This is a genomic window from Mycobacterium shimoidei (genome assembly GCF_900417275.1).
GTDB classification, from domain to species: domain Bacteria; phylum Actinomycetota; class Actinomycetes; order Mycobacteriales; family Mycobacteriaceae; genus Mycobacterium; species Mycobacterium shimoidei.
The window spans coordinates 4,720,607-4,829,736 of record NZ_UEGW01000001.1 but is presented as its reverse complement, the minus strand read 5'-3'; the positions used below and the strand labels follow the sequence as shown (position 1 = coordinate 4,829,736).

General features: G+C 66.5%; 104 protein-coding genes, 1 tRNA gene, 1 pseudogene and 1 riboswitch (1 of these 107 cut by a window edge). Of the genes and pseudogenes, 66 read left to right on the top strand and 40 right to left on the bottom strand.

Features of this window, described 5'->3' with window-relative positions:
• The 9 genes from MSP7336_RS23440 to MSP7336_RS23400 form a co-directional block, all read right to left on the bottom strand.
• Nucleotides 1-1,228, bottom strand: a 1,228-nt coding sequence (locus MSP7336_RS23440; RefSeq protein WP_142706848.1) for a PPE family protein, incomplete at its 3' end; no start/stop codon positions are given.
• A 12-nt stretch (nt 1,229-1,240) separates the two neighbouring features.
• Nucleotides 1,241-1,792: a DUF7676 family protein gene (locus MSP7336_RS23435; protein WP_113964701.1), complete on the bottom strand. Its 552-nt coding sequence runs from the start codon at nt 1,790-1,792 to the stop codon at nt 1,241-1,243.
• Nucleotides 1,789-3,474 (bottom strand): ATP-binding cassette domain-containing protein, encoded by a 1,686-nt coding sequence (locus tag MSP7336_RS23430; RefSeq protein WP_069395220.1) that lies wholly within the window; start codon nt 3,472-3,474, stop codon nt 1,789-1,791. Before MSP7336_RS23430 ends, MSP7336_RS23435 begins: the two co-directional genes overlap by 4 nt.
• Nucleotides 3,471-4,487 carry a FecCD family ABC transporter permease gene (locus tag MSP7336_RS23425; RefSeq protein ID WP_069395219.1) on the bottom strand — a complete coding sequence of 339 codons (1,017 nt, stop codon included), beginning with the start codon at nt 4,485-4,487 and terminating at the stop codon, nt 3,471-3,473. The genes MSP7336_RS23430 and MSP7336_RS23425 overlap by 4 nt, the downstream gene beginning before the upstream one ends.
• Nucleotides 4,484-5,650, bottom strand: a complete 1,167-nt coding sequence (locus MSP7336_RS23420) for an ABC transporter substrate-binding protein (protein WP_069395391.1) — start codon at nt 5,648-5,650, stop codon at nt 4,484-4,486. Before MSP7336_RS23420 ends, MSP7336_RS23425 begins: the two co-directional genes overlap by 4 nt.
• Before the next feature lie 36 nt (nt 5,651-5,686).
• Nucleotides 5,687-5,866: riboswitch (cobalamin riboswitch) on the bottom strand.
• A 39-nt stretch (nt 5,867-5,905) separates the two neighbouring features.
• Nucleotides 5,906-8,062 (bottom strand): manganese-exporting P-type ATPase CtpC, encoded by a 2,157-nt coding sequence (gene ctpC / locus MSP7336_RS23415; RefSeq protein ID WP_113964700.1) that lies wholly within the window; start codon nt 8,060-8,062, stop codon nt 5,906-5,908.
• 4 nt (nt 8,063-8,066) lie between these two features.
• Complete coding sequence (locus tag MSP7336_RS23410) at nt 8,067-8,345, bottom strand: DUF1490 family protein (protein ID WP_069395217.1); 279 nt, start codon at nt 8,343-8,345, stop codon at nt 8,067-8,069.
• A 79-nt stretch (nt 8,346-8,424) separates the two neighbouring features.
• A complete protein-coding gene (locus tag MSP7336_RS23405) occupies nt 8,425-9,105 on the bottom strand; it encodes a TIGR03089 family protein (protein WP_069395390.1) in 681 nt (226 codons plus the stop codon).
• Nucleotides 9,106-9,183: 78 nt separating this feature from the next.
• Complete coding sequence (locus MSP7336_RS23400; protein WP_113965220.1) at nt 9,184-10,614, bottom strand: LCP family protein; 1,431 nt, start codon at nt 10,612-10,614, stop codon at nt 9,184-9,186.
• Between the two features lie 168 nt (nt 10,615-10,782).
• Between MSP7336_RS23400 and rfbD the strand changes: the two genes are divergently transcribed.
• Genes rfbD through manB form a run of 3 tightly spaced genes read left to right on the top strand, consistent with a single transcriptional unit; the run spans nt 10,783 to nt 13,576 of the window.
• Nucleotides 10,783-11,628, top strand: coding sequence for a dTDP-4-dehydrorhamnose reductase (rfbD, locus tag MSP7336_RS23395; RefSeq protein WP_113964699.1), 846 nt, complete (start codon nt 10,783-10,785; stop codon nt 11,626-11,628).
• Between the two features lie 35 nt (nt 11,629-11,663).
• The gene (locus MSP7336_RS23390) at nt 11,664-12,503 is read left to right on the top strand and encodes a glycosyltransferase family 2 protein (protein ID WP_181787030.1); all 840 of its coding nucleotides are present in this window, start codon (nt 11,664-11,666) and stop codon (nt 12,501-12,503) included.
• A complete protein-coding gene (manB, locus tag MSP7336_RS23385) occupies nt 12,503-13,576 on the top strand; it encodes a mannose-1-phosphate guanylyltransferase (protein ID WP_069395214.1) in 1,074 nt (357 codons plus the stop codon). The genes MSP7336_RS23390 and manB overlap by 1 nt, the downstream gene beginning before the upstream one ends.
• Before the next feature lie 22 nt (nt 13,577-13,598).
• On the opposite strand, the gene MSP7336_RS23380 is transcribed toward manB, so the two are convergent.
• The 3 genes from MSP7336_RS23380 to cofD are packed head-to-tail and all read right to left on the bottom strand — an operon-like array spanning nt 13,599 to nt 16,461.
• Complete coding sequence (locus tag MSP7336_RS23380) at nt 13,599-14,138, bottom strand: NUDIX hydrolase (RefSeq protein ID WP_069395213.1); 540 nt, start codon at nt 14,136-14,138, stop codon at nt 13,599-13,601.
• Nucleotides 14,135-15,478, bottom strand: a complete 1,344-nt coding sequence (locus tag MSP7336_RS23375) for a coenzyme F420-0:L-glutamate ligase (protein ID WP_069395212.1) — start codon at nt 15,476-15,478, stop codon at nt 14,135-14,137. The genes MSP7336_RS23380 and MSP7336_RS23375 overlap by 4 nt, the downstream gene beginning before the upstream one ends.
• Complete coding sequence (cofD, locus tag MSP7336_RS23370) at nt 15,475-16,461, bottom strand: 2-phospho-L-lactate transferase (protein WP_069395211.1); 987 nt, start codon at nt 16,459-16,461, stop codon at nt 15,475-15,477. The genes MSP7336_RS23375 and cofD overlap by 4 nt, the downstream gene beginning before the upstream one ends.
• A 303-nt stretch (nt 16,462-16,764) precedes the next feature.
• On the opposite strand from cofD, the gene MSP7336_RS23365 reads away from it, so the two are divergent.
• The gene (locus tag MSP7336_RS23365) at nt 16,765-17,124 is read left to right on the top strand and encodes a WhiB family transcriptional regulator (protein ID WP_084226381.1); all 360 of its coding nucleotides are present in this window, start codon (nt 16,765-16,767) and stop codon (nt 17,122-17,124) included.
• A gap of 22 nt (nt 17,125-17,146) precedes the next feature.
• Here MSP7336_RS23365 and MSP7336_RS23360 read toward each other — a convergent pair whose 3' ends face one another.
• Nucleotides 17,147-17,569 carry a metallopeptidase family protein gene (locus MSP7336_RS23360; protein WP_069395209.1) on the bottom strand — a complete coding sequence of 141 codons (423 nt, stop codon included), beginning with the start codon at nt 17,567-17,569 and terminating at the stop codon, nt 17,147-17,149.
• A gap of 153 nt (nt 17,570-17,722) precedes the next feature.
• Between MSP7336_RS23360 and MSP7336_RS23355 the strand changes: the two genes are divergently transcribed.
• From MSP7336_RS23355 to ahcY, 12 genes are all read left to right on the top strand, one after another.
• Nucleotides 17,723-18,127 carry a DUF3499 domain-containing protein gene (locus MSP7336_RS23355; protein WP_181786910.1) on the top strand — a complete coding sequence of 135 codons (405 nt, stop codon included), beginning with the start codon at nt 17,723-17,725 and terminating at the stop codon, nt 18,125-18,127.
• 272 nt (nt 18,128-18,399) lie between these two features.
• Nucleotides 18,400-20,424: a hypothetical protein gene (locus MSP7336_RS23350; protein ID WP_069395207.1), complete on the top strand. Its 2,025-nt coding sequence runs from the start codon at nt 18,400-18,402 to the stop codon at nt 20,422-20,424.
• A gap of 110 nt (nt 20,425-20,534) precedes the next feature.
• Nucleotides 20,535-21,920, top strand: coding sequence for a phosphomannomutase/phosphoglucomutase (locus MSP7336_RS23345; protein WP_069395206.1), 1,386 nt, complete (start codon nt 20,535-20,537; stop codon nt 21,918-21,920).
• The gene (locus tag MSP7336_RS23340) at nt 21,917-23,002 is read left to right on the top strand and encodes a TobH protein (protein WP_069395205.1); all 1,086 of its coding nucleotides are present in this window, start codon (nt 21,917-21,919) and stop codon (nt 23,000-23,002) included. Before MSP7336_RS23345 ends, MSP7336_RS23340 begins: the two co-directional genes overlap by 4 nt.
• A 26-nt stretch (nt 23,003-23,028) precedes the next feature.
• A complete protein-coding gene (manA, locus tag MSP7336_RS23335; protein WP_069395204.1) occupies nt 23,029-24,255 on the top strand; it encodes a mannose-6-phosphate isomerase, class I in 1,227 nt (408 codons plus the stop codon).
• Nucleotides 24,252-25,232 carry a cation diffusion facilitator family transporter gene (locus tag MSP7336_RS23330; protein ID WP_069395203.1) on the top strand — a complete coding sequence of 327 codons (981 nt, stop codon included), beginning with the start codon at nt 24,252-24,254 and terminating at the stop codon, nt 25,230-25,232. The genes manA and MSP7336_RS23330 overlap by 4 nt, the downstream gene beginning before the upstream one ends.
• Nucleotides 25,233-25,370: 138 nt before the next feature.
• Nucleotides 25,371-26,861 carry an APC family permease gene (locus MSP7336_RS23325; protein ID WP_069395388.1) on the top strand — a complete coding sequence of 497 codons (1,491 nt, stop codon included), beginning with the start codon at nt 25,371-25,373 and terminating at the stop codon, nt 26,859-26,861.
• A 133-nt stretch (nt 26,862-26,994) separates the two neighbouring features.
• The gene (locus MSP7336_RS23320) at nt 26,995-28,206 is read left to right on the top strand and encodes an alkane 1-monooxygenase (RefSeq protein ID WP_069395387.1); all 1,212 of its coding nucleotides are present in this window, start codon (nt 26,995-26,997) and stop codon (nt 28,204-28,206) included.
• Nucleotides 28,206-28,379 carry a rubredoxin gene (locus MSP7336_RS23315; protein ID WP_084226365.1) on the top strand — a complete coding sequence of 58 codons (174 nt, stop codon included), beginning with the start codon at nt 28,206-28,208 and terminating at the stop codon, nt 28,377-28,379. The genes MSP7336_RS23320 and MSP7336_RS23315 overlap by 1 nt, the downstream gene beginning before the upstream one ends.
• Nucleotides 28,376-28,558, top strand: coding sequence for a rubredoxin (locus MSP7336_RS23310; RefSeq protein ID WP_069395202.1), 183 nt, complete (start codon nt 28,376-28,378; stop codon nt 28,556-28,558). The genes MSP7336_RS23315 and MSP7336_RS23310 overlap by 4 nt, the downstream gene beginning before the upstream one ends.
• 45 nt (nt 28,559-28,603) lie before the next feature.
• Nucleotides 28,604-29,287: a TetR/AcrR family transcriptional regulator gene (locus MSP7336_RS23305; protein ID WP_181786908.1), complete on the top strand. Its 684-nt coding sequence runs from the start codon at nt 28,604-28,606 to the stop codon at nt 29,285-29,287.
• A gap of 77 nt (nt 29,288-29,364) precedes the next feature.
• Nucleotides 29,365-30,843, top strand: coding sequence for an adenosylhomocysteinase (ahcY, locus tag MSP7336_RS23300; RefSeq protein ID WP_069395201.1), 1,479 nt, complete (start codon nt 29,365-29,367; stop codon nt 30,841-30,843).
• 15 nt (nt 30,844-30,858) lie between these two features.
• Here ahcY and sigC read toward each other — a convergent pair whose 3' ends face one another.
• Together sigC and MSP7336_RS23290 are read right to left on the bottom strand one after the other, a co-directional pair.
• Nucleotides 30,859-31,413: an RNA polymerase sigma factor SigC gene (gene sigC / locus MSP7336_RS23295; protein WP_069395386.1), complete on the bottom strand. Its 555-nt coding sequence runs from the start codon at nt 31,411-31,413 to the stop codon at nt 30,859-30,861.
• A 37-nt stretch (nt 31,414-31,450) separates the two neighbouring features.
• Complete coding sequence (locus tag MSP7336_RS23290) at nt 31,451-32,191, bottom strand: DUF2275 domain-containing protein (RefSeq protein WP_181786906.1); 741 nt, start codon at nt 32,189-32,191, stop codon at nt 31,451-31,453.
• A gap of 159 nt (nt 32,192-32,350) precedes the next feature.
• On the opposite strand from MSP7336_RS23290, the gene MSP7336_RS23285 reads away from it, so the two are divergent.
• From MSP7336_RS23285 to MSP7336_RS23205, 17 genes are all read left to right on the top strand, one after another.
• Entirely contained in the window at nt 32,351-33,898 is a 1,548-nt protein-coding gene (locus MSP7336_RS23285) for a PPE family protein (RefSeq protein ID WP_085178741.1), read from the top strand.
• Entirely contained in the window at nt 33,895-34,188 is a 294-nt protein-coding gene (gene esxG / locus MSP7336_RS23280; RefSeq protein ID WP_113964327.1) for a type VII secretion system protein EsxG, read from the top strand. The genes MSP7336_RS23285 and esxG overlap by 4 nt, the downstream gene beginning before the upstream one ends.
• Nucleotides 34,189-34,206: 18 nt before the next feature.
• The gene (locus tag MSP7336_RS23275) at nt 34,207-34,497 is read left to right on the top strand and encodes a WXG100 family type VII secretion target (RefSeq protein WP_113963081.1); all 291 of its coding nucleotides are present in this window, start codon (nt 34,207-34,209) and stop codon (nt 34,495-34,497) included.
• Nucleotides 34,498-34,597: 100 nt separating this feature from the next.
• Complete coding sequence (locus tag MSP7336_RS23270; protein ID WP_069398240.1) at nt 34,598-35,230, top strand: dTMP kinase; 633 nt, start codon at nt 34,598-34,600, stop codon at nt 35,228-35,230.
• Between the two features lie 53 nt (nt 35,231-35,283).
• Complete coding sequence (gene mtrA, locus MSP7336_RS23265) at nt 35,284-35,970, top strand: two-component system response regulator MtrA (protein WP_065016641.1); 687 nt, start codon at nt 35,284-35,286, stop codon at nt 35,968-35,970.
• Between the two features lie 16 nt (nt 35,971-35,986).
• Nucleotides 35,987-37,633, top strand: a complete 1,647-nt coding sequence (gene mtrB / locus MSP7336_RS23260; RefSeq protein ID WP_069398239.1) for an MtrAB system histidine kinase MtrB — start codon at nt 35,987-35,989, stop codon at nt 37,631-37,633.
• On the top strand, nt 37,633-39,531 hold the full coding sequence (locus MSP7336_RS23255) for an MtrAB system accessory protein LpqB (protein WP_113964697.1): 1,899 nt from the start codon (nt 37,633-37,635) through the stop codon (nt 39,529-39,531). The genes mtrB and MSP7336_RS23255 overlap by 1 nt, the downstream gene beginning before the upstream one ends.
• 205 nt (nt 39,532-39,736) lie before the next feature.
• Nucleotides 39,737-40,039 (top strand): WXG100 family type VII secretion target, encoded by a 303-nt coding sequence (locus MSP7336_RS23250; RefSeq protein ID WP_069398262.1) that lies wholly within the window; start codon nt 39,737-39,739, stop codon nt 40,037-40,039.
• 2 nt (nt 40,040-40,041) lie between these two features.
• On the top strand, nt 40,042-40,467 hold the full coding sequence (locus tag MSP7336_RS23245; RefSeq protein WP_113964696.1) for a WXG100 family type VII secretion target: 426 nt from the start codon (nt 40,042-40,044) through the stop codon (nt 40,465-40,467).
• A 6-nt stretch (nt 40,468-40,473) separates the two neighbouring features.
• A complete protein-coding gene (locus tag MSP7336_RS23240) occupies nt 40,474-43,035 on the top strand; it encodes a WXG100-like domain-containing protein (protein ID WP_113964695.1) in 2,562 nt (853 codons plus the stop codon).
• A 15-nt stretch (nt 43,036-43,050) separates the two neighbouring features.
• Nucleotides 43,051-43,314, top strand: coding sequence for a hypothetical protein (locus MSP7336_RS23235; RefSeq protein ID WP_069398258.1), 264 nt, complete (start codon nt 43,051-43,053; stop codon nt 43,312-43,314).
• A gap of 293 nt (nt 43,315-43,607) precedes the next feature.
• On the top strand, nt 43,608-44,921 hold the full coding sequence (locus MSP7336_RS23230; protein ID WP_113964694.1) for a PPE family protein, SVP subgroup: 1,314 nt from the start codon (nt 43,608-43,610) through the stop codon (nt 44,919-44,921).
• Between the two features lie 57 nt (nt 44,922-44,978).
• The gene (locus tag MSP7336_RS23225; protein ID WP_069396593.1) at nt 44,979-45,614 is read left to right on the top strand and encodes a ComF family protein; all 636 of its coding nucleotides are present in this window, start codon (nt 44,979-44,981) and stop codon (nt 45,612-45,614) included.
• Nucleotides 45,615-45,870: 256 nt separating this feature from the next.
• Nucleotides 45,871-46,536, top strand: a complete 666-nt coding sequence (hpf, locus tag MSP7336_RS23220) for a ribosome hibernation-promoting factor, HPF/YfiA family (protein WP_069396592.1) — start codon at nt 45,871-45,873, stop codon at nt 46,534-46,536.
• 78 nt (nt 46,537-46,614) lie between these two features.
• Complete coding sequence (gene secA, locus MSP7336_RS23215) at nt 46,615-49,434, top strand: preprotein translocase subunit SecA (RefSeq protein ID WP_069396591.1); 2,820 nt, start codon at nt 46,615-46,617, stop codon at nt 49,432-49,434.
• 4 nt (nt 49,435-49,438) lie between these two features.
• A complete protein-coding gene (locus tag MSP7336_RS23210) occupies nt 49,439-49,921 on the top strand; it encodes a cation:proton antiporter regulatory subunit (RefSeq protein WP_113964693.1) in 483 nt (160 codons plus the stop codon).
• A gap of 22 nt (nt 49,922-49,943) precedes the next feature.
• Nucleotides 49,944-51,077 carry a cation:proton antiporter gene (locus MSP7336_RS23205; RefSeq protein WP_276002966.1) on the top strand — a complete coding sequence of 378 codons (1,134 nt, stop codon included), beginning with the start codon at nt 49,944-49,946 and terminating at the stop codon, nt 51,075-51,077.
• A 5-nt stretch (nt 51,078-51,082) separates the two neighbouring features.
• Here MSP7336_RS23205 and MSP7336_RS23200 read toward each other — a convergent pair whose 3' ends face one another.
• The gene (locus tag MSP7336_RS23200) at nt 51,083-51,640 is read right to left on the bottom strand and encodes an Rv3235 family protein (protein ID WP_069396588.1); all 558 of its coding nucleotides are present in this window, start codon (nt 51,638-51,640) and stop codon (nt 51,083-51,085) included.
• Nucleotides 51,641-51,852: 212 nt separating this feature from the next.
• On the opposite strand from MSP7336_RS23200, the gene MSP7336_RS23195 reads away from it, so the two are divergent.
• The 6 genes and pseudogenes from MSP7336_RS23195 to MSP7336_RS24385 form a co-directional block, all read left to right on the top strand.
• Nucleotides 51,853-53,268: a WS/DGAT/MGAT family O-acyltransferase gene (locus MSP7336_RS23195; protein WP_113964692.1), complete on the top strand. Its 1,416-nt coding sequence runs from the start codon at nt 51,853-51,855 to the stop codon at nt 53,266-53,268.
• A 27-nt stretch (nt 53,269-53,295) separates the two neighbouring features.
• Nucleotides 53,296-54,132: a polyphosphate kinase 2 gene (ppk2, locus tag MSP7336_RS23190; protein WP_113964691.1), complete on the top strand. Its 837-nt coding sequence runs from the start codon at nt 53,296-53,298 to the stop codon at nt 54,130-54,132.
• Between the two features lie 12 nt (nt 54,133-54,144).
• Nucleotides 54,145-54,639, top strand: a complete 495-nt coding sequence (locus MSP7336_RS23185; RefSeq protein ID WP_069396585.1) for a DUF6912 family protein — start codon at nt 54,145-54,147, stop codon at nt 54,637-54,639.
• Nucleotides 54,640-54,678: 39 nt separating this feature from the next.
• Nucleotides 54,679-55,815, top strand: coding sequence for a ferredoxin reductase (locus MSP7336_RS23180; RefSeq protein WP_069396584.1), 1,137 nt, complete (start codon nt 54,679-54,681; stop codon nt 55,813-55,815).
• Between the two features lie 78 nt (nt 55,816-55,893).
• A complete protein-coding gene (locus tag MSP7336_RS23175) occupies nt 55,894-57,171 on the top strand; it encodes a fatty acid desaturase family protein (RefSeq protein WP_069396583.1) in 1,278 nt (425 codons plus the stop codon).
• A gap of 30 nt (nt 57,172-57,201) precedes the next feature.
• Nucleotides 57,202-57,440, top strand: a pseudogene (locus MSP7336_RS24385) (cytochrome P450); the annotation flags it as partial.
• Here the strand turns inward: MSP7336_RS24385 and rsgA are convergent.
• From rsgA to MSP7336_RS23155, 3 genes are read right to left on the bottom strand one after another with little or no spacing between them, the layout of a single operon-like run.
• Nucleotides 57,437-58,417, bottom strand: coding sequence for a ribosome small subunit-dependent GTPase A (gene rsgA, locus MSP7336_RS23165; RefSeq protein ID WP_069396582.1), 981 nt, complete (start codon nt 58,415-58,417; stop codon nt 57,437-57,439). The pseudogene MSP7336_RS24385 and the gene rsgA overlap by 4 nt on opposite strands.
• Nucleotides 58,414-59,691, bottom strand: a complete 1,278-nt coding sequence (aroA, locus tag MSP7336_RS23160) for a 3-phosphoshikimate 1-carboxyvinyltransferase (RefSeq protein ID WP_069396601.1) — start codon at nt 59,689-59,691, stop codon at nt 58,414-58,416. Before aroA ends, rsgA begins: the two co-directional genes overlap by 4 nt.
• Nucleotides 59,692-59,695: 4 nt before the next feature.
• Nucleotides 59,696-60,322, bottom strand: a complete 627-nt coding sequence (locus tag MSP7336_RS23155) for a TetR/AcrR family transcriptional regulator (protein WP_232321047.1) — start codon at nt 60,320-60,322, stop codon at nt 59,696-59,698.
• A 77-nt stretch (nt 60,323-60,399) separates the two neighbouring features.
• Between MSP7336_RS23155 and MSP7336_RS23150 the strand changes: the two genes are divergently transcribed.
• From MSP7336_RS23150 to MSP7336_RS23140, 3 genes are read left to right on the top strand one after another with little or no spacing between them, the layout of a single operon-like run.
• A complete protein-coding gene (locus MSP7336_RS23150) occupies nt 60,400-61,152 on the top strand; it encodes an SOS response-associated peptidase (RefSeq protein WP_069396581.1) in 753 nt (250 codons plus the stop codon).
• Nucleotides 61,153-61,203: 51 nt separating this feature from the next.
• Nucleotides 61,204-61,788, top strand: coding sequence for a TetR/AcrR family transcriptional regulator (locus tag MSP7336_RS23145; RefSeq protein WP_069396580.1), 585 nt, complete (start codon nt 61,204-61,206; stop codon nt 61,786-61,788).
• Nucleotides 61,785-62,615: an enoyl-CoA hydratase/isomerase family protein gene (locus MSP7336_RS23140; RefSeq protein ID WP_069396579.1), complete on the top strand. Its 831-nt coding sequence runs from the start codon at nt 61,785-61,787 to the stop codon at nt 62,613-62,615. Before MSP7336_RS23145 ends, MSP7336_RS23140 begins: the two co-directional genes overlap by 4 nt.
• A gap of 13 nt (nt 62,616-62,628) precedes the next feature.
• Here the strand turns inward: MSP7336_RS23140 and MSP7336_RS23135 are convergent, their stop codons facing one another.
• A complete protein-coding gene (locus MSP7336_RS23135) occupies nt 62,629-63,123 on the bottom strand; it encodes an aminoacyl-tRNA deacylase (protein WP_069396578.1) in 495 nt (164 codons plus the stop codon).
• On the bottom strand, nt 63,110-63,958 hold the full coding sequence (locus MSP7336_RS23130) for an SDR family oxidoreductase (protein ID WP_069396577.1): 849 nt from the start codon (nt 63,956-63,958) through the stop codon (nt 63,110-63,112). The genes MSP7336_RS23135 and MSP7336_RS23130 overlap by 14 nt, the downstream gene beginning before the upstream one ends.
• A 267-nt stretch (nt 63,959-64,225) precedes the next feature.
• Between MSP7336_RS23130 and MSP7336_RS23125 the strand changes: the two genes are divergently transcribed.
• Nucleotides 64,226-64,876 carry a sigma-70 family RNA polymerase sigma factor gene (locus MSP7336_RS23125; protein WP_181787026.1) on the top strand — a complete coding sequence of 217 codons (651 nt, stop codon included), beginning with the start codon at nt 64,226-64,228 and terminating at the stop codon, nt 64,874-64,876.
• Nucleotides 64,877-64,881: 5 nt separating this feature from the next.
• Nucleotides 64,882-65,178 (top strand): mycothiol system anti-sigma-R factor, encoded by a 297-nt coding sequence (gene rsrA / locus MSP7336_RS23120; protein ID WP_372507673.1) that lies wholly within the window; start codon nt 64,882-64,884, stop codon nt 65,176-65,178.
• On the opposite strand, the gene MSP7336_RS24730 is transcribed toward rsrA, so the two are convergent.
• Nucleotides 65,175-65,249: a 50S ribosomal protein bL37 gene (locus MSP7336_RS24730; protein WP_011728008.1), complete on the bottom strand. Its 75-nt coding sequence runs from the start codon at nt 65,247-65,249 to the stop codon at nt 65,175-65,177. The genes rsrA and MSP7336_RS24730 overlap by 4 nt on opposite strands.
• 69 nt (nt 65,250-65,318) lie before the next feature.
• Nucleotides 65,319-66,056 carry a hypothetical protein gene (locus tag MSP7336_RS24380; protein WP_181786902.1) on the bottom strand — a complete coding sequence of 246 codons (738 nt, stop codon included), beginning with the start codon at nt 66,054-66,056 and terminating at the stop codon, nt 65,319-65,321.
• Between the two features lie 266 nt (nt 66,057-66,322).
• Between MSP7336_RS24380 and MSP7336_RS23105 the strand changes: the two genes are divergently transcribed.
• Together MSP7336_RS23105 and MSP7336_RS23100 are read left to right on the top strand one after the other, a co-directional pair.
• On the top strand, nt 66,323-66,538 hold the full coding sequence (locus MSP7336_RS23105) for a biotin/lipoyl-binding carrier protein (protein ID WP_069396599.1): 216 nt from the start codon (nt 66,323-66,325) through the stop codon (nt 66,536-66,538).
• Between the two features lie 32 nt (nt 66,539-66,570).
• Nucleotides 66,571-68,070, top strand: coding sequence for a sensor histidine kinase (locus MSP7336_RS23100; RefSeq protein ID WP_069396573.1), 1,500 nt, complete (start codon nt 66,571-66,573; stop codon nt 68,068-68,070).
• A gap of 65 nt (nt 68,071-68,135) precedes the next feature.
• Here MSP7336_RS23100 and whiB1 read toward each other — a convergent pair whose 3' ends face one another.
• Together whiB1 and MSP7336_RS23090 are read right to left on the bottom strand one after the other, a co-directional pair.
• Nucleotides 68,136-68,390, bottom strand: a complete 255-nt coding sequence (gene whiB1, locus MSP7336_RS23095; protein ID WP_113964690.1) for a transcriptional regulator WhiB1 — start codon at nt 68,388-68,390, stop codon at nt 68,136-68,138.
• Nucleotides 68,391-68,646: 256 nt separating this feature from the next.
• Entirely contained in the window at nt 68,647-69,612 is a 966-nt protein-coding gene (locus MSP7336_RS23090; RefSeq protein WP_069396571.1) for a diacylglycerol/lipid kinase family protein, read from the bottom strand.
• Nucleotides 69,613-69,633: 21 nt separating this feature from the next.
• Here MSP7336_RS23090 and MSP7336_RS23085 point away from each other — a divergent pair, with 21 nt between their 5' ends.
• Nucleotides 69,634-70,110 (top strand): hypothetical protein, encoded by a 477-nt coding sequence (locus MSP7336_RS23085; protein ID WP_232321046.1) that lies wholly within the window; start codon nt 69,634-69,636, stop codon nt 70,108-70,110.
• Here MSP7336_RS23085 and MSP7336_RS23080 read toward each other — a convergent pair.
• Nucleotides 70,101-71,153 carry an isochorismate synthase gene (locus tag MSP7336_RS23080; protein WP_113965218.1) on the bottom strand — a complete coding sequence of 351 codons (1,053 nt, stop codon included), beginning with the start codon at nt 71,151-71,153 and terminating at the stop codon, nt 70,101-70,103. The two genes, MSP7336_RS23085 and MSP7336_RS23080, sit on opposite strands and share 10 nt — an antisense overlap.
• Before the next feature lie 41 nt (nt 71,154-71,194).
• Nucleotides 71,195-71,809, bottom strand: coding sequence for an acid phosphatase (locus MSP7336_RS23075; RefSeq protein WP_069396569.1), 615 nt, complete (start codon nt 71,807-71,809; stop codon nt 71,195-71,197).
• A gap of 164 nt (nt 71,810-71,973) precedes the next feature.
• On the opposite strand from MSP7336_RS23075, the gene MSP7336_RS23070 reads away from it, so the two are divergent.
• Nucleotides 71,974-72,777: a ParA family protein gene (locus tag MSP7336_RS23070; RefSeq protein ID WP_113964689.1), complete on the top strand. Its 804-nt coding sequence runs from the start codon at nt 71,974-71,976 to the stop codon at nt 72,775-72,777.
• 6 nt (nt 72,778-72,783) lie between these two features.
• On the opposite strand, the gene MSP7336_RS23065 is transcribed toward MSP7336_RS23070, so the two are convergent.
• Complete coding sequence (locus MSP7336_RS23065; protein WP_069396568.1) at nt 72,784-73,998, bottom strand: Rv3212 family protein; 1,215 nt, start codon at nt 73,996-73,998, stop codon at nt 72,784-72,786.
• Nucleotides 73,999-74,018: 20 nt separating this feature from the next.
• Nucleotides 74,019-75,503 carry a DEAD/DEAH box helicase gene (locus MSP7336_RS23060; protein ID WP_113964688.1) on the bottom strand — a complete coding sequence of 495 codons (1,485 nt, stop codon included), beginning with the start codon at nt 75,501-75,503 and terminating at the stop codon, nt 74,019-74,021.
• A 279-nt stretch (nt 75,504-75,782) separates the two neighbouring features.
• On the opposite strand from MSP7336_RS23060, the gene MSP7336_RS23055 reads away from it, so the two are divergent.
• The gene (locus MSP7336_RS23055; RefSeq protein ID WP_069396566.1) at nt 75,783-76,478 is read left to right on the top strand and encodes a ferritin-like fold-containing protein; all 696 of its coding nucleotides are present in this window, start codon (nt 75,783-75,785) and stop codon (nt 76,476-76,478) included.
• Between the two features lie 172 nt (nt 76,479-76,650).
• On the opposite strand, the gene MSP7336_RS23050 is transcribed toward MSP7336_RS23055, so the two are convergent.
• The gene (locus tag MSP7336_RS23050; protein WP_069396565.1) at nt 76,651-77,307 is read right to left on the bottom strand and encodes an MmpS family transport accessory protein; all 657 of its coding nucleotides are present in this window, start codon (nt 77,305-77,307) and stop codon (nt 76,651-76,653) included.
• A 166-nt stretch (nt 77,308-77,473) separates the two neighbouring features.
• On the opposite strand from MSP7336_RS23050, the gene MSP7336_RS23045 reads away from it, so the two are divergent.
• On the top strand, nt 77,474-77,731 hold the full coding sequence (locus tag MSP7336_RS23045; protein ID WP_069396564.1) for a DUF3107 domain-containing protein: 258 nt from the start codon (nt 77,474-77,476) through the stop codon (nt 77,729-77,731).
• Here the strand turns inward: MSP7336_RS23045 and fasR are convergent.
• The gene (gene fasR / locus MSP7336_RS23040) at nt 77,718-78,401 is read right to left on the bottom strand and encodes an HTH-type transcriptional activator FasR (protein WP_069396563.1); all 684 of its coding nucleotides are present in this window, start codon (nt 78,399-78,401) and stop codon (nt 77,718-77,720) included. The two genes, MSP7336_RS23045 and fasR, sit on opposite strands and share 14 nt — an antisense overlap.
• Nucleotides 78,402-78,584: 183 nt before the next feature.
• Here fasR and MSP7336_RS23035 point away from each other — a divergent pair, with 183 nt between their 5' ends.
• The 3 genes from MSP7336_RS23035 to MSP7336_RS23020 all read left to right on the top strand — a co-directional run bounded on the left by MSP7336_RS23035 (nt 78,585) and on the right by MSP7336_RS23020 (nt 81,941).
• On the top strand, nt 78,585-79,637 hold the full coding sequence (locus MSP7336_RS23035; protein ID WP_084226484.1) for a DUF3152 domain-containing protein: 1,053 nt from the start codon (nt 78,585-78,587) through the stop codon (nt 79,635-79,637).
• A gap of 234 nt (nt 79,638-79,871) precedes the next feature.
• Nucleotides 79,872-81,050 (top strand): adenylyltransferase/sulfurtransferase MoeZ, encoded by a 1,179-nt coding sequence (gene moeZ, locus MSP7336_RS23025; RefSeq protein WP_069396561.1) that lies wholly within the window; start codon nt 79,872-79,874, stop codon nt 81,048-81,050.
• A gap of 36 nt (nt 81,051-81,086) precedes the next feature.
• Nucleotides 81,087-81,941: a TIGR02569 family protein gene (locus tag MSP7336_RS23020; RefSeq protein ID WP_069396560.1), complete on the top strand. Its 855-nt coding sequence runs from the start codon at nt 81,087-81,089 to the stop codon at nt 81,939-81,941.
• Nucleotides 81,942-81,987: 46 nt separating this feature from the next.
• Here MSP7336_RS23020 and MSP7336_RS23015 read toward each other — a convergent pair whose 3' ends face one another.
• Together MSP7336_RS23015 and MSP7336_RS23010 are read right to left on the bottom strand one after the other, a co-directional pair.
• Nucleotides 81,988-82,299 (bottom strand): MGMT family protein, encoded by a 312-nt coding sequence (locus MSP7336_RS23015; protein ID WP_069396559.1) that lies wholly within the window; start codon nt 82,297-82,299, stop codon nt 81,988-81,990.
• Between the two features lie 2 nt (nt 82,300-82,301).
• Entirely contained in the window at nt 82,302-83,081 is a 780-nt protein-coding gene (locus MSP7336_RS23010; RefSeq protein ID WP_181786900.1) for an alpha/beta fold hydrolase, read from the bottom strand.
• Between the two features lie 102 nt (nt 83,082-83,183).
• Here MSP7336_RS23010 and MSP7336_RS23005 point away from each other — a divergent pair, with 102 nt between their 5' ends.
• From MSP7336_RS23005 to MSP7336_RS22990, 4 genes are all read left to right on the top strand, one after another.
• On the top strand, nt 83,184-84,320 hold the full coding sequence (locus MSP7336_RS23005) for a hypothetical protein (protein ID WP_113964687.1): 1,137 nt from the start codon (nt 83,184-83,186) through the stop codon (nt 84,318-84,320).
• Nucleotides 84,321-84,356: 36 nt separating this feature from the next.
• Entirely contained in the window at nt 84,357-85,049 is a 693-nt protein-coding gene (locus tag MSP7336_RS23000; RefSeq protein ID WP_069396556.1) for a polyadenylate binding domain-containing protein, read from the top strand.
• Nucleotides 85,050-85,136: 87 nt separating this feature from the next.
• Nucleotides 85,137-88,235, top strand: a complete 3,099-nt coding sequence (locus MSP7336_RS22995) for an ATP-dependent helicase (protein ID WP_113964686.1) — start codon at nt 85,137-85,139, stop codon at nt 88,233-88,235.
• Complete coding sequence (locus MSP7336_RS22990) at nt 88,232-91,468, top strand: ATP-dependent helicase (protein ID WP_113964685.1); 3,237 nt, start codon at nt 88,232-88,234, stop codon at nt 91,466-91,468. Before MSP7336_RS22995 ends, MSP7336_RS22990 begins: the two co-directional genes overlap by 4 nt.
• Here the strand turns inward: MSP7336_RS22990 and MSP7336_RS22985 are convergent.
• Nucleotides 91,446-91,847 carry a DoxX family protein gene (locus tag MSP7336_RS22985; RefSeq protein ID WP_113964684.1) on the bottom strand — a complete coding sequence of 134 codons (402 nt, stop codon included), beginning with the start codon at nt 91,845-91,847 and terminating at the stop codon, nt 91,446-91,448. The genes MSP7336_RS22990 and MSP7336_RS22985 overlap by 23 nt on opposite strands.
• A 39-nt stretch (nt 91,848-91,886) precedes the next feature.
• Between MSP7336_RS22985 and MSP7336_RS22980 the strand changes: the two genes are divergently transcribed.
• Both MSP7336_RS22980 and nudC read left to right on the top strand, forming a co-directional pair.
• The gene (locus MSP7336_RS22980) at nt 91,887-92,957 is read left to right on the top strand and encodes a potassium channel family protein (protein ID WP_069396552.1); all 1,071 of its coding nucleotides are present in this window, start codon (nt 91,887-91,889) and stop codon (nt 92,955-92,957) included.
• Between the two features lies 1 nt (nt 92,958).
• Nucleotides 92,959-93,882, top strand: coding sequence for an NAD(+) diphosphatase (nudC, locus tag MSP7336_RS22975; RefSeq protein WP_069396551.1), 924 nt, complete (start codon nt 92,959-92,961; stop codon nt 93,880-93,882).
• A 2-nt stretch (nt 93,883-93,884) separates the two neighbouring features.
• Here the strand turns inward: nudC and mrx1 are convergent, their stop codons facing one another.
• Nucleotides 93,885-94,136 (bottom strand): mycoredoxin Mrx1, encoded by a 252-nt coding sequence (gene mrx1, locus MSP7336_RS22970; RefSeq protein WP_069396550.1) that lies wholly within the window; start codon nt 94,134-94,136, stop codon nt 93,885-93,887.
• 86 nt (nt 94,137-94,222) lie between these two features.
• Between mrx1 and MSP7336_RS22965 the strand changes: the two genes are divergently transcribed.
• Together MSP7336_RS22965 and MSP7336_RS22960 are read left to right on the top strand one after the other, a co-directional pair.
• A complete protein-coding gene (locus MSP7336_RS22965; RefSeq protein WP_084226489.1) occupies nt 94,223-96,301 on the top strand; it encodes an ATP-dependent DNA helicase UvrD2 in 2,079 nt (692 codons plus the stop codon).
• Nucleotides 96,302-96,671: 370 nt separating this feature from the next.
• Nucleotides 96,672-96,941, top strand: coding sequence for a WhiB family transcriptional regulator (locus tag MSP7336_RS22960; protein WP_069396548.1), 270 nt, complete (start codon nt 96,672-96,674; stop codon nt 96,939-96,941).
• Nucleotides 96,942-97,027: 86 nt separating this feature from the next.
• On the opposite strand, the gene MSP7336_RS22955 is transcribed toward MSP7336_RS22960, so the two are convergent.
• Genes MSP7336_RS22955 through MSP7336_RS22945 form a run of 3 tightly spaced genes read right to left on the bottom strand, consistent with a single transcriptional unit; the run spans nt 97,028 to nt 100,637 of the window.
• Complete coding sequence (locus tag MSP7336_RS22955; RefSeq protein WP_113964683.1) at nt 97,028-98,371, bottom strand: macrolide-binding ATPase MABP-1; 1,344 nt, start codon at nt 98,369-98,371, stop codon at nt 97,028-97,030.
• A 43-nt stretch (nt 98,372-98,414) separates the two neighbouring features.
• Nucleotides 98,415-99,236 (bottom strand): cyclodehydratase, encoded by an 822-nt coding sequence (locus tag MSP7336_RS22950; RefSeq protein ID WP_069396546.1) that lies wholly within the window; start codon nt 99,234-99,236, stop codon nt 98,415-98,417.
• 54 nt (nt 99,237-99,290) lie between these two features.
• Complete coding sequence (locus MSP7336_RS22945) at nt 99,291-100,637, bottom strand: zinc-dependent metalloprotease (protein ID WP_069396545.1); 1,347 nt, start codon at nt 100,635-100,637, stop codon at nt 99,291-99,293.
• Nucleotides 100,638-100,733: 96 nt separating this feature from the next.
• Here MSP7336_RS22945 and MSP7336_RS22940 point away from each other — a divergent pair, with 96 nt between their 5' ends.
• The 5 genes from MSP7336_RS22940 (at nt 100,734) to ftsH (ending at nt 107,973) form a co-directional block, all read left to right on the top strand.
• The gene (locus tag MSP7336_RS22940; RefSeq protein WP_069396544.1) at nt 100,734-101,756 is read left to right on the top strand and encodes a YlbL family protein; all 1,023 of its coding nucleotides are present in this window, start codon (nt 100,734-100,736) and stop codon (nt 101,754-101,756) included.
• Nucleotides 101,757-101,833: 77 nt separating this feature from the next.
• On the top strand, nt 101,834-104,821 hold the full coding sequence (locus MSP7336_RS22935) for a UPF0182 family protein (protein ID WP_113964682.1): 2,988 nt from the start codon (nt 101,834-101,836) through the stop codon (nt 104,819-104,821).
• A 172-nt stretch (nt 104,822-104,993) separates the two neighbouring features.
• Nucleotides 104,994-105,521: a cupin domain-containing protein gene (locus tag MSP7336_RS22930; protein WP_069396596.1), complete on the top strand. Its 528-nt coding sequence runs from the start codon at nt 104,994-104,996 to the stop codon at nt 105,519-105,521.
• A 77-nt stretch (nt 105,522-105,598) separates the two neighbouring features.
• Nucleotides 105,599-105,675, top strand: a tRNA-Met gene (locus MSP7336_RS22925).
• 309 nt (nt 105,676-105,984) lie between these two features.
• Nucleotides 105,985-107,973, top strand: a complete 1,989-nt coding sequence (gene ftsH, locus MSP7336_RS22920; RefSeq protein ID WP_069396542.1) for an ATP-dependent zinc metalloprotease FtsH — start codon at nt 105,985-105,987, stop codon at nt 107,971-107,973.
• A 19-nt stretch (nt 107,974-107,992) separates the two neighbouring features.
• Here ftsH and MSP7336_RS22915 read toward each other — a convergent pair whose 3' ends face one another.
• Together MSP7336_RS22915 and MSP7336_RS22910 are read right to left on the bottom strand one after the other, a co-directional pair.
• The gene (locus MSP7336_RS22915; RefSeq protein WP_069396541.1) at nt 107,993-108,406 is read right to left on the bottom strand and encodes a hypothetical protein; all 414 of its coding nucleotides are present in this window, start codon (nt 108,404-108,406) and stop codon (nt 107,993-107,995) included.
• Between the two features lie 82 nt (nt 108,407-108,488).
• Nucleotides 108,489-109,130: the 3' portion of a cutinase family protein gene (locus MSP7336_RS22910; protein WP_069396540.1), read on the bottom strand. The gene runs 60 nt beyond the window's last position; 642 of the gene's 702 nt are visible here — the last part of the coding sequence; its start codon lies off the right edge, out of view; its stop codon occupies nt 108,489-108,491.

Below are 109,130 nucleotides of genomic sequence, written 5' to 3'. Positions count from 1 at the left end.
GCTCCCCCCACGCCCGGGGGGCCGCCCCCGACACCGTCGGCGCCGGGGCCGGGGCCGGTGTGGGGCTCGGCGTCGGCGCGAGGGCCAACGCGGGGGGCGGAACGGTAGGCAAGATGGGCACCGGGATGGCATGCAGCCCGGCCAAGCCCGCCAGACCTGCTAAGCCGCCGACCACCAAAGGGGCGGCCGCCAACGGAACCAACGGCAGGGTCAACAGCGGCAGAAAGACCGGGAGCAGCACCAGCGACTGCTGGAGCAAGGTCTTCAGCAACGCGATGGTGTCGGTGATGATCGTGCCGATGGCTTCGATGGTGGTGAACAGCAATGTGTAAGCGATACTCGCGGGATTACCCGAGGCGAACGCCGCGGTGAGATCCGCTCCGATGAACGCGAACGTCTGGGACAGGAAGGCCACATAGGACCCGATATCCATTGGATAGCCAAGAGCGAACGCGATATTGAACGGGCTGAAGAACGCGATCGGGTTGCCGACCCAGGCCAGAAACGGATCGATTCCGGAGAGCAGCGACGCCAGGTAGGGGTCGTTGACCAGCGTGTCGATTAGCGGTTGTAAGACGTTGTTGTAGAAGTCGATATAGCCGATCTGCTGTAGCCACTGCTGAATCTCCTCTTGGGTATCGGGAGGCAGCGTCGACGACCCACCATCTGATGTGTCCGCCGCCGCATTGGCTTTCACGATCTGCGGTGCTGGTGTGGACGGCGGTGACGCGGCCACCGCGGCGGTGCCTATACCGTGGTAGATGCTCATCACGGTGGCGGCCTGGATCCACATCCGGACGTAGTCCGCCTCGTTCAATGCGATCGGAATCGTGTTGATACCAAAAAAATTCGTCGCTACCAGCACAGCGTGAGTGGCGTGGTTGGCGGCCAGCTCAGCCAGCGTCGGCATGGCCGCCAGCGCGCTGGTGTAGGCGGTGGCCACGGTTTCGTGTTGTGCGGCCATCGCTGTGCTGTCCGCGGCGGCCTGCGCCAGCCACGTCAGATACGGTGCATGGGCGGCAACGTAGGCCGCGGCGGTGGGTCCGTCCCAGCTGCCGGCCTGTACCGCCTCCAACACCGCGGTGAGCTCTTCGGCGGATTCGGTGTATTCGGTGCTCAACGAATTCCACGCCCCCGCGGCCGCCAGTAACGGGCCGGGGCCGGGGCCGGTGCTCAGCAGTGCGGAATGCACCTCCGGCGGCTGTGCCATCCAAATCGGCGCCGTCATCGATAGCCTCCCTCAGCCATGGTGAAATCCTTTGCCGGAGCGATCAATTGGATCAGGATCCAGCCCCAGATATTTGGCGCGCAGCCGATCCCACAGTTCCAGTTGGCCCCATGCGGGCTTGTCGCGAATCTGCTGATCGTTGGTCAAGAACGGGTTCGGCAGCATCAACGTCATCATCTGCTCGCCGCGTCCGTTGAACAGCCGCACACCCCACGACGTGGGGCACCCGTCGCTGCCGATTCGGCGATAGAGTTCCGCCCGCGAACATCTGCGGATCCGGCCTAGCTCGGGTCCGCTTGCCCGATGCTCGCCGATGCAGAGGTGAAAGTGCCAGCGGCCGAAGTCGACGGTGGCGTACCCGTCGGACATCCGGATGCGCTTGGGCGGGTTGGGCGCCGCCACTTCCCAAGCTGCGCCCTGGACCATCACGCCGAACCAGATGTCGTTCCAGTACTCCTCGAAGCACAGGCGAATCAGGTCGAGCAGGCTCTGTTCGTCGGTGGGCAGCGGCCAGACTTGTTCGCGGCCACCGCCGTCGGCATCGACCATGGCAGGTTGGGTCATGAGGGCACCGTCTTGCGTTCAGGGGGTGGTCTGGTCAGCACGCAGTCGCCGCACAATCCGCCGCGAGACGCGCGATAGTACAAACAGCAACTAGTGCGCCGATACGTGGCGCCGGTGAAAACCACCGCATCCGCGAGTCTTTCATCGGCACACAGACGGCGGGCCAGCGCTGTGGCCTCACCGCCCAGCACACCGCCGGCGCCGAGTAGCGCCGAGGCCGCGTTGCCCCGCAACAACTTCGCAGAGGTCGGGGTCAGTCGACGCAGTGCCGCGGCGAGCGGGTCGAGGTGCGTTGCGAGGACCATGTCGGTGAGCAGTGGCTCTAGGGCATCGCCCTCCCACGCGACGGGATGTTCGACGTGCAAGTGGATTTCGCCGTCGGTTTCTGAGAACATCAGGTGCTCGGGCGTCAGGTCGAGCAGTAGCCGGCCGGTGGCTAGCGCCCCGAGGCCAATCGACCACAGCCGTGCGGCAAAGCCGAGGAAGAACGTGGATGCCGCAACCCGTCGCTCGGCAGCGTCGATGCGTGCCTGCAGGCGATCAACAATGCCGCGCAATACGGCGGTGTCGGTGTAGAGCTGGCCCACCGGACGCCAACCCTGATCGACCGGGCCGGTTGTCAGTGTGAAATATGAGCTGACGCGAGAGAGTTCGTCGAGCAGCGCCGTCGCATGCGCCTCCGGCGCGCACCGGTGGGTAGTGGACGGCAACTTCGCCAGCAGCGCCGGGAGGTTGCCCAATTCGCCCGATACGGTGAAACCGGCGGCGCGCACCGTGACGTGGTCGGGCCGCGTTGCCGCGACGACGATCTCGGCGGGCTCGCGCACCACCCAGCCCTGCCGTGCGAGAATCCGCTGCAGCGCGCCGTGCAGTGGATCCCGCGCGTCAACGCGTGCTGGCCTGCCGCCGGTGGTGCGCACCACAAAAACTCCGCTGGCGGGCTCGAAGCACAGTGTGTCGCTGTCGAATACAGCACCGAGACGTCCCGACAGCACCAATTCCTCACCGATCGCGTCTAGCAGCTCACCGGCACTGTCGAACAGCCACACGCGATCGGCAACGCGCAGCGCAAGCTCCAAGTCGTGCGTGGACAACACGACTGCCAAGTTGTGGTTGCGGGCCAGCTCGCGCAGCATTTCGAGCAGCCCGGTGCGCGACGGCACGTCCAAAAAGGCTGTCGGCTCGTCGAGCAGCAGAACCGACGGCTGCTGGGCGAGCGCCCGTGCGGTCAACACCCGCTGCCGTTCGCCGTCAGAAAGTTCGGCGGCCGGTCGCGCCGCGAGGTGTGCGGCGTTCACCGCTGCCAGCGCCTCATCGACGACGGCGTCGTCGTCCGGCGTCAGCCGGCCACTGATGCCCAGGTGCGGGATGCGGCCCAAACCGGCGAGTTCGCGAGCCGACAGCAGGCCGGGGTCGACCCGGTCGGTGAGCACCACCGCCACCCGGCGGGCCAACGCATCGGCCGGCACCTGGGTCAGGTCGACTCCGTCGAGCAGCACCTGACCGTCGAGTGCGGCCTGCAGGCCGCACAAGGTGCGGATCAAGGTGGACTTCCCGCAGCCGTTGGGGCCGAGCAGCACGGTGAGTTCGCCGCGACGTGCCCGCGCCCGCAGACCGGTCGCGACCGTGGTGGTTGTGCGTCGGCGGCGATATCCGATGGCGAGGTCACGCAACTCGATCATTGGGCCAGCCCCACCCCGCGGCGGCTGCGCAGCAGCACGATGACCACAATCGGCGCACCGAGCAACGCGGTGACCGCATTGACCGGCAGGACTGCCCCGCTGCCCGGAAGCTGGCTGAGCACACCGCAGCCCAGTGCGGCGGCGGCACCCATCAAGACCACCCCGGGCAGCACCCAGCGGTGATCGGAGGTGCCCAGCGCCAACCGGGTCAGGTGCGGCACCGCGAGACCCAGGAAGGCGATCGGCCCGCAAAACGCCGTCGTCGCCCCGGCCAGCAGCGACGCCGACGCGACGGTGATCAGCCGCACCCGCCGCACATGCACGCCCATGGTGCGGGCATAGTTCTCGCCGAGTAACAGCGCGTTGAGCGGGCGCACGGTCAGCGCCGACACGATGACGCCGGCCGCGACGACAGGCAACAGCAGCCGCAAGTCGGCCCACCCGGTTCCGGCGAAACTGCCCAGCCCCCAAAGCAAATACTGCGACACCCGCTGCGGATCGGCGTAGACGAGCAGCACGCTGACAATCGCGGTGCTGGCCGCGCCCACCATCACGCCGATCAGCAGCAGCGTCACGGCCGAGCGCACCCAGCGTGCGAGTACCAGCACGATCGCCAGCACCGCCGCCGCGCCCAGCGCCGCCGCCAGCACCACACCGCCCGGTAGTGCCGAGCTGAAACCGGCTCCGGTGCCGATCACCACAACGGCCACACCCAAGCTTGCGCCGGAACTGACGCCCAGCACGTACGGGTCGGCGAGCGGGTTGCGAAACAGGGTCTGCATCTGCAGCCCGGCGACCCCGAGACCGGCACCCACCGCGATCGCGGTCAAGACCCGCGGCAACCGCATGCTGTGCACGATCACCTGCCAACGCGGGTCCGACGGTTGGGCGCCGACGAGCACCCGGACGGTGTCGTGCAGCGGCACCCGCACCGGCCCGAGCGCAAGGCCCAGCGCAGCCAGTACCACCACACCGGCGGCCAGCGCCGTCAACACCGTCGGGGTTTTGTTCATGCGCGGCTGACCTGCCGGTAGAACGCAAACTGATGGTTGGCAGACAGTTCGGGGTGCAGGATCGCCACCAGGTCGCTCAGCACCAGATCGGGGCGGGCCGCGCCGCGCTCCCAGTAATCGTCGGTCTGCGACCAGACTTGACCATCACGCACTGCGGCCAGTTCGCGATAGCGGCTGTCGACGGCCAGCGCGTCGGCGATAGTTTTCCAGCCGCTGCCGACCAGCCATAGCGGCGCGTGTCCGGCCCGGGCGTAGACCGACTCGAGGCTGAGATGCAAGCTGCCGGTGCCGGTGTCGCCGGCCCAGGGATAGCGGCCGCCGGCGTCGCGAACCAGACGAGCCGGGTAGCTGTCGCCGGCCGGCAGGGACCAGCTGCCCTGATCCATTGCGCCGAGCAGCACCTCGGTCGCCCGGGCATCAGCGGCCCTCCGGGCGATCCTGTGGTAGTCGTCGCGAAGCTTGGCGTACAGCTCGTCGGCCTTCTTTTCGGTGCCGGTGAGCGCCGCGAGCACCTTGACCCATTCGGCCCGGCCCAGCGGGGTGGGCTCCAGCCATTCGGCGTCGGCGACCACCGGGACGCCGGCCTCGCGCAGCTTGACATAGCCCGGGTCGTCGATGCCCGCCGCGACCAGCACATCGGGGCGCGCGGCGAGCACGGTCTCGGCATCGATCTGCTGCCCCGGCGCGTAGCTGACGATCTTGCCGCTGTCGACGCGATGGCGAAGCTGTGGGCTGACGACGTAGGCGGTGTTCGCGACACCGGTGATCACGTCGGTCCGCTGGAGTTCGCTGATCATGCCCAGCTGGGTGGTGGATGCCGAATACATGCTGGTGACCGGCACCGTAATCCGCGGCGCGGCGGCCAGCGCTCCGGTCAGCTGCGGGGCGGGCGCACCACAGCGCACCAGCACATATGACTGCGGCTTGGCACGCGGATACGGCTGCTTGACGGTCAGCACCTGATAGCTGTTGTGGTAGCTGAGCGTGAAATTGGTGGCGTCGACGACCCTCGATTTGTCCGGGAAGTAGTCGGTGTGCGCGTCGAAGTCGGTAATGCAGCCGCTGGGCAGCGCGGTGCCGGTCTCAGGGCGGGCGGCACACGCCCCCGCCGTGAGCGCCGTGACGGCGACCAGCGTGACGGCCACCCAACAACGACGTGACATCGACGTCATCAGCTCTCTCGGGGTACACCGCCCCGGTTCGCAGGATGCGATGACGCGAGTGTCCTGGCTCTCGGATCACTGCTCGCCTCGCCTTCCAGCTCGCGGCCGTGGCTAATGAGGGTCGCTCCCCGATCACAGTGGCGGGACCGCGCCGGATTCACACCGGCTTCCTGCATCGTCATCGCCTTACGCGCGACATTGTCGCACAACGGTTGCCAGGCGGCGGTCAAGTCGGCGACGTAGTGACGGCTCAGGTCACCGCGGCTCGCCGTTGAGCCGGTAGCGGATCAGCCGCGAGCTGTTGGCGACGACGGCCACCGACGACGCGTTGTGCAGGATCGCGGCGAGCACCGGTGACAGTGCTCCGCCGGCGCCGATCAACAGCCCTGCGGCGTTGACCGCGATCGACATGCCGTAGTTCTGCCGGATCACGTCGACGGCCCGCGCGCCCAGGTCACCCACGTCGAGTAGGCGTTGCAGGTCGTCGTTGGCCAGCGCTACGTCGGCGGTTTCGACGGCGACGTCGGTGCCGGCCAGCCCCATGGCGATGCCGATGTCGGCCGCGGCCAGCGCGGGCGCGTCGTTGATGCCGTCGCCGACCATGCCGACGACGTGGCCCTCGTCCTGCAGCGTGCGCACCACTTCGAGCTTGTCCTCAGGCAGCACCTCGGCGCGCCATTCGTCGATACCGAGGTCGGCGGCAACCACCTCGGCGATCTCCGGATGATCACCGGTGAGCATGACGATCCGTCGAATTCCGTTGCCCCGCAACCGCTGCAGCACATCGGGCGCCTCAGGGCGCACCTCGTCGCGCAGACTGATCAGACCCACCAAAGTCCCGTCCACCGCCAACAGCAGCGGAGTCTCGGCCTGGCGACGCAGCTTGTCCACCCACTCGGTGGCCTCGCTGGTCACCTCGACGTTTTCCGACTGCAGCAGCCCCGGGCTGCCCAGCAGCAGGGTGCGGCCATCCGCCCAGGTCCGCATGCCCAGGCCGACCAGGACCTCGCACTCTTCATGCGGCGGGATGATGATGCGGCGTTCCTCCGTCGAGCGGATCACCGCCTCGGCCAGCGGGTGGCGGGAGTGCAGCTCCGAGCTCGCCGCATAGGCGAGACCCTGCTCTGGCTGCCAATCTTCGTGTAAGGCAATGATGTTCGTCACTATCGGTCGGCCGCCGGTCAGTGTCCCGGTCTTGTCGAACACGATCGCGTCCCCCCGCCCCGCCTGCTCGAGGTGCGACCCGCCCTTGATCAGGATGCCGCGGCGTGCACCGTTGCCGATCGCGGCGCTGATCGCCGTCGGGGTGGCCAGCCCCACGGCGCACGGGCACGCGATCAGCAGCATGGTCATGGCGCGCCGGACATCACCGGTGATCGCCAGGGTGATCGCCGAGACGATGAACGAGATGGGAACGAAGCGACGGGAGAAGTTTTCGCCGACAGTCTGGATCGGCGCCCGATCGTGGTGCGCCTCTTCGACTCTGGAGATGATGCGGCCGATGGTCGTTTGGTTGCCGACAGCACGCGCCCGGACCACCAGTCGTCCACGCAGCACCACCGAACCGGCGTGCACCACCGACCCGGCGACGATGCTGACCGGCAGCGTCTCGCCGGTGATCGCGGACTGATCGACAATCGCCTCGCCGTCGATGACCTCGCCGTCGACCGGGATCGCCACGTGGTCGTGAACCACCACGTCGTCGCCGACCTGCACGGTGTCGATGGCTACCTGCACCTCGTTGCCGTCGTCGAGGCGAAGCCAGGCCGTATCGGCGGCGCCGCGCAACAGGTCGGAGATCGCCCGCCGGGTCCGACGCAGCGTTAGATCCTGCAGGTACTCACCGATATTGAGCAGCCACAGCACAGTCAACGCCACCACGTTCTCGCGCAGCACCAGGCTGGCCACCGTCGCCGCTGTCACCAACGCGTCGGTGCCGGCGCGCCCGGAGCGCAGCGCGCGCAGCGCGCCGCGCAAGAACGGGTAGCCCATGAATATCGTTGCGCCGGTGGCCACCAGCTGGCCGCTCGGACCCAGAAGTGGTGGCCGGTTGAACGCGTAACGGCGCACACCGAGCAACGCCAGTGCCGCACCGCCGATCACCATGCGCAGCACATCGGCGTTGCGGACGTCCGCCGAGCGCGGCGTGCGTGCCGGAATCAGCTCTGCCGCAACATGTTCAGCTGAGCGGATCGCGTCCAAAACCACCGTGCGGTCGCAGCGTTTCGGTGAGTACCACACCACGACCGAACCGGTGTGCGGATAGGCGTGCACCGCTCGCACCCCGTTTTGGCTTTCGACCGCGTCCTCCACAGCGACGGCGCGCCGCGAGTTCGATCGCACCCACGGGACATGCACCCGCATCCGCCCGGCCGCGTCGGAAATTACCTGCAGGGCAGGAGGCCCGGTCATAGAGTCAGTGCTCGTGGTCGTGCTGACCGACGGCCGGGGGCGGCGCCTCTTCGCCGATGCGTTCGCGGGCTTCGGCCACCACATCGGCGAACTTCAGCCTGGCCGACTCGGCTGCCTGCTCGGCGCGCCGGGTTCCGCGCAGGCTCCACTCCGTCGCGGTGACTGCGGCCTCGTGCACCGGTGCTGATCGCACGGCCTTACGCAGCGCCTCGTAGGCGCTGACGCCGACCAGACCGGTGATCACAGTCCCGGCTGCTTTTCCGAGTAGCCCATGCACCAACATCGCCACGCTCCTCCTCTCAAGGGCTGTCGCACCGACGTTAACATAGAAATATTGCTATACCAACATGTATTTACCGGGCCTATAGGTCGAGGACCCGGGTGACTTTCTCGGTTTCGATCCGTCTCGGCAGTGCCGCGGGATCGGCATTGGCCACTTGCACCAGCGAGGCGCCGGTCGACAGCACCGCCAGTAGGCCGTCGACCAACTCGGCGGGCTGATTCCACGACGCGGTCGACAGAATCCGGTCACTGGGCGTCAAACCCCTTGCCGCAGCTGAGTTTTGGCAGTCTGCCAGCACCTCGTCGACGGATCGGCCGGCCAGCGCCGGACCGGGGTGGCGTTCCCCGGCGATCTGGTCGCCGTGCACCCGCACCGCAGTCGCGTAATCGGTGACGCCGACCGGCAGATCCGGTACCGGACTGCCGAACGGATCCAGCGACAGCGCCGCCACTTCGCCGTCCGTCGCAGCGAAGGCCTCCTGCAGACGTGCCGCCGTGCAGAACGCGACGTCGGCTTGCGTACCGTCGAGCAGCGCCTCGGCGCCGATCCACCACACTCCGAACAGCACCGCCGCCGTCTGCCAGTGCGCGGGTAGCAATATCGCCACCCGGCTGGCGGGACCGGCGCCCAGCTCGTCGCGCAACAAGTTGCCGGTTTTGGCAGCCCAGTTTGCCAATGTGACCGCGGAAAGCTCGATGCGCTCGCCGGTGGCGTCGTCGTAGTAGGTGATGCGCGGGCCGACCGGATCGGTGCGCAGCATCGGCTCGAGGATCGCGTCTGAAAGCGTGGTCACCTTAGGCCGCAGTTTCGATTAGCCAACTGTGCAATCGTCGTGACACTAGTTGACGCACTCCGGATGATCGGAGCCGGCCGTCAAGATCGGTGACGGGGGAGGGGCTTCGGGGTTCGACGCGTTCGACGAGTCGGAGTTCGACGCCGCCAGGGTGGTTGCGTCACCGCCCAGCCCGGAGCCCGGACCCGTGTAGTCGTTGGCCAGCACCACTCGCACCGTCCCGGCCGGCACCGAACCATCGGCGACTACGGGCAGTCCGCCGAGATCCTTGGCGACCGACTGCGCACCCAGGTCGTCGGCCGTGGCGGCGCGCACCTGGCTCTCCGATACGTGAGCAGCTTCGTTGTTGGCGACGGTCCCCGGGGTAAATCCCTTGGCGGTCAATACCTCTGACACCGCTGCCGCCAGCCCGTTGATGTCGGTGTCGTTCAACACGCTGACGGTGGTTTTGGCCCGTGAGTACGCGATCTCCTCGGTCTTGCCCTGCTCCTGATCCTGCAACAGACCTGCGACCCAATCGGCGACCTGATGCGGATCCACCCGCACCACGCTCTGCATGCCGTCGTCGCTCCAGCCCGATTCATCGAGCACCGGAATGGTCGCGAACGCGACATTACCGGCGGTCAGCTTCTGCAGCTGTTTCACGAAATCCATGATGTCCCAACCTGCGGACAGCACGACTGAGCGCTGGATGGCGAGCTGCAGCCGGTCCATCGTCGCCGGGCTCGACAACGTCCTGCCGGAAATCACCTTGTGGGCCAGTGAGGCCATCACCACCTGCTGACGCACCACCCGGTCGAGGTCGCCGCGGGGGAGGTCGTGGCGCTGGCGCACGAAGCTCAGCGCCTGCGGACCGTTGAGCTTCCGCCAGCCCGCTGAAAAGTCAGCGCCCGAAAGGGGTTCGTACACAGGCTCTTTGAGGCAGACATCGACCCCACCCAGGGCATCGGTGATCAGTGCGAAGCCCAGCAGCCCGACCTCGGCGTAGTGATCGACGGTGACGCCGGTCAGATCGGCGACGGTTTTGATCAGCGCCTCGCGCCCGGCCTCGGTTCCGCGTGCCTCGGCTTGGGCGGGGTCGACGCCGGATTCAACCAGGCTGACGCGCTTCTCTTCCCTCACCTGGCCATAGACCCCGTTGATCTTGGTCTTGCCCAACCCGGGCGCGGACACGTAGGTATCGCGCGGAATCGAGATCGCGGTCGCCGACTTTCCGTTCTCGGGCACGCGCACCAAGATGATGGTGTCGGTGTTGGTGGCCACCTCGTCGCCGGCGCGCAGGACGGCCAACTCCTCGGCGCTCAGCGGGTTGCCGTGGGCGTCGGTGCGACTGTCCATGCCGACCAGCAGGATGTCGATCGCGCCATCGTCGGCGCCGTTGCCCAGCGACGGAGCGAACATATGGAAGATCCCGTCCTCGAACGAGCGAACCTTGCTCCACGCCACTCCGGTACCAAGCACGATCGCCACGGCCATCACGCTGGCGACCACACGAATCACACGATGCGCAGGCACCACAACAGACTACTTGCGTCACAGCAGTATCAGGGGAACCCCGGCGTCGGCGTGCCAGACTCGTGACCGCCGGGCGACGATGCTGAGCACAGGGGAGGTACCCGCAGCCGGGCGAAAGGAGCGAGGCTTTTGACGAAGCGGATCGTCATCACCGGCGCGGGCGGTCAAGTAGGCGGCTGCTTGGCAGCCGAGGCGGTCCGGCAGGGGCGTGAGGTGCTGGCGTTGACGTCCTCGCAGTGGGACATCACCGACCCGGGCGCGGCCGAGCGCATCGTCGAGAACGGCGACGTCGTGGTCAACTGCGCGGCGTACACCGACGTCGACGCGGCCGAGACCGACCGGGAGGCCGCTTACGCCGTCAACGCCGAAGGCCCGCGGCACATCGCGGCGGCGTGTGCGCGCGCCGGAGCACGGCTGGTCCACATTTCCACCGATTTCGTGTTCAGCGGTTCGGCGTCGCAGCCGTACGAGCCGGACGACGAAACCGGGCCGCTGACCGTCTACGGCCGCACCAAGCTGGCCGGTGAAGTGGCTGTGCTCACCACGCTCCCCGAAGCCACGGTGGTGCGGACCGCATGGGTCTACACCGGCAAAGACGGCAACGACTTCGTCGCCACCATGCGCAGGCTGGCCACCGCCGACGGCACCGCCGAAGTCGTCGATGACCAGATCGGCTCCCCGACCTACGTGCGCGATCTGGTCACCGCGCTGTTGCAGGTGGTCGACGGTCGGGTGCACGCACCGGTGGTGCACGCGGTTAACGCGGGCGCGGTCAGCCGGTTCGAGCAAGCCCGCGCGGTGTTCGCCGGCGTCGGCGCCGACCCGTCGCGGGTGCGGCCGGTCAGCAGCGACGCCAGACCGCGGCCGGCGCCGCGTCCGCGTTATTCCGCACTGGGCGGCAGGCTGTCGGCCGAGGCGGGACTGACACCGCTGCGGGCGTGGCGCGACGCGCTGGGCGAGGCATTGCGGGCATAGGCCGTTACTCTCTACGCGTGAGCGACGTCTTGCCGGTGGTGACGGTGACCTATTCACCGGGCCCGCACCTGGACCGTTTTTTGGCCTCGCTGTCGCTGGCCACCGAGCGGCCGGTGAGCGTGTTGATGGCCGACAACGGCTCGACCGACGGCACCCCGCAGGAGGCGGTCGAACGGTACCCGAACGTGCGATTGTTCGCGACGGGCGCCAACCTCGGCTACGGCACCGCGGTGAACCGTGCCATGGCGCATCTGGACGACCCCGACGAGTGGGTGATCGTGGCCAACCCGGACGTGCAGTGGGGGCCGGGCAGCATCGATGCGCTGCTCGAGGCGGCGGCCCGCTGGCCGCGGGCGGCGGCCTTGGGACCGCTGATCCGCGACCCGGACGGATCGGTGTACCCGTCAGCGCGCCTGCTGCCCAGCCTGATACGCGGCGGCATGCACGCCGTGCTCGGTCCGCTGTGGCGCAACAACCCCTGGTCGACGGCCTACCGCCAGGAGCACATGGAGCCCAGCGAACGACCGGTGGAGTGGTTGTCCGGGTCGTGTCTGCTGGTGCGGCGCGCGGCATTCGAGCAGGTCGGCGGGTTCGACGAGCGCTACTTCATGTACATGGAAGACGTCGATCTGGGTGACCGGCTCGGTAAAGCCGGCTGGCTGAACGTCTACGTGCCATCGGCCGAAGTCCTGCACCACAAAGGTCACGCCACCGGCCGCGAGTCCGCGCGCAACCTGATGGCGCACCACGAAAGCACGTACATCTTCCTGGCTGACCGGCATTCTGGATGGTGGCGCGCGCCGCTGCGCTGGGCATTCCGGGTCGGCTTGGCGATCCGCGCACGGTTGATGATGCGCGGTTCGAAAGGGCAGTGATGACAGACTCACAGGTGGACGCGGTCGTCCTGGTCGGCGGCAAAGGCACCCGGTTGCGGCCACTGACGTTGTCGGCGCCCAAGCCGATGCTGCCCACCGCCGGGCTGCCGTTCGTCACCCATCTGTTGTCGCGGATCGCTGCGGCCGGTATCGAGCACGTCATCATGTGTACGTCGTATCAATCACGAGTCTTTGAAGCCGAATTCGGCGACGGCTCCAAGCTCGGGTTGCAGATCGAGTACGTCACCGAAGAACACCCACTGGGTACCGGCGGTGGAATCGCCAACGTCTCAAGCCGTTTGCGGTACGACACCGCGATGGTGTTCAACGGCGACGTGTTGTCCGGTGTTGATCTGGGGCAATTGCTCGGCTATCACCGCGAACAGCAGGCCGACCTCACCCTGCACCTGGTACGGGTCGGTGACCCACGCGCATTCGGCTGCGTGCCGACCGAAAACGGCAGGGTCACGGCATTTTTGGAGAAGACACAGGATCCGCCGACTGACCAGATCAATGCCGGATGCTACGTGTTCTCGCGTGAGATCATCGACCGGATACCGCGAGGCCGCGAGGTGTCGGTGGAACGGGAGGTGTTTCCGGCCCTGCTGTCCGACGGCGTAAAGGTATGCGGCTACGTCGATTCCAGCTACTGGCGAGACATGGGAACGCCGGAGGATTTCGTGCGCGGATCGGCGGATCTGGTGCGCGGCATCGCCCCGTCGCCGGCACTGGGCGGCCACCGCGGCGAGCAGCTGGTGCACGACGGTGCGGCGGTGTCGCCGGGCGCGGTGCTCATCGGCGGGACGGTTGTCGGGCGGGGCGCCGAAATCGGCCCCGGCGCCAGGCTCGACGGCGCCGTCATTTTCGACGGGGTGCGCGTCGAGGCCGGCAGCGTCATCGAACGTTCGATCATCGGCTTTGGCGCGCGCGTCGGCCCGCGGGCGTTGATCCGCGACGGGGTCATCGGCGACGGCGCCGACATCGGCGCACGTTGCGAGCTGCTGCGCGGCGCGCGGGTGTGGCCCGGGGTGGCGATTCCCGACGGTGGGATCCGCTACTCGTCCGACGTCTGAACCTGCTGGGTTACGCGCGTCATCAGCCCAGACTCGACGCCCTGCCGACCAGGTAGGCCAGCGCCGCGTCGGCGCCGTCGGGCAGGTCGTCGACCGGCCACCATTGCAGGTCCACCGACTCGTCGCTGACCGTGATCTGTGCATCCGCCGGAGCGTGCGCGACGAACTGCAGGTCGAGGTGGCGGGTCGGCACACCCAGCGAGCAGGTGACCGGATGCACGTGCACGGCAGCCAGTTCGGGTGTCAGTCGCAGCCCGGCCACGCCGGATTCCTCGGTGGCCTCGCGCAGCGCCGCGGCGACGATGTCGTCGTCGTCGTCCTCGCAGTGCCCGCCCAGCTGGACCCAGCGGCCCAGCCGCGGATGCAACGTGAGCAGCGCCCGCGCCCCGGAATCGTCGAGCACCAACACCGAGGCGGTCACATGTCCGGCCACACACTCGCGGCGGCAGGCGTCGTCACGCGCATGCAGGAAGGCCAACACCGAGTGTCGCAGCGAGTCTTGGTTCGGATCTGGCGCCTGCCAGCTCGACAGCAGCGTTATCGCCGAATCCCGAACGCTCACTTGCGCACCAGCAGATTTGCGACGGGCACCGGCTCGCGCGGCTGGTCCGTCGGCTCCAAAGGATAGCCAATGGCGATGGCGCCCAACGGTTCCCAGTCGTCGGGGAGTCCCAGCTCGTCGCGCACCAGGTCCGGGGCGAATATCGTCGAACCGATCCAGCAGCTGCCCACGCCGCGGACCGCCAGCGCGACCAGCAGTGCCTGCACGGCGGCGCCCACCGCGACGGTGAACATGGTGTGCTCGGCGTCGGTGCGCGCGGCGTCGGGATAGTCGTGCGCACCGTCGGGCACCAGCATCGGGATCACCACTTCGGGCGCGTCGTAGAGGATCTGACCGCGGCTCACCCGCCGTTCGATGGCGTCGGCGGGCTTGCCGTCGCCGGCCAAGTCGGTGCGCCACTTGTCGCGCATGCGGTCCAGCAGCCGCATGCGTATCTCGGGGGTCTGCAACCACACGAACCGCACCGGCCGAGTGTGGTGCGGGGCCGGCGCGGTGAGTGCTTCGCCGACGGCCGCCTCGATCAGCTGCGCCGGCACCGGTTGGTCGGCGAACTGACGTATCGAGCGGCGCAACAGCTGGGCTTGCCGGCGGCCGAGGTCCAGCGCTTCGGCGGTCCCGAGCCAGAACAGGTCGTCGGTTCCGGAGCGCACCAGTCGCCGGGCCGTCGAGCCGTCGTCGGATACCGCAACGCCACGGACGACGGCGACCGGGATGTCGGTCAGCTTGCCCTTGACCAAATCGGCGGCCGCTGCGATCTCGTCGGCGACGGCGACCTCGGTGACGATCAGTTCGTTGCCGTGCGCGTCGACTGCACCGGCGTAGTTGTGCAGCACCGCCAGCCCGGCCGCTCCGACGGCGGCGTCGGTCTGGCCATTGCGCCATGCCCGGCCCATCGTGTCGGTGATCACCACTGCGACGGTCACGCCAAGGCGGCTGCGCAGATCGTCCCGCAGCGCCGCGGCGCTGGCGTCGGGATCGACCGGAAGCAAAGCGAGTTCGGCTGCGTCGACGTTCGATCCGTCGACCCCGGCGGCCGCCTGCACCAAGCCCAGCCGGTTCTCGGTGATCAATGTGCGGCCCTTGCGGGCCAGTACCCGCACCGACTCGACATCGACGAGTTTGCGCCGCAGCGTATCTCGCGCCTCAGCGTCGTCGGGCGCCGGAACCAGCCGGCCCTCACATTTGGACACCACCTTGCTGGTGACCACCACTACGTCATCGTCACGCAGCCACGGCGCAGCCTCGGCGATGGCGGCGCCCAAGTCGTCACCGGGACGGAATTCGGGAAGCCCGGTGACAGGCAGGATTTCGATTCCCGACGCCGCGCCGTGTTCGGTCATGCTGCGACGCCCGCGAGCTCCAGTCCGGTGCTCACCATCTTGGCGGTCGCGCTCGGATCGGTCATCAGCAGCGGGATCGACCGCACGGTGACACCGTCGATGTCGGCATGGTCGCCGTCATGGATCAGCCAGCCGTCCAAGATGCCGTTGCCCGAGCGTGCGCCGTAATGCCGGCCGACCGCTTCGGCGGTGGACTCCACGCCGATTACGGTCAGACATTCGTGGGCCATGCCGCGCAGGGGTTTTCCGTCGATGATCGGAGAGTAGCCAACGACTGGAGCGCTGGTCGAGCGCAGCGCCCCGCGAATACCCGGGATAGCCAGGATGGCACCGATGCTCACCACCGGATTCGACGGCGCCAACAAGATGATGTCGGCGTCAGCGATCGCATCGAGCACTTCGGTTGCGGCGTGGGCCTTTTCGGCGCCGATAAAGGCGAAGCTGTGTGTTGGGACCTCGGCGCGATAGCGTACCCACCACTCTTGGAAGTGAATCGCGCGCTGGTTGCTGTCGGTGGGATCGGTGATGACGACATGCGTTTCGCAGCGATCGTCGCTGACCGGCAGCAGCGTTGCCCCGGGCTGCCAGCGGTCGCACAGTGCAGCGGTGACCTGCGACAGTGGATAGCCGGCCCGCAACATTTGTGTGCGCACCAGATGGGTGGCCAGATCGCGGTCGCCGAGGCCGAACCAATCCGGCTGCACACCGTAGCGGTTAAGTTCCTCCTTGGCATGCCAGGTTTCGTCGCGATGGCCCCACCCGCGCTCGGGGTCCACGCCGCCCCCCAAGGTGTACATGCAGGTGTCCAGGTCGGGGCAGATGCGCAAGCCGTGCATCCAGGCGTCGTCACCGATGTTGACCACCGCGGTCAGCTCGTGGTCGGACGCTTGCCCGGAGCCGAACTGGCCCAAGCCGAGTAGCTGTTGTACGCCAAGCAAGAACCGGGCGCCTCCGACACCGCCGACCAAGACCGTGACCTTCACATCGGACGACAGTACGCGCCCGGTGACGGTGCCGTTTCGGGGCGAGCCGGGCAATTGGAGCGCGACACGCCGAGGGCTAAACGGGCGCAGTGCGGTCAAAAATCGGTCACGGGATGGTATGGAATTCTCGCGAATTGCTTGACCAGGACTGACAACACGTGTGTAATCTCATCAGTGTCATTTCCCGGTTAGCCGGCCGGATTCGGTGTCGCAGACCGTGATTCGATCATATGTTCGAATCGGGTGATGGCCACATCAAAACAGGGGCACATCACAACCACGAATCAGGTAAGGAGGCGGAGCATGTCCTATGAACACCTTCGGGGCGTAATGGGAAGCACACCGCGCGCCAATACCGACTCGACGCTGGGGGCAGCAACGGGCCGTCCTCACCTGAGCTTGGTTCCTGATGTGGTCGAAGTGGTTGACCCAGCCCCGGTTACGCCAGATCAGTGGCAAGACCGGGCATTGTGTGCGCAAACCGACCCCGAGGCGTTCTTCCCCGAGAAGGGCGGCTCCACCCGCGAGGCCAAGAAGATCTGCCTGGGCTGCGAGGTGCGCACCGAGTGCCTGGAATACGCACTCGCGCACGACGAACGGTTCGGCATCTGGGGTGGCCTGTCCGAGCGGGAGCGTCGCCGCCTGAAGCGCGGCATCATCTAATCCGGGCTTGGGATGGCCCAAGCTATTCGTCGTCGATCGTCGGGTCGATGACCGAGGGTTCGACGTCCAGATACGTGGCAACCTGCGCCACCAGAATTTCGTGCAGCAATTCGGCGAGTTCGACGGTGTCCTTCGCGCGGCGCTCGATCGGCTTGCGAAACAATACGATCCGCGCCCGGGTCGCGTTACCGCGCACGTCCACTCCGGCGGGGATCAACCGGGCCAGGGCGATCGGCCCGTCTGCGACCACCTCCGGCGGCCATTGCACGCTGTCGGGATCTTTGGCCGAGATGCGCGGGATATCGTCGACGGCCACGTCGAGACCGGACAACCGCTCTTGCCAGCGCTGCTCGATCGGTTCGTAGGCCTCCAGCACCGCCATGTCGAACCGCTCTGCCCGGCTGCGCCACCCCGGCACCGTCGGCGGCAGCAACGGCCCACGCATATCTCGGCCGCGCCGCGCCACCGCCCGACGTCTCGACCGGCCAGAGCTGCGCCAATCGCTCACTGAGCCGATGGTAACGGTTGCACATCGCCGCCTTGCCGGATGCGCGTGTCCACCGCTGCGCCGACGTTCTCGCACGATAACCTCGCGAGCGTGAATGTTCCGCGGCGCTGCTGTCGGCCCGGGTGTCCGCAATACGCGGTAGCGACACTGACCTTCGTCTACTCGGATTCGACGGCGGTGATCGGTCCCCTCGCGACCACCCGGGATCCCCACGCCTGGGATCTGTGCGTCGGCCACGCCAGCCGCATTACCCCACCACGCGGTTGGGAGCTTGTCCGCCATGCCGGCCCGCTGCCCACCAATCCCGACGAAGACGATCTGATCGCGCTGGCCGAAGCGGTGCGCGAAGGTCGCGCGCCGGCAGCCACCGCGGGATTTTCAGATCCCGGCGTCGTGGCGGGCAGTGGCGTGCTGGCCCCAACCGGACAACCCTCGTCGTCCGGTAATGGGCGCCGCCGCGGCCATCTGCGGGTGTTGCCGGATCCCGCCGACTAACCCCGACGGCGCAGCCGGGCGGCGCCGCGTGGGTCGTTTAGCAACGCCTGTGTAAAAAAATTTGACATTCTAACCCACGCTATCCGCACATATATAACGACTCTGCATCGATTTCATAACGGGCCGATCAGGATTCCGCTCAAGATCAATAAAAAGCGGCTCAGCTTAACGTTCACTGAGATTCGCCTTTGAACCAAGTAAGGCTGGCCGCCGGCGTGTGTGCTGGTCGCGCGCTCCGGTTGCCGACTCGACAACAGAACGGAGTGGGCCAAATGCATCTGGGACTTCGCCCGTATGCCACCGCTGGACTCGTCATCGCCGGCGCCAGCCTGATCGCTGTCGCACCGGCGCCGCCGCCACCGTCACCCGAGCCGCAGGTGCGGGCTGTCACGTTAGCCGCCGACCCCATCGACATCTTCAAGCCCTACGAGGAGTTGTTCAACAACACCGTCGCCAACCTGGAAAGCCTGGGCCAGGACTGGCTCGAGCATCCGTTCCCGATCCTGCAGCAGATCGCGGACAACTGGACGGGCTACATCGACCAGGTCATCGCCGACCCGGAGTCGATCACGCAGATTCCCGGCGAGATAGCGGCCAACCTGCAAAGCGTCATCGACGTGCTCACCACTTTGCTGCCTGACATCAGCGCTGAATTCTTCCCGCTGCCGGCGCAGGTTTCCGTCGAGCTGTCGACACCGCTCACCCTGCTGGTCGGGCTGCTGGGTCCGGTGGTCACCGTCATCAACGAGATCAATGAGCTGAGCCAGGAAATCTTGACGCCGACCAGTCCGGAGGCGGGGCTCGCCGCGCTGTTCGGCGCTCCGGCCAGCCTGCTCGACGCCCTCCTCAACGGCAAGGACGGCCTCGACATCCTCGGCCTGGCCAACATCCCGCTGTTCAACGGACTGCTCGTGCCCGAGCAAAACCTCGACGCCACATTGGAACTGGGCTCTGTGCTGGACATCCTGGGCCTGGGTGACGTGGGCCTGACCGATCTGTTGTCCAACATCGGCGTGGGCGACCTGAGTCTGAATGGGTTGCTGTCCAGTGTGGGACTGGGTGGTCTGTCGCTGACCGATCTGCTCGGCGACGTCGGCCTCGGCGGCCTGGACCTCGACGAGTTGCTGTCCGGCGTGGGCCTGAACGACTTGACGCTGGGCGAACTGATCACCGGTGTCGGGCTCGACGACACCACTCTGAACGATCTATTTACCAGCGTGATCGGCGGTGTCACCGTGGGTGGTCTGCTCGACGATTTGGGGGTCGGCGATCTGACGCTGAGCCAGCTGGTCCCTATTTTCGGGTTAAACCTGGATCTGCCCAGGCTGCTTGACAACCTTGGGCTCACCAACGTCACCCTGCCCGATCTGCTCTCCGCTGCCGGGCTTGGCGGTGTGACACTGCCGGATGTGGTCTCGGCCTTTGGCCTGGGCGGCATCAACCTGACCAACGTGGTCGACGCCTTGGGCATCGGCCATATGGGGCTAGGCCCCTTCTTCGACGCCGTGGGCCTGGGCGACCTGGACGTGGGCGACGTGCTGGACCTGTTTGATCTCGACAAGTGCGCGCCCGTCATCGACGTCTGCGTGAGCGAGATCATCGGCGACATTGAGCTGGGTGGCCTTGTTCCCGACAAGTCGCTGGACGAGGCCATCCATGATCTGAACCTCGATGACTTCACCATCCTCAAGATGATGAACAATCTCGGGCTCGACGATGTGAGCGTGGCCAGTCTGCTCGATGACCTGGGGCTGGGCGGCATCACTTCGGGCGTGCCGCAGCTGCTCAGAAATTTGGGGTTGGACGACGTGACCCTGGGCGATCTGCTCGGCAACCTGCCTTCTGGCGACCTGACCTTGGGCGACCTGATTGACAACATCGGGCAAAACAACCTGCACGTAACCGACGTGCTAACACTCCTGGGAGTCGGCACCTGGCCGCTTCCCCTGGTCCTTGACCACTTGGGCATCGACACTGTGACGCTGGGCCAGCTGCTTACCCGCCTGGACCTGGACAGCCTGACCCTGCCAGACCTGCTGGACGGCGTGGGTCTTGGCGACCTCACGCTGAACGGGTTGTTGTCCGGCGTGGGTCTGGACGACCTGACCCTCAACGGCCTGTTGGACGACATCGGGCTGGGCGACCTGTCGCTAGACGGCCTGTTGTCCGATCTGGGTCTCGGCGACTTCGATGTGGCCGACATCATTGCCGGGCCGTTCGACGGCCTGATCCCCGGGTTGGTGACCTTCCTGCCCGAGCAGATCGCCGAGGCGTTGGGCGCGGCGTTGGTCCCGTGAATCTGTGAAGCTGCCCGATCCCGCTGAGTCACGGACAATTCCGTGCCAGCGGGACGGGCCAAAACAGATAGGCTGACGGCCAAGAGTCCCAATCGTCAGGAGCTTTTGTCATGACTCGGCCCGCCGCGGCTGTCAACCGTGTGATCAAGGCTTATGACGTGCGAGGCCTGGTCGGCTCGGAAATCGACGAGCCCTTCGCCAAGGATGTCGGCGCGGCGTTCGCACGGCTGATGCGTGAGGACGGCGCACGCCGCGTCGCCATCGGGCACGACATGCGGGACAGTTCGCCGTCGCTGGCGGCAGCCTTCGCGACCGGTGTCACCGGTCAGGGTCTCGACGTGGTTCGCATCGGGCTGGCCTCGACCGACCAGCTCTACTTCGCGTCAGGCCTGCTGGATTGCCCCGGCGCGATGTTCACCGCGAGCCACAACCCGGCCGCCTACAACGGCATCAAAATGTGCCGGGCGGGCGCCAAACCGGTGGGGGCGGACACCGGCCTGCGCACCATCCGCGACGAGCTCGTCGCGGGTGTGCCCGCCTACGACGGGCCGGCCGGGCACATCGCGGATCAGGATGTCCTGGCCGACTACGGCGCCTTCTTGCGGTCGCTGGTCAACACCGCCGGGTGGCGTCCGTTGAAAGTGGCCGTCGATGCCGGCAACGGGATGGCCGGCCACACCGCGCCGGCGGTGTTCGGCGACATCGAGTCGATCACCTTGCTGCCGCTGTACTTCGAGCTCGACGGCTCGTTCCCCAACCACGAGGCCAACCCACTGGACCCGGCGAACCTCACCGATCTGCAGGCCTATGTCCGCGACACGGGTGCCGACATCGGGCTGGCCTTCGACGGAGACGCCGATCGCTGCTTCGTCGTCGACGAGCGTGGCCAGCCGGTCTCGCCGTCGACGGTGACCGCCCTGGTCGCCGCGCGCGAACTGCAAAGGGAAATCGGCGCGACCGTCATCCACAACCTGATCACCTCCCGCGCGGTGCCGGAACTGGTCGTCGAGCGTGGCGGTACCCCGGTGCGCTCCCGCGTCGGGCACTCCTACATCAAGGCGCTGATGGCCGACACCGGCGCCATCTTCGGCGGCGAACACTCCGCGCACTACTACTTCCGCGACTTCTGGGGCGCCGATTCCGGGATGCTGGCGGCGCTGTACGTGCTGGCCGCGCTGGGCGAACAGCAGCGGCCGCTGTCGGAGCTCACCGCCGACTACCAACGCTATGAGTCCTCCGGCGAGATCAACTTCACCGTCGCCGACGCGGCCGCGGCCACCGAGGCGGTGCTCAAGTCGTTCGGCAGCCGCATTCACTCCATCGATCACCTGGACGGGGTGACGGTCGAACTCGACGACGGCAGCTGGTTCAACCTGCGCAGCTCCAACACCGAGCCGTTGCTGCGGCTCAACGTGGAGGGCCGCTGCACCGAGGACGTCGACGCAGTAGTGCAACTCATCAGCGCTCAACTCACCGCCGAAATGGCAACGCCGTGAACGCCACCCACATCACCATCGACCTCGATGACACCGATCGGTTGATCGACGCAGACCGGGACGGGTTGCTGCGGGTCGCGTCGATGGCCGGCGCGCAGGTGCGCGCCACCGCCGCCGCCCTCGACGAAGGGGCACTCGATCCGGTGGGCGGTGACGAGCGGCCCCGCACCGTGATTTGGGTGGCGGGGCGCGGCCCGGCCGAGACGGCCGGCAGCATGCTCGCCGCCACGCTGGGCGGGTCGACTGCCCAACCGATCGTCGTCGCGGCGGGGGCGCCGCCCTGGGTCGGCCCGCTGGACGTGCTGGTCGTCGCCGGCGACGACCCGGGCGATCCCGCTCTGGTCGACGCCGCCGCCGCCGGGGTGCGCCGTGGTGCGCGAGTGGTCGTCGCGGCGCCGTATGAGGGACCGCTGCGCGATGTCGCGGCCGGGCGGGCAGCGGTGTTGGAGCCGCGGATACGCGTGCCCGACGAGTTCGGGTTGTGTCGCTACCTGGCCGCCGGGGTGGGCGTGCTGGGAAGCCTGGACCCGAAGGTGCGGATGGACCTGGCGGTGCTGGCCGACGAGCTGGACGCCGAGGCGCTGCGCAACAGCGCCGGGCGCGAGGTGTTCACCAACCCGGCCAAATCGCTGGCCGAGCGAATGTCGGGACGTGCCGTCGCGTTGGCCGGTGACTGTGCAGCGACGCTTGCACTGGCACGGCACGGATCGTCGGCGATGCTGCGACTCGGACACCAGGTGGTCGCCGCTACCGGATTGGCGGACGCGCTGACCGCGCTGCGGGCCGGAGGCTCGGCGGAATTTGCGGATTCGGCGGAGGCGCTGTTTCACGACGAGCAGATCGACGGTCCGCTACCCCCGCGGCTACGGGTGCTGGCATTGACGCTGGCCGCCGAGCGGACGGTGGTGGCGGCCCGAGTTGCTTCGCTCGACGATGTCGATATCGTCGGCGCCGAGGACGTACCGGACATCACGGTCGGCCCCGCCGGTCAGGTCGGCGCACAGCGGGCTGAGCAGCAGCTGGCTATATTGGCTGTCCGGCTGGAGATGACCGCTGTTTACTTGCGACTGGTGCAGGGATAGCTGACTCGAGGGGTACATAAGGAAGCGTGGAACTGCTACACGGAGCCATACGGACGTACGCATGGGGCTCGCGTACCGCCATCGCCGAGTTCACCGGGCGCCCGGTGCCGGCAGCGCACCCCGAGGCGGAACTATGGTTCGGCGCGCATCCGGGTGACCCCGCCTGGTTGGAGACCGAGCACGGGAAGGCGTCGCTGCTGCACGTGCTGGCCGCCGACCCGGAAGGTCAGCTCGGCTCCGCTGTCCGCGCCCGGTTCGGTGATTCGCTGCCATTCCTGGTCAAGGTTCTCGCCGCCGACGAGCCGTTGTCGTTGCAGGCGCATCCGAGTGCTGAGCAGGCCGCCGAGGGCTACCGGCGCGAGGAAAGGCTTGGCATCCCGGTGACGTCACCGGTGCGCAACTATCGCGACACCAGCCACAAGCCTGAACTGTTGGTGGCATTGCAGCCGTTCGAGGCGCTGGCGGGGTTCCGTCCGGCTGCTCGCACCATCGAGCTGCTGCGCGCGTTGGCGGTGTCCGACCTGGATCCGTTCATCGACTTGCTCGACGACCAGTCCGATGCCGACGGCCTGCGGGCACTGTTCACCACCTGGATCACCGCCCCGCAGCCTGATATCGACGTGCTGGTTCCCGCGGTGCTCGACGGCGCCATCAACTATGTCACTTCTGGTGCAACGGAATTCGCCGCCGAGGCCAAAACGGTGCTGGAGCTCGGTGAGCGCTATCCCGGCGATGCCGGTGTGCTGGCGGCCTTGCTGCTCAACCGCATCAGCCTTGCGCCGGGCGAAGCCATCTTTTTGCCCGCGGGCAACCTGCACACCTATCTGCGTGGTGTCGCACTGGAAATCATGGCCAACTCCGACAACGTGCTACGAGGCGGCTTGACGCCCAAACACGTTGACGTGCCCGAACTTCTGCGGGTGCTGGACTTCACCCCCACCACCGAAGCGCAGCTGCGGCCGCCGACGCACCGCGACGGGATCGCCGTGGTCTATGACACCCCGACCGAGGAATTCGCGGCGTGTGTGCTGACTCTCGACGGTGATCACCTCGGCCACGAGGTCGACGCGCCATCGCGCCACGACGGTCCGCAGGTTCTGTTGTGCCTCGAGGGGACTGTCACCGTGCATGGGAAGCTGGGCAAGCTCAAACTCGAGCGTGGCGCGGCCGCCTGGGTGGCCGCCGACGACGGTCCGATCCGGCTGGACGCCGACCGGCCGACCAAGTTGTTCCGGGCCACCGTCGGGCTGTGAGTGCAACGGGCAGCACCCGTGCGATCCTGGCAGCGCTGGGCGCCAACGCGGGCATCGCCGCCGCCAAGTTCATCGGGTTTGTGATCACCGGCAGCTCATCGATGCTGGCCGAAGCGGTGCACTCGGTGGCCGACACGTCCAACCAGGCGCTGTTGCTGTTCGGACAGCGGGCGGCACGCAAAGAGGCCGACGCCCTGCACCCGTTCGGTTATGGCCGCAGCCGATACTTCTGGTCGTTCGTGGTGGCGCTGGTGCTGTTCACCCTTGGCGCGGTGTTCGCCCTCTACGAGGGCTACCACAAGATCACCCACCCGGTTGAGCTGACCTCCCCCGCAGTGGCGCTGACCATTCTGGTGGTTGCAATCATGTTGGAGACGTTCAGTTTTCGAACAGCGGTCATCGAGTCGCGACCGCTCAAAGGCAGCGGCAGCTGGTGGCGTTTCATCCGCAACTCCCGCAATCCCGAGCTGCCGGTGGTGCTGCTGGAAGACACCGGCGCGCTCGTCGGCTTGGGGCTGGCACTGGCCGGCGTGGGTTTGACGACGGCCACCGGGAACGCGGTCTGGGACGGCATTGGCACCATCGGAATTGGCTTGCTGCTCGGCACGATAGCGATCATCCTGATGGTCGAGATGCACAGCCTGCTGATCGGCGAGGGCGCGACCGCTGCCCAAACCAAGGCTATCCGCGCGGCGTTGGAAGCCACCGAGCACGTCGACCGGCTGATCCATCTGCGTACCCAGTACCTTGGCCCCGAGGAGATGTTGGTGGGCGCCAAGATCGCGGTAGACCCGCATCTCGACCTGACCACTGTGGCGGCCACCATCGATGCGGCGGAGGCCAACATCCGTGCGAAAGTGCCCGCCGCTCGGGTGATCTACTTGGAGCCCGACCTGGACCGTGCTACATCCGATGGCCCCGCTCCTCCGCGCGCCGCGGGCTCCGCATCGTCGCCGCGGCGGTCGCGCCACATCTGACGGCGTTCACCGAGCCACAGTCGCATGTTGTGGCGGATGGTGCGGGCGATGAGCGCCGCCGACGGCTCCAATGACAACCGCGTTACGCGTTTTGCGCTCCGCCCGCATCAGGCAACGGTACTCGGTACTGTCCGGATCATGGCTGGTCGTTGGCGCACCAAGTCGGTCGAGCAGTCCATCGCGGACACCGACGAGCCGGGTACTCAGCTGCGCCGGGACCTGAGTTGGTGGCATCTCGCGGTCTTCGGAGTGTCGGTGGTCATCGGGGCCGGCATCTTCACCGTGACCGCGGCGACCGCCGGAGACGTCACTGGGCCGGCGATCTGGATCTCCTTCTTGATCGCCGCAGTCACCTGCGGATTGGCGGCATTGTGCTACGCGGAGTTTGCTTCCACGCTGCCGGTGGCAGGCAGCGCCTACACGTTCGCCTATGCGACTTTCGGCGAGCTGTTGGCCTGGACCATCGGCTGGAACTTGGTTCTCGAACTGGCCATCGGCGCCGCCGTGGTGGCCAAGGGGTGGTCGAGTTATCTGGACACGATGGTGGATTTACCCAATGGCACAATCGCTTTCGAGTCGATTCACATCGACTGGGGCGCGGTGTTCATCGTCGCACTGGTGGCCACACTGCTCGCGCTCGGCACCAAATTGTCGTCGCACTTCTCCGCCGTGGTCACGGCGATCAAGGTGGCGGTCGTGGTGCTGGTGGTGGTCGTCGGGGCGTTTTACATCAAGCCGTCGAACTACTCACCGTTCATCCCGCCACCCGAGACCGACCACGCCGGCAGCGGCCTCGACCAGTCACTGCTGTCGATGATCACCGGTGCGCACACCAGCCATTACGGGTGGTACGGGGTGCTGGCCGGAGCGTCGATCGTGTTCTTCGCGTTCATCGGATTCGACATTGTGGCCACCATGGCCGAGGAGACCAAGCACCCGCACCGCGACATTCCCCGGGGGATTCTCGCCACGCTGGGCATCGTGACGTTGCTTTACGTCGCGGTGTCGATTGTGTTGTCCGGCATGGTTTCCTACACCAGCCTGAAAACCAGCCCCGACGGTCGGCACACGAACCTGGCCACCGCGTTCAAGGCGAATGGCGTGCACTGGGCGTCCGGTGTCATCTCGGTCGGGGCGCTGGCCGGCCTGACCACGGTGGTGATGGTGCTGATGCTGGGGCAGTGCCGGGTGCTGTTCGCGATGTCACGCGACGGGTTGCTACCCCGGCCGTTGGCTCAGACCGGCAGGCGGGGCACCCCGGTGCGAATCACGGTGCTGGTCGCCGTGTTGGTGGCGGTGGCGGCGTCGATGTTCCCGATGGACAAGCTCGAGGAGATGGTCAACGTCGGAACGCTGTTCGCCTTCGTCCTGGTTTCCGCCGGGGTGATCGTCTTGCGCCGTAGCCGGCCGGACCTACCACGCGGATTCCGTGCACCGTGGGTGCCGCTGCTGCCGATCGCTTCGGTGTGCGCGTGCCTGTGGCTGATGCTCAACCTCACCGTCGTCACCTGGATCCGGTTCGGCGTCTGGATGGTCCTCGGCATCCTGATCTACCTGGGCTACGGACGTCGGCACTCTGTCTTGGCCAACCGGCGCACCGAGCAGGCCGCCCGCGAAGTCGTCTCCTGACCCATCCGAGCACTGGCGGCGGTCCCGGCCGGGCTCTGAAGTTTACAAAACACCATTCAATGTCTAGACAACAGACACAAACATCGGTATTGTCCAACGCCAAGGTGTTGTGATTCACAAGGAAGGTTGCGACATGACCACCACGACAGACCTGGACATCTTGCAGTGGCGCGACAAGAAGCGTTATCTGTGGCTGCTCGGGCTGATCGCCCCGACGGCTTTGATGCTGGTCCTGCCCATGGTGTGGGGCTTGAACCAGCTCGGCTGGCAGGCCGCATCGCAAGTGCTGTTCTGGATCGGGCCGATTCTGGTCTACGTCGTGTTGCCGCTACTGGACCTGCGTTACGGCCCGGACGGGCAGAACCCGCCCGATGAGGTGATGGAGCGGTTGGAAAACGACAAGTACTACCGCTACTGCACCTACATCTACATCCCGTTCCAGTACGCCAGCGTGGTGTTCGGCGCATATCTGTTCACCGCATCCAACTTGAGTTGGCTGGGCTTCGAGGGGCCGCTTAGCTGGCCGGCCAAGATCGGTCTCGCGCTGTCGGTCGGGGCGCTGGGCGGCATCGGCATCAACACCGCCCACGAGCTGGGCCACAAGAAGGACAGTTTGGAGCGCTGGCTGTCCAAGATCACGCTGGCGCAGACCGGCTATGGACACTTTTACATCGAGCACAACCGCGGCCACCACGTGCGGGTCGCCACCCCGGAAGACCCGGCGTCGGCTCGCTTCGGCGAGACATTCTGGGAATTCTTGCCCCGCAGCGTCTTTGGCGGCCTGCGCTCAGCATGGCGGCTGGAGGCCCAGCGATTGGGCCGGCTCAACAAAAGTCCGTGGCACCCGTCCAACGACGTGCTCAACGCCTGGGCGATGACGGTGGTGCTGTGGGCGGTGCTCATCGCGGTGTTCGGTCCGGCGCTGATCCCGTTCCTGATCATCCAAGCCGTCTACGGTTTTTCGCTGCTGGAGTCGGTGAACTACCTCGAGCACTATGGGTTGCTGCGGCAAAAGACGGCCAACGGCCGCTACGAGCGGTGCACGCCGGAGCACAGCTGGAACTCCGACCACATCGTGACCAACCTGTTCCTGTATCACCTCCAGCGGCATAGCGACCACCACGCCAACCCGACTCGCCGCTATCAGACGCTGCGCAGCATGGACGGCGCACCGAACCTGCCGAGTGGCTACGCCTCGCTGATCGGCTTGACCTACATCCCGCCGCTGTGGCGCAAGCTGATGGATCACCGCGTGCTGGAGCACTACGACGGTGACATCACCCGCGTCAACGTGCAGCCGCGGCTGCGGGAGAAGATCCTGGCGCGTTGCGGCGCGGCGGCATGATGGCCGCTTACCGCTGCCCGGTCTGCGACTACGTGTACGACGAAGCGAAAGGCGTTGCGCGGGAGGGGTTTCCGCCGGGTACGCCATGGCATGAAGTTCCCGACGATTGGTGCTGCCCCGACTGCGGCGTCAGGGAGAAAGTCGATTTCGAGACGGAGGAGGCAACCAAATGAACGACTACAAACTGTTCGTGTGCGTGCAGTGCGGCTTCGAGTACGACGAGGCCAAGGGCTGGCCGGAAGACGGCATCGCCCCCGGCACCCGCTGGGAAGACATCCCCGAGGACTGGAGCTGCCCGGACTGCGGCGCGGCCAAGTCGGACTTCGAGATGGTGGAGATCGCGCGTTCATAAGCGCCGACGACGATGCAGAACGAAGTGATGAGGAGTGGCGCAGAAATGCCCGTTAGTCTCGGCCCTGTGAAGCAGCGCGTCCCGTACGCCGAGGCGTCACGGGTCCTGTTGCGCGATTCGGTGCTCGACGCGATGCGCGAACTACTGCTGACTCGCGACTGGTCTGCGATCACCTTGGCCGACGTGGCCCGCGCCGCGGGTGTGAGTCGCCAGACCATCTACAACGAGTTCAAGTCGCGGCAAGGGCTGGCCCAGGGCTACGCGCTGCGATTGGCCGACCGTCTGGTGGACGCGGTCACCGAAGCCATCGACTCCAACGTCGGCGATGTGTACGCAGCGTTTCTGCAGGGCTTCCGGATCTTCTTTTCCGAGTCGGCGGCCGACCCGCTGGTGATCTCGCTGCTGAGCGGTGTCGCCAAGCCCGACCTGCTGCAGCTCATCACCACCGACAGCGGTCCGATCATCACTCACTGCTCACAACGGCTGACGGAAACGTTCAAAGAAAGCTGGGTCAAAGCCAGCGATCAGGATTCGGGGATCCTCGCGCGCGCGATCGTGCGGCTGGCGATGAGCTATGTGTCGATGCCGCCGGAGGCCGACCATGATGTCGCGGCCGACCTGGCACGGCTGATGACGCCGGCCGCGGAACGTTACGGGGAGTTCGGCGACGATGCGGCCAGTGGGCACGAGGAGGAGCGGAACAATAGGGTGGTAGCAGAACCCGACTGACCCGGCATCGCCCGCATCCCGCGTCGGGACTAACGTAAGCAAGCTAACTAGTTGATCGACGAGGAGTGGGTCCCCACATGACGACCACCGAAACTGCACTGCGCGCCGACGTCCGCAACGGCATCGAATACAAGGTCGCTGACCTGTCGTTGGCGGATTACGGCCGCCGCGACATCGAGCTCTCCGAGCAGGAAATGCCGGGGCTGATGTCGCTGCGCCGCGAGTACGCCGAAGTGCAGCCGCTCAAGGGGGCGCGGATCTCCGGTTCGCTGCACATGACGGTGCAGACCGCGGTGCTCATCGAAACGCTCGTCGAGCTCGGCGCCGAAGTCCGCTGGGCCTCCTGCAACATCTTTTCCACTCAGGACCACGCTGCGGCCGCGGTGGTGGTCGGCCGCCACGGCACCCCCGAGGAACCCAAGGGCGTGCCGGTGTTCGCCTGGAAGGGTGAGACGCTCGAGGAGTACTGGTGGGCCGCCGAGCAGGCGCTGACCTGGCCCGACCCCGACAAGCCGGCCAACATGATCCTCGACGACGGCGGTGACGCCACGATGATGGTGCTGCGCGGCGCGCAATACGAGAAGGCCGGCGTGGTGCCGCCCGCCGAGGAGGACGACCCCACCGAGTGGAAGGTCTTCTTGGACGTGCTGCGGCGCCGCTTCGAGACCGAAAAGGACAAGTGGACAAAGATTTCCCAGTCGGTCAAGGGCGTCACCGAGGAGACCACCACCGGGGTGCTGCGGCTCTACCAGTTCGCCGCGGCCGGCGACCTGGCCTTCCCGGCGATCAACGTCAACGACTCGGTGACCAAGTCCAAGTTCGACAACAAATACGGCTGCCGGCACTCCCTGATCGACGGCATCAACCGGGGCACGGACGTGCTGATCGGCGGCAAGAAGGTGCTGATCTGCGGCTATGGCGACGTCGGCAAGGGCTGCGCTGAGTCGGTCAAGGGCCAGGGCGCACGCGTCGTGGTCACCGAGATCGACCCGATCAACGCGCTGCAGGCCCTGATGGAGGGTTACGACGTCCAGACGGTCGACGACGTCATCGGCGAGGCGGACATCGTCATCACCGCCACCGGCAACAAGGACATCATCACGCTCGAGCACATGAAGGCGATGAAAGACCATGCGGTCTTGGGCAACATCGGGCACTTCGACAACGAGATCCAGATGGCCGCCCTGGAGCGGTCCGGGGCGACCAAGGTGAACATTCGGCCGCAGGTCGACCTGTGGACCTTCCCCGACACCGGCAAATCGATCATCGTGCTCTCCGAGGGCCGGCTGCTCAACCTCGGTAACGCCACCGGTCACCCGTCGTTCGTGATGAGCAACAGCTTCTCCAACCAGGTGATCGCCCAGATCGAGCTGTGGACCAAGAACGACGAGTACGACAACGAGGTGTACCGGCTGCCCAAGCATCTCGACGAGAAGGTGGCCCGCATCCACGTCGAGGCGCTCGGCGGCAAGCTGACCAAGCTGACCAAGGACCAGGCCGAGTACATCGGCGTCGACGTCGAGGGCCCCTACAAGCCGGACCACTACCGCTACTGACAGCGGCGTTCCGGCTTAGCCGGTCAAGTCGTCGCGGTCGAGCCCGGCCAGCAGCGCGCTGCGGGCACGCGCGACGCGGGACCGGATCGTGCCCACCGGGCAGCCGCAGACCGCCGCCGCGTCGGCGTAGGACAGGCCGAGCAGCTGGGTGAGCAGCAGCGCCTCCCGCTGGTCGGCGGTGAGGTCGGCGATCATCGTCGTCACCTCGACGACGTCTTCGAATCCGCGATCGGGACGGTCGCGGTTGAGCAGCTGTTCGGGATCGGCACCGTGCGCGGTGCGCGGGCGTGACTGCAGGTGACGGACGTGGTCGACGACGACGCGACGCGCGATGGCCAGCAGCCAGGTCCGCGCGCTCGAGCGTCCCGAGAATCGGCCGATCGCGCCGATCGCCCGCAAGAAGGTCTCCTGGGTGAGGTCGTCGGCGCTGGCCACATCCGAGAGGTAGGCGACGAATCGCCACACGTCTTGCTGGGTGGCCTTGATGAACTTCTCCAGCGCCCGGGGGTTTCCGTCGCCGGCGGCCAGAGCCAGCGCAGTAACGGCCTCGTCGTCGCTACGCGCGGTCACGACCACCCACCTTAATACGACGCTCTGTCGTAGTTGATCAGGCCGCGGAACGGTTGATCGGCCGCAGGTGGGGACGCCGTCGAATCCCGGGAACGTCGGTGGTCAACACGATGTCACGGGCATCGCCGTCGTCGGTGGCGCGGGGCTTCGACGAGCCGGCCCGGTCCCGGGCGACCAGCACTGCGAACACCATGCCCACCAGCACCGGCAGGTGGCTGGCGATGCGCACCGCGGTCACCTGGCCGCTGTAGGCGTCGGCGGCCACGTACCCGATCAACACCAACCCGAAGGCGCCGGCGATCGCGGCCACACCCACCGCCGCGGTGGTCCAGATGCCGGCGGCAATCATCGCCACGCCCAACGCGAGGAACCACGCCGTGGACTCGTGCAGCAAGTGCGCCCCGGTTGCGGTTCCATGCCCGTGATGGGACACCAGACCGAAGTCGACGCCGACGATCTGGGCCAGCGCCAGGGCGACCTGGACCACACCGACGACAATCAGACCCACCCGGCGGTAGTCGAAAACCAGATCCCGCAGCCAGCGCCGAGACGGGGCGACCGATGCGACGCCGGCGGTGGCCAGGATCTTTTCGACCAAATCCGGACCCTGCGCCACCTCAGCGGTGGACAGCCAGCGGGTTTGCGCCGCCACCCCGATCAGCCAGGCTCGACAATCGCTGCAAGAACCCAGATGGGCATCGACCCGCTGTGTCGACACCTGCGGACGTTCGCCGTCCAACCGCGCCGACAGGGCTTCCCGCACAACTTCACACCGCATGCCTGTATCGTCGCGCATCCCTGCCGTCGAGCAACAGCCGGGCTGCGGGTCGCCGCGAGAAGACCTCGGTTGGAACTAAACCGTGCCGCCTTCCGACCACTGTGGGAATGCAACCCGCGATTGCCGAAAGAGGTTTCTTGTGTCCCTGCGAGTCGGCCGGTGACGGCGCCGGTCTGGATGGCGTCGCCGCCCGAAGTCCACTCAGCACTGCTGAGCAGCGGGCCAGGACCCGGCCCCTTGCTGGCCGCCGCCGGTGAATGGTCATCTCTGAGCGCTGAATACACCTCGGCAGCAGACGAACTCAGCGCGGTGTTGGGCGCGGTGCAAGCGGGGCCGTGGCAGGGTCCGACCGCTGATCGCTATGTGGCCGCGCATGGCCCGTACCTGGCGTGGTTGCTCGACAGTGCCGAGAAAAGCGCGGTGGCGGCGACGATGCACGAGACGGCGGCGAGCGCGTATACCTCTGCCCTGGCCACCATGCCGACACTGGCGGAACTTGCTGCCAACCACGCCATTCACGGTGTGTTGGTGGCCACGAACTTCTTCGGGATCAACACCATCCCGATCGCGCTGAACGAGGCCGACTACGTGCGGATGTGGATCCAGGCGGCCGAGACGATGAGCACCTACCAAGGTGTCGCCGGATCCGCTCTGGCTGCCGTCACACCGACCGACCCGGCACCGCAGATTGTGGCGCCAGGTGGTGAAACTCGGGCTGCGGCAACGCAATCAGCCCCCGGCGCGGGTTCGTCGTGGCAGGACCAGCTAGCCGCACTGCTCTCGGAGTACACCCACAATTTCGCGTGGCCCCTCGGCGAGCTGCTCTACCCCAATGGTTGGCCCATCGACGCAGTGGCATTCACCAGCGGTCTCAGCTCGGCGCTGGAGCAAATCCCCGGAATGACACCAACTTTGGCCAGCGCGATGGCCTGGACGGTTTTTCACACGATGATCCTGTTTTGGCCCCTCGTTCAGGCAGCCCCGGCGCTGTTGATGGCCGTCGTGCCCGCGGTCGGCAGCGCGATGGTTGCCGGGCTGGCCGGAGTTGCGGGGGTTGCCGGAGTCGCCGGCGTGGAGGTTGCGCCGTCGGCCGCCGTGCCGGCCCCAGCCGGTCCCGCACCCGCGGCGGCCACACCGGCACCGTCAACGCTGGGTGCCAGCAGTGCCGCGACCGGCGTCACGCATGCCCCGACGACCGGCAGTGCGGCGGTGCCCGGCTCGGCCGCAGCAACCGGCGGGGGACCGCCGGCAGGGGGGCCCGGAGTTGGCTTCGGGCCGAGCACCGCGATGACCGACGGTTTTTACGCGGCCAGCGCGGTGGGCCGGTCAGCTTCGCGCAGCGCCAGCAGCCGGGCGCGCGATCGGTCTGCGGATTCGGCGTCGGATGACGCAGCTGCCGCCTCGCCCGCGGCGGCGCCGGCGCGCGGGCGAAAGCGCCTCGGCCGGCGCCGCGCTGGGGCCAAAGACCGATCGCACCGTTACGAATACATGGATCTCGAGCCGGTCGTCGACGAAGCGCACGACCAGACGCCACCCGCCACTTCTGTTGCTTCGGATGCGGGGGCGGGGTCGTTGGGGTTTAGTGGGAACGGTCGTGGGCCGGTGGCGGTGGGGTTGGCGAGGTTGGCTGGTGATGAGTTTGGTGTGGGGCCGGGTGTGCCGATGCTGCCGGGCAGTTGGGATGGTGAGGAAAGGGGAGTCGGATGAGCATGTTGGATGCGCATATTCCGCAGTTGGTGGCGTCGCAGTCGGCGTTTGCGGCTAAGGCGGGGTTGATGCGTTCGACGATTGGGCAGGCCGAGCAGGAGGCGGTGTCGGCGCAGGCGTTTCATGTGGGGGAGTCGGCGGCGGCGTTTCAGGGTGCGCATGCCCGGTTTGTGGAGGCGGCGGCGAAGGTGAATGCGTTGCTGGATATTGCGCAGGCCAATTTGGGGGATGCCGCGGGCACGTATGTGGCGGCCGATGCGGCGGCGGCGTCGAGCTACACCGGGTTTTAAGGGAAGAGGGGTTTAGTGATGTCGCAGATTATGTACAACTATCCGGCGATGCTGGCGCATGCGGCGGATATGGCCGGGTATGCGGCGACCTTGCAGGGGTTGGGTGCCGATATCGCCAGTGAGCAGGCGGCGTTGTCGGGGGCTTGGCAAGGCGATACCGGGATGACGTATCAGGCCTGGCAGGCGCAGTGGAATCAGGCGATGGCCGATTTGGTGCGGGCTTATCACGCCATGGCGGGCACCCATGAGACCAACACCACCGCGATGCTGGCCCGCGACCAAGCCGAAGCCGCCAAATGGGGCGGCTAGCAAGCTAAATACCAGGCAGGCCGCGGTTCGGCGATAGGCTCGGCCTCGATGGCCTCCCTGCTTCTTCGGCCATTCCGGCCCCATCGTCGGAAGGCGCGCCGTGCTGATCGCGGTTGAAGGTGTCGACGGCGCCGGCAAACGGACATTGTCAGCCGGCCTGCGCGATGCCTTCGAGGCGACCGGCAAATCGGTGGCGACGTGCGCGTTCCCGCGCTATGGGCAGTCGGTGCCCGCCGATGTCGCGCATGAGGCGTTGCACGGCCAGCACGGTGACCTCGCGTCGTCGGTGTATGCGATGGCGATCCTGTTCGCGCTGGACCGTGCCGGTGCCGTCGAGCACATTGAGGCACTGTGCCGCGACCACGATGTGGTGATCCTGGATCGCTACGTGGCCTCCAACGCCGCCTACAGCGCGGCCCGTCTGCACCAGGACGCGGACGGGGAGGTAGTGGCCTGGGTGTATGAGATGGAATACCGGCGGTTAGGGCTACCTGTGCCGGATTGGCAAGTGCTGCTGAAGGTTTCAGCTGAACTGGCTAGCCGGCGGGCCCGTCAGCGGGCCCGCCAGGAGGCGGGTCGGGCCCGCGACACCTATGAGCGCGACGATGATCTCCAGCGGCGAACCGGAGCGGTGTACGCCGGTTTGGCGGCCGCCGGCTGGGGCGGCCCGTGGCTGGTGGTCGACGCGGACGTCAGCCCCGCTGACCTCGCCGACCGGCTGATTGCCCGCTGATCTGAACGAAACGCGGGTGCAGTAGCTGAGTTTTGTCGTGAACAGGTGACACCATGGACACCATGAGGCAAAGGATTCTCGTCGTCGACGACGACGCTTCGCTCGCCGAGATGCTCACCATCGTGCTGCGCGGGGAAGGTTTCGATACCGCGGTCATCGGTGACGGCACGCAGGCGCTCACCGCAGTGCGCGAGTTGCGCCCCGATCTGGTGCTGCTCGACCTGATGCTGCCCGGCATGAATGGCATCGACGTGTGCCGAGTGCTGCGCGCCGACTCCGGCGTACCCATCGTCATGCTGACCGCCAAGACCGACACCGTCGACGTGGTGCTCGGCCTGGAGTCCGGCGCCGATGACTACATCATGAAGCCGTTCAAGCCCAAGGAGCTGGTCGCGCGGGTTCGCGCACGGCTGCGGCGCAACGAAGACGAGCCCGCCGAGATGTTGTCCATCGCCGACGTCGACATCGACGTCCCGGCTCACAAGGTGACGCGCAACGGCGAACAGATTTCGCTGACGCCGCTGGAATTCGACCTGCTGGTCGCGCTGGCACGCAAACCACGCCAGGTGTTTACTCGTGATGTGCTGCTCGAACAGGTGTGGGGTTACCGTCACCCGGCGGACACCCGCTTGGTGAACGTGCACGTCCAACGTTTGCGCGCCAAGGTCGAGAAAGACCCGGAGAACCCGACAGTTGTGCTGACCGTTCGAGGAGTGGGATACAAGGCCGGACCCCCGTGATATGGGGTGATCGTCTGTGATTTGGGGCTCGCGGCGACGCATTCGCCGGCGGTCCCCACCACTGCTCGGTATGAGTGCGTTGAGTCGGGCCGTGGGCGTGGCCTGGCGCCGGTCGCTGCAACTGAGGGTGGTGGCGCTGACCCTCGGAATGTCTCTCGCGGTGATCATGGTGCTTGGCTTCGTGCTGACCAGCCAGGTCACCAACCGCGTGCTTGATGTCAAAGTGCGTGCGGCCACCGAGCAGATCGACCGAGCCCGCACAACCGTCAGCGGGATCGTCAGCGGCGAGGAGGCGCGCTCGCTGGAAAGCAGCCTGCAGCTCGCCCGCAACACGCTGACGTCGAAAACCGATCCCACCCCCGGCGCCGGCCTGGCCGATGCCTTTGATGCGGTGCTGGTAGTGCCGGGTTATGGCCCACGACCCGCGGCCTCGGCCGGGCCGGTCGACCAAGTGCCGGGCGCGCTGCGCGAATTCGTCAAGGCCGGGCAGGTGGCCTATCAGTACGCGACCGTCAACACCGACGGCTTCGCGGGACCGGCGCTGGTGATCGGCAGTCCGACTTCGTCGCGGGTGACCAACTTGGAGCTGTACCTGATCTTCCCGCTCGGCAACGAGCAGAGCACGATCTCGCTGGTGCGCGGCACGATGGCCACCGGCGGGCTGGTGTTGTTGGTGCTGCTGGCCGGTATCGCATTGTTGGTGTCGCGGCAGGTGGTGGGCCCGGTGCGCACGGCGGCGCGAACGGCGGAACGATTCGCCGAGGGTCACCTGTCCGAGCGGATGCCGGTGCGCGGTGAAGACGACATGGCGCGATTGGCGGTGTCGTTCAACGACATGGCCGAAAGCCTGTCCCGTCAGATCACCCAGCTCGAGGAGTTCGGCAACCTGCAGCGCCGGTTCACCTCCGACGTCAGCCATGAGCTCCGCACGCCGCTGACTACGGTGCGGATGGCCGCCGACCTGATCTACGACCACAGCGCCGACCTGGATCCGGCGCTGCAGCGCTCCACCGAGTTGATGGTCAACGAACTGGACCGGTTCGAAAGCTTGCTCAACGATCTGCTGGAGATCTCCCGCCACGACGCCGGGGTGGCCGAGCTATCGGTCGAGGCGGTCGATTTGCGGTCCACCGTCAACAGCGCGTTGGGCAGTGTTGGCCATTTGGCCGAGGATGCGGGGGTCAAACTGATCGTCGACCTGCCACCCGAGGAGGTGATCGCCGAGGTCGACGCCCGCCGCGTCGAACGCATCCTGCGCAACCTCATCGCCAACGCCATCGATCACGCCGAGCACAAGCCCGTGCGGATCCGGATGGCAGCCGACGAGGACACCGTCGCGGTCACGGTCCGCGACTACGGGGTCGGATTGCGCCCGGGCGAGGAGAAGCTGGTGTTCAGCCGGTTCTGGCGCTCGGACCCGTCGCGGGTGCGCCGTTCGGGCGGGACCGGGCTGGGTTTGGCCATCAGCGTCGAAGACGCCCGTCTGCACCAGGGTCGGTTGGAGGCCTGGGGCGAGCCCGGCAAGGGTGCGTGTTTCCGGCTGACGCTCCCACTGGTGCGCGGCCACAAGGTCACCACAAGCCCGTTGCCGATGAAACCGATTGAGCGTGAGGACCAAGAGCGTCCGCCTCGGCAGCGCGAGCACGCCGAGAGGGGTGCGTGATGCGGCGGCTTGCCGCCCTGCTGGTCGGCGTGGCTACTTTGCTGGCAGGCTGCGCGGGGGGGCCGAGCACGTCGGCGCCACAAGCCATCGGCACCGTCGAGCGCCCGGCCCCGTCGACCCTGCCCAAGCCGACCCCGGGAATGGATCCCGCCCTACTGCTGCGCGAATTCCTCAAGGCTACCGCCGATCCGGCGAACCGACACTTGGCTGCGCGCCAATTCCTCACCCAAAAGGCGTCCAACGCGTGGGACGATGCCGGTAGCGCACTGTTGATCGACCATGTGGTGTTCGTGGAAACCCGTAGCACCGACCGGGTCTCGGTGTCGATGCAGGCCGACATCCTCGGTTCGCTTTCGGATATGGGGGTGTTCGAAACCGCGGAGGGAAAGCTGCCCGATCCGGGCCCAATCGAGTTGGTCAAAACCTCCGGCGGCTGGCGTATCGACCGGCTGCCCAACGGAGTGTTCTTGGACTGGCAGCAGTTTCAGTCCACCTACAAACGCCACACGCTGTACTTCGCGGATCCGACCGGAAGGACGGTCGTACCGGATCCCCGTTATGTCGCGGTGTCCGATCCCGACCAGCTGGCCACCGAGTTGGTGTCCAAGCTGATCGCCGGTCCGCGTCCGGAGATAGCAAAATCCGTCCACAATATGCTCGGCCCGCCATTACGGCTGCACGGGCCGGTCACCCGCGCCGACGGCGGCAAGAGCGGAATAGGCCGCGGCTACAACGGGGCGCGTATCGATTTGGAGCGGCTCACCATCGCCGACCCACACAGTCGGCAACTGCTTGCCGCGCAGATCATTTGGACTTTGGCGCGCGCGGACATCAAGGGCCCGTATGTGATTCATGCTGACGGCGCTGCGCTCGACGACCGGTTCGCTGCCGGATGGAACACCTCCGACGTTGCCGCGACCGATCCCGGCGTGGACCAAGGCGCCGCGGCGGGTGGNGCGCGCGAGGACATCAAGGGCCCGTATGTGATTCATGCTGACGGCGCTGCGCTCGACGACCGGTTCGCTGCCGGATGGAACACCTCCGACGTTGCCGCGACCGATCCCGGCGTGGACCAAGGCGCCGCGGCGGGTGTGCACGCACTGATAGGTGGTGGGCTGGTCGCCCTGGACGGGCAACGCTCGAATCCGGTCCCCGGCGCCTTCGGGCGGCCGACGAATCAGACGGCGGCGGCGCTGTCGCGCACTGGGCACCGCGTGGCGTCGGTGGTGACGCTGCGACCGGGTGCTCCCGATGCTGCGGCCTCGTTGTGGATCGGCGATCTCGGCGGTGAGGCGATGCAAGCTGCTGACGGACATAGTCTTTCGCGGCCCACCTGGTCGCTGGACGATGCGGTGTGGGTCGTGGCCGACGGCAACATCGTGCTGCGCACGATTCAGGAGACAGCCTCGGGGCAACCGGCCCGTATGCCAGTGGACTCCGCCGCGGTGTCAAGCCACTTTCCGGGAGTGATCCGCGAATTGCAGTTGTCGCGGGATGGAACCCGCGCAGCGATGGTTATCGAGGGGCAAGTGATCATCGCCAGCGTCGAGCAGACCCAGGCCGGTCAATTCGCGCTGACCTATCCGCGACGGCTGGGCTTCGGGCTCGGCTCCTCAGTCGTTTCGCTGTCGTGGCGCACCGGCGATGACCTGACGGTCAGCCGCACCGACGCCCAGCACCCGGTGTCGTACGTGAACATCGACGGGGTGAATTCCGATGCGCCAAGCGGCAATCTGCAGCTTCCGGTCTCGACGATCGCCGCCAACCCGTCGACGGTCTACGTCGCCGATCCCCGCGGGGTGTTGCAGCTATCGGGGTCTGGTGCCGAAGGCCCGCAAGGCTGGCTCCCCGTGCAGCCGTTCATGGTGGCCGGCGCTGTGCCCGTCCTGCCGGGGTGAGTTGCGGCGTTGCCCGCAGGCGCTGTCGCAACGGCTCATGCATGCTGGGTGCTCTTCACCGGGCAGCCAGGTATCAGATATTAAACCTATTGACATTTCGCGAATCGCTGCACGCAGTTTGCCGATCCAGCCACCCAAATTAGTGTCATTTGGGGCTTCGCCGTTGAGGTAGCGTTTATGGTCGTCCCTTTGTAGGAGGTGCGCGATGGCAGATCTACAGGTGACCCCGGAGGCGTTGACGCATGCCTCCGGTGAATTCGATGCAGTCGCGCAAGAGTTACGGGCGGGTCTGGGGTCCATCGACGACGAGGTCGGAAGTTTGCTGGGCGGCGCCTGGCGGGGGGAGGCGTCATCGGCGTTTGAGGCGGTCTGGCGCGAATGGCATGAGGGTGCGTCGAAAGTGTTGCAGGGGTTGACTGTGATGTCGACGTTGTTGGCGGATGCTGCCTCGCGGTATTCGCAGACCGATCGTGCGGGTGCCTCAGGCATCGATGCTGCGGGGGTGTAGTCATGGGTGCGTTTCGGGTTGATCCGGCCGCGTTGTTATCGGCCGCGGACCGGATGTCGGAGTTCGAGCAGCACCTGGAAGACAGGCTGGCTCAGGTGACAGCNGGGTGCCTCGGGCATCGATGCTGCGGGGGTGTAGTCATGGGTGCGTTTCGGGTTGATCCGGCCGCGTTGTTATCGGCCGCGGACCGGATGTCGGAGTTCGAGCAGCACCTGGAAGACAGGCTGGCTCAGGTGACAGCTGCGCAGAAGTCGTTGGGTAATGCGTGGGACGGTTCAGGCGGGCAGGCGCAGGCTGCGGCAGCACAGCGGTGGTCTGAAGGCGCGCAGGAGATGCGTCAGGCGTTAGCGGATCTTCGCCGTATCGCTGTGGCCGCGCATGAAAATTATCGGGGTGCGATACAAACGAATTCGCTCAACTGGGGTTGACGTCGCGTGGGTGGACTTGACGTCGATCCGCCGCGCCTCGCCGGGGACGGCAGGAATCTTGGGGCAAAGGCCGACGCCTTGGCGGCTGCGGTGCAAGCGCTCGAGTCTGCGTTGTCATCGTCGGGACAGATGTGTGGCGATGACAATGCTGGTAAGGCGTTCGCCTTAAATTACCGGCAGAGTGGTCAGGCGTTGTTCTCGGCGGCCGAGGCAGCGGTAAACGCTTGCCGCAAAGTGGGATACGGAATCGAAGTCACCGCGTCCAACTACGCCCACAGCGAAGCGGCGTCGACCATCGGCGGCGGCGAGCCATCAGTACCGAAACCAGCTGAACCACCTCAGTTTTCGGGTCCGACGATGCCCAATCCATTCGGGCCCGCTGTCGGTGAACCGATGTTGTGGGCGGTGGTCCGCCAGTTTGTCGGCAGCCCGTGGCCAGACGGTAACCCTGCAACGCTAAGAGCGGCGGCATCGGCATGGCGTACATTCGGCTCGGCGGTAACCGGTGTTACCGAATCAATCAGTGCGGGCGCTGCCGACCTGACTGGCCATGAAATTCCCGAGCTCGCGAAAATCACCGGTGCAGTGGCGGAATTGAGTTCTGGCGTACAGGGTTTGGGCAGCCAGTGCGAGTCGATCGCGGCGTCGCTGGATTCATTCGCCGGCGAGGTCGAGGCCTCGCAAGAAGCCATCCGTGACTTGCTGCACCGACTGAGCGCATCGGGAATTCTCAAAGAGGTGGGCAGCATTCTCACTGGCCACAACCCGATGGACGATATCAAGCAGGTCGCCAACGACATCAAGGAAATTCTCCATACTCTCCACGGTGAGGCCAGCGCCGGCGTGTCGTTGTTTCAGACAGCGACGAACGAGCTGGACACTCTGACAAACAAATTGGAGGACTGGACACGCAAAGAATTCACCCATTTCCTGGGCAATCGTGTCGGCAACGCCGCGGCCACCATAGTTAACGGTCAACTCGACTTCTCCGAGGGCGCTTTGAAGAGCGTTCTCGAAGGCGTCGGAGGTTTGGGGCAGCTGGCGACCCACCCGGAAGAGCTCGGCAAGCTTGTGGCTGAGGGTAATCCTGTTACGCAGGGCGCCATGTTTGGCCACGACCCGAAGGGCTTCATCGATCAGAAGATTGATATGGCCAAAGGCCTGGTTGATGCCAAGGACTGGGGCGGCGATCATCCGTTGCGTGGACCGGGCTATGTCGCCGGCACCATCGCGCAGTTTCTGATTCCGGGCGCTGGCGAAGTCAAGGCCGGCGCGGAAGCTGGCCGGTTCGCCGATGAAGCCGCGCAAGCGGCTCGCGCCGAAAGCAATATGGCACGTGCCGGCGAAGGAATCCTTGGCGCGGGAACGGAATCCGGTATCGCCGCGAAGGGTTCGAGCATTGCTCGCGATCTCAACTCGATCGACGTCACGCCCCGCGAAGCCGCTGCCCCGGCTCCACCCGTGCGACCGCCCGAGCCCGGGCCGTCTGTAAGGCCGGCCGAGCCGACACCTGCGCAGACGCCGGGTGCGGGTGCTGGGCCCGGGGCCAGCGCGGGGCGGCCGCCGGTCGATGCCCCGTCCGTACCCCACACTGGTGGTGGCGAACCCGGCGGCTTCCACGAACCCGCGCCGACGCCAGCCGCTGAGCATCCAGCGCCCGCATCCGCCGTGCCAGGTGAAGGTGTTCACGAACCCGCGCCGGTGGGCTCTGCTGCGGCGACGGGTGAGCATGCACCGTCCGCTGGCATCCAGACGCCCAGCATGCCCATGACAGCTGATGCATCCGGGGGTCAACCGACGCTTGCCAGCGCGCATGCGCCTGAAAGTGCCCCGATGGCTCCGGCGCACGAGCCGATTCCCGACTCATATCCCGGCGGAGCGCATCCTCCCGAACCGCCGCCACCTCACGACCCCGGTGGGCCTGGCGGCGGAGGCAGTGGCCACGGCGGTGGCGATGGCAGCAGCCACGGCGGCACCGGCGGTGATCAGCACACTCCCGTTGACCGACCCGGCCACGACGGATCACACGCATCCGAAGACGGCTCGCCAATTGATCATGATGGACCGCACGCGGATGAGCCATCATGGAATGGTTTGACCGATGAAAAACGTGATGAGATCCTTGCAATGGAAAAGGGTGAACGCCCTGATCCGTCCGAATATCTATCGCCAGAATACATTCAGAACCATCTCGAAAAATTTCACGATGGCGCTACTCGGTTCATGCCTGAGTCGAATATTGATAAGTGGGGAATCGCCCAGCGTGATGGAACCTCGTTCGTTATGCCGAAGAGCGAGGCAGATGCCCTGATGGATGCGACCCGGGGTGACCCACGCGGTTTGGAGAGAGCGCTTGGGCTCCCTGACGGATTTCTTGAGTCGAAGAAGCTGGTCAGGATCGATATACCCCGGCCTGAAGAGTTCAACCTACGCATTCCGTCCGGCAATGAAGCTGGCGCGAACGAGCAGTGGATTCCGGGTGGCTTATTGCCGGATGGTGCGTCGGAAGCTGTTATCGACGGTGGAAGGATACCTGAGGGTGGTTATGATCGAAGAGACATCAATTAGTAGAAGAAGGCGCTCATGAAGTTCGACGATACTTTCTTTTCCAGGGAAGACCGATACTCACTAGGCGTCGAAACGACGTCCGGCCGCTACTACGCATCGATACCCGTCAGTAACGGCATCGTCGACTACGAAGAGTATTATGAAATCTCTCCCGAACAGTATCGTGTTTTCCTAGATGACAAGGAAGCCGCAATTAATTTTGTCGAAGCCTGTCGTCGCCATGAACACGATGATCTACTCTTGCAGCAGCCAGGTACCAATCGTGGGACCCCGGTATAGGGGTAACCGGCGACGATTTGCCGCAGGACGGCCAAGGACGCCATTCATACGATGGCCACCGCGACGACGAATCGCGTCGTGTCAACACTTAAGGGCGCGCCGAAGGGGCAGCCTCGCGCGGTCCGGCTGTTCCGCAATCAGCGCCTAACCTGCGAAAACTCCGCGCGACAAGCGAGAAGTAGTACAGACTGATTCTTCGGGCCGGGCCACTCACGCCGAGGGAGGCGCCCATGCGGTTGTCGATCGCACAGTCGGAAATATTGACGGCCACAGCCGAAGACGGTGGTTGAGAAATGTATTTCGCCGCGCTGCCACCGGAAATCAACTCGACCAGAATGTATTCCGGTCCCGGATCGGGGCCGTTGCTCGCGGCGGGCGCGGCGTGGGATGGCTTGGCCGCTGATCTGCACTCCACGGCGACGGCCTATGAGTCGCTGGTTTCGCGGCTGGTCGGCGAGTCGTGGCTAGGACCGTCGTCGCAGGCGATGGCTGCCAGCATCTCCACTTACGTGTCGTGGCTGGAGGCTACTGCAGCCCAGGCGGAGCAAACCGCAGCTCAAGCAAACGCGGCCGCTGCGGGGTACGAGGCTGCGTTCGCCATGACGGTGCCTCCATCGGTGGTCGCCGCCAACCGTGCGCAGTTGGTGATGTTGGTGGCCACCAACATCTTGGGGCAGAACACCGCGGCGATCGCGGCCGTCGAGGCGCAGTACGCCGAAATGTGGGTGCAGGACGCCGTCGCGATGAACGGCTATGCGATGTCCTCGGCGCAGGCTACCCAATTGCCGCAGTTCGTTTCTCCGCCACAAACCACCAACCCGGCCGGACAGTCCGAGCAAGCAGCCGCGGTGGGTAACGACGCCGGCACCTCGGCGAATGCCGGGGTACAGCAGGCGATCTCGCAATTGATGAACATGAACGAGGCCTCGCAGGCCGCGGCGGCAACGGGTCCGCTACCGGCGCAGGAGGTTCCGACGGTGTTCGACTTGCTGGGATTGAATGCCCTGGCGGTGGCCGGCTTCTCAATATCGGATGTCGGTATCGCGCTGTCGGCAGGGGCGTGGGCGTCTGCGGGTGAAAGCACCCGGCTGATCCTCAAGGAGCAGAACCAGCTGGCGTTCGTGCAGTACGACATCCTGCGTGCGGTCGAGCTGTTTTCGCCCTTAACTCCCTCCAGACCGGAGGGCTATGTTCCGGGTTCCCTGCCGTCGACGTCGGCGACGACCGGCGAGGCAGTCTCGGTCGGCAGACTCTCGGTGCCGATGAGCTGGGCCGCGAACGCTCCCGAGGTCCGCAGCTTGGCCTATACCGTGCCCACGCTGACCGCGAGCGCCGCAGCGGCGCCCGCGGGTAGTGCGGGAACCGCGTTCAGTGAGATGGCGCTGGCGGGCATGGGGGGAAGCGCCCTGGCCGGCGCGGTCAAGCGGGGCGGGCAGGAGACTGGCGACCCGGCGTCCCGAAAACAGGCGAAGCCACCGCAGGAGCCATCGGATAATCCGGTCACCGGAATCGCCGCCGAGATACGTGAATTCGCGGAACTTCGCGACCGCGGCCTCATCACCGACGAGGAATACAACGAGCAGAAGCAACGCCTGTTGGGGCAGTGAGGGTTGGGGGCGGTTTCCTCGCCACCTCGTGTCACCCCCGCCCGCCACACTGGCCCCATGCTCGACCTCATCCTGCCCCTGGAATGCGGCGGCTGTGGAGCGCCGTCGACCCGCTGGTGCGCGACCTGCGCGCAGGAGCTGGCGGTGAACCCCGACCAGCCACACGTCGTGACCCCGCGCGTCGACCCGGGGGTTCCGGTGCTCGCCCTCGGCCGCTACGCCGGCGCGCGCCGGACGGCGATCGTGAACATGAAAGACCGGGGCCGCACCGATCTGATCCAACCTCTTGCCCGCGCACTGGCCGTTGGCATCCACCGGATGCTCACCTGGGGTCTGCTCGACGTCCCGATGACCATCGTCCCGGCCCCGACTCGCCGTGCGGCGGCCCGCAAACGCGGCGGCGACCCGGTCACCCGGATGGCCAAAGCCGCCGGCAAGAACCACCCCGGCATCGCCGTCGTCCAGGCCCTCAAAATAACGGCGCTGGCCCGCGACTCGGCCGGGCTGGGCACCGCCGAACGGGAACGCAACATCGTCGGCCGGGTGCAGCTGATCAAGCGGCCGCCCGCGGGCACCGAGGTCCTGCTGGTTGACGACATCGTCACTACCGGGGCCACCGTGCGTGAGTCGGTACGCGTCCTGCACATAGCTGGCATCGAGGTCGCCTCCGTGCTCACCGTGGCGGCCGCGTGAGCCGATCGTGAAGAACTCGCAACAGAAAGTACTGGCACAACAACCAGGCCACGGCTACCGTCGGGACCAAGCACCCATCAACGCCTCACGGCGGCGCCCGAACGGTAGGCGCCACGACACCGACGACGGTAGGAGGTGATTTCTCGACACCTTGCACCGGCGGGCGGATAGGGCGTTATGCGAACCCCGTCGGCGTGTACATCTGAAAGCCGGGCACGCCTGGCGCGTGCGACGCGAGAGAAACGAGTTGTCCAGAATGTCAAGGCAAACTGTAGATTCCGGCCAAGTTCTGGCGGACACCGACGAGCTCGACGAGCCGAGGCCGCGCGCCGAGGTCGTCGTCAAAGGCCGCAATGTCGAAATTCCCGACCACTACCGCGTTTACGTCTCGCAGAAACTCGCTCGTCTAGAACGGTTCGACCGGACCATCTACTTGTTCGACGTTGAACTCGATCACGAACGTAACCGTCGCCAACGCAAGTCCTGCCAGCATGTCGAGATCACCGCGCGTGGCCGCGGTCCGGTGGTCCGCGGCGAGGCCTGCGCCAACAGCTTCTACGCCGCATTCGAGGCGGCGGTCGACAAACTGGAAAACCGGCTGCGCCGAGTCAAGGACCGGCGCAAGGTCCACTACGGCGACAAGACACCTGTCTCGCTGGCCGCGGCCACCGCGGCGGTGCCGCCACCGGCACCGACGACCACAAACGCTGAGCCGGCAGCCGAAACCGACGGCTACCACGAGCCCGGCCGCATCGTGCGCATCAAGGAGCACCCGGCCACCCCGATGACCGTCGATGACGCGCTCTCGCAGATGGAGCTCGTCGGCCACGACTTCTTTCTGTTCCATGACAAGGAGACCGACAAGCCCAGCGTGGTCTATCGGCGCCACGCCTACGACTATGGGTTGATCCGGCTCGCCTGACGCGACAGACGGGCCAGGAACTCGACGTCACTTAGGATGGGGGTCGCCGAAGACTCCTAACCCATAAGGGACAACGCTGTGCTGAGTAAGTTGCTGCGCCTTGGCGAAGGTCGCATGGTCAAGCGCCTCAAGAGGGTGGCCGACTATGTCAACACCTTGTCCGAGGACGTCGAAAATCTCACCGACGCCGAGCTGCGCGCCAAGACCGACGAGTTCAAGAAGCGGCACGCCGACGGCGAAAGCCTCGATGACCTGCTGCCCGAGGCGTTTGCTGTGGCCCGGGAAGCCGCGTGGCGGGTGCTTGACCAGCGCCCGTTCGACGTGCAGGTGATGGGTGGTGCTGCGCTGCACTTCGGCAACGTCGCCGAGATGAAGACCGGTGAAGGTAAGACGTTGACGTCGGTGTTACCGGCCTACCTCAACGGCATCGGCGGCGAGGGCGTACACATCGTCACCGTCAACGACTACCTGGCCAAACGCGACAGCGAGTGGATGGGCCGGGTGCACCGCTTCCTGGGCTTGGAGGTCGGGGTGATCCTCGCCCAGATGACGCCCGACGAGCGGCGGATCGCCTACAACGCCGACATCACCTACGGCACCAACAACGAGTTCGGGTTCGACTACCTGCGCGACAACATGGCCCACTCGCTGGAAGAGTGCGTCCAGCGCGGCCACAAGTACGCCATCGTCGACGAGGTCGACTCGATCCTGATCGACGAGGCGCGCACCCCGCTGATCATTTCTGGGCCTGCCGACGGCAGCTCGAACTGGTACACCGAATTCGCGCGCCTGGCGCCGCTGATGGAAAAGGACGTCCACTACGAAGTCGACCTGCGCAAACGCACCGTCGGCGTCCACGAGCTGGGTGTGGAGTTCGTCGAAGACCAACTCGGCATCGACAACCTCTACGAGGCCGCCAACTCGCCGCTTGTCAGCTACCTCAACAACGCGCTGAAAGCCAAGGAGCTGTTTCAGCGCGACAAGGACTACATCGTCCGTGACGGCGAGGTGCTCATCGTCGACGAGTTCACCGGTCGTGTGCTCTACGGCCGCCGTTACAACGAGGGCATGCACCAGGCCATCGAGGCCAAAGAGCATGTCGAGATCAAGGCCGAAAACCAGACGCTGGCCACCATCACGCTGCAGAACTACTTCCGGCTCTACGAGAAGCTCGCCGGCATGACCGGCACCGCCCAAACCGAGGCGGCCGAGCTGCACGAGATCTACAAGCTCGGCGTGGTCAGCATCCCGACCAACAAGCCGATGATCCGCGCCGACCAGTCCGACCTGATCTACAAGACCGAGGAAGCCAAGTACCTCGCGGTCGTCGACGACATCGCTGAGCGCTACGAGCGGGGCCAGCCGGTGCTGATCGGCACCACCAGCGTCGAGAAATCTGAGTACCTGTCGCGGCTGCTGACCAAGCGTCGCATCCCGCACAACGTGCTCAACGCCAAATACCACGAGCAGGAGGCCGGCATCATCGCCGAGGCCGGCCGGCGCGGTGCGGTGACTGTTGCCACCAACATGGCCGGCCGTGGTACCGACATTGTGCTGGGCGGCAACGTCGACTTCCTCACCGACAAGCGGCTGCGCGAGCAGGGCCTGGACCCGGTGGAAACCCCCGAAGAGTACGAGGCCGCGTGGCATGAGGTGCTGCCCCAGGTCAAGGCTGAGGCCGCCAAGGAGGCCAAGGAAGTCATCGAGGCCGGCGGCCTCTACGTGCTGGGCACCGAGCGCCACGAATCCCGACGCATCGACAATCAGCTGCGCGGCCGCTCCGGCCGGCAGGGCGACCCCGGCGAGTCCCGCTTCTACCTGTCACTGGGCGACGAGCTGATGCGTCGCTTCAACGGTGCCGCGCTCGAGTCGCTGCTCACCCGGCTGAACCTGCCCGACGACGTGCCGATCGAAGCCAAGATGGTGACCCGGGCGATCAAGAGCGCGCAGACGCAGGTCGAACAGCAAAACTTCGAGATCCGCAAGAACGTCCTCAAATACGACGAGGTGATGAACCAGCAGCGCAAGGTCATCTACGAAGAGCGCCGGCGCATCCTGGAGGGCGAGAACCTGCAGCAGCAGGCCCACGACATGCTCGTCGACGTCATCACCGCCTACGTCGACGGCGCCACGGCCGAGGGCTACGCCGAAGATTGGGACTTGGACAAGTTGTGGGAGGCGCTGAAAACGCTGTACCCGGTCGGCATCGACCACAAGGATTTGTTCGACCCTGACGCGGTCGGTGAGCCCGGTGAACTGACCCGCGAGGAGCTGCTCGACGCGTTGATCAAAGACGCCGAACGTGCTTACGCCGAACGCGAAGCCGAAATCGAGAAGCTCGCCGGTGAGGGCGCGATGCGTCAGCTGGAACGCAACGTGCTGCTCAATGTCATCGACCGCAAATGGCGTGAGCACCTCTACGAGATGGATTACCTCAAGGAGGGCATCGGCTTACGCGCGATGGCCCAACGCGATCCGTTGGTCGAATATCAGCGGGAGGGCTACGACATGTTCATGGCGATGCTCGACGGCTTGAAGGAGGAGTCGGTCGGGTTCCTGTTCAACGTCGTCGTCGAGGCCGTGCCCACCCCCGAGGTGGCCCCGGTGGCCGAACCCGAGGACCTGGCCGAATTCGCCACTGCTGCGGCGGCCGGCGCGCAGCAACGGGTCGCGGCCGGTGCGTCCAGTGCGCGGCACGCCGCTCCAAACGCACTGCGCGCCAAAGGCATTGAAACCGACTCTCGCGCACTGACTTACTCCGGGCCCGCCGAGGACGGCTCGGAACAGGTGCAGCGCAACGGTGGCGGCGCGCACCGGGCTCCCGGCGGTAGTCGGCGCGAACGACGAGAAGCCGCGCGCCGCCAAGCGAAATCAGCCAAATCGATGCGGCGCCGATAACGCCATGGACGTCAAAGAGGTGCTGCTGCCCAGCATCGGCGTGCGCTACGAATTCACCACCCACGATGGTGATCGGGTCGGCATCATCGCGCGGCGCGGCGGCGACTTCGAGATCGTCCGGTACGAACGAGAGGATCCGGATCGCGGGCAGCCGGTCTTGCATTTCACCGACGAAGAAGCCGACGGGGTGGCCCAGATTTTGGGCGCGCCGCGGATCGCCGAACGGTTCACCGAGTTGACCCGCGAGGTGCTCGGCATCGACACCGCCCAAGTCGGAATCCCGCCGAGCAGCCCGTACGTAGACCGCCCGCTCGGCGACACCCACGCCCGAACCCGTACCGGGGCCTCGATCGTGGCGATCGTGCGCAACGACGAGGTGCTTCCGTCGCCGGGACCGGCCGACATTCTGCGCGCGCACGATGTGCTTGTGGTGATCGGCACTGAGAAGGGGATCGCCGGAGTCGAAGAGATCGTCGACAAGGGCTGAGCCAGTGCAAGTTTCGGTGCCGATGCTTTTGCAACTCGGCGCCGTGCTGACCACGCTTGCGCTCCTCGGGGCGATCGCCCGCCGCTACGCGCTCTCGCCGATCCCGGTATACCTGCTGGCAGGCCTGGCGCTGGGCACCGGCGGGGTCGCTCAAGTGTCTGCAGCCCGAGAATTCATCAGCACGGGCGCGCCGATCGGCGTCGTGCTGCTGCTGCTCACCCTCGGTCTGGAGTTCTCCGCCCCCGAATTCGCCAGCAGCCTTCGCCATCACTTGCCGTCGGCCGCGGTCGATCTTGTTTTGAACACCATCCCCGGCGCCATCGCCGGCTGGCTGCTCGGCCTCAATATTGTCGGCATCCTCGCGTTGGCCGGCGTCACCTACGTGTCGTCGTCGGGTCTGATCGCCCGGCTGCTCGAAGACCTACACCGGCTGGGTAACCGGGAAACCCCGTCCGTGCTTGCCGTGCTTGTCCTCGAGGACTTCGCCATGGCCGCTTATCTTCCGTTGTTCGCGGTGCTGGCGTCCGGTGGCAGCTGGGGTCTGGCGCTGGGCGGCATGGCCGTGGCGATCGTCGTGTTCTGGGTGGCGTTCCTGGCGTCGTATCGCTGGGGTCATCATGTCGGCCGGCTGGTGGAGCATCCCGACAACGAGCAGCTGCTGCTGCGGGTCTTGGGCATCACGCTGATTGTGGCCGCGCTGGCCGAGCATGTGCATGCGTCGGCGGCCGTGGGTGCGTTCCTGGTCGGTCTCAGCTTGACCGGGCACACCGCCGATCGCGCCCGCAAGGTGCTGGTGCCGCTGCGCGACCTGTTCGCCGCAATCTTTTTTCTCGGCATCGGAGTATCGGTCGACCCGCACCAGCTGCTGCCGATGCTTTCGGTGGCTATCGTGCTGGCCGTTGTCTCCTCGGTGACCAAGGTCGCCACCGGCATATACGCCGCCCGTCGCGACGGGGTGGCGCGGCGCGGACAGTTGCGCGCCGGCACCACGTTGATCGCCAGGGCCGAGTTCTCGCTGATCATCATCGGCCTGGTCGGCTCATCGATCACCGGACTTGCCGCGCTGGCGACGACCTACGTGTTCGTCGTGGCGATCGTGGGCCCGGTGCTGACACGATTCACCGGCGGCTCGCTGCCCGCCCGCGCGACGGCTTAGCCGCCTCAACCAATATGCAGAGCCACCACCTGCCAACGACTCTCGGGTGTGCCGCCGCAGGCGGGAGGTACGCCCAGCTCGACGCGGCAGGCGATGGCGTGGACGCGCCGCCCCCGGCTGTAGGTGCCGAAAACCTCGGCCGCGGCCCGCTCACCCGCTCGGATCGGCTGCAGCCGCAGGCGGCGCAACACCGCCGCGCCACCGTCGGCCACAAGCCGACTGGCCGCCACCCGGTGGGCGGCCAGCACCGAGTCGGCGAGACCGACGGCCAGCAAGCCCTGTAGTTGTGATGCCGGGCGACGGCGGTCCATCACCTCCAGCACCCGGCGTATCGCGGCGTCGGCGAAGATCGCCGCCTGCCGCATCCACGGTGACATGCTGGGCACCTGGCGTGGACTCGGCCGGTGGCCGGCACCGTGTTGAGGCGAATGCGTGGTGGGCCGTCGCAATGCGGTGGCGGAGAGCTGGCGACAACGGGTCACATCCTGCGGCGCCGGTTCGTAGTCGACGACGGGCCTGACCGCGAACGCTTCGGGCTCGGCTGATACGGGACTGACGGTCACGGCACCCTCCAGTGGTCGCAAAGCAGGCCTGCTGGAGAGTGGGCAGACGGTTCTGTTGCGGCGGCCCCGCACGTCGGACACGCGATCGGCCGCGTGTGAGCATCATCGCACAATCGCCGCGTGCGCGTCTCCGCGGCTGTGCGGTGCCGCATGCGACGGTACCGTGAGCGACAAGATCGGTGAATTACCAAGGGCTGAAAGGGAGAAGCTACGTGACCCGGCTGTCCACATCGGACGCGTCGTTTTATCGGCTGGTGAACACGGCCACCCCGATGTCAACCGGGATGCTTTTCATCCTGCGCCGGCCGCGCGCCGGGTTGAGCTACGAGACGCTGCTGGACGCTGTCGAGCAGCGGCTCCCACAGGTACCGCGCTATCGGCAGAAGGTTCGGGAAGTGACCATGAACCTGGCCAGGCCGGTGTGGATCGACGACCGCGACTTCGACATCACCTACCACGTCCGGCGTTCGGCGCTGCCGTCGCCGGGCAGCGATGAGCAGTTACACGAGCTGATCGCCCGGCTGGCTGCCCGGCCGCTGGACAAGTCCCGGCCATTGTGGGAGATGTACCTGATCGAAGGGCTGGCCAGGAACCGCATCGCGATCTACAGCAAATCGCATCAGGCACTGGTCAACGGCGTGACGGCGCTGGCTATCGGCCACGTGATCGCTGACCGGACCCGCCACCCGCCGGAGTTTCCGGAAGACATCTGGGTACCGGCCCGCGAACCCGGCACGGCACGGCTGGTGCTGGGCGCGATTGGCGAGTGGGCGACCCGACCTCGCGCGCAGCTACAGGCCGTCGGGGCCGGAATCACCGAACTGGCTACCAATTCCGGGCAGGTGGTCGATCTCGGGCGGCGTCTGTTCGACGTGGCGCGCACGTTCGCGCGGGGCAGAGCACCCAGCAGTCCGCTCAACACCACGGTGTCGCGCCACCGGCGATTCACAGTCGCGCGTGGGCGCCTCGAGGACTACCGGATGGTGCGAGCCCGCTACGACTGTGACGTCAACGACGTGGTGTTGGCGGTAATCACTGGCGCACTGCGCAATTGGCTGCTGTCTCGCGGCGAGGCGGTGGCTCCCACCGCGACGGTACGAGCGATGGCGCCGCTGTCGGTGTACGTCGACGAATCGTTCGATGCAGGCGGTTTGGGTCGGACCACCAGCGAGGTGGCGCCGTTTTTGATCGATTTGCCGGTGGGCGAGGGCAACGCCGTCGTCCGGCTGTCTCAGATTGCCCATGCCACCGAATCGACCCCGACCGCAGCCGGCCTGGGCGATGCCCGCAACATCGTGACCTTGTCGGGTTTCGCACCGCCGACCCTGCATGCCATGGGTATCCGGGTCGCCACCAGCCTGCCCGGTTATGCGGGACGGATGTTCAACCTGTTGATCACCAACGCACCCGGCGCCCAGACGCAGATGTATATCGCCGGTGCCAAGCTGCTGGAAACCTATGCCATCCCCCCGCTGCTGAACAAGCAAGTGCTGGCCATCGCGGTGACGTCCTACAACGGGATGCTGTATTTCGGCATCAACGCTGACCGAGATGCGATGAGTGATGTGGACGTGTTCCCGGCGCTGCTCGCAGAATCCCTCGGCGAGCTGGTCGAAGCCGCACAGTAGTTCGTGCAAAAGCATTACCATCCGTGAGTGAGCAAAGCCACCACTGATCGGCCGCAGCACCGCAAGATTCCCGCTGCTGTCTATGAAGCGGAATTGTTCCGGCTGCAAACCGAATTCGTCAAACTGCAGGAGTGGGTGCGGGATTCCGGCGCACGCATCGTGGTGATCTTTGAAGGCCGGGACGGGGCGGGTAAAGGCGGCACCATCAAACGGATCACCGAATATCTCAACCCGCGCGTTGTCCGCATCGCCGCGCTGCCTACCCCCACCGAACGTGAACGCGGTCAATGGTATTACCAACGCTACATTGCGCATCTGCCCGCCAAGGGCGAGATCGTACTGTTCGACCGCTCCTGGTATAACCGCGCGGGCGTCGAGAAGGTGATGGGTTTCTGCACCCCGCAGGAGCACGCGTTGTTCCTGCGGCAAACTCCGATCTTCGAGCAGCTGCTCATCGATGATGGAATGTTGTTACGCAAGTATTGGTTCTCCGTCTCTCCCGAGGAGCAGTTGCGCCGGTTCCGAGCGCGGCGCAATGATCCTGCGCGGCAATGGAAATTGAGCCCAATGGACCTGCAGTCGCTGTACCGTTGGGAGGACTATTCGCGCGCAAGGGACGAGATGATGGTGCACACCGACGTCCCCGCGAGCCCGTGGTACATCGTTGAATCGGATGTCAAAAAGCACGCGCGGCTCAACATGATGGCGCACTTGCTGTCCACGATCGACTATCGCGAAGTGGCGACACCGAAAGTCAAGCTGCCGGCACACCCGGAAGTCAGTGGCAATTACCGGCGCCCGCCCCGGGAGCTGTCGACCTATGTCGACGACCATGTGGGTAGATTGATGCGTGCTCGCGACTAACCGGATGATGTGATGCGGGTATATATTCCGGCGACCCTGGCCATGCTTCAGCGACTCGTGAGCGACGGGTCGATATCGCCGATCAACGGCACCGCGTTCGCCGTGACGCCGGCGTTGCGTGAGGCCTACGCGGAAGGCGACGACGACGAGCTCGCCGAGGTCGCGCTGCGCGACGCGGCGCTGGCTTCGCTGCGCTTGTTGTCCACCGCGGCCGGGGACCTGCCCCCACGCCGTGCCGTGCTGGTTGCGGACGTGAATGACGTGGCACTGCGGCCGGACCTCGACGACGCCGTGGTTCGGCTCGACGCTCCGGTGGGCCTCGACGACGTGGTCGCCGCGTTCGTCGACAATGCCGCCGCCGAGCCGGATGTGAAGGCGGCGATCGCGGTGATCGATGCGGCCGATCTCGGTGACGAGGATGCCGAACTGACGGTCGGCGATGCGCAAGACCATGATCTGGCCTGGTACGCCACCCAGGAGCTGCCTTTCCTGCTCGACCTGCTCTAGCTGAATACGCGACCGTAGGTTACGGTAGCGTAGGTTCTAATGAGCAGAAAGATCTCCCGGCCGCCCGCCGAGGTCGTCGACACCCCCCGGCCGACGGTTCGCCGTACCTACCGGCATCCGGGCAGACACGCGCTGCGCAAACTGGCGGCTCGGATCACCACTCCGCTGCTGCCCGACGACTACCTGCATCTGATCAATCCGCTGTGGTCGGCCCGCGAACTGCGCGGCCGCATCGTGGAGGTCCGCCGGGAAACCCACGACTCCGCGACGTTGGTGATCAAGCCGGGGTGGGGATTTAGCTTCGACTATCAGCCCGGCCAGTACATCGGGATCGGCTTGCTGGTCGACGGTCGCTGGCGTTGGCGGTCGTATTCGCTTACCTCGAGCCCGATTTCGCACGCGCGCACCGTCACTATCACGGTGAAGGCGATGCCGGAGGGCTTTTTGTCCACCCACTTGGTGGCGGGTGTCGCGCCGGGGACGATCGTGCGGTTGGCCGCGCCGCAGGGCAACTTCGTGCTGCCCGATCCGGCACCGCCGACTGTCCTGTTCATCACGGCCGGCTCGGGCGTTACCCCGGTGATGTCGATGCTTCGTACGCTGGTCCAGCGCGACCAGATCACCGACGTCATCCACCTGCATTCGGCGCCCACGGCAGCGGACGTGATGTTCGGCCCCGAGCTTGACCAGCTTGCCCGCGACCACGCCGGATACCAGTTTCGGCTCCGTACCACGCGCAGCCAGGGCCGCCTCGACCTGAGCCGGCTCGAGGGCGAGGTGCCCGATTGGCGGGATCGGCAGACCTGGGCCTGTGGACCCGAGGCCATGCTCAACGCCGCCGAACGTGTCTGGTCGGAGGCGGGTCTCACCGAAAGGCTGCACCTCGAGCGCTTCGCGGTGTCGCGTGCCGCACCGGCCGGAGCGGGTGGGCGGATCACGTTCGCCAAAAGCGGGAAGAGCACCGACGCCGATGCCGCCACCTCGCTGATGGACGCCGGCGAGCGGATCGGTGTGCAGATGCCGTTCGGGTGCCGGATGGGTATCTGTCAGTCGTGCGTGGTCAACCTGCTTGACGGGCACGTCCGTGACCTGCGTACCGGCGTCGAACACGAACCGGGCACCCGCGTGCAGACCTGCATTTCGGCTGCTTCCGGCGATTGTGTACTGGAAATCTAAAGGCTACTCACAGGTAACCTACGATTTCGTAGGTTACGCTAGCGTAGGTCAGCGTACGTACGACAGAGAGGACAACTCGTGGCAGTCACTGATGTCGACGTATTCGCGCATCTGACCGATGCGGACATCGAAAACCTGACCATCGAACTAGACGCCATCCGCCAGGACATCGAAGACTCTCGTGGCGAGCGGGACGCCCGTTACATCCGTCGCACCATCGCCGCCCAGCGCGCGCTGGAGGTGGCCGGACGGGTGCTCCTGGCGGCCAGTTCGCGGCGGTCCGCCTGGTGGGCCGGCGCCGCCACACTCGCCGTGGCCAAGATCGTCGAGAACATGGAGATCGGCCACAACGTCATGCACGGCCAGTGGGACTGGATGAACGACCCGGAGATCCACTCTTCGACGTGGGAGTGGGACATGACCGGCGCGGCAAAGCACTGGCGGTACACCCACAACTACGTTCACCACAAGTACGCCAACATCCTGGGCATGGACGACGACGTCGGCTACGGGCTGCTGCGCGTGACCCGGGATCAGCCTTGGAAACGTTTCAACCTGTTCAACCTGGTTTACAACACGCTCCTGGCCCTGCTGTTCGAGTGGGGTGTTGGCTTGCAGCACGTGGAGATCGGCAAGATCGTCAAGCACCGGATGGACCACGAGGAGGCTCGGCAACGTGTCGACGAGTTCTTGGCCAAGGCCGGTCGCCAGGTATTCAAGGACTACGTCGCATTCCCGGCGCTGACCGCGCTGTCGCCTGGGGCGACGTTCCGGTCGACGCTTACCGCCAACATCTCGGCAAACCTGATCCGCAACGTGTGGTCCAATGCGGTGATCTTCTGCGGGCATTTCCCCGACGGGGCCGAGAAGTTCACCACCACCGACATGAATGGTGAGACCAAGGGCCAGTGGTACCTGCGCCAGATGTTGGGCAGCGCCAACTTCAATGCCGGTCCGGTGATGCGGTTCATGAGCGGCAACCTGTGCCATCAGATTGAGCACCACCTCTACCCCGATCTGCCCAGCAACCGGCTCGCCGAGATTTCGGTGCGAGTGCGCGCACTCTGCGACAAGTACGACCTGCCGTATACGACCGGTCCGTTTTTGGTTCAGTACGCCAAGACGTGGCGGACCATCGCGAAGCTGTCGTTGCCGGACCGCTACCTGCGCGACACCGCCGACAATGCCCCGGAGACGCGCAGCGAGCGGATATTCGACGAGATTGAGCCGGCGCTGCTTGGCACCGATCCGACGACTGGCCGCCGTCGTGGGCTGAAGACGGCGATCGCCGCGGTGCGGGGCTGGCGACGCAACAAGCGAGCCAGGGCGCAACGCGGCGACGACCTGGCGGCCTAACCCCTCTCGCGTGCCCTCGGAGCAAGCGCCGATGTCGAACTCGCCGGCGTCACCATCCCCGTCGGCACATTGGTGGTGGTCGATCCGGCTGTTTACGACGATCCCGATCGCTTTGACATCACCCGCGAGGACGCGGCCCCCGAGAGGCTTTGACCGTCATCACCCGGCGCATGCCCAACGCGCGGCGCACCGGGCCCGCCCCGTGGAAGCCGCTGACCGCGGTGAGCGGTCCTGCCACCCTGCCCATCGAATTCGACAGCGGGCACTAAGTTTCCCGTAACACCGCCAGCAGGCGCCGGGCGGCCGTTACCCGACGAGCCGCCGGCCCGGTCAACGAATCCAATGCGCATTCTGGGTCGGCCGGCGGGCCCATGTGTCCGCAGCCGCGGGGGCAATCCTCGATCGCCTCAGCCAAATCGGAGAATGCCAGCAGCACATCGTCGGGTTCGATATGGGCCAGCCCGAACGATCGGATTCCCGGGGTATCAATCACCCAGCCGCCCTCGTTGAGCGGCAGCGCCACCGACTGCGTCGACGTGTGCCGGCCCTTGCCGATCTCGGTGACTTCGCCGACAGCCCGATCAGCCTCGGGGACAAGGCGATTCACCAGCGTTGATTTACCGACACCCGAATGACCCAGTAACACTGTGATTTTGTCCTGCAATAGCGGCGCGACAGCATCCAGCGGGTCGTCGCGGCCCGCGGTGACCACGGTGAGGTCAAGGTCGGCGAACTGCGCGGCGAACGGCTCGGCGGGCGCCAAGTCGGTCTTGGTCAGGCACAGGATCGGCGTCAGCCCACCGGCATAGGCCGCGATCAGGGCCCGGTCGACCAGCCCGGTGCGTGGCGGGGGATCGGCCAGCGCGGTCACGATCAACAACTGATCGGCGTTGGCGACCACCACTCGCTCGGTGGGGTCGTTGTCGTCGGCGGTGCGCCGCAACGTGGTTCGGCGTGGTCTCCGCCGAACGATGCGGGCCAGGGTATCCGGGCGGCCGGACAGGTCACCCACGAGGTCGACTTCGTCACCCACCACAATCGGAGTGCGGCCCAGCTCGCGTGCGCGCATGGCGGTCACCCGTCGATCGGGGTCACCGCCCAACACGCAGCCCCACCGGCCACGGTCGACACTGACCACCATGGCGGTCTCGGCGTCGGCGTGTTGGGGGCGGATCTTGGTCCGGGGGCGCGTGCCGCGTCCGGACCGGATCTTGACGTCGGACTCGTCGTAGTCGCCGGGCCTCAACCGTCGGATCCTTCGACCATGTCAGTCCACAATGTCGGAAACTGCGGCAACGTCTTACCGGTGGTGGCGATGTCGTCCACTTGCACGCCGGCCACTTTGAGACCAACTATCGCGCCTGCCATCGCCATTCGGTGATCGGCGTAGGAGCCCCAAACGCCGGCGTGCAGCGGCGTCGCGGTAATCACCAGGCCGTCGGGTGTTTCCTCGCAATTGCCACCCAGCCGGTTGATCTCAGTGCGCAGCGCGGCGAGTCGGTCGGTTTCATGCCCGCGAAGATGTGCGATCCCGGTCAAGTGTGACACCGAACCCGGAGTGGCCAGGGCCGCCAGCGCGGCAACTGCCGGGGTGAGTTCGCCGACGGCGCGCAGGTCGACGTCGAAGCCCTCATACGCTGCGGGTCCGCTCACTTCGAGATACGAATCGGCTTGAGTGACAACAGCGTTGAGTTTTTTCAGGATGCCCAAAATGGTTTCGGCCGGCTGGATGCTGTGCGCCGGCCAGCCGGTGATGCGCACCGTGCCGCCGCTGACCACCGCCGCCGCCAGAAACGGGACGGCATTGGACAGATCCGGTTCGATGTCCCAGTGCCGGGCCGCCACGACACCCGGGCTGACCTGCCAGCGGTTGGGCGCCGAATCGTCGACCGCAACGCCGGCTTGGCGCAGCATCGCCACGGTCATCGCGATGTGTGGCGCCGACGGCAGCGTCGCACCCGTGTGCTGCACGGTCACACCCCCGGTGAAGGCCGCCCCGGACAACAGCAGCCCCGACACGAACTGCGACGACGACGACGCATCGATCTGCACCGTGCCCCCATTGACCGACCCCGTCGGGTGCACCAAGAACGGCAGTGCGTCACCGTCGAGGTTGACCCCCAGGCCGCGAAGCGCGTCGAGCAGTGGCTTGATCGGCCGAACTCGCGCCTGCTCGTCACCGTCGAACATGACCGTCTCGGTGCCCAACGCCGCCAGCGGCGGGACGAACCGCAGGACCGTACCCGCCAAGCCGCAATCCACGCGGGCGCCCGGTTGCGGGGTGATCTGCCCGTCGATGCTCAGCTGCGCATCCGAGACCTCGATACGCAAACCCAACTCGCGCAGCCCGTCGATCATCAGGTCGGTATCCCGGCTGCGTAGTGCACCGCTGATCGTCGAGACGCCCCCGCTCGCCAGTGCCGACAGCACCAATGCCCGGTTGGTCTGCGATTTCGAGCCCGGCACGGTCACCGTCGCGCAGATCGGTCTCGGCGTGTAGGGGGCAGCCCAGGTGCTCACGGTTTCATCCTGCGGCATTCCGCGTGCGGCTCATGTAGTGGCTCATCAGGGCGGCGAGTTCGTCGAGGAATTCGTCGTGGTCGATCGGGGGCTTGTCGACCACGTAGCGGATGGTCAGGTGCTCCACGGCGCGGATGGCCATCCACACCATCGTGTCCGCGCGCTCCATGGGCCGGGCCCGCAGCCGCAAATGGGCGATGGCCAGTGCGCCGACGCGTTGTTCGAATTCGACGATTCTGTTGCCCAGCCCGAGCCGGGGGGTGTATTCGATCATCGCCCGCAGCAATTCGGGTTGCTCGTTCATCGCGTCGAGCAACACCGCGAGGGTTTGGCGGATGGTGTCGAAGCCTTCGCGCTGGCCGACCTGCTTCACCAAATGCGCTGTGACGGTGCGGTCGATCTGATCGCTGTAGTCGTCGACGACGGCAGCGATGATCGCCTCCTTGTTCGGAAAGTACTGGTACAGCGAGCCCGGACTGATTCCGGCCACGTCGGCGATCAGGTTGGTGGTGGTGGCTTCGTACCCGCGCTCGATCAGCACCTGCCGACCCGCGTCCAGGATGCGTTGCACCATCAAACGCGAGCGTTGTTGTCGCGGCGTGCGCCGCGCGTGTGCCGATCGGCTGTTCATGTGCTCTCCACCGTGCAAATTGTATGCGAGCAAAAGCTCGTATCACCATCGTCGTAGCTTCCGGGCACCATGGAGTCATGTGTGGACGATTCGCGGTCACGACCGACCCGGCGGCGTTGGCCGAAAAGATCCAAGCGATCAACGAGGCAAGGGCGTCGGAAAGCGCCGGGCCCAACTACAACGTGGCTCCCACCACGACGATCACCACCGTGGTCCGCCGCCACGACGAGCCGGACGACGAGCCCACCCGGCGGGTGCGGTCGATGCGCTGGGGGCTGGTGCCACCGTGGGCCAAGGCCGGGCCCGACGGAGCGCCGGAGTCCAAAGGTCCACAGTTGATCAACGCGCGCGCCGACAAGGTAACCACGTCTCCGGCGTTTCGCTCCAGCGCCAAGTCCAAACGGTGTCTGGTCCCGATGGACGGCTACTACGAATGGCGGGCGAACGCCGATTCAGGCAAGAAGACCCGCAAGACCCCGTTCTATATGTACCGAGAGGACGGCGAGCCGCTGTTCATGGCAGGCCTGTGGTCGGTGTGGAAGCCGGAGAAGGATGCCACCCCGCTGCTGAGCTGCACGATCATCACCACCGACGCGGTCGGCGAACTCGCCGAAATTCACGACCGCATGCCGCTGGTGGTGGCCGAAAAGGATTGGGACCATTGGCTGGATCCCGACGCACCACCGGATCTCGAGTTGCTGGCCGGCCCGCCGGATGTTCGCGGCATCCGAATGCGGGAGATATCGACATTGGTCAACAACGTCCGCAACAACGGACCCGAGTTGATCGAGCCGGTTGAGCCGCAGCCCGAGCAGGCCAAATTGCTTTAGCCGCCGCCAGGCGCCTACCGAGTAATTCTCGGTACTGCTAGAGTCTTCCTCGTGTCAAGGGTGGACGCGCGGGGCCGCCTCCTGGAAGTTGCACGACGCCGGTTCGCGGCCGACGGCGCGCTGGCCGCCACGCTGGACGAGGTCCGGCGCGAGGCGAAGGTGAGCGTGGGCGCGCTGTATCACCACTTCCCGGACAAGCCCGCCCTGGCGGCCGCTGTCTATGCCGAGGTGATGAGCGAGTATCAGGCGGGATTCGTGACGATGCTGCGCGAACACGCCACCGCCGAGGGCGGCATTCGCGGCGGCGTCGAACATCACCTGCGATGGGTGGCGGCCAACCGTGCCGAGGCGGCGCTGCTTCTCGGCGATCGGCTCGACAGCGCAGAGTTGCGCGAGTCCAACCGAGAGTTCTTCGCCGCCATCCGGGACTGGTGGCGCCCGCACCAGGCCTACGGGGTGCTGCGGCCCATGCAGCCCGGCGTCACCGCGGCATTGTGGTTCGGTCCCGCGCAGGAATTCAGTCGTTATTGGATCGCTACGCGCGAGTCCAAGTTGCCCCGCGGAGCAATCAGGGCGTTCGCCGATGCCGCATGGATGACATTGCGCGCCAAAAAAATTGAGGAGGACGATCAATGACAGAATCGTTGTATACCCGCATGGTCTCAGACGGCGAAGACCCGCAGGCGCCGCGACGGATTCGCGTTGAGCATCGCGGTGATCGTGCGGTGGTGACACTTGACGAGCCGGACCGGCTCAACGTGCTTTCCGCGCCATTGGTGCGGCAATTACGGCGGGCGCTCGAAGAACTCGTCACCGACGCCGACGTACGCAGCATTGTGATCACCGGCGCCGACCGGGGTTTCAGCGCCGGCGGCGACTTGAAGATGATGCGCACGGCCGTCGAGCGGCTGACCGAAGCGCAGGGTGCTGCCGACGTGTGGCGGTGGATCCGTCGTGAATTCGGCGGCATCGCAAGGCTTATCGCCGGATCAGACACCATCTTCATCGCCGCGCTCAACGGCGCCGCCGCCGGGGTAGGCCTGGCCTGGGCGTTGACCTGCGACCTCACCATCGCCAGCGAGCGCGCGGTGATCGTGCCCGCGTTCGGCCGGCTGGGCCTGCTCCCGGAGGTCGGCACCAGCTGGGCGTTGACGCGCTCCCTCGGTTATCAAGGCGCACTGGCCTACTACCTGCGTGGTGAGCACATCGACGCCCGCACCGCCCAACGCCTGGGGCTGGTACAGGAGGTCGTTGCGCACGAACAGCTTCTCGCAGCTGCCGACGAGTGGTGTTCGCGGGTGTCCGCCATGCCGACGCACGCGGTGGCCATGACGAAGCCGCTGCTGCGCGCCGTCGCCGATGCCGGCTGGCATGATGCGCTCACCCTGGAGGAGTTCGCCGAACCGACCTGCTTCACCACCGCCGCGTTCGCCGACAGCGTGCACGCCATGCTGGCCAAATGAGCGCTCGCGCTACTTACTGAGCCTGAATCTCCGCGGTCACTGCGCCGGTGAGCCGGACCAGATCGGCGGGCGCGACGGCGACATCCCAGCCTCGCCTACCGGCGCTGCAAAATATCCGCTCCCAGGCCAGCGCGTCGCTGTCGACGACGGTCGGCAGTCGCCGGCGCTGGCCGAACGGCGACACCGCACCCACCACGTAACCGGTCGCCCGCTGGGCGCTGGCGGGGTCGGCCATTGCCGCGCGCGAGTAACCCAGCGCCGCCGCCGCGGCTTTCACCGACAGCCGCGCCGGCACCGGTAGCATCGCGACCGCCAAGCCTTCCGCGGCAGCGATGATCAGCGTCTTGTAAACCTGCTCGGCCGCAATGCCATAGCGCTGGCTGAGTTCCCGGACCGCCTCGGCGCCGAACGAGTCTTGGCGCCCATCGTGGCCGAACTTCACCACCTCGTGCGGCACGCCGGCGGCAGCTAACGCCGCAAGCGCCGGAGTCGCTTTAGCGCTGGACATACCCCGGCGGATTTGGGCCGTCGACCCAGAAGTCGACGCCGAGTTCGCCTCCCGGCACACAGTCATAGACCGAGAGGTCGGTCACCCCGGACTCCACCAAAACGTCTTCGCACAGCAGCGAGTTGCCGGTGTATTCAGTTGCCGGCTTGTTGAGGATGACGTAGGCCGCATCGGCGTACACCTCCGGCTTGCGGGCCCGGGCCATCGCCTCGTCACCGCCCAGCAGGTTCTGCACCGCGGCCGTGGCAACCAGCGTCCGCGGCCACAACGTATTGGACGCAATGCCCTCGGAGCGCAGTTCTTCGGCAATACCCAACGCGCACAAGGACATTCCATATTTGGCCATCATGTAGGGGGTCGGCTTGAGCCACTTGGGTTCAACCAGCACCGGTGGTGACAGCGTCAGGATGTGTGGGTTCTCGCGGCCTTTCATGTGCGGGATGCACGCCCGCGACACGGCGTAGGTGCCGCGCACCTGGATGCCGTTCATCAAGTCGAACCGCTTCATCGGCACATCCAGGATCGAACCGGTATTGATCGCCGAGGCGTTGTTCACGCAGATGTCGATGCCGCCGAACTGCTCGACCGTCTTGGCTACCGCGTCGTCCACCGAGTCCGGATCGCGGACGTCCCCGACGATCGGCAGTGCCTGCCCGCCGGCCTCTTCGAGCTCCTTGGCCGCGGTGTATATCGTGCCCGGCAGCTTGGGGTGCGGTTCGGCGGTCTTGGCGATCAGCGCAATGTTGGCGCCGTCTTGGGCGGCGCGCTTGGCGATGGCCAGGCCGATTCCGCGGCTGGCACCGGAGATAAACATGGTCTTGCCGTTCAGAGACATGGCTGTCACAGTAACGCCGACGGTGTCGGTGGTAATCGGCGGTCCGGACCGGGGTCACACGCGGGCCAAGACCCACCGGAAATACCCAGATCGCCGACGCTGTTACCAGATGCGTTCGTGCTGCCGCCCAAGACACGGTCGGCGTAAGCCTCTAGATTGGGGGAGAAGGGGAGTCTGGTGTCAACGGCGATGTGCCTGCAGGAGCGTGCGGTGTTGGTGCCCGGGCTGTCCGGTGATGCCGAGGCAGAAGGGACAGTGCTAACCAACATGGTCGACAGCGACGCCGCTACCGGGCCCGAAGTGCCCGCACTCGATCCCGCAGAAGAGACGGACCAGCAACTCACAGCCCGCTTCGAACGCGATGCGATCCCGCTACTAGACCAGCTTTACGGTGGCGCGCTGCGCATGACGCGCAATCCGGCCGACGCCGAAGATCTGCTGCAAGAGACGATGGTGAAGGCCTACGCCGGATTTCGTTCTTTCACCCCCGGAACCAATCTCAAGGCCTGGCTGTACCGCATTTTGACCAACACCTACATCAACAGCTACCGCAAAAAGCAGCGCCAGCCGGCGCAATATCCCACCGACGAAATCACCGATTGGCAACTGGCCGCGACCGCGGAGCACTCGTCGACCGGTTTGCGCTCGGCCGAGGTGGAGGCCCTGGAGAGCCTTCCTGACACCGAGATCAAAGAAGCACTGCAGGCCTTGCCCGAGGAATTCCGGATGGCGGTGTACTACGCAGACGTCGAAGGCTTCCCGTACAAAGAAATTGCCGAGATCATGGGCACGCCGATCGGTACGGTGATGTCGCGGCTGCACCGCGGCAGGCGGCAGCTGCGCGAGTTGCTGAGCAACGTCGCCAAAGAGCGGGGTTTCATGCGCGGTGACCAAGCGCCTGAGGAGGTGTCGTCGTGACTGACATCACCCACGGTTCGGGACCCAGCGACTCGGGCGCCAAGGCGGATTGCTCGGAGGTGATCGCCGAGGTATGGACGCTGCTGGATGGGGAGTGCACTCCCGAAACCCGGCAAAAGCTGCGCCAGCATCTCGAAGAGTGTCCCGGTTGCCTGCGGCGTTACGGCCTCGAGGAGCGCATCAAGGCTTTGATAGCGATGAAGTGCCGGGGCGAAAAGGCCCCGGAGGGCCTTCGCGAAAGGCTGCGGCTCGAGATCAGCCGAACCACGATAATTCGAGGTCAGGCGTCCTGGCCCAGCTAGGCGTTGGGCCGCTTGCCGTGGTTGGCCTTGCTGTGCTTGCGGTCGCGCTTCTTACGGCCACGCTTGGCCATGACTGATCCTCCTTGCAGATTTAATCCGCCGGCCAGTGTGCCATGCGTCTGTGCCGCAGCTTGATGCGGCTACACGACCGGCACATGTGATACAGGCGCGATTTGGGCCCCTGCCCCCGACGTTGGCGCGACCAGGTCTGGCTGGGCTGGCACTGGGGCCGTCTGGCCGGGCAGCGGTGTTTGTCCCGGCAAGGTGGGTGTCTGGCCGGGCAGCGGTGTTTGTCCCGGCAAGGTGGGTGTCTGGCCTGGCAGTGGGGTTTGACCCAGTGACGCCGGCGTCTGCGCCGGCAAGGTCGGAGTCTGGCCCAGCGAGTTTGGGGTCGGAATGACCGGCAGGCTGGTAGCCCCGGGCGCTCCGCCGACACCGGGCAGCGTCCCGGCCGCACCGGGCAGCGTCCCGGCCGCACCGGGCAGCGTCCCGGCCGCACCCGGCAGCGTCCCGGCCGCACCCGGCAGACCGGGGGTCTGTCCGGCGCCAAGACCCGAGGCGCCCGGCGTCAAGGCGCCGCTGGCGGGCATCAACAGGTCGCCCGCGCCGGGCACCAGGTTGTTCATGATCGAGCTCAGCTCGCCGAACAGCGCGTTGGCAATGTTCACCGCACTCGACGGGTTCGACACCGCAGGAGCAGCCGGGGCAACAGGAGCCGGCAACGGATCGTCGGCAGGAAATGGTTGCTGAGGAGCGGCGACGGCGACCCCCGCACCCAGTCCGATGGTGGCAATAGCGCCCAGCGCAAGGCCCAGACCGGTCATCACCCGGTTGCGCGCGCCGGTGCTCGCTGAATTCGCAATCATGTTCTCGGACAAGGGATTACTCCTCAAATTCCGCTGAGGCACCGAGTGTGCATCAGGCGCTCAAATCACTCTGGCAACAATGGTGTCCAATTGTCACAAAAGAAACACGACACGATCACGGAACGGACTCTATAGGTTTGCTTACTAACCTTGGAGTTTGCTTACACTCGGAAAATCCAGCCCCGGAAGGCCATCCAAAGCCGCCGGTAACGACCGACTGTGGTTCGATTAAGGCGACAACTTTTGCGAAAGACCCACAGGGCGAGAACGGGGTGATGATGGCCGAGGACGTCCGCGCCGAGATCGTGGCCAGCGTGCTCGAAGTCGTGGTCAGCGAGGGCGACCAGGTCGGCGAAGGCGACACCGTGGTGCTGCTGGAGTCCATGAAAATGGAAATTCCGGTCCTGGCCGAAGTTGCCGGCACAGTCAGCAAAGTGAGCGTATCGGTGGGAGATGTCATCCAGGCCGGCGACCTCATCGCCGTTATCAGTTAACGAACAGACAACGTCGAAGCCGAGTGTGATCGATGTCGACCCTCGGTGATCTGCTTGCCGAACACACCGTCCTGCCCGGCAATGCCGTCGACCATCTCCACGCTGTGGTGGGGGAATGGCAGCTGCTGGCTGATTTGTCGTTTGCCGATTATCTGATGTGGGTCCGGCGCGACGACGGTGCGCTGGTGTGCGTGGCGCAGTGCCGGCCCAACACCGCACCGACGGTTCTGCTGCGCGACGTGGTCGGCACTGTCATGAGCGCCGAGCGGGTGCCGCTGATCGTCGCCGCGTTCGAATCGGGTTCCATCGGCCGTGAAAGCTCTGCCGGCCAACAGTATTCGTGGCAGCAGACGGGGCTGAACGTGGAAGCGGTTCCGGTGCGCTACGGCGAGCAGGTCGTCGCGGTGTTGACCCATCAAACTGCGGTGGCCACCGAGCGAAAGTCCAGCCCGTTGGAGACCGCTTACCTCGACTGCGCCGCCGACCTGGTGCACATGCTCTCGGAGGGCACCTTTCCCAACGTCGGTGACGTGGCGATGTCGCGCTCCAGCCCACGTGCCGGTGATGGCTTCATCCGCCTCGACGTCAACGGCGTGGTTTCCTATGCCAGCCCGAACGCGTTGTCGGCCTACCACCGGATGGGCTTGACGTCCGAATTGGAGGGCCACAACTTGGTCGAGGTCACCCGACCGCTGATCTCCGATCCGTTCGAAGCGCAGGAATTGGCCGAGCACATCGAGGATTCACTGGCCGGCGGGGCCAGCATGCGAATGGAGGTCGACGCCGGGGGCGCCGCGGTGCTGCTGCGCACGCTGCCCTTGGTGGTGCACCGCGCGGCCGCGGGTGCGGCGGTGCTCGTGCGCGACGTGACCGAGGTCAAGCGTCGGGATCGGGCACTGATGTCCAAGGACGCCACGATCCGGGAGATTCACCACCGGGTCAAAAACAATCTGCAGACCGTCGCGGCATTGCTGCGTCTGCAGGCGCGCCGTACCACGAACCCCGAGGGACGCGAGGCGCTACTCGAGTCGGTGCGGCGGGTCTCCTCGATCGCGCTGGTCCATGATGCTTTGTCGATGTCGGTCGACGAGCAGGTCAACCTCGACGAGGTGATCGATCGGATCCTGCCGATCATGAACGACGTGGCGACAGTGGACACCCCGATCCGGATCAACCGGACCGGCATGCTCGGGGTGCTCGACTCCGACCGCGCGACGGCGCTGATCATGGTGATCACCGAACTGGTGCAGAACGCGATCGAGCATGCGTTCGTCCCGGGCGCCCCGGAAGGTGCGGTGACGATTCGCGCCGAGCGATCCGCACGTTGGCTCGATGTTGTTGTCCACGACAACGGGCGCGGACTACCCGATGGGTTCGCTGTGGAGAAGTCCGACCGACTCGGCCTGCAAATCGTGCGGACGTTGGTGTCGGCGGAGCTGGACGGATCGCTGCACATGCACGACGCGCCCGAGGGCGGCACCGATGTGGTGCTCCGTGTTCCGATCGGTCGTCGCAGCAGATTGGTGCAATAGGCAAACAAGTTGCACACAAGGCGGCCCCGACGTTTGTCGGGGCCGCGGCCTAGAACGGGTATCGGTTAGACGCCGCTGCGGGCTTTCGTCCGGGCGGTGCGACGCTTGAGCGCCCGTCGTTCGTCTTCACTCATTCCGCCCCACACGCCGGAATCCTGGCCGGTGTTCAGTGCCCAGGACAAGCATTCGGTTGTCACCGGGCAGCGGTTACAGACCAGTTTCGCGTCAGCGATCTGGGCGAGCGCCGGCCCGCTGTTCCCCACCGGGAAGAACAGTTCCGGGTCCTCGTCCCGACAGACCGCCTTGTGGCGCCAATCCATAGGTCCTTGCTCCTCACTGTGTGCGCAGCAGGGCGCACTAGCGTTTTTCTTCGGCTGTTAACGTGGGCACAAGAAATTATCCGTACCCTTGCACGCGACCTTCCGATCGTTTCACAGGCTCAACAGATGTCAATAGTGTTGCGTTGGGTCGTGGGCAATGTCACTTCGGCCATCTGTGAGCAAGTCCCTTAAACATGTGTACTACTATGCCGCCCGCGCGCACCCTGCGGGCCGGGCGCGCGGATGATTCGCCAAGTCAGTTGGGTTTTTCCGGAGTGGGGGCGACGACGGCCAACGCGTCGGGCACCGCTCGGAATGTCATTTGCTCGCGTTCGCCGAGGTAGTCGCCGTCGAATTGACTGGCGATCGGACCGCCCGCGCAAGTGACCCGAAGGCAGGGTGCGTTGTCGTCGCGCAGCAGCTGTTTGGCCTCGAGCTTGGGTCGTTTGGAAAACATCTGTCGGACGATGCGCAGTGTCGGGATCACCTTCATGCTGGTGAGTCCGAAGACTCCCAGACCGGACTCGAAGCTGCAGTCGGGGTTGGTCCACAGCGGCCGGTTGTTGGCGTAAGTCCACGGGCTGGAGTTGGACACGAATACAAAGTGCACTCCTGAAACAGGGTCACGGCCTGGCAGATGCACCGTCAGTGCCGGTTCACGACGAGTCGTTGCCAACGCGGCGGGCACCGCAGTACGGATGTACCGCGCCGGTGTCACTTTGCGGCCCTTCTCGCGTTGTTTTTCGACGGCGGCCACCACCTCGGCGTCCACGCCCATTCCGGCGTTGAGCACCGCCCAGCGTTCCCCGCAGTCGATCATCCCGATCCGCCGCCAGTTGGGTCGATGCCCGTACTGGTCGAGCAAGTCGATGAGCTGGTTCGTCGCGACAACCGGGTCCGGCGAGATTCCCAGCGACCGGGCCAGCACATTGGCCGAGCCCCCGGGCACGATCGCCAGGGCCGGCACGTGGCCCGTCGGCAGTTCGCCGGGTTTGCCGAGCAGGCCGTTCACCACGTTGCTCACGGTGCCGTCACCGCCGTGCACGACGACCAGATCCACCCCTTGGTCGACGGCCGCCTGCGCGATCTCGCCGCCATGCCCGCGGTGGGTGGTGTGCTCGACGGACAGCTGCAGGCGGCTCTGCAGTGCGTGTGTCAGCAGGTCACGCCCGGCAGGGGTGGTGGAGGTTGCGGTGGGGTTGACGACCAGCACGGCACGCATGGAACCCGAGCCTAAGTGATGATGACGGCCCGTCCGCTCGGATGGCACGGCAGCGTCGGGCTTTCCCGCGCCGGCATCGCCACGGAACTGGGTGGCTACCCTGACGCTGTGAATGTTCCGGGCAGCGTGCGCCTGGCGGGACTGATCGTCGCCGTGCAGGGCGCGACGGCGTTGGCGGTGGCGCTGATCCTGCTGCTGCGCCGGTTGGGCGGTGTTGATCCGGCCGGGGTCAATGGTTTTGCCACTGCGGTGTGGTTCGCCGTGGTGGGTGCGGGGGTGCTGGCGGCCGGCTGGGCCTTGACCATCGGCAAACAGTGGGGCCGCGGGCCCGCGGTGTTCGTCGAACTGTTGCTGCTGCCCGTGGCGTGGTATCTGGCGGTGGGCTCCAACCGGCCGCTGATCGGGATTCCGGTCGCCGTCGTGGCGCTGACGGTGCTGGCGTTGTTGTTCAGTCCGCCCACGCTGCGCTGGATTTCGGACGGGCGTCGTCAAAGCTGAACTCCTAACGCAGTCAAAATAGTAACGAATTTCGTTGTCGTCTCGGCTAATTCGTCGTCGGGATCGGATTCGGCGACGATACCGCCGCCCGAGTGGGCCAGCGCGGTGCGGCGGTCAGCGGACACCTGGGCGCAGCGAATGGACACCACCCACCGGCCGTCGCCGCGAGCGTCGCACCAGCCGACGGCCCCGGCGTAGAAGCCGCGGTCGCCCTCGAGTTCGCCGATCAACTGTGTGGCGGCATCAGATGGAACACCGCCGACGGCCGGGGTGGGATGCAGTGCCAACGCTAAATCCATTGCGGTCGTTGAGCTATCGCGTAACCGGCCGCTGATGGGCGTACTCAGATGCCAGAGCGCCGCGGTGTGGTCTAGCTGCGGGGTGGGGGCGACAGTCAGTTCACTGCAGAGCGGCTCGAGGACCTCGGCCATGACATCGACGACCAGTTGGTGTTCGTGGCGATTCTTGGCCGAATCGGCCAACGCGACCCCGGCCGCGTGGTCGAGTTCGGGGTCGCGGGCACGTGGCGCCGATCCGGCGAACGGGCGACACGTCACCCGGTCGCCGTCGCGGGCGACCAACAACTCTGGGCTGGCGCCGACCAGCGCCATGCCTGCATGTTGACTGCCCGCCACTGTCAGATCCACCAGATAGCCATAGGCGGTCGGGTCGTTGGCGACCAGCCGGCGCAGGATGACGCGGCCGTCCAGCGGGGCGGCGGCGGTGAGCCGCAATGCGCGGGCCAATACGACCTTGTGCAGTTCGCTGCCCGGCGCGGCGAGCCGATCGCATGCGCGTTGGACGCGGGCGCGATGTTCCTCGGGGGCGGGGACCGCGCCGGCGATCCGCACCGCAGGCAGCGGGCCGACCGGCCAGCCCGGTAGGGTTTCGCTGTGCCGCACCGCACGCGGCACCATCAACGCGGCGGGCTGCTTGAGGTCAAACGGCAACGCGCCCAACACTATTGGCACTCGACCCGACCGCAACGCAGCTTGCGCGGCCGCCACGTCGCAATAGCCGTCGCGCACTCCGGAGGCGATCATGACCCCGGACGGGCTGCACAGCGCGAACGCCGGTTGCGCGCTCACCCCGACGCGGCCGAGAGTGGAAAGCCGAGCACACTGATCTGGCGGGCCTCATGCTCGAACCCACAGATCGCGATCGAGCCGGCCACCATTCCGAAGCGGCTCCCTTCCGATAGCGGCAGCTCGACCCAGCGAGTGATCACGGCGCGGGAGAAGTGGCCGTGGCCAACGAAAACCACGTCGCGAGAAGGCAGATAGTCGAGGGCCAACGCGACGGCCGCATCGGCGCGCTCACGGACCTGGGCGACCGACTCACCATCCGGGCACCCGTGCGTCCATACCAGCCAGTCCGGTACCGACTTGCGGATCTGTGCGGTCGTGAGACCCTCGTAGGAGCCGTAATCCCACTCGGCGACCAACTGCGACTTCTCGTCGACGGTCAGGCCGGCGAGTTCCGCGGTCGACACCGCTCGCCGGCGCGGGCTGGTGATGACGAACGGGTTGGCCAACTGGAGTTCTGCGAGCGCTTGCCCGGCAGCGGCGGCCTGGCGGCGGCCCTCGTCGGTGAGCTCGAGATCGGTGCGGCTGGTGTGCTGGCCCGACTTCGACCATTCGGTTTCGCCATGGCGCAACAGCACCAATCGCTGGTTTTCCCGATGCCCATCCAGGCCCATGCTGACCGATTGTGCCTGACACACATCGCCATCGACGCGCGGGCGCAGGGGGGCAGGTGCCAGGATGGCAGTGTGGCCACGCGGCGGCGCCGAAAAGGACCAAGGGCACGAAGGGAGATCGCGATGAGGTGCGGGCACCTCCCGCTTGCGGGGGAGAGCGGCGGGTGAGCACAGACGTGCGGGTTCTGGCCGTGGCCAACCAGAAGGGCGGGGTCGCCAAGACCACGACGGTGGCCTCGCTGGGAGCCGCGTTTTCGGACGAGGGAGAACGAGTGCTGCTCGTCGACCTCGATCCGCAGGGCTGTCTGACGTTCTCGCTCGGGCACGATCCGGACAAGCTGCCGGTTTCGGTGCATGAGGTCCTGCTCGGTGAGGTCGAGCCGAATGCCGCGCTAGTCAGCACGGACGAGGGAATGACGCTGTTGCCGGCCAACATCGACTTGGCCGGCGCGGAGGCAATGTTGCTGATGCGGGCCGGTCGCGAATACGCGCTGAAGCGGGCGCTGGACAAGCTCACCGGCCAGTTCGATGTGGTCGTCATTGATTGTCCGCCGTCGTTGGGCGTCCTCACCCTCAACGGATTGACCGCCGCCGACGAGGTGATGGTGCCGCTGCAATGCGAGACGCTGGCGCATCGCGGCGTGGGCCAGTTCCTGCGCACGGTCGCCGACGTCCAGCAGATCACCAACCCGAAGCTGCGGTTGTTGGGTGCGTTGCCGACGCTGTATGACCCGCGGACTACCCATACCCGCGATGTGCTGCTGGACGTCGCAGATCGCTACGACATGCCGGTGCTGGCGCCGCCCATCCCGCGCACGGTGCGGTTCGCCGAGGCCAGCGCGTCCGGGTCGTCGGTGATGGCCGCGCGCAAGAACAAAGGAGCGACCGCGTATCGCGATTTGGCCCACGCGCTGCTCCGGCATTGGAAGTCCGGCAAACCGCTGCCGACCTTCACCGTCGAGCTCTAGCCGCAATCAACCCAGCGCGACGATGGTGTCCCCGCGCTGCTCGAGGATCTGCGAACCGGACACGGCGAGGGTCACCGGTCCGTTGTACGGTTCCCGCTTCACGGGCAGGTAGCGCTCGTTGGCGCCAGTGATCGGGTCGTAGACACCGATCCCGCCGGTCACCGGCACCAAAAGCCGGCCGGCCATCAATGTCCCCGGGCCCACCGGTACGTGCGGCCCGTCGGGCTCGACGGTGTAGCGATACGTGAGAGTCGCCGCGTCGAATACCAGCACTGCGTCGCCGGTCCACCAGGTGACGACGTTGCCTGGCCGCGACACCGTGCTCGACGGCGACGGCGGCCGGGGCAGCAATGTGCTCGCTACGGTGGCGCCACCCCCGTCGACCACCTCGACCCTGGGTCGCGGCGACGGCAGATACACGGCGGTGTTCGTCTCCGCGACGGTCAGCACGCGGGCGTCTGAATCCGCGGTGGTACCCGGCTGGGGCACATATCGTTGCTCGGGCTCGTCTTCCTCCTTGCTCGGGCGTAGCAAGGTAAGCCGCAGCTCGGCCTGTTCCGGGCACGCTTCCAGCACCGACACCGCCGACGAACTGGCCGCCGCCGACGTCAGCGTGCATCCCGAATGCAGACCTCGCGCAGACGGTTTCACTCGGGCGTCGATCTCGCCGTACGACAGCATCCGGACCATGTCCGAGCGCCACAGCTCGAGCCGGGTCTGCCCCGCCGACAACACCGTTGTCCCGTCCGAGGTCACGTTGACGTGCTTATCGGCGTAGCTGCTGCGGGCCGGGCCGCGTCGCCCGGTAGCGGCGTCGATGGTGCTGACCTGACCGCAGCCCCGAACGTCGGGGTAGACCGCGACAGCGTAGCGGTAGACCCAGGACACGGCGCACAGTTCGCGGTTGCGGGCATAGCTCCAGCGCACCTCGCCGTTGACCGGATCGCGCCCCTCCACGGACCGGCCGTTGCCGGTGACCACGGTTCCGCCGACCACTACCGGAGCGTCGGTCGCCGCGCTGGCAGCCGTCCACAGCTGTTTGAGCGCGGGAGGTACTTCGCGGGCCACGGGAGAGGTGGGCGCCGGGGTCGCCGCCGGTCTGCTGTCGGTGGCGCGGGCATCGCTGGTCCACCAGATCAGTGCCGCGACAACGGCTATCACCGCGATGATGACGGCCACGGCCACCACGTCGGCCTTGGTGCGGCGTTCGGGTTTGACCATCGCGGCTCGATGGAGCCGACTCAGTTGGCGTTGGCGGCGACCTCGGCCGCTTTGCGGGGACGCCGACGGCGGCGGCGACGTCCGCTGTGTGCGCCTTCCGCGGCCGGAGCCTCGGAGGAGGTCTCGCCACTGCCGGTGCCGTTGGCCACCGGGTGCCCGCTCACCGGCTTGCCGCCGCGGGTGCGGCGCCGTGACCGAGTGCCCTTGCGCGGCTGGCCATCACGCCCGGCCGACGTGACGCGTTTGCCTTGCGACTTGCGCGGCTCGCCGACCCTGCCGGTGGCGTCGGTCGGGATGTCGAGCTCGGTGTAGAGGTGCGGTGAACTGGAGTATGTCTCGGCCGGATCGGGGCAGCCCAGGTCCAGCGCCTTGTCGATCATCGCCCAGCGCTCGAGCTCGTCCCAGTCGACCAACGTGACCGCGACGCCGGTGCGACCGGCACGACCGGTGCGGCCGATGCGGTGGACGTACATCTTCTCGTCCTCGGGGCACTGGTAGTTGATGACGTGGGTGACGTCGTCGATGTCGATACCGCGGGCAGCAACGTCGGTGGCGACGAGCACGTCGATGTCGCCGCTGCGGAAGGCCTTCAGCGCCTTCTCGCGGGCTACCTGGCCCAGGTCACCATGCACAGCACCGACGGCGAAGCCTCGTTCGGCGAGCTCGTCGGCAACCTTCTGAGCGGTGCGTTTGGTGCGGGCGAAGATCATGGTGGCGCCGCGGCCACGGGCCTGCAGCACCCGAGAGATCAATTCGACCTTGTCCAGCGCATGAGCGCGGTAGACGTACTGAGTTGTCGCGTCGTGAACCGCCGAGGAGTGCGGCGCCTCGGCCCGGATGTGTGTCGGCTGGTTCATGAAGGTCCGGGCCAGCGTGATGATCGGGTCCGGCATGGTCGCCGAGAACAGCATCGACTGCCGTTCGTCAGGGATAAGTCGCAGGATGCGCTCGATGTCGGGGAGGAAGCCCAGATCCAGCATCTCGTCGGCTTCGTCGAGCACCAGCACCGACAGCCCGCCGAGCTGCAGGTGACCTTGCTGGGCCAGGTCGAGTAGCCGGCCGGGCGTTCCGACAACGACGTCGGCGCCGGCGCGCAGCGCCTCGATCTGCGGTTCGTAGGGGCGGCCGCCGTAGATGGACACCACCGACAGGCGGCGGCCGTCCTCGGCGTGCAGGTATTTGGCCGCGTTGGCCAGGTCGCCGGACACCTGCAGGCACAGCTCACGGGTGGGCACCACAACCAGCGCCCGCGGGGTCCCGGTCAGTGGCCGGCTCGCGTTATCAGTCGTGATTCGCTGCAGAAGCGGCACGCCGAAGCCGAAGGTTTTGCCCATCCCGGTGCGGGCCTGGCCGATCACATCGTCTCCGGCCAGGGCAAGCGGCAGCGTCAGCTCTTGGATAGCAAATGGATGCTCGATGCCTTCTTCTGCGAGCGCGCGGACGATTTCGTCGCGGACGCCAAGGCTGGCAAATGTTATCTGGGGTGTGTGCAGTAGTGGGGACATGCGTGCGGGAGTGTGCCTCTCGGTTCGGTTTCGGTCAGTTCGTCGCGGTCCACGCGCGCACGTCCTGAGTGTCGAATCCGTTGCCGATTCGCTCGGCCCTGCGCTAATTCAGGCGGGCCGGTTGCGTGCACGCACATTTCGCCGGTAGCAGCGGTAAGCCTCTACAACCGCTACCAGCTTTCATAGTACCTGGTGGCCCACCGGGACCGCGGAACCACGGGCGAACAGCCCGCCTCGTGGGCCGCAGCGGGTGGCCACAATCGCGCATACAGTGTTGCCATGTCCTCGCTTTCGCGCGCTGACGATGTAGCCGATCCACACCCGCCCCGATTGGCAGCAGACCATCCTGGCGTCAACGAATTGTTCGCCATCCTCGCCTATGGCGAGGTCGCCGCGTTCTACCGGCTTACCGACGAGGCGCGGATGGCGCCGAACCTGCGGGGCCGGATTTCGATGGCCCGGATGGCCGCCGCCGAGATGGGTCACTTCGAGCTGCTGCACGACGCGCTGCAGAGCCGCGGCGTCGACGTCGTGTCGGCGATGTCGAAGTACACCTCCGCGTTGGACAACTATCACCGGCTTACGACGCCGAGCACCTGGCTGGAGGCGCTGGTCAAGACCTATATCGGTGATGCCCTGGCCGCCGACTTCTACCTGGAGATCGCTGACGGCCTGCCCGATGAGGTGGCGGACGTCGTTCGCGCGGTGTTGGCCGAGACTGCGCATTCGCAGTTCGTCGTCGCCGAGGTGCGGGCGGCGGTCAACAACAGCGCCAAACAGCGCAGCCGGTTGGCCCTGTGGTCGCGTCGGCTGCTCGGTGAGGCCATCACCCAGGCCCAGTACGTGCTGGCCGACCACGACGAGCTGGTGGACTTGGTGGTGGCGGGCACCGACGGACTCACGCAGCTGAGCGGATTCTTCGACCGCTTGCAGCGCACCCATGACGAACGGATGCGCGAACTGGGCCTGGCCTGAGCTAGCACCCACGCGCCGAGCAGCACCACGCGCCGAGCAGCACCACGCGCCGAGCAGCACCACGCGCCGAGCAGCACCACGCGCCGAGCGTGGGTCTTAAGTACGGAAATCGGGTGAAATCCGTCCATAAGGCCCACGCTCGACGACCCCGACGGGGCTGAGTATGGCGCGCTCAGCGGGTGCAGGTCGCGATGATCGCGTTGTTGGCCGACGCGGCGACGACGTGACCCTGGGCGTCGGTGATCACGCAGTTGAGTCGGCCGGTAATGCTGGTGGCGACAACGGATTTGGTCTGCACACCCGGGTTGAGCACGATGGTCTTCGACCACGGCAGCGACACGTTGAAGTCGGTGTGCGGCAGGCCCTGGGCATCGGTGTAGACGATATTGACCAGGTCAAAGAGCGGCTTGGTCCCGGTCACCTGGTAGATGACAGTGCGCGCGCTGATCTCGGGCGCAGCGACTTCCGGCGGCGGAACAACGCTGGGAGCGACGGGAGGCTCGGCGGTGGGCGTAGGGGTGGACTGCCGCGGGGGTGGGGTCACCGTGGTGACCGTCTCGGGGGGCAAGGACGTGCTGGGTGGGGGCGTGGTACGCGGGGTCGCAGTAACCGTGCGGGTGGGCGGTACCACCGTCGCGGTTGTCGACGTGCTGTCGCCGCCGTTGAGGACGACGACGGTCGCGATCACCGCGAGCACCAGGACAACGGTGGCGATCAGTGCGACGGGGCGCCAGCGCTGATCAACCGGCTCAACGAAATCGTCGTCCGGGTAGGTCTCGTAGACCAACTCGTCTGGGTAGTCCTGGATATCGGTATCCAAGTGATTCATGGTGCTGATGATGCAGATGTTATCGACCGGCTCATTGCCCGGCCCGGCCCTCGCGCGGGCGTGTTGGTCACGATTTGGCGACGCTCCGGCGGCCTGTCATCGCGCGAATGCCCGACGCCGCGCTTCCACTAGCCTGCTTGCAGAACGTCTACTAGAAAGGTGCAGCGTGGAGGTCAAGATCGGTATCACGGACAGCCCGCGCGAGCTGGTCTTCACCAGTTCGCAGAGCCAGAGCGAGGTCGAGGAACTGGTCACCGCCGCGTTGGGCAAGGACGCAGGGGGCCCGGCGGTGCTGAGCCTGACCGACGAGAAGGGCCGTCGCTTCCTGATCCCGGCCGCCAAGGTCGCCTATGTCGAAATCGGCGTTGCCGACGCGCGTCGCGTCGGGTTCGGGATCGGCTCAGGTGTGGCTAAGAGCGGGTAAGCGGCACGTGCGACAACCCGCCCCAGGCGAACTGCACGGTGCCTTCCACCGCCTCTTCCTTGGAAATCGGACGATCGGTGTCTAGCCAGTAACGGGCACAGTCGACGCTGATGCCGACAAGGCCCACCGCGATCATCCGCGCCCGATGCGGGTCCAACCCGGAATCGGCGCTGATGAGGTCGAACACCGCGTCGATGCATGACTCGGTGGCAACCCGAACCTGAGCCGCCACCTGAGGCTCGGTGACATTGTCGTTCTCGAAGATCAGCCGGTAGCCCTGGCTGTCGTGCTCAATGAAGTCGAAGAAGGCTTGCACAGCCGCACGCAGCCGTTGCCGGTTGTCGGTGGTGGTGCGCAGCGCCTGGCGCACCCCCGACACCAGATTCTCGACGTGGCGATTCAACACCGCCAGGTAAAGCTCGAGCTTGCTCGAAAAGTGTTGGTAAAGAACCGGTTTGCTGACGCCGGCGCGTTCGGCAATTTCGTCCATACCGGCTGCGTGATAGCCGCGGTACACGAAAATCTCGCTGGCTGCGATGAGTAGTTGACCACGCCGCTCGTCGCGTGGCAGCCGGTTGCCGCGCCGAGTGGGGGCGACGGTCTCCACCGGCGGAGTGCTATTACTCTGCCGGAGGCCGGGCCTTCCGGCCGCGTTGGCGAGTTCGCTCATCAGGTCCTCATTTGCTGGTAGGCGACGTAGGTGATGCATGGCCGCGCACCGCTCGTCGCACCGACACTACTACCCACAGTGCCCGGCACTCGTGATTAGCGCCTGCAACGGGTGCGCTAGCGCGTCGCGCACACTGGCCCGGCGGGCACGCCAGACCGCAGCTAGCAGCGTCGGGAGCAGGGAATGTGCCATCCTGGGGCGGTGACCTTCGACCCTGATCGACGTGGGGACGGCCCCGTGCCGGTGCTTCGCGACGACTGGCGAGAACCCTTGCGTGCCCAGCGGGATCCGCTTGCCTGGGGCTCCGAGCGTCACCGGGCCCCTCGGGAGAGATCACAGCGCTGGCGAAAACAGACCAAGCTCGGGCGATTCGTGTCGACCTACGGCTGGCGTGCCTATGCGCTGCCGGTGCTGACCGTGCTGACCGGGGTGGTGGTGTACCAAACGGCGACCGGAACCAGCGCCCCGGATCCTCCGTCGGCCGAGCCGGTTCAAGGCCCGCCGACGATCGGGTCAGTGGGTACGGCGATCGTCGGCGCGCCGCCGCGTGGCCTGACCGAGTTCGATGCCAGCCTGCCCACCGGCGTGCTGCCCGAGGGTGGTCTGTTCACCGAAGCCGGGGAAAAGACTTGGCACATCGTCCCGGGTACCACACCGCAGATCGGTCAAGGCACCGCCAAGGTGTTCAAATACACCGTCGAAGTAGAAAACGGCATCGACGCAACGGCATTCGGCGGTGACGACGCGTTTGCGCGAATGGTCGAACAGACATTGGCCAATCCCAAAAGCTGGACCCACAACCCGCAGTTCGCATTCGTCCGGATCGACGGAAGCATTCCCGCCAAGCCCGATTTCCGGATCTCGTTGAGCACCCCACTGACCGTGCGTGAAGGCTGCGGCTACGAGATCCAACTCGAGGCCTCCTGCTACAACCCGTCATTCGGGTTCAACGCGGAACAGCGGGTATTCCTCAACGAAGCGCGGTGGGTGCGCGGTGCCGTGCCGTTCCAGGGTGATGTCGGTTCCTATCGCCAATACCTGGTCAACCACGAGGTCGGGCACGCCATCGGCTATCTGCGGCACGAACCGTGCGACAAGCAGGGTGCGTTGGCGCCGGTGATGATGCAGCAGACGTTCTCGACGTCCAACGACGACGAAACGAAGTTCGACCCCGAATCGGTCAAGCCCGACGGCAAGACGTGCCAGTTCAATCCCTGGCCCTACCCCATCGCCTAGCCCGGGCGACGATGCAGAGCGCGTAGCGCGATGAGGAGGAGCCGGGCAATCAAGCCAGCCCGGGCGACGATGCAGAGCGCGTAGCGCGATGAGGAGGAGCCGGGCAATCAAGCCAGCCCGGGCGACGATGCAGGGCGCGACCCGGGAAGCTTCCCCGGCTGTTTGCCGTTGATCCTGGCAACTGCTGAGATGGACAGAGTTGACGAAGCTTCTAAGACGTTGAGGAGTGATCGGGTGTCGACGTCGTTGCCACCGCTGGTTGAGCCGGCCGCCGCGCTGACGAGGGACGAAGTCGCACGCTACAGCCGTCATCTGATCATTCCCGACGTCGGCGTGGATGGGCAGAAGCGGCTCAAAAACGCCCGGGTCCTGGTGATCGGCGCCGGTGGGCTCGGCGCCCCGGCGTTGCTGTACCTGGCCGCGGCCGGGGTCGGCACCATCGGGATCGTCGACTTCGACGTGGTCGACGAGTCCAACCTGCAGCGTCAGATCATCCATGGCGTCTCCGACGTCGGTCGGCCCAAGGCGCAGTCCGCGCGGGATTCGATCGCCGAGATCAACCCGCTGGTCGAAGTGCGCTTGCACGAAGTGCGGTTGCAACCGGACAACGCGGTTGAGCTGTTCGAGCAATACGACTTGATTCTCGATGGCACCGACAACTTCGCCACCCGGTATCTGGTGAACGACGCCGCGGTATTGGCGCATAAGCCCTACATATGGGGCTCGATCTATCGCTTCGAAGGCCAGGTGTCGGTGTTCTGGGAGGATGCGCCCGACGGCCGTGGCATCAATTACCGCGACCTGTATCCCGAGCCGCCGCCGCCGGGCATGGTGCCGTCCTGCGCCGAGGGCGGTGTGCTGGGGATTTTGTGCGCGTCGATCGCGTCGGTGATGGGCACCGAGGCGATCAAACTGATCACCGGTATCGGCGAACCGTTGCTCGGCCGGTTGATGATTTATGACGCGCTGGAGATGAGTTACCGCACGATCACCATCCGCAAGGATCCGGCGACCCCGAAGATCACCGAGCTGATCGACTACGACGAGTTCTGCGGCGTGGTGTCCGAGGAAGCTGCCGGCGCGGCGGCCGAGGCCACCATCACCCCGCGTGAATTGCGCGAGTTGCTGGACTCCGGCAAGAAGGTCGCTTTGATCGACGTCCGCGAGCAGGTGGAGTGGGACATCAATCACATTGACGGCGCACAGTTGATTCCGCAGTCGTCCATCAACTCCGGTGAAGGTTTGGCGAAGTTACCGCAGGACCGGATTCCGGTGCTGTACTGCAAGACCGGTGTCCGCTCGGCCGAGGCGTTGGCCGTGCTGAAGAAGGCTGGTTTCACCGACGCGATGCATTTGCAAGGCGGAATCGTCGCCTGGGCTCAGCAAATGGAGCCCGACATGGTGATGTACTAAAGCCTCAGCTTTGCTAACCGCCATTAGTCTGATCGTGTGAACCTCGAGCCGCCACCGCAGCATGTGTTGACGGCATTCGGTCTGAGCGGGGTGCGTCCGGTGCCGTTGGGTGCCAGCTGGGAAGGCGGCTGGCGGTGCGGCGAGGTCGTGCTGTCAATGGTGGCCGACAATGCCCGCGCCGCATGGTCAGCCAAAGTTCGCGAGACATTGTTCGTGGACGGGGTGCGCCTGGCCCGGCCGGTCCGCTCGACCGACGGACGCTACGTGGTTTCCGGCTGGCGGGCAGACACTTTCGTCGCCGGCGCCCCCGAGCCGCGGCACGACGAGGTGGTTTCGGCGGCGATCCGGCTTCACGAGGCCACCAGCAAACTGGAACGCCCGCGCTTTCTCACCCAAGGTCCCTCCGCGCCGTGGGCCGACGTCGATATCTTCATCGCCGCCGACCGCGCTGCCTGGGAAGAACGACCGCTGCAGGGATTGCCGCCGACGGCGCGAACCGCTCCCGCATCCGCGGACGGGCAGCGGTCGATCGAGCTGATACATCAGCTGGCCGGACTGCGGCGACCCACCAAGAGCCCCAGCCAACTCGTGCACGGCGACCTCTACGGGACGGTGCTTTTCGCGGGTACGGCCCCGCCGGGCATCACCGACATCACCCCCTACTGGCGCCCCGCGTCGTGGGCAGCGGGCGTCGTCGTCGTCGATGCGCTGTCTTGGGGGGAAGCCGACGACGGGCTCATCGAACGCTGGAACGCCCTGCCGGAGTGGCCGCAGATGTTGCTGCGGGCGTTGATGTTCCGGCTCGCCGTGCATGCGCTGCACCCGCGCTCCACCGCAGAGGCCTTCCCGGGGCTGGCCCGCACCGCCGCCTTGGTCCGCCTGCTCCTCTAGACCGCGAAAGTGCAACTACCGACACGTTTCTCGAGAAAGGCTGTCGCTAGTTGCACTTTCGCGAGAACTTGTGGCGAACCTCGGTCAGATTGACCCTACCGTCGACGGCCAATACCCCTTCGGCGCGAAGCAGTTCCAGCTGTCGGGTCCTCAGATGTCGTGCCGGACGCCCGGATGCGGTGATCACCCGGTGCCAGGGCAGATCCGAAGAGTCGGTGCGCATGATCCAGCCGACGATGCGCGGGCTGGAAAGCTCTGCGGCAGCAGCGATATCACCGTAGGTTGCGACCCGGCCCGCAGGGATTGCGGCGACCAGGGCGCGTACCCGCTCGATCTGCGCATCGGTGACTGGTGGCATCGTCAGCGCATCCGGTCACGGATCACGGCCGCGACCTCGGCCGGCTTGGCCTGGGCCACCATGTGCTCGCAGTCGAAATCCAGCAGCCGAAAATCGGTGCCGAGCCGGTCCTGCAGCCCGGTGATGAGCCCGTCGCCGACATAGGGCGGCGACGTCCGGGTGGCGCGGATGAGCGCCGTCGCGGTGCCCTTGGCCGGAAGCACGACATCGCGCGCCAACTCGCTCCAGTAAGACACCATCGCCGGCAAACTGATCCGCCAGCCGTACCGGCCGTTGGGCAGCTTGACGAGGTGCTCGTCGATTTCGGCGTCCAGCAGGGCGGGATCGACGTCGGCCCATGCGCCGCCGGCCTTCTCCGCGCGGGCCTCGTCGGGGTCCGGGAAATCGGGCGAGGCCAGCATCGACTCGGCGATCTCCCTCATCCACTCGCCGTCCAGCCCCGCCGCCGGATCAAGCAGCACCAGCGCAGCGACCCGGTCGGGCCGGGCGGCGGCCAGGTGCAGCGCGACCGCGCCCCCGAACGAGTGGCCGACCACCACCACCGGGGCATCGGCTTCCTCGTCGAGCAGCGCAGATAGCGCCGCGACATTTGCGTCGATCGTCCACGGCGCCGCCCACGACGACCGGCCGTGTCCGATCAGGTCGGGTGCGGCGACGCTGATCTCGGGCAGGTGACGGGTCGCGAGCAGTTCCCAGCGCTGTCCATGCCCGGTCAACCCGTGGATCGCCAGCACCTGCACGGGTCCTCGCGGGCCGTAGCGGTGCACGTTCAGGCGAGACACGCGTTGATGGTGCCAGGAGGCCGTCGAGAATGTGTAAAGGAGGGGCCTAGCTGCGCAGTAAGGTTTTATTGCCGGTTGCACGCGCGTAAGAAAGGTCGGCTGATGGGTATCCCTCGCGACAGCACCCCGTACGGGTCGCAGACGCTGGTGGGTCCCGGCTGGCCGAATGTCGAAGAAGAACTGCTCGCGGAGGCCGCCGAGCAGTTTGAGCAGCTCGCGATGCACTTGACCGCAGTCGTGATTCCCCAACAGCAGGGCCAGATGACGAAACTCGGCGCCGACTGGACGGGCGCCGGTTCGCTGGCCGCGCAAGGCGAAGCCTCCACCATCATCAGCGGCCATGAGATCAACGCTGCCCAGGCCTCGGCGATCGCGCTTGCGTTGCGAACCATGGAGGCTTCCGTTGTCAAGACGAAAACGCTGGTGAACGCGACCGCGCAACAGATACAGCACATGTGCGAGGCCATCGAAGCCATGCCGGTCCAGAACAAGGAAGAGCTGCTGCAGAGCGCGATCAAGCTCGGTCAGTCGCAGAACATGGCCGACGTCATGGAAGGCACGTCCGAACTCGCGGGCAATCTTGGGGTGCCGGCGGTGAACCCGGCCGCGATACCGATCCCGCCCGGTGGCGTGCCGGGAGTGGGCCAGGTCGGCGAGGCGGCGGAAAAGGCCGGCCAGGCTGGCGGACAGGGTGGCCAACAGGGCATGCAGATGATGGGCCAGATGATGTCCCAAATGGGGCAGGTACCGCAGCAACTCGGCAAGATGACCGGCGGCATGGGACTACAGCAGATGACCCAGCCTCTGCAGCAGATTTCGTCGATGTTCGGTCAGCTCGGCCGAGGCGGCGCCGGCGGCGCGGGAGCGGGTGTGTCGCCGTTTCCGGCGTTTTCCAACCACCCGGCGGCCGGGGGCTCGGGTGCGCGGGCCGGTGCAGGTCTTGGGCATGGAGCGTCGGTTCCCGGCGCCGGTGGCAGCTCGCCCCGGACCCCGCTGATGGCCAAACTGGTGGACAAGCACACGACGGTCGCTCCGACGGCGGTTGAGGAAGGCGCTGTCGCGGGCACCACGGCGACCGCCGGTGCAGCGCCGGTGGCCGGTGGCGGAGTTGTGGGCGGCATGGGCCCCATGGGCATGATGGGCCAGCGCGGGGTCAGCGGTGGCTCCCGGGCGGGCCTGCCGGTTCCTACGCCGCTCGACCACGACCTCTCCGAAGACGAGGGTGACGATGATTGGTGATCCGGGAGTACGAAGCGGGGAAGGAGACGCTAGCTGATGACTGGCGCACCGATGCAAAAGCCGGACGGGTTTTTGACTTGGAACCCGGCGACGGTCGAGATCCCTCAGATGCCCATGATCCCGCCCGGTGAGGACCCGATGAGCGCGACGATCTCCGCTGTCCTCCCGACGATGGCCGCTCCGCTGGAAGCCAACGTGGCTGCCCTGCAGGGCAAGGAGACCATGTTCAACGGCAAGCTCGGTGCGGCCACCATGGCGTACCAGGGCGCCGATGACTCCGGCCAGCAGGGAGTCATGCAGATCGTCCAGTCACTCGGCCAAATGGCCGGCCAGGCCGGCCAGATGGGCCAAATGGCCGGTGCGCCAGGGCAAATGGCCGGTCAGATGGGCAGCCAGTTCGGCATGTTGATGCAGCCGATGATGCAGGCGTTCCAAAGCGCAGGCCACGGTGGACACGCCCCGTCAGCTGGCGGGCAGGTACCCCAAGGCGGACCCGAGATGGCCGGTCAAGGCCCAGCCGGTGTGGCCGGTGCACCGCAGCAAGGGCGCGACGGCGACAACGCATCGGCGCAACCCGAGCCGCAGCCCGAGGCGCAGCGCGATGACCAGACCATGGCCGCACCGCAGGCCGGCCCGGGTGAGGCGCGGCACGGACTGACTCCGATTCCGGTGCCCCCTCCCGAGCAGCACCGCCCCGACGACGGCGGGGATATTTCCCGCCGGCTGTAATCGTCGCTTCCGCACCGCATTCGTCCGCGGCGCGGCCCGTTCACCAGCGCGTACGGACTTGTCCGACGTTCGTGGTCTCATGCAGGTATGGCACATCGGTGGGGTCGGCAGGCGAGCGCCGTGCTGGATCCGAATCTGCGCGGCCGGATTCGAGTTCTGGGCGGTCCCGGTACAGGCAAGAGCAGCCTGCTGGTCGACGCCGCAGCCGCCCGCATCGCCGCCGGCGCGGATCCGGAATCGGTTCTGCTCCTGACGGGTTCAGGCCGGATTTCCACGGCGACGCGCAGCGCATTGACGACGCAGTTGTTGCAGGCGCGCGCAGACCACCAGGGCCGCAGCGTGATTCGCGAACCACTGGTGCGCACGGTGCACAGTTACGCCTTCGCCGTGCTGCGGCTGGCGGCGCAACGCGCCGGCGGGCCACCACCCCGACTGGTGACCAGCGCCGAACAAGACGCCATCATCGCCGAGCTGCTGGCCGGTGACTTGCAGGACGGCCCCGCCGCCGCGACGGCCTGGCCGGCGGAGCTGCGCCCGGCGCTGCGTACCGCCGGGTTCGCCGCCGAACTGCGGGATCTGTTGGCGCGCTGCGCCGAACGCGGAGTCGACCCGCGGGACCTGCAGCGGCTGGGCCGGCTGCACGGACACCCCGGCTGGGTGGCGGCCGGGCAGTTCGCCCAACAGTACGAGCAGGTGCTGCTGCTGCGCGCCGCAGTCGGGACGGCCGCTCCGCAGGCGACCACCCCGGCGGTGGGAGCCGCCGAGCTGGTCGGCGCGGCGCTGGAGGCGTTCGCCGTCGACCCGGAGTTGCTGGCCGCCGAGCGCGCCCGGGTCCGGGTGCTGCTTGTCGACGATGCCCAGCAACTCGACCGACAGGCCTGCCGCTTGGTACGGGTGCTGGCCGCCGGCGCGGATACGACCCTGATCGCCGGCGACCCCAGCCAGGCCGTATTTGGATTTCGCGGCGGCGACCCGGCCGCCTTGCTCGACGACGAATCGCCGTCGGTGACGCTGACGACGTCGCACCGCTGCGCTCCCGCAGTGGCCCGGGCCATCTCCGGAGTGGCCGGACGACTTGTCGGCAAGCATCCGCGAATCGACGGTGGCGGAACCGATTCCGGGTCAGTGACCGTTGGGTTGGCGGCTTCCGCGCAGGCTGAGGCGGCGCTGATCGCCGACGCGCTGCGCCGCGCGCACCTCATCGATGGGGTGCCCTGGTCGGAGATGGCCGTCATCGTCAGATCAGTGCCGCGCGTCGCCGCCGGGCTGACGCACGCCCTGACCCGGGCCGGTGTCCCGGTCGCCGTGCCGAGCGGTGGCGGGCTGCTGTGCGAACAGCCCGCCGCGCGGGCCCTGTTGAGCGTGCTGGCCGCGACTGCCGACGGATTGACCGGCGAGCGGGCGCTGGAATTGCTGACCGGGCCGATCGGGCGCATCGACCCGGTAACCCTGCGCCAGCTGCGGCGCACGCTGCGCCGCGGCGCACCCGACTGGCAACTCGACGACCTGCTGGTGCAGGCACTGCGCGGCGATCACCCGTCGCTGCCGGCCGCCCAGGCGCGCCCGCTGCGGCGGGTACGGGCGGTGCTGGATGCAGCCGCGCGCTGTCATCGCGACGGCCACGACCCGCGGTACACGCTGTGGGCGGCGTGGCATCGTTCGGGTCTGCAGCGCCGCTGGCTGACCGCGTGGCAGCGCGGGGGCACCGCCGGTGCGCAGGCCGGCCGTGACCTGGATGCCGTGACTGCGTTATTCGACATCACCGACCAATACGTATCCCGTACACCTGGCGGGTCGCTGCGCGGGTTGCTCGATCACGTTGGGGCCCTGCAGTTTCGCCCGCCGCATCCCGAGCCCGGATCGACCGAGGAGGTCAGCGTGCTCAGCGCGCACGCCGCGCTCGGACACGAATGGGATGTGGTAGTCATCGCCGGCTTGCAGGAAGGGTTGTGGCCCAACGTGACTCCGCGTGGCGGGGTACTGGGCACCCAGCGGCTGCTCGACGTCATCGACGGGATCGGCGACAACGCCTCGATGCGGGCACCGTTACTGGCTGAGGAGCGACAGCTGCTGGTGGCGGCGATGGGCCGGGCCCGCCGTCGGCTGCTGGTGACCGCGGTTGACAGCGACGACGGCGGTGCCGATGACCAAACCGCGTTGCCGTCACCGTTCTTCTTCGACGTCGCCGAGTGGGCCACCGACAACAGCGGCGGTGCCGACACGCCACCGGTCGCCGCGCCGCGGGTGTTGTCGGCGGCGGCGGTCGTGGGTCGACTGCGCGGCGTCGTCTGCGCACCGGACGGCGCGGTCCCAGACGCCATGCGAGCCAGCGCGGCAACGCAATTGGCGCGCCTGGCTCGTGCTGGCGTCCCGGGCGCCGATCCGGCCACGTGGTACGGCATGGCGCCAATCAGCACCGCCGAGCCCCTGTGGAGCACCGACGACCACGTGGTCACGTTGACGCCGTCGAGCTTGCAGACGCTTACCGATTGCCCACTGCGCTGGCTGGTCGAACGACACGGCGGAACCGACCCCCGCGATCTGCGGTCCACGATCGGCTCGGTCTTGCACGCCTTGATCGCGGAGCCACACGGCAGCGAGTCGACACTGCTGGCCGCACTGGACCGGGCGTGGCAGCAGCTGCCATTCGAATCCCGCTGGTATGCGGCCAACGAGCTGGCCCGCCACCGGGCCATGCTGCAGGCCTTCCTGGGATGGCGGGCCCAAACACGAGGAGAGTTAACCGAAGTCGGCGTCGAAGTCGACGTCGACGGAGTGGTTGACGGTGTGCGGCTGCGCGGCCGGGTGGATCGGCTGGAACGCGACGCGGCCGGCCGATTGGTGATCGTCGACATCAAGACCGGCAAGACACCGGTCAGCAAGGACGACGCGCAGCGGCACGCCCAGCTGGCGGCCTACCAGTTGGCGGTGGCCGAGGGCCTGGTCTCGCACGGTGACGAACCCGGCGGCGCCCGGCTGGTGTACCTGGGCCGGCCGAATGCCGGCGGCCCCACCGAACGAGAGCAGGATCCATTGACGCCCGCCTTGGCGCAGGAGTGGCGTGAGCTGCTGCGCCAAGCCTCCGCCGCGACCGCCGGACCGCAGTTCGTTGCCCGCATCAACGATGGCTGCACGCACTGCCCGGTGCGCCCGAGCTGCCCGGCCCACACCGAGGAATCCCAATGACACCGCGCTACAGTCCCGCCGAACTAGCCCGTGCTCTAGGCCTTTTCGAGCCGACCGCGGAGCAGGCCGCTGTCATCGCCGCGCCGCCGGGGCCGCTGGTGGTCATCGCCGGAGCTGGTGCCGGCAAAACCGAGACAATGGCCGCGCGGGTGGTCTGGCTGGTCGCCAACGGCTACGCCCGAGCCGATCAAGTGCTGGGACTGACGTTCACCCGCAAGGCGGCCGGGCAATTGCTGCGCCGAGTCCGCTCCCGGCTGGCCCGGCTGGCCGGAGCACGTCTGATCCCCACCGAGCCCGTCGCCGATCAAGCCGCGACCGCGACGGTCAGCACCTACCACGCCTTCGCCGGCCAGCTGCTGCGCGACCACGGCCTGCTGCACGCCGTCGAGCCGGACACCCGGCTACTGAGCGAGACCGAAATGTGGCAGCTGGCCCTCGACGTGGTCACCGGCTATCGCGGCGAGCTGCATACCGACAAAACCCCCGCCGCGGTCACCTCGATGGTGCTGCGGCTGTCCGGCCAGCTTGCCGAACACCTCGTCGACACCGCGCAGCTTCGCGACATCCACCTCGAGTTGGAGCGGCTGGTGCACACGTTGCCGGCCGGCCCTTACCAACGTGATCGCGGCCCCAGTCAATGGCTGCTGCGGATGCTGGCCACCCAAACCGAACGCGCCCAACTGGTGCCGTTGATCGACGAGCTGCACCGGCGGATGCGGGCCGAAAAGGTGATGGACTTCGGCATGCAGATGGCCGCCGCCGCACGTCTGACATCGGCGTTCCCGGCGGTCGGCGAGCAGTTGCGACACCGCTACCGGGTGGTGCTGCTCGACGAATACCAGGACACCGGGCATGCCCAGCGCGTCGTGTTGTCGTCGCTGTTCGGTGGGGGAGTCGACGGCGAGTTGGCGTTGACCGCCGTCGGCGACCCCATCCAGTCGATCTATGGCTGGCGCGGCGCCTCGGCCACCAACCTGCCCCGGTTCACCACCGACTTTCCCCGACCGGACGGCACACCGGCGCCGGTGCTGGAACTGCGCACCAGCTGGCGCAACCCACCGCGGACGCTGAAGGTGGCCAATGCGGTCTCGGCCGAAGCGCGGCGGCGCTCGGTGGCGGTGCGCGCCTTGCGCCCGCGGCCCAACGCCGCCCCGGGGACCGTCCGTTGCGCGCTGCTGGCCGACGTGCGGGCCGAACGCGCGTGGATCGCCGATCGTCTGGAGCAGCACTACCGGCGAGCCCGCGCCGATGGTGTCGCCCCGCCGACCGCCGCGGTGCTGGTTCGGCGCAATTCCGACGCCGCGCCGATCGCCGCCGCGTTGCGGGCCCGCGGAATCCCGGTGGAGGTGGTCGGCGTGGCAGGCCTGCTGTCCATCCCCGAGGTCGCCGACGTGGTGGCGATGCTGCGCCTGGTCGCTGATCCGGCGGCCGGGTCCGCGGCGATACGAGTATTGGCCGGCCCGCGCTGGCGGATCGGCGCACGCGACATCGCCGCGCTGTGGCGTCGCGCCGTGGCGCTGGACGGCGGCGCGCAGCCGGATTCGGCCGGGGCGACCGCAATCGCCGCGGCAGCCGGATCCGACACTGATACCGCCGGTTTGGCCGACGCTATCGACGACCCGGGGCCGCCCAGCCAATACTCGGCGGTCGGTTACCGGCGCATCGTCGCGCTCGCCGACGAGCTGGCGGCGTTGCGCGCGCATCTGGGCCATCCGCTGCCCGAACTGGTCGCAGAGGTGCGCCGCGTGCTGGGTGTCGACGTCGAGGTCCGCGCCGGGCAGCCGCCGACGCCGGGATGGACCGGCGTCGAACACCTGGACGCCTTCGCCGACGTGGTCGTCGGATACGCCGAGCGGGCCACCACCGCCGCTCAGTCGTCGGTCACCGGTCTGCTGGCCTATCTGGATGCGGCCGCTGTCGTCGAAAACGGCTTGGCGCCGGGCGAACTCGCCGTTGCCAAGGATCGGGTCCAAGTGCTCACCGTACACGCGGCCAAGGGACTGGAGTGGCAGGTGGTGGCGGTTCCGCACCTGTCGGGCGGCGTCTTCCCGTCGACCGCGTCGGGTCGCACCTGGCTCACCGATCCCGCCGAGCTGCCGCCGTTGCTGCGTGGCGATCGCGCCTCGGCGGGCGCGCACGGCGTCCCCGTCCTGGACACCTCAGAAGTGACCGACCGGAAGCAGTTGTCGGACAAGATCTTCGCGCACCGCCAGCAGCTGGATCAGCGCCGCGTCGACGAGGAACGTCGGCTGCTGTATGTGGCCATCACCCGCGCTGAGGACACTCTTCTGCTGTCCGGCCATCACTGGGGCGACACCGGGATCAAGCCGCGCGGCCCGTCGGATTTCCTGTGTGAGCTCAAAGACGTCATCGAGGACCAGGACTGCGGCATCGTCGAGCAATGGGCACCGGCACCGGCCGACGGTGAACATAACCCGTTGCGCGACAACATCGTTGAAGCGACCTGGCCCGTGGACCCGCTGGGCGGGCGCCGCGCCGACGTGGAACGCGGAGCGGCGCTGGTGGCCGCGGCAATATCGAACCCGGAGTGCGCGGCGCCCGCGGATCCCGATGTCGATGCGCTACTGGCCGAGCGCGCCCGCAGTGCGCAACCGCCGACGCTGCGTCTGCCCAGTCAGTTGTCGGTCAGCGGTCTGGTCGACCTATCCCGGGATCCCGATGGGGCAGCGCAACGCCTGGCTCGCCGTCTGCCGGCGCGCCCAGATCCACATGCCCTGCTGGGCAACGCTTTTCACGATTGGGTGCAGCGATTCTACGGTGCCGAGCGATTGTTCGATCTGGGAGATCTACCCGGAGCGGCCGACACCGACTTGGCCCAGGGCGATGCCGAAGAGCTGGCCGCGCTGCAGGCGGCGTTCCTCGGCTCGCCGTGGTCGGCGCGCGTCCCGGTCGCGGTCGAGGTGCCGTTCGAGATGGCCGTCGGCGACACCGTGGTACGCGGTCGCATCGACGCGGTATTCGCCGAACCGGACGGCGGCGCGACGGTCGTCGACTGGAAAACCGGTGAGCCGCCGCACGGCCCGGAGGCCACCAGGCACGCCGCGGTCCAGCTCGCTGTCTACCGGCTGGCGTGGGCGGCGCTGTCTGGTTGCCCGGAAAGCCTGGTGCGCACCGCGTTTCACTATGTCCGTACCGGTGCCACGGTCGTACCGGATTCGCTGCCGGATTACGACGAGCTTGCGAGGCTGCTCACGGTAAGACCATGCGCCTGATGTTCAGCGCTGAGGTGATCATCGGGATCTGTAACGGCAACCGGGCCAGCGCGATCAGCCGCATCGGCCAAGGCCTGTCCCACCACAGCCGCACCATGTTGAGATTGCCCGGAAACACTGCGACGAATAACGCTGCGGCCAGCAGTGCGCCGAACCGACGGGTGCTTCTGGCCAGCAGTAGCGCGCCGGTTCCGATCTCGGCGGCGCCGGATGCATAGGTGTAGAACCGCTGGCTGCCCGGCAGCTCGACCGGGACGATGCTGTCGAAGGGCTTCGGGGCCAAGAAGTGGGTGATCCCAATGCCGATCAGCATCATCGCCATGCGGTAGGCGGGCTTCTGGCTGGCGTCGCGCTGAGCGGCGGCTGCGGTGACTGTCATGGTTACATTGTGTCGTGCGACAACCGATGATGGGTTGCTGTGGCCGGCCCTAGCTGGCGGCGGTTGCGGCGCCTCGACGAGAGGCTCACTGCCCAGCCCAGTTATGCCCTGGTCGGTGTGCTGCGGATCCCGCAAGGGCGAGCGAGCCCGGCCCGCATCATTTCCCGGCGGATATCCATCGCCCTGTTTGCGTTGTTCGCTGCGACGGCGTTCGTCTACGCCGACCGTAGCGGGTATCGCGATGCCCGGGGCTCCGAGCTGACATTGCTGGATTGCCTTTACTACGCGGCGGTGACGTTGTCGACAACCGGCTACGGCGACATCACCCCGTACACCGAGGTTGCGCGTGCGGTCAACGTTTTGGTCATCACGCCGTTGCGCATTGCCTTCCTGATCTTGTTGGTCGGGACGACACTCGAGGTCGTCACCGAAACATCGCGGCAGGCATTGAAGATCCAGCGCTGGAGGAGCAGAGTGCGCAACCACACCGTCGTCATCGGCTACGGCACCAAAGGCAAGACGGCCATCACCGCGATGATCTCCGACGAGGTGCCGCCGGCCGACATCGTCGTCGTCGACACCGACCAATCCGCGCTCGAGCACGCTGGGGCCGCCGGGCTGGTGACCGTCCACGGCGATGCCACCAAGTCGGATGTGCTGAGATTGGCCGGAGTTCAGCACGCCGCTTCAATCATCGTGGCCACCAGCCGTGACGACACCGCGGCACTGGTCACGCTGACCGCCCGGGAGCTCTCGCCGAATGCCAAGATCGTGGCGTCGATCCGGGAGGCGGAGAACCAGCACCTGCTGAAGCAGTCGGGCGCCGACTCGGTGGTGGTGTCCTCGGAAACCGCCGGCCGGCTGCTCGGCATTGCCACCACGACGCCCAGCGTGGTGGAGATGATCGAGGACCTGCTGACACCCGCCGCCGGGTTCGCGATCGCCGAACGCGAGGTCGAGCCGAGCGAGGTCGGCGGGTCGCCCCGGCATCTGAGCGACATCGTGCTCGGCGTGGTCCGCGACGGTCGCCTGATGCGGGTCGACGCGCCCGAGGTCGACGCCATCGAGGCCGGCGACCGGCTGCTCTACGTCCGCAGCGCGGGGAAATAGCGTGGATTTTCAGTTGCACAGCGTTCCGCTGCTGTCGCGCATCGGCGCGGACCGGGCAGATCATCTGCGCACCGACGTCGAGGCCGCCGCCTCCGTGTGGAAACAGGCCGCCCTGCTGCGGGTGGACCGGCGCAACCAGGTGCTGGTCGCCGGCCGCCGGGTGGTGCTGCGCCCCGCCCACGAGCTGGGCGACAAACCCCCGCCGGACGCTGTGTTTTTGGGCCGCATCGAGGACGGCCGGCACGTGTGGGCGGTGCGCGGGCCGCTGGAAGCGCCCGAGGACGCCGATGTGCATGCACAGGTGGCCGACCTGCGTCGGGCGGGTGAACTGTTCGATGACATCAGCGCGCAGCTGGTGTCCTCAGCCATCGCATTGCTGAATTGGCATGACCAGGCGCGCTTTTCGGCTGTCGACGGCTCGCCGACCAGACCGGCCCGCGCGGGCTGGGCGCGGGTCAATCCGCTCACCGGCCACGAGGAGTTCCCCCGCATCGACCCGGCGGTGATCTGTCTGGTTCACGACGGCGCCGACCGTGCCGTACTGGCCCGCCAGACGGTGTGGCCAAAGCGCCTGTTCTCGCTGCTGGCCGGGTTCGTCGAGGCCGGCGAGTCGTTTGAGACCTGCGTGGCACGCGAGGTCCGGGAGGAGATCGGCCTGACCGTGCGTGATGTGCGCTACCTGGGCAGTCAGCCGTGGCCGTTCCCGCGCTCGCTGATGGTCGGTTTTCACGCGCTGGCCGACCCCGATCAGGAGTTCTCGTTCAACGACGGCGAGATCGCCGAAGCGGCGTGGTTCACCCGCGACGAGGTGCGTGAGGCGTTGGCCGCCGGCGATTGGGGCAGCAACTCAGAGTCCAGATTGCTTCTGCCCGGCTCGGTTTCGATCGCCCGGGTGATCATCGAATCCTGGGCGGCGGCCGGCTGAGTTTATCCGGCCAACTCGGCCAGCTTCGCCTTGACTTCGCTGGCCGCGGGGTTGGTCAATGTCGACCCATCGGCGAACTTCAGCGTCGGGACGGTCCGGTTACCGCCGTTGACCGAGCTCACGAACTGCGCGGCCGCCGCGTCCTGCTCGATGTTGACCTCGTCGTAGGCGATCCCGGCGGCCTTCAACATCGTCTTGAGCCGATGGCAGTAGCCGCACCACGACGTCGTGTACATGGTGAGTGAGACAGACATAACCCGTTAAACATAACCGAGCCAAAAGGTATGCCCCGCGTGGCGCTGCCACGGGTTTGTCGGCCGGCACTGCCAAGATGGACGCCATGCCGGTGATCGAGGACGCCCTGCTCGCTGATCTCGACGATGAGCAACGCGAGGCTGTGCTGGCGCCCCGTGGCCCGGTCTGCGTGCTGGCCGGGGCCGGAACCGGCAAGACCCGCACGATCACGCATCGCATCGCGCAGCTCGTCGCCGCCGGCCACGTTTCCGCGGGGCAGGTGCTGGCGGTGACGTTCACTCAGCGGGCAGCCGGTGAGATGCGCGCCCGGTTGCGTGCGCTGGGCATCGGCAATGTGCAGGCGATGACGTTTCACGCGGCGGCCCACCGCCAGCTGCGGTACTTCTGGCCACGGGTGGTCGGGGACACCGGCTGGGAGGTGTTGGACAGCAAGTTCGCCGTTGTCGCGCGCGCAGCGAACCGCGCCCGGCTGCAATTGAGCACCGACGACGTGCGAGACCTTGCGGGCGAAATCGAGTGGGCCAAGGCGTCGCTGATTTCGCCGGAAGAGTATGCGCAGGCGGTCGCGGGCGCCGGCCGCGACATTCCGCTAGATGCCGCGCAGGTCGCCGCGGTGTATGCGGGCTACGAGTCCCTCAAGGCCCGCGGGGATGGGGTGGCGCTGCTCGACTTCGACGACCTGTTGTTGCACACCGCGGCCGCGATCGAAAACGACCCCGCCGTCGCCGAGGAGTTCCGCGACCGGTACCGCTGCTTTGTCGTCGACGAATACCAGGACGTCACCCCGCTGCAGCAGCGGGTGCTTTCGGCGTGGCTGGGCGATCGTGACGACTTGACCGTCGTCGGCGACGCCAACCAGACCATCTATTCGTTCACCGGTGCCACTCCGCGCTACCTGCTGGACTTCTCGCGGCGGTTCCCGGACGCCACCCTGGTGCGCCTCGAGCGCGACTATCGCTCGACCCCGCAAGTGGTGTCGTTGGCCAACCGGGTAATCGCCGCCGCCCGCGGGCGGGTGGCCGGCAGCAAATTGCATCTCGTCGGCCAGCGTGACCCGGGCCCGGTGCCGACCTTTCACGAGTATTCCGACGAGGTCGCCGAGGCGGCGGCGGTGGCCAAGGCGATCGCCAAGCTCATCGACGCCGGCACCGCGCCGGCAGAGATCGCGGTGCTCTATCGGATCAACGCCCAATCCGAGGTCTACGAGGAAGCGCTGACCGAGGCCGGGATTCCCTATCAGGTGCGCGGTGGTGAGGGGTTTTTCAGCCGCCAAGAGATCCGCCAGGCGCTGCTGGTGTTGCAACGGGCCGCCGACCGCGGCAGCGACGGCGCATTGCCAGACGTCGTGCGGGAACTGCTTGAACCACTCGGTTTGACCGCGCAGCCGCCGACCGGCGCCCGGGCGCGGGAGCGATGGGAAGCGCTGGCGGCGTTGGCCGAGCTGGTCGACGAGGAAGTGGCGCACCGCCCACAGCTAGATCTGCCGGGTCTGGTGGCCGAGCTTCGGCTACGCGCCGACGCGCGCCATCCCCCGGTGGTGCAGGGCGTGACGCTGGCGTCGCTGCACGCCGCCAAGGGGCTGGAGTGGGACGCGGTGTTTCTGGTGGGGTTGGCCGACGGCACGCTGCCGATCTCGCATGCGCTCGCCCACGGCGCCGACAGCGAGTCCGTCGAGGAAGAGCGCCGGCTGCTTTACGTCGGAATCACCAGGGCCCGAGTGCACTTGGCGCTCAGCTGGGCGCTGTCGCGCACTCCGGGTGGGCGGGGCAGCCGCAAGCCGTCGCGGTTCCTCAACGGAATCGCCCCGCAGGCAGAACCGGGTCAAACGCCGGGCAAGCCGCGCCGCAAGGCCGGCACTTCACAGCGCTGCCGGATCTGCAACAACCGGCTCATCACACCGGCAGCCATCATGTTGCGTCGTTGTGAGACGTGCGCCGCCGACGTCGACGACGAGCTGCTGTTGCAGTTGAAAGACTGGCGGCTGCGCACCGCGAAGGATCTGAACGTCCCGGCCTACGTGGTGTTCACCGACAACACGCTGATCGCGATCGCCGAAATGCTGCCCACCGACGACGCGGCGCTGGTCGCCATCCCCGGTATCGGCGCCCGCAAGCTGGAGCAGTTCGGGGCCGACGTGCTGGAGATGGTCCGCAGCCGGAGCTAAAACCGCGCGGCGGGTCGCCACAAAAACCGCAGGTCAAAAAATCGGTTGCCCGCGGTCCTGCTACGATCTAACCTTTCAAGCCGCAGTTTCTGACACGCCCGCAGCATCAAAGCACGAGAGGAGGAAGTCACGATGATCACCATTGGCTTCCACCGTGCTGCGCACGCCGTCGCGGCGGCCGTATCGGCTGCGCCGCGGCATCACGCCGCCGCTGCCGCCGCGTCCGTGGATCGGGGCTCCACCTAACTGCCAGGAACCCGACGGCCACGGACTCGAATCAGATCCGTGGCCAGTTTTTTAGGTCGTCAGCCCGCCACCTGGTCCGGATCTCGAGAAGACCACCACCCGACCAGGAAGCAGGTGACAGGACATGTCGATCCGCACAGTCCGCGACCGAAAGCTGCCGACGCTGCCGTGTCATGTCGGCGATCCCGACTTGTGGTTCGCCGACAGTCCCGCTGACCTGGAGCGCGCTAAGCTGTTGTGCGCCGACTGTCCGATCCGCAGTCAGTGTCTGGCCGCCGCGTTGCAACGGGCCGAACCATGGGGGGTGTGGGGCGGCGAGATCTTTGACCGCGGCTGCGTCGTCGACCGCAAGCGTCCGCGGGGCAGGCCGCGCAAGGAGCCGGTCGCTGCCTGAGTCTGCCTGAACCGCGAAAGTGCAACTACCGACACGTTTCTCGAGTAACAGCGTCGGTAGTTGCACTTTGGCGACGTAAAAAGTCGCTAGACCACCGCGGCGTCGGGTTCGGCGAAGCCGGGGACCAGCTCCTCCGACAGCGCCTGGGTCGGCACATGGGCGTCCAGCTGGCACATGATCGCCATCGCCGAGGCGAGCACTCGCATCGGGATTGCCAGCTTGGGCGGCAGATCCATTTGCCGTGCGGTGCGGATCTGTGCGACCCCGCGGTCAATCTGGCGGTTCGTCATGCGCTGCAACCACTTACGGGTGTAGTGGAAGACCTCGACCTGGACGGGTTCGACGTACTGACGCAGCATGTCGTCGATGTCGCGCACCGACACCTGCTGGCCCTTCTGGATGAAACCGGCCTTCTCCATCGTCGGCAGGACCAGGTCGTATTTCTTGTCGCGGGCCAGCCGGATGATCATCCCCAATTCGGTCGGGAACCCGCCGGGCAGTGGCGCCACCGCGCCGAAGTCGATGACACCCATCCGTCCGTCGGGTAGCAGCATGAAGTTGCCGGGGTGAGCGTCACCGTGAATCAACTCGATCCGGCGTGGCGCGTCGAAGAGGAATTCCGCGAGCCGGGTGCCCATCAGGTCTCGTTGTTCGCGGGTGCCGTTGCGGATGATCTCCGACATCGCCACACCGTCGATCCACTCCTGAATGACGACCTTGGGGGCGCTGGCCACGATATGCGGCACCAGGAAGTGCGGGTGGCCTTCGTAGGCTTTGGCGAACTTGCGCTGGTTGTCGGCCTCCAGACGGTAGTCGAGCTCCATCTCGGTGCGTTCGATCAGCTCGTCGACAATGCCCTGGACATCCACGCCGGGTGCGAGCTGCTTGACGACACCGACCATGCGCCGCATGGTCTTCAAGTCGGCGCGTAACGCTTCGTCGGCGCCCGGGTACTGGATCTTGACGGCGACCTCGCGACCGTCGGACCACACCGCCTTATGGACCTGGCCGATGCTGGCCGACGCCACCGGGGCGTCATCAAACGAGGCGAACCGGTTGCGCCACTTGGTGCCGAGTTGCTGGTCGAGCACCCGGTGCACTTTGGCGGCCGGCAGCGGCGGCGCGTCCTTCTGGAGTTTGGTCAGCGCTTCGCGGTAGGGCTCGCCGAACTCCTCCGGGATGGCGGCTTCCATCACCGATAGCGCCTGGCCGACCTTCATCGCGCCGCCCTTGAGCTCGCCCAGCACGGTGAAGAGCTGATGGGCGGCCTTTTCCATCAGTTGGGCGTTGACTTCGTCCTGCGACTTGCCTGCCAGCCTCTTGCCGAATCCGAGCGCGGTCCGGCCCGCGATGCCCACCGATAGGCCGGCCAGCTTCGCGTTGCGCGCGGCGCTCCCACGTTTGATGTCTGCCACACATCCATCATCCATGACGGTTCGACATCCCCGAGCACCGATCTGCCAACAAACGATGTCAACACGAACACAGCGGATGCCGCGGCCAATGGCGGGCCACGATCGAGCCGGTGTGCACGTTGAATTCCAACGTCGCGTTCAACGCCGAGGGCGGCCCCGGATCGGGCCCGCCGTCCGCGCCGCGCAGCGCCCCGATCACCCGGTTGACCTGGCTGAGCGCCAGCGCCGTGGTGGCCATAAGCGTCGCACGGTCGGCCGTGCCGACGGTGTCGCGCAGCTGGACGGCGACGACAGGCCAGGCCGCATCCCGATCGCGGCGATGCAGGTCGGCGCAGCCTGAACAGCTGGTGACTCCGGGGATGACCAGCGGCCCCACCAGCCCGGTGCCGTCGCGCACCCGCACCTGCAGGTGCGCGACGCCTTGGTTGTGCAGCTCGCGCACCATCCGCGGATCAGCGACCAGGTAGTCCGACAACACCACCAGGTCGGCCCCGGCAGCTGTCACAGCGGCGTGCGGGTGGCCGGTGTGCGTGATGCGCGCCCCCGAGCAGCGCAGCGCGCCGACGAGCAGATCCGACAGCGGCCCACGCCCGTGCACCCGGATCGATGCCGATCGACCGGCCTGTTGCCGGGGTCCGGGGGTGACGATTCCGGCCTCGACGAGGCGGGTGATCAGCTTTTGCACGGCGGCTGCGTCGGCTTGGCGTTGCAGCGCGGCCATCGGTGTCGGCGAATGCATCGACCGCAGCATCCGGGCCAAATCGGTGGCGGTCATCCCGCGCGGCGGCTCGATCAGGACGGCGCGGCGTGGATCCCAGCCCACCTGGACCGTGCCGTCGGGCCGCACCAACACCGGCCGCGCCGGGTCCAGCGTGTACATCGTCGGCGAGGTCGGCACAGTCGGACTGTGCCACGCGCCGCGCGGGTCTTCAGCTCAGTTATCCACAGGGCCGTCGGGGCCCGGATCGGCGTCGCGTTCGAGTTGGGCGATCACCTCGTCGATGCCGCTGGTGTCGCCACCGATCACCCGGTCGATGAAGCCGGCGGGCTCGTCGAGATCCTCAGCCTCGGGAAGCAGATCGGGGTGCTGCCACACCGCGTCGCGCGCGTCGACCCCTGCGGCCTGCGTCAGGCGCTGCCACAGCGCGGCGGCCTCCCGCAGTTTGCGTGGCCGCAGCTCCAAACCGACCAGCGTGGCGAACGTCTGCTCGGCGGGCCCACCGGTGGCGCGACGCCGGCGCAATGTCTCGGCGAGCGCGGCGGTGCCCGGGATGCGGTCACCCAGCGCCGCGGTCACCACGGTTTCCACCCAGCCCTCGATCAACGCCAGCAACGTCTCGAGCCGCTCGAGGGCCTGGGTCTGCTCGGGTGTCGCCTTGGGCTCGAACACCCCCTGGTTCAACAGCTCTTCGACGGCCGACGGGTCGGTCAGCGACGCGGGGTTGAAATCCCTTGCCAATTCTTCGATTCCGACCATATCGATCTTCATGCCCTTGGCGTAGGCCTCCACGGCGCCAAGCAGCTGACTGGCCAGCCACGGGACGTGACTGAACAACCGGTGGTGGGCGGCCTCGCGGGCCGCCAGGAAAGTGAGGATCTCGCTGCGGGGTTGCTCGAGGCCCTTGGCGAAAGATTCCACGGCTTCGGGCAGCAGCGCGGCGATTCCCTTGGGCCCCAATGGCAGACCGATATCGGTGGATGTCAGCACCTCGCGGGCCAACCGAGCCAGCGCCTGGCCCAGCTGTGAGCCGAACGCCATGCCGCCCATCTGCGACATCACTTGCAGCAGCGGACCGGCCATGTTTTTGGCTTCCTCGGGCAGCGCTGACGCCCACACCGTGGCGATCTGCTGAGCCATCGGGTCGCACAACCGCTTCCAGGTTTCCAGCGTGTTCTCGACCCAGTCGTTGGGGGTCCAGGCGACGGCTTTGGTGGTGCCCGCGGGCAGCGCGGTCGCTCCGTCCAGCCAGGTCTCGGCCAGGTGCACGGCATCCGCGATGGCCGTGCGGGTGGCCTCGGGGATCGGCGCCACGAAGCCGATCGAGCTGGAGGCAAGCTGTCGCGCCAGTTCGTAGTTGACCGGACCAGATTGCTGGCCGGACGCCATCACCGTGCCGGCGCCGCTGAACATCTGTCCGAGCCGGGTGAAGATCTGACCCAGGTCGGCCATGTCGAAATCGCCGCCGAACCCGGACGCGCCAAAGGGGGCCGGGTCGTCGTCACCGCGTTTTTCGCGGTCAGGGTCGTCTCCGGCGGAGAACCCGAACGGCAGGTCAGCCATACCTCAACGGTACTCATCACGGAGACGGCGCGGGTAATCTGCCGTAACGCTCTGAGTGAACCGGCCCGAGACTTGGGTCCGGTTAGGGTTAGCGACGTGAACAGGCGGATTCTGACGCTGATCGTCGCGTTGGTGCCGATCGTGGTGTTCGGTGTGCTGCTGGCGGTGGTGACGGTGCCGTTTGTGTCTCTTGGGCCTGGCCCGACGTTCGACACCCTCGGCGAGGTCGACGGCAAGCAGGTAGTCGAAATCGAGGGCGCCCCGACGCACCCGACGACGGGTCACCTGAACATGACGACGGTGTCTCAGCGCGACGGCCTGAGCCTGGGGGAGGCGCTGACGCTGTGGCTATCGGGGCAGGAGCAGCTCGTGCCGCGCGACCTGGTGTATCCGCCCGGAAAGTCGCGCGACCAGATCGACAAGGACAACAACGCCGATTTCAAGCAGTCCGAGGACAGTGCGGCCTACGCGGCGCTGGGGTATTTGAAATATCCGCCGGCGGTGACGGTCGCGACTGTCAGCGACCCTGGACCGTCGAAGGGTCAGCTGGAGGTCGGGGATGCTCTCGACGCGGTCAACGGCACCCGGGTGGCCAATGTGGAGCAGTTCACCTCGCTGTTGAAAAAAACCAAGCCCGGCCAATCGGTCACGGTCGACTTCCGTCGTAAGAACGCGCCGCCCGGAGTCGCGCGGATCACCCTGGGCTCTAACCCCGACCGCGATTACGGGTTCCTCGGCGTCGGGGTCCTCGATGCGCCGTGGGCGCCGTTCGCCATCGATTTCAACCTCGCCAATGTGGGCGGACCTTCGGCCGGACTGATGTTCAGCTTGGCGGTCATCGACAAGCTCACCACCGGCGATCTGACCGGCGAAAAGTTCGTCGCCGGTACGGGCACCATCACCGCCGAGGGCAAAGTCGGCCCCATCGGGGGCGTCGTCCACAAGATGATCGCCGCCCGGGCGGCTGGCGCGACGGTGTTTTTGGTGCCGGCCAAGAACTGTTACGAGGCCAATTCAGACAAGCTGGCCGGGTTGCAGCTCGTGAAGGTCGAAACGCTGGGGCAGGCGGTAGATGCGCTGCACACCGTCGCTTCGGGCGGCGAGCCGCCGAGCTGCTGAGGAGAAGCCGGGCAATCAGCCGAGGTGCGTACAGTTATGACATCGACACAGTTGACGACGTCCAGGGAGCGTAACTAGTGGGGATGCGGCCCACCGCCAGAATGCCGAAACTTACCCGGCGCAGCCGGACGCTGATTGCGATCGCCCTGGCCGTGATCGTGCTGCTGCTGGTCGGCCCCCGGCTGATCGACGCCTACGTCGACTGGCTGTGGTTCGGCGAACTCGGCTACCGGTCGGTGTTCACCACCGTGCTGTTCACCCGCCTGGTGGTGTTTTTGATCGGGGGTCTGCTGGTCGGCGGGATCGTGTTCGGCGGGTTGGCGTTGGCCTACCGCACCCGGCCGGTATTCGTGCCCAGCAACGGCAACGATCCGGTGGCGCGCTATCGCACCATGGTGATGTCGAGGTTGCGCCTGGTGGGCATTGGAATTCCGGCCGCGCTCGGCCTGCTGGCCGGAATCATCGCGCAAACCTACTGGGTGCGGGTCCAGTTGTTCCTGCATGGCGGTCAGTTCGGCGTCCGCGACCCGCAATTCGGCAAAGACCTCGGCTTCTACGCCTTCGAGCTGCCGTTCTACCGGCTGGTGGTCGGCTACCTATTTGTAGCGTTGTTCCTGGCATTCGTCGGAAATCTGTTGGTGCACTACATCTTCGGCGGAATTCGGCTGTCAGGTCGTACCGGTGCGCTGAGCCGTTCGGCGCGAATCCAGTTGATCAGCCTGGCGGGTGCGCTGGTGCTGCTCAAGGCGGTGGCCTACTGGCTGGATCGCTACGAGTTGCTCTCGCACACTCGAGCCGGTAAGCCATTCACCGGCGCCGGCTATACCGATATCAACGCAGTGCTGCCGGCTAAGCTGATCCTGCTGGCAATTGCGTTGATTTGCGCCGCCGCGGTTTTCTCGGCGATTGTGCTGCGGGACTTGCGGATCCCCGCGATCGGCCTGGTGTTGCTGCTGCTGTCCTCGCTGATTGTGGGGGCCGCCTGGCCGTTGATCGTCGAGCAGATCAGCGTCAAACCCAATGCGGCGCAGAAGGAAAGCGAATACATCAGTCGCAGTATCACCGCCACGAGACAAGCCTACGGGCTGACCGATGACGTGGTGACCTACCGCAACTACAGCGGCGACTCGCGGGCAACCGCCGAGCAGGTCGCCGCCGACCGCGCCACCACGTCGAACATCCGGCTGCTCGACCCCACGATCGTCAGCCCGGCCTTCACCCAGTTCCAGCAGGGCAAGAACTTCTACTTCTTCCCCGATCAGCTATCCATCGACCGCTACCTCGACCGCGACGGCAACCTGCGCGACTACGTCGTCGCCGCGCGAGAACTCAACCCCGACCGTCTGATCGACAACCAGCGCGATTGGATCAACCGGCACACCGTCTACACCCACGGCAACGGGTTTGTGGCCTCACCGGCCAACACCGTGCGCGGTATCGCCAACGACCCCAACCAAAACGGTGGCTATCCGGAATTTCTGGTCAATGTCGTCGGCGCCAACGGCAGGGTGGTGTCTAACGGTCCGGCCCAGCTGGACCAGCCGCGGGTGTACTTCGGCCCGGTCATCTCCAACACTCCTGCCGACTATGCGATCGTCGGAAAGAACGGCCCCGACCGCGAATACGACTACGAGACCAGCACCGAAACCAAGAACTACACCTATACCGGCGCCGGCGGGGTCCCGATCGGCAGCTGGCTTTCGCGAAGCGTGTTCGCCGCTAAGTTCGCTGAACGAAACTTCTTGTTCTCCAACGTTATCGGCTCGAACAGCAAGATTCTTTTCAACCGCGACCCGTCGCAGCGGGTCGAAGCGGTGGCGCCGTGGTTGACCACCGACAGCTCGGTGTACCCGGCCGTCGTCAACAAGCGCCTGGTGTGGATCATCGATGCCTACACCACGCTGGACAATTATCCGTATTCGGAGCTGACGTCATTGTCGTCGGCCACCGCCGACTCCAACGAAGTTGCGTTCAACCGGTTGGCGCCGGACAAGCAGGTCTCTTATATCCGCAACTCGGTGAAGGCCACCGTCGATGCGTACGACGGAACCGTGACCCTCTATCAGCAGGACGAGCAGGACCCGGTGCTCAAAGCGTGGATGAAGGTGTTTCCGGGCACCGTGAAGCCCAAGAGCGACATCAGCCACGAGCTCGCCGAGCATCTGCGTTATCCCGAGGATCTGTTCAAGGTGCAGCGGATGCTGCTCGCCAAATACCACGTCAACGACCCCGTGACGTTCTTCTCCACGTCGGATTTCTGGGACGTGCCGCTGGATCCGAATCCGACCGCCAGCAGCTACCAGCCTCCGTACTACATCGTCGCGAAAAACCTTGTTACGGACGATAGTTCGCCGTCCTTCCAGCTGACCAGCGCGATGAACCGGTTCAAGCGCGATTACCTGGCCGCCTACATCAGCGCCAGCTCTGATCCGGCGACGTACGGCAAGATCACCGTGCTGACTATTCCCGGCCAGGTCAACGGACCCAAATTGGCCAACAATGCGATAACCACCGACACCGCGGTGTCGCAGGACCTCGGTGTCATCGGTCGCGACAACCAGAACCGTATTCGTTGGGGCAATCTGCTCACCTTGCCGGTGGCTGAAGGAGGTTTGCTCTACGTCGAGCCGGTGTATGCCTCCCCGGGTGCCAGTGACGCCGCGTCATCGTATCCGCGGCTGATCCGGGTGGCGATGATGTACAACGACAAGATCGGGTATGGCCCCACCGTCAGCGACGCGCTCACCGGACTCTTCGGGCCCGGTGCCGGCGCCACCGCAGCCGGGATCGCGCCCACCGATGGCGGGGCACCCGCCAGTCCGCCAGCCGGAACGCCGGCTCCGGCGGACGCGGCGCCGACGTCTCCGCCGCCGGCCGCCGCCGCGACTCCGCCGGCCCCCAACGGCGCGACGACCTTGTCCCCGGCAAAAGCCGCCGCGCTCAAGGAACTTCAGGCGGCGATCAACGCCGCGCGCGAGGCCCAGAAGAAGGGCGACTTCGCCGCTTACGGCGCTGCTTTGCAACGGCTCGACGACGCGATCACCAAGTTCGACACCGCCAAGTAGTCAATCAACGGCCGCTCGACCGGCGAGTGTCGGACGACGACTGCTCGATACACCGTCGAAGGTGGCAGATTGTGTGGGAAATGCGGCTGAATGGTGCCGGTGCGTTAGGGGCGTAGGGCCGCAGAATCGACCAAGACAAGGGCAATACGAGGAGGTACCACCAGTGGTCGATATGAATCAGATCCCGGTGACGGTGGTGCAGCCCGGCGAAGGAGAATACGTAGCGCTTCCGGGGTTTGGGGCGGTGTTCAAGCTATCCAGCCGGACGAACGGCGGCGAAGTGTCCATCGTCGAGCATCCATTTGAAGTCGGACTCCTAACTGCGGCGCACCGGCACACCCGCGAGGACGAGCATTCCATCGTGGTGGCGGGCGAGATCGGCTTCCGTTCCGACGACAGTGAAGTCGTCCTCGGACCCGGCGGTTACATCACCAAGCCGCGCGGGCAGATGCACGCGATGTGGAATGCCGGCAGCGAACCTGGTCGCATCGTCGAGATCATCACTCCGGGTGGATTCGAGAACTACTTCCGTGAGCTCGGTGAGTTGCTCCTAGAGCACGCGAATGATCCTCTCGGCAAGGTGCTGCACGAGCTACCCGAATTTGGGCAATTGGCAGACAAGTACGGGCTCACCTACGGCTCGCCGGACTGGATGGACGACATCAGGCAGCGTTATGGGCTGAATCCGCCTTCGCACTGACGTCGACGGCGGCCGGCGGCTGCTCAACCCGCAATTTGGCCGCCTCGTCGGTGTTCGGTAATCTGGTAGATACCCGTCGCGGGGTGGAGCAGCTCGGTAGCTCGCTGGGCTCATAACCCAGAGGTCGCAGGTTCGAATCCTGTCCCCGCTACCAATCGAGCGGCCCCCGGAAACATCCGGGGGCCGTTTTGACATTCACAGATCGCCACCGATGTTTGGCATTGCCCACTGCCGGTGAGCCAATCCCCAGCCGACCTCAGCGGGACCAGATGTATCCGAAAAATTTCCGTGCCTGCAACATTGGGGAGCAGCTCCGAGTGGTCACACCCGATCCGCCCGCGGGGTCGGCCAGCGCAACCGCGGGTGAAATTTTCAGTGATTCTCATTAGACGTTAGAAGACTTCTGTAACCAGTCGACAACAGCTGCTACGGCAAGGACCACTTTGCGCAATAGTTGTCGGGTATGGCTGAGATGAACCGCCGACCGTCATCGGATGACGACCGCAAGGGCGCCCCGCCAGCGCCGCCGAAGCGGGCGGAGCCCAAACCATGGCGCACCGAGGGACTACCGGCCCAAGACGACGGGGGCGGTCCCAAGCGTCCGCCATGGTGGCGGGTGCTGATCTATGTCGGTCTCGGCTATCTCGCTGTCTTCGGGTTGTTGTCCGCTCAGGATTCTTTGAGCGAGCCGACGAAGGTGCCCTACACCGATTTCACTGCGGAGGTCGCCCAACACAATGTCGCTGAGGTGTTCGCCCACGGCAGCACCATCGAAGGCGAACTGCGCCAACCCAGGCCGGTGCCGGGTCAACCTGCTTCGGCTGAGAATCCGAAGACGTACAAGCGATTCACCACCGAACGGCCAACTTTCGCCCAAGACGATCTGCTGGCGCAGCTGAAGCAGGGCGACGCAACGGTTTCGGCCAAGCCGCTGACCCAGGAGCGGGGTGTGCTGTGGAATCTGCTGATCTCAGTGGCCCCGATCTTGTTGCTGTTCGGCTTCTGGTATTGGCTGTTCAAGCGCAGCCAGAAGGCGCTGGGCGGCATGGGCGGCATGCTGGGCGGGTTCGGGCGTGAGAAACGCAAGCCCGTCGACCCCGAATCCGTGCGGGTGACCTTCGCCGACGTCGCCGGCATCGATGAGGTCAAGGCCGAGATCAGTGAGGTGGTCGACTACCTGCGCGATCCCGACAAGTATCGGAGGCTGGGGGCGCGCGCGCCCAAGGGCGTGCTGTTGACAGGTCCACCCGGCACCGGAAAGACGCTGTTGGCGCGGGCCACCGCCGGCGAGGCCAACGTGCCGTTCTTTTCTGCCAGCGGCTCGGAGTTCATCGAGATGATCGTCGGTGTCGGGGCATCCCGGGTTCGGGAGCTGTTCGAGGAGGCACGCAAGGTCGCCCCGTCGATCATCTTCATCGACGAGATCGACACCATCGGTCGCTCCCGCAGCAGTGCGCTTGCGGCTGGCGGCCACGACGAACGCGAACAGACGCTCAACCAGATCCTCACCGAAATGGACGGTTTCACCGGTTCCGAGGGTGTAGTGGTGCTCGCGGCGACGAACCGGCCCGATGTGCTGGACGCTGCGCTGCTGCGGCCGGGACGCTTCGACCGCACGATCGTGGTCAATCCCCCCGACCGGACGGGGCGGGCCGCAATCTTGGGGGTCCACACCCGTAAGGTGCCGCTGGCCGACGATGTGGACCTCGACCGGCTCGCCGCGATGACCCCCGGTATGACCGGCGCTGACTTGGCGAATCTGGTCAACGAGGCGGCGCTGGCCGCGGCCCGCAAGGGTCAAAGCCAGGTGAGCGACCGCGACCTGACCGACGCTCTGGAGAAGGTGCAGCTGGGCATCGCGCGCCATGTGGTGTTGCCCGAAGAAGAACGCCGCCGCACCGCCTATCACGAGGCCGGTCATGCGTTGCTGGGCTTGTTGCAGCCCGGTGCCGACCCGGTCCGGAAGGTGTCGATCATTCCGCGCGGCCACGCGCTCGGTGTCACCCTGTCCACCCCCGAGGAGGACCGATACGGCTACACCGCCGAATACCTGCGCGGACGCATCATCGGGGCGCTGGGCGGCATGGCGGCCGAAGAGGAAGTCTTCGGTGTGGTGACCACCGGGTCGGAGAGCGACCTGGAGAACGCCAGCAACATCGCCCGCAGCATGGTCGGCCGATGGGGCATGTCCGAGCAGATCGGCCCGGTGTCGGTGCTGCCGAAAGAGGGGGACCCGCGCATGGCCGGGATCTCCGACAAGATGCTGGGCAGCGTCGACGAAGAAGTTCGCCGGCTCATCGAGCAATGCTATGAGGAAGCCCGAAACTTATTGCGTGAGAACAGGAATCGGCTCGACAGCATCGTCGCTCAGCTCCTTGAGCATGAAACTCTCGACGAAGATCAAATCTACGCGGCGGCCGGCATCGGCAAGGAGGCTGTCGCGCGGGCATGACACTCGCGCCATTCGGCCCTTAGAAAATCACCGGAGAGTAGGCAGCTGAATTGCCTGTCCCGAGGCAGGTCACGTTGACGCTGTACTTCGCGCCGGGCGAGGGAAGCAAGATTGTCACGGGGTTCGACGGGGTTGGCCCCGTCACCCAGACGTCGGCATCGTATGGAAACGGCAAAGTATTCATCACGCCCACCGAGTGGTAGTGACACAGTTGCGTTGCTCCTGGCGGGTTGGTCGTATCGACAACGGTCACCGACAAGGCAAGCCCCCCGCCGCCGTAGATGACCTGCATCGAGCCATCGGTGTTGGTGAAATAAACCGGGTTGGTTGCCTGTGCGGTTCTCCAGCCCCCCAACAACATCGCCGGCACCGCTACCGCGGCGGCCGCGCCGACCGCAAGCACGCGCTTATTGATGTTGCGAATGATGTTCATTGCCGCTCCTGCTCGGTCGGTGGTGCCTGCCACCGAGGATAGGTGCGAAATGGCGTGGTGATGGCCTGTTCTGCAGCGGTGACTACAGCCGGCTGACGGCGTAATCGGCCGCCTGTCCCTCCATGCCGTTCGTCAGGTACCCCACGTGGGCGATCGTCGGTGGCGCAGCCGTAGCGCCGTTACAGATGGTGTCACCGGCGGCGCACAAGTCGAGGGTCTTATCCGCATACTGCGGGCCGATCCTGATCGGCGGCGCACCGCTCTCGGTCAGGAACTGGTTCGACGGCCTGCCGAACAGGATCACCGCGGCGACGTGGTTGGCCACCGAGGGCGGCAGTGGCTGCGGCAGGTACGACACATATGCGGCGGGCACCTCCTTCGGGATGGCCGCCGAGGTGACGAAGCCCGCCAACGCGGCGCCCTGCGAATACCCGCCGAGCACAATCCTGGTGTTGGGGCAGTTGGCCGCCGTGGCCTGCATGTGGCCACCGGCGTCGCGAAGGCCGTCGACGAAGGTTCTGGCGAAGTCGACACCGCCGCCGAAATCGGTGCTGGCGGCGTAGTTGACCGGGTACACCGCGACCGACCGCTCGCCGGCCCGCGCGGTGAGCGCGTCGACGAACGCCTGGCCCACTCCGCCGACACCTGGTGGCTCACCGGAGCCGCGGGCGAACACCAGCTCGACGTCAGGGCACGGCTGCGCCGAAACGTCGGGCGCAGGCAC

Bases quoted from the DNA above. Each gene is read 5' to 3' on its own strand.
- MSP7336_RS23435 (WP_113964701.1), bottom strand. From the start codon at position 1,792: ATGACCCAACCTGCCATGGTCGATGCCGACGGCGGTGGCCGCGAACAA.
- MSP7336_RS23430 (WP_069395220.1), bottom strand. From the start codon at position 3,474: ATGATCGAGTTGCGTGACCTCGCCATCGGATATCGCCGCCGACGCACA.
- MSP7336_RS23425 (WP_069395219.1), bottom strand. From the start codon at position 4,487: ATGAACAAAACCCCGACGGTGTTGACGGCGCTGGCCGCCGGTGTGGTG.
- MSP7336_RS23420 (WP_069395391.1), bottom strand. From the start codon at position 5,650: ATGTCACGTCGTTGTTGGGTGGCCGTCACGCTGGTCGCCGTCACGGCG.
- ctpC (WP_113964700.1), bottom strand. From the start codon at position 8,062: ATGACCGGGCCTCCTGCCCTGCAGGTAATTTCCGACGCGGCCGGGCGG.
- MSP7336_RS23410 (WP_069395217.1), bottom strand. From the start codon at position 8,345: ATGTTGGTGCATGGGCTACTCGGAAAAGCAGCCGGGACTGTGATCACC.
- MSP7336_RS23405 (WP_069395390.1), bottom strand. From the start codon at position 9,105: ATGCTGCGCACCGATCCGGTCGGCCCGCGCATCACCTACTACGACGAC.
- MSP7336_RS23400 (WP_113965220.1), bottom strand. From the start codon at position 10,614: ATGGCCGTGGCGATCGTGCTTGGTACCGGAGTGGCGTGGAGCAAGGTT.
- manB (WP_069395214.1), top strand. From the start codon at position 12,503: ATGACAGACTCACAGGTGGACGCGGTCGTCCTGGTCGGCGGCAAAGGC.
- MSP7336_RS23375 (WP_069395212.1), bottom strand. From the start codon at position 15,478: ATGACCGAACACGGCGCGGCGTCGGGAATCGAAATCCTGCCTGTCACC.
- MSP7336_RS23365 (WP_084226381.1), top strand. From the start codon at position 16,765: ATGTCCTATGAACACCTTCGGGGCGTAATGGGAAGCACACCGCGCGCC.
- MSP7336_RS23360 (WP_069395209.1), bottom strand. From the start codon at position 17,569: ATGCGTGGGCCGTTGCTGCCGCCGACGGTGCCGGGGTGGCGCAGCCGG.
- MSP7336_RS23350 (WP_069395207.1), top strand. From the start codon at position 18,400: ATGCATCTGGGACTTCGCCCGTATGCCACCGCTGGACTCGTCATCGCC.
- MSP7336_RS23345 (WP_069395206.1), top strand. From the start codon at position 20,535: ATGACTCGGCCCGCCGCGGCTGTCAACCGTGTGATCAAGGCTTATGAC.
- MSP7336_RS23325 (WP_069395388.1), top strand. From the start codon at position 25,371: ATGGCTGGTCGTTGGCGCACCAAGTCGGTCGAGCAGTCCATCGCGGAC.
- MSP7336_RS23320 (WP_069395387.1), top strand. From the start codon at position 26,995: ATGACCACCACGACAGACCTGGACATCTTGCAGTGGCGCGACAAGAAG.
- MSP7336_RS23315 (WP_084226365.1), top strand. From the start codon at position 28,206: ATGGCCGCTTACCGCTGCCCGGTCTGCGACTACGTGTACGACGAAGCG.
- MSP7336_RS23310 (WP_069395202.1), top strand. From the start codon at position 28,376: ATGAACGACTACAAACTGTTCGTGTGCGTGCAGTGCGGCTTCGAGTAC.
- MSP7336_RS23305 (WP_181786908.1), top strand. From the start codon at position 28,604: ATGCCCGTTAGTCTCGGCCCTGTGAAGCAGCGCGTCCCGTACGCCGAG.
- ahcY (WP_069395201.1), top strand. From the start codon at position 29,365: ATGACGACCACCGAAACTGCACTGCGCGCCGACGTCCGCAACGGCATC.
- MSP7336_RS23290 (WP_181786906.1), bottom strand. From the start codon at position 32,191: ATGCGGTGTGAAGTTGTGCGGGAAGCCCTGTCGGCGCGGTTGGACGGC.
- esxG (WP_113964327.1), top strand. From the start codon at position 33,895: ATGAGCATGTTGGATGCGCATATTCCGCAGTTGGTGGCGTCGCAGTCG.
- MSP7336_RS23275 (WP_113963081.1), top strand. From the start codon at position 34,207: ATGTCGCAGATTATGTACAACTATCCGGCGATGCTGGCGCATGCGGCG.
- mtrA (WP_065016641.1), top strand. From the start codon at position 35,284: ATGGACACCATGAGGCAAAGGATTCTCGTCGTCGACGACGACGCTTCG.
- MSP7336_RS23250 (WP_069398262.1), top strand. From the start codon at position 39,737: ATGGCAGATCTACAGGTGACCCCGGAGGCGTTGACGCATGCCTCCGGT.
- MSP7336_RS23235 (WP_069398258.1), top strand. From the start codon at position 43,051: ATGAAGTTCGACGATACTTTCTTTTCCAGGGAAGACCGATACTCACTA.
- MSP7336_RS23230 (WP_113964694.1), top strand. From the start codon at position 43,608: ATGTATTTCGCCGCGCTGCCACCGGAAATCAACTCGACCAGAATGTAT.
- MSP7336_RS23225 (WP_069396593.1), top strand. From the start codon at position 44,979: ATGCTCGACCTCATCCTGCCCCTGGAATGCGGCGGCTGTGGAGCGCCG.
- hpf (WP_069396592.1), top strand. From the start codon at position 45,871: ATGTCAAGGCAAACTGTAGATTCCGGCCAAGTTCTGGCGGACACCGAC.
- MSP7336_RS23210 (WP_113964693.1), top strand. From the start codon at position 49,439: ATGGACGTCAAAGAGGTGCTGCTGCCCAGCATCGGCGTGCGCTACGAA.
- MSP7336_RS23205 (WP_276002966.1), top strand. From the start codon at position 49,944: ATGCTTTTGCAACTCGGCGCCGTGCTGACCACGCTTGCGCTCCTCGGG.
- MSP7336_RS23185 (WP_069396585.1), top strand. From the start codon at position 54,145: ATGCGGGTATATATTCCGGCGACCCTGGCCATGCTTCAGCGACTCGTG.
- MSP7336_RS23180 (WP_069396584.1), top strand. From the start codon at position 54,679: ATGAGCAGAAAGATCTCCCGGCCGCCCGCCGAGGTCGTCGACACCCCC.
- MSP7336_RS23155 (WP_232321047.1), bottom strand. From the start codon at position 60,322: ATGAACAGCCGATCGGCACACGCGCGGCGCACGCCGCGACAACAACGC.
- MSP7336_RS23150 (WP_069396581.1), top strand. From the start codon at position 60,400: ATGTGTGGACGATTCGCGGTCACGACCGACCCGGCGGCGTTGGCCGAA.
- MSP7336_RS23140 (WP_069396579.1), top strand. From the start codon at position 61,785: ATGACAGAATCGTTGTATACCCGCATGGTCTCAGACGGCGAAGACCCG.
- MSP7336_RS23135 (WP_069396578.1), bottom strand. From the start codon at position 63,123: ATGTCCAGCGCTAAAGCGACTCCGGCGCTTGCGGCGTTAGCTGCCGCC.
- MSP7336_RS23130 (WP_069396577.1), bottom strand. From the start codon at position 63,958: ATGTCTCTGAACGGCAAGACCATGTTTATCTCCGGTGCCAGCCGCGGA.
- MSP7336_RS23125 (WP_181787026.1), top strand. From the start codon at position 64,226: ATGGTCGACAGCGACGCCGCTACCGGGCCCGAAGTGCCCGCACTCGAT.
- MSP7336_RS23105 (WP_069396599.1), top strand. From the start codon at position 66,323: ATGGCCGAGGACGTCCGCGCCGAGATCGTGGCCAGCGTGCTCGAAGTC.
- MSP7336_RS23100 (WP_069396573.1), top strand. From the start codon at position 66,571: ATGTCGACCCTCGGTGATCTGCTTGCCGAACACACCGTCCTGCCCGGC.
- whiB1 (WP_113964690.1), bottom strand. From the start codon at position 68,390: ATGGATTGGCGCCACAAGGCGGTCTGTCGGGACGAGGACCCGGAACTG.
- MSP7336_RS23090 (WP_069396571.1), bottom strand. From the start codon at position 69,612: ATGCGTGCCGTGCTGGTCGTCAACCCCACCGCAACCTCCACCACCCCT.
- MSP7336_RS23085 (WP_232321046.1), top strand. From the start codon at position 69,634: ATGACGGCCCGTCCGCTCGGATGGCACGGCAGCGTCGGGCTTTCCCGC.
- MSP7336_RS23080 (WP_113965218.1), bottom strand. From the start codon at position 71,153: ATGATCGCCTCCGGAGTGCGCGACGGCTATTGCGACGTGGCGGCCGCG.
- MSP7336_RS23075 (WP_069396569.1), bottom strand. From the start codon at position 71,809: ATGGGCCTGGATGGGCATCGGGAAAACCAGCGATTGGTGCTGTTGCGC.
- MSP7336_RS23065 (WP_069396568.1), bottom strand. From the start codon at position 73,998: ATGGTCAAACCCGAACGCCGCACCAAGGCCGACGTGGTGGCCGTGGCC.
- MSP7336_RS23060 (WP_113964688.1), bottom strand. From the start codon at position 75,503: ATGTCCCCACTACTGCACACACCCCAGATAACATTTGCCAGCCTTGGC.
- MSP7336_RS23055 (WP_069396566.1), top strand. From the start codon at position 75,783: ATGTCCTCGCTTTCGCGCGCTGACGATGTAGCCGATCCACACCCGCCC.
- MSP7336_RS23050 (WP_069396565.1), bottom strand. From the start codon at position 77,307: ATGAATCACTTGGATACCGATATCCAGGACTACCCAGACGAGTTGGTC.
- fasR (WP_069396563.1), bottom strand. From the start codon at position 78,401: ATGAGCGAACTCGCCAACGCGGCCGGAAGGCCCGGCCTCCGGCAGAGT.
- MSP7336_RS23035 (WP_084226484.1), top strand. From the start codon at position 78,585: ATGTGCCATCCTGGGGCGGTGACCTTCGACCCTGATCGACGTGGGGAC.
- MSP7336_RS23015 (WP_069396559.1), bottom strand. From the start codon at position 82,299: ATGCCACCAGTCACCGATGCGCAGATCGAGCGGGTACGCGCCCTGGTC.
- MSP7336_RS23005 (WP_113964687.1), top strand. From the start codon at position 83,184: ATGGGTATCCCTCGCGACAGCACCCCGTACGGGTCGCAGACGCTGGTG.
- MSP7336_RS23000 (WP_069396556.1), top strand. From the start codon at position 84,357: ATGACTGGCGCACCGATGCAAAAGCCGGACGGGTTTTTGACTTGGAAC.
- MSP7336_RS22995 (WP_113964686.1), top strand. From the start codon at position 85,137: ATGGCACATCGGTGGGGTCGGCAGGCGAGCGCCGTGCTGGATCCGAAT.
- MSP7336_RS22990 (WP_113964685.1), top strand. From the start codon at position 88,232: ATGACACCGCGCTACAGTCCCGCCGAACTAGCCCGTGCTCTAGGCCTT.
- MSP7336_RS22985 (WP_113964684.1), bottom strand. From the start codon at position 91,847: ATGACAGTCACCGCAGCCGCCGCTCAGCGCGACGCCAGCCAGAAGCCC.
- mrx1 (WP_069396550.1), bottom strand. From the start codon at position 94,136: ATGTCTGTCTCACTCACCATGTACACGACGTCGTGGTGCGGCTACTGC.
- MSP7336_RS22965 (WP_084226489.1), top strand. From the start codon at position 94,223: ATGCCGGTGATCGAGGACGCCCTGCTCGCTGATCTCGACGATGAGCAA.
- MSP7336_RS22960 (WP_069396548.1), top strand. From the start codon at position 96,672: ATGTCGATCCGCACAGTCCGCGACCGAAAGCTGCCGACGCTGCCGTGT.
- MSP7336_RS22955 (WP_113964683.1), bottom strand. From the start codon at position 98,371: ATGGATGATGGATGTGTGGCAGACATCAAACGTGGGAGCGCCGCGCGC.
- MSP7336_RS22950 (WP_069396546.1), bottom strand. From the start codon at position 99,236: ATGTACACGCTGGACCCGGCGCGGCCGGTGTTGGTGCGGCCCGACGGC.
- MSP7336_RS22945 (WP_069396545.1), bottom strand. From the start codon at position 100,637: ATGGCTGACCTGCCGTTCGGGTTCTCCGCCGGAGACGACCCTGACCGC.
- MSP7336_RS22930 (WP_069396596.1), top strand. From the start codon at position 104,994: ATGAATCAGATCCCGGTGACGGTGGTGCAGCCCGGCGAAGGAGAATAC.
- ftsH (WP_069396542.1), top strand. From the start codon at position 105,985: ATGGCTGAGATGAACCGCCGACCGTCATCGGATGACGACCGCAAGGGC.
- MSP7336_RS22915 (WP_069396541.1), bottom strand. From the start codon at position 108,406: ATGAACATCATTCGCAACATCAATAAGCGCGTGCTTGCGGTCGGCGCG.